The sequence below is a fragment of the Pseudomonas sp. WOUb67 genome (genome assembly GCF_050058005.1).
Lineage (GTDB): Bacteria > Pseudomonadota > Gammaproteobacteria > Pseudomonadales > Pseudomonadaceae > Aquipseudomonas > Aquipseudomonas putida_R.
The window spans coordinates 1,375,022-1,490,364 of record NZ_CP170112.1 but is presented as its reverse complement, the minus strand read 5'-3'; the positions used below and the strand labels follow the sequence as shown (position 1 = coordinate 1,490,364).

At 60.4% G+C, this 115,343-nt stretch carries 100 protein-coding genes and 4 pseudogenes (2 of these 104 running past the window's edge); 36 read left to right on the top strand and 68 right to left on the bottom strand.

What is annotated here, in order from left to right:
* A protein-coding gene (locus tag ABOC32_RS06635; RefSeq protein ID WP_426810494.1) for a DotA/TraY family protein crosses the window boundary here: on the bottom strand, positions 1-1,425 show its start. The gene continues 1,545 nt to the left of window position 1, outside the view; only the first 1,425 of its 2,970 coding nucleotides appear in the window; its start codon is at positions 1,423-1,425; its stop codon lies off the left edge, out of view.
* Positions 1,426-2,343: 918 nt separating this feature from the next.
* Between ABOC32_RS06635 and ABOC32_RS06630 the strand changes: the two genes are divergently transcribed.
* Both ABOC32_RS06630 and ABOC32_RS06625 read left to right on the top strand, forming a co-directional pair.
* Positions 2,344-2,946 (top strand): hypothetical protein, encoded by a 603-nt coding sequence (locus tag ABOC32_RS06630; protein ID WP_426810493.1) that lies wholly within the window; start codon positions 2,344-2,346, stop codon positions 2,944-2,946.
* Positions 2,947-2,956: 10 nt separating this feature from the next.
* Positions 2,957-3,310: a hypothetical protein gene (locus ABOC32_RS06625; protein ID WP_426810492.1), complete on the top strand. Its 354-nt coding sequence runs from the start codon at positions 2,957-2,959 to the stop codon at positions 3,308-3,310.
* A 91-nt stretch (positions 3,311-3,401) separates the two neighbouring features.
* On the opposite strand, the gene ABOC32_RS06620 is transcribed toward ABOC32_RS06625, so the two are convergent.
* The 23 genes from ABOC32_RS06620 to ABOC32_RS06510 all read right to left on the bottom strand — a co-directional run bounded on the left by ABOC32_RS06620 (position 3,402) and on the right by ABOC32_RS06510 (position 27,892).
* A complete protein-coding gene (locus ABOC32_RS06620) occupies positions 3,402-4,250 on the bottom strand; it encodes a hypothetical protein (RefSeq protein WP_426810491.1) in 849 nt (282 codons plus the stop codon).
* Between the two features lie 36 nt (positions 4,251-4,286).
* Positions 4,287-4,859 (bottom strand): hypothetical protein, encoded by a 573-nt coding sequence (locus ABOC32_RS06615; protein WP_426810490.1) that lies wholly within the window; start codon positions 4,857-4,859, stop codon positions 4,287-4,289.
* Positions 4,860-4,864: 5 nt separating this feature from the next.
* Positions 4,865-5,668, bottom strand: coding sequence for a hypothetical protein (locus ABOC32_RS06610; protein ID WP_426810489.1), 804 nt, complete (start codon positions 5,666-5,668; stop codon positions 4,865-4,867).
* 287 nt (positions 5,669-5,955) lie between these two features.
* The gene (locus ABOC32_RS06605) at positions 5,956-6,750 is read right to left on the bottom strand and encodes a hypothetical protein (RefSeq protein ID WP_426810488.1); all 795 of its coding nucleotides are present in this window, start codon (positions 6,748-6,750) and stop codon (positions 5,956-5,958) included.
* Positions 6,751-6,762: 12 nt separating this feature from the next.
* A complete protein-coding gene (locus ABOC32_RS06600; RefSeq protein WP_426810487.1) occupies positions 6,763-7,731 on the bottom strand; it encodes a hypothetical protein in 969 nt (322 codons plus the stop codon).
* A 134-nt stretch (positions 7,732-7,865) separates the two neighbouring features.
* Positions 7,866-9,176 (bottom strand): type IV secretion protein, encoded by a 1,311-nt coding sequence (locus ABOC32_RS06595; protein WP_426810486.1) that lies wholly within the window; start codon positions 9,174-9,176, stop codon positions 7,866-7,868.
* 55 nt (positions 9,177-9,231) lie between these two features.
* A complete protein-coding gene (locus tag ABOC32_RS06590) occupies positions 9,232-9,429 on the bottom strand; it encodes a hypothetical protein (RefSeq protein WP_426810485.1) in 198 nt (65 codons plus the stop codon).
* A 124-nt stretch (positions 9,430-9,553) separates the two neighbouring features.
* Positions 9,554-10,753, bottom strand: a complete 1,200-nt coding sequence (locus ABOC32_RS06585; protein WP_426810484.1) for an ATPase, T2SS/T4P/T4SS family — start codon at positions 10,751-10,753, stop codon at positions 9,554-9,556.
* A complete protein-coding gene (locus tag ABOC32_RS06580) occupies positions 10,750-11,643 on the bottom strand; it encodes a type IV secretory system conjugative DNA transfer family protein (protein WP_426810483.1) in 894 nt (297 codons plus the stop codon). Before ABOC32_RS06580 ends, ABOC32_RS06585 begins: the two co-directional genes overlap by 4 nt.
* A gap of 14 nt (positions 11,644-11,657) precedes the next feature.
* Positions 11,658-12,158, bottom strand: a complete 501-nt coding sequence (locus ABOC32_RS06575; RefSeq protein ID WP_426810482.1) for a DotD/TraH family lipoprotein — start codon at positions 12,156-12,158, stop codon at positions 11,658-11,660.
* Positions 12,159-12,220: 62 nt separating this feature from the next.
* Positions 12,221-12,745 carry a transglycosylase SLT domain-containing protein gene (locus ABOC32_RS06570; protein ID WP_426810481.1) on the bottom strand — a complete coding sequence of 175 codons (525 nt, stop codon included), beginning with the start codon at positions 12,743-12,745 and terminating at the stop codon, positions 12,221-12,223.
* A 2-nt stretch (positions 12,746-12,747) separates the two neighbouring features.
* A complete protein-coding gene (locus ABOC32_RS06565) occupies positions 12,748-13,365 on the bottom strand; it encodes a hypothetical protein (protein WP_426810480.1) in 618 nt (205 codons plus the stop codon).
* 118 nt (positions 13,366-13,483) lie between these two features.
* The gene (locus ABOC32_RS06560) at positions 13,484-16,432 is read right to left on the bottom strand and encodes a TraM recognition domain-containing protein (protein WP_426810479.1); all 2,949 of its coding nucleotides are present in this window, start codon (positions 16,430-16,432) and stop codon (positions 13,484-13,486) included.
* Positions 16,433-16,443: 11 nt separating this feature from the next.
* Positions 16,444-19,506 (bottom strand): type IV secretion protein DotO, encoded by a 3,063-nt coding sequence (locus tag ABOC32_RS06555; RefSeq protein ID WP_426810478.1) that lies wholly within the window; start codon positions 19,504-19,506, stop codon positions 16,444-16,446.
* A gap of 63 nt (positions 19,507-19,569) precedes the next feature.
* Positions 19,570-20,316, bottom strand: coding sequence for an HNH endonuclease (locus tag ABOC32_RS06550; RefSeq protein ID WP_426810477.1), 747 nt, complete (start codon positions 20,314-20,316; stop codon positions 19,570-19,572).
* Between the two features lie 73 nt (positions 20,317-20,389).
* Positions 20,390-20,770 carry a hypothetical protein gene (locus tag ABOC32_RS06545; RefSeq protein ID WP_043201388.1) on the bottom strand — a complete coding sequence of 127 codons (381 nt, stop codon included), beginning with the start codon at positions 20,768-20,770 and terminating at the stop codon, positions 20,390-20,392.
* A gap of 37 nt (positions 20,771-20,807) precedes the next feature.
* Positions 20,808-21,392 carry a hypothetical protein gene (locus ABOC32_RS06540; protein ID WP_019097480.1) on the bottom strand — a complete coding sequence of 195 codons (585 nt, stop codon included), beginning with the start codon at positions 21,390-21,392 and terminating at the stop codon, positions 20,808-20,810.
* 15 nt (positions 21,393-21,407) lie between these two features.
* Positions 21,408-22,031 (bottom strand): hypothetical protein, encoded by a 624-nt coding sequence (locus ABOC32_RS06535; RefSeq protein WP_426810476.1) that lies wholly within the window; start codon positions 22,029-22,031, stop codon positions 21,408-21,410.
* Between the two features lie 10 nt (positions 22,032-22,041).
* A complete protein-coding gene (locus ABOC32_RS06530) occupies positions 22,042-23,472 on the bottom strand; it encodes a DotG/IcmE/VirB10 family protein (protein ID WP_426810475.1) in 1,431 nt (476 codons plus the stop codon).
* Positions 23,469-24,482: a DotH/IcmK family type IV secretion protein gene (locus ABOC32_RS06525; RefSeq protein ID WP_426810474.1), complete on the bottom strand. Its 1,014-nt coding sequence runs from the start codon at positions 24,480-24,482 to the stop codon at positions 23,469-23,471. The genes ABOC32_RS06530 and ABOC32_RS06525 overlap by 4 nt, the downstream gene beginning before the upstream one ends.
* A 2-nt stretch (positions 24,483-24,484) precedes the next feature.
* Positions 24,485-25,249 (bottom strand): DotI/IcmL family type IV secretion protein, encoded by a 765-nt coding sequence (locus ABOC32_RS06520; RefSeq protein WP_426810473.1) that lies wholly within the window; start codon positions 25,247-25,249, stop codon positions 24,485-24,487.
* Positions 25,239-25,505 (bottom strand): hypothetical protein, encoded by a 267-nt coding sequence (locus tag ABOC32_RS06515; protein WP_426810472.1) that lies wholly within the window; start codon positions 25,503-25,505, stop codon positions 25,239-25,241. Before ABOC32_RS06515 ends, ABOC32_RS06520 begins: the two co-directional genes overlap by 11 nt.
* Before the next feature lie 848 nt (positions 25,506-26,353).
* Positions 26,354-27,892 (bottom strand): MFS transporter, encoded by a 1,539-nt coding sequence (locus ABOC32_RS06510; protein WP_426810471.1) that lies wholly within the window; start codon positions 27,890-27,892, stop codon positions 26,354-26,356.
* Between the two features lie 126 nt (positions 27,893-28,018).
* On the opposite strand from ABOC32_RS06510, the gene ABOC32_RS06505 reads away from it, so the two are divergent.
* Positions 28,019-28,888, top strand: a complete 870-nt coding sequence (locus ABOC32_RS06505) for a LysR family transcriptional regulator (RefSeq protein ID WP_426810470.1) — start codon at positions 28,019-28,021, stop codon at positions 28,886-28,888.
* Between the two features lie 7 nt (positions 28,889-28,895).
* On the opposite strand, the gene ABOC32_RS06500 is transcribed toward ABOC32_RS06505, so the two are convergent.
* The 4 genes from ABOC32_RS06500 to ABOC32_RS06485 form a co-directional block, all read right to left on the bottom strand.
* Complete coding sequence (locus ABOC32_RS06500; protein WP_426810469.1) at positions 28,896-29,936, bottom strand: PDDEXK nuclease domain-containing protein; 1,041 nt, start codon at positions 29,934-29,936, stop codon at positions 28,896-28,898.
* A gap of 149 nt (positions 29,937-30,085) precedes the next feature.
* On the bottom strand, positions 30,086-31,477 hold the full coding sequence (locus ABOC32_RS06495; RefSeq protein ID WP_086977122.1) for an amino acid permease: 1,392 nt from the start codon (positions 31,475-31,477) through the stop codon (positions 30,086-30,088).
* Positions 31,478-31,957: 480 nt separating this feature from the next.
* Positions 31,958-33,313, bottom strand: coding sequence for a glucarate dehydratase (gene gudD, locus ABOC32_RS06490; protein WP_426810468.1), 1,356 nt, complete (start codon positions 33,311-33,313; stop codon positions 31,958-31,960).
* A 19-nt stretch (positions 33,314-33,332) separates the two neighbouring features.
* Positions 33,333-34,685: an MFS transporter gene (locus ABOC32_RS06485; protein ID WP_426810467.1), complete on the bottom strand. Its 1,353-nt coding sequence runs from the start codon at positions 34,683-34,685 to the stop codon at positions 33,333-33,335.
* Between the two features lie 260 nt (positions 34,686-34,945).
* On the opposite strand from ABOC32_RS06485, the gene ABOC32_RS06480 reads away from it, so the two are divergent.
* Complete coding sequence (locus tag ABOC32_RS06480; protein ID WP_426810466.1) at positions 34,946-35,647, top strand: FadR/GntR family transcriptional regulator; 702 nt, start codon at positions 34,946-34,948, stop codon at positions 35,645-35,647.
* Positions 35,648-35,789: 142 nt separating this feature from the next.
* Here ABOC32_RS06480 and ABOC32_RS06475 read toward each other — a convergent pair whose 3' ends face one another.
* From ABOC32_RS06475 to ABOC32_RS06455, 5 genes are read right to left on the bottom strand one after another with little or no spacing between them, the layout of a single operon-like run.
* Positions 35,790-36,551, bottom strand: a complete 762-nt coding sequence (locus tag ABOC32_RS06475; RefSeq protein ID WP_426810465.1) for an ABC transporter ATP-binding protein — start codon at positions 36,549-36,551, stop codon at positions 35,790-35,792.
* Positions 36,548-37,609 carry a FecCD family ABC transporter permease gene (locus ABOC32_RS06470; RefSeq protein ID WP_426811573.1) on the bottom strand — a complete coding sequence of 354 codons (1,062 nt, stop codon included), beginning with the start codon at positions 37,607-37,609 and terminating at the stop codon, positions 36,548-36,550. Before ABOC32_RS06470 ends, ABOC32_RS06475 begins: the two co-directional genes overlap by 4 nt.
* Positions 37,606-38,718, bottom strand: a complete 1,113-nt coding sequence (locus tag ABOC32_RS06465) for an ABC transporter substrate-binding protein (protein WP_426810464.1) — start codon at positions 38,716-38,718, stop codon at positions 37,606-37,608. Before ABOC32_RS06465 ends, ABOC32_RS06470 begins: the two co-directional genes overlap by 4 nt.
* 29 nt (positions 38,719-38,747) lie before the next feature.
* Positions 38,748-39,428: a Fe2+-dependent dioxygenase gene (locus ABOC32_RS06460; protein WP_426810463.1), complete on the bottom strand. Its 681-nt coding sequence runs from the start codon at positions 39,426-39,428 to the stop codon at positions 38,748-38,750.
* Positions 39,428-41,749 (bottom strand): TonB-dependent receptor, encoded by a 2,322-nt coding sequence (locus ABOC32_RS06455; protein WP_426810462.1) that lies wholly within the window; start codon positions 41,747-41,749, stop codon positions 39,428-39,430. The genes ABOC32_RS06460 and ABOC32_RS06455 overlap by 1 nt, the downstream gene beginning before the upstream one ends.
* Positions 41,750-41,942: 193 nt before the next feature.
* On the opposite strand from ABOC32_RS06455, the gene ABOC32_RS06450 reads away from it, so the two are divergent.
* Both ABOC32_RS06450 and ABOC32_RS06445 read left to right on the top strand, forming a co-directional pair.
* Positions 41,943-42,665 (top strand): response regulator, encoded by a 723-nt coding sequence (locus tag ABOC32_RS06450; RefSeq protein WP_264360870.1) that lies wholly within the window; start codon positions 41,943-41,945, stop codon positions 42,663-42,665.
* A complete protein-coding gene (locus ABOC32_RS06445; RefSeq protein ID WP_426810461.1) occupies positions 42,662-44,038 on the top strand; it encodes an ATP-binding protein in 1,377 nt (458 codons plus the stop codon). Before ABOC32_RS06450 ends, ABOC32_RS06445 begins: the two co-directional genes overlap by 4 nt.
* A gap of 127 nt (positions 44,039-44,165) precedes the next feature.
* On the opposite strand, the gene ABOC32_RS06440 is transcribed toward ABOC32_RS06445, so the two are convergent.
* The 4 genes from ABOC32_RS06440 to ABOC32_RS06425 all read right to left on the bottom strand — a co-directional run bounded on the left by ABOC32_RS06440 (position 44,166) and on the right by ABOC32_RS06425 (position 47,462).
* Complete coding sequence (locus ABOC32_RS06440; protein WP_426810460.1) at positions 44,166-45,176, bottom strand: zinc-dependent alcohol dehydrogenase family protein; 1,011 nt, start codon at positions 45,174-45,176, stop codon at positions 44,166-44,168.
* A gap of 164 nt (positions 45,177-45,340) precedes the next feature.
* Entirely contained in the window at positions 45,341-45,931 is a 591-nt protein-coding gene (locus tag ABOC32_RS06435) for an HAD family hydrolase (RefSeq protein WP_426810459.1), read from the bottom strand.
* On the bottom strand, positions 45,928-46,797 hold the full coding sequence (gene tesB, locus ABOC32_RS06430; RefSeq protein ID WP_043201433.1) for an acyl-CoA thioesterase II: 870 nt from the start codon (positions 46,795-46,797) through the stop codon (positions 45,928-45,930). Before tesB ends, ABOC32_RS06435 begins: the two co-directional genes overlap by 4 nt.
* 95 nt (positions 46,798-46,892) lie before the next feature.
* Positions 46,893-47,462, bottom strand: coding sequence for a GNAT family N-acetyltransferase (locus ABOC32_RS06425; RefSeq protein ID WP_086977129.1), 570 nt, complete (start codon positions 47,460-47,462; stop codon positions 46,893-46,895).
* Between the two features lie 178 nt (positions 47,463-47,640).
* Between ABOC32_RS06425 and ABOC32_RS06420 the strand changes: the two genes are divergently transcribed.
* The 3 genes from ABOC32_RS06420 to ABOC32_RS06410 all read left to right on the top strand — a co-directional run bounded on the left by ABOC32_RS06420 (position 47,641) and on the right by ABOC32_RS06410 (position 50,808).
* Entirely contained in the window at positions 47,641-48,327 is a 687-nt protein-coding gene (locus ABOC32_RS06420; protein WP_426810458.1) for a histidine phosphatase family protein, read from the top strand.
* Between the two features lie 182 nt (positions 48,328-48,509).
* Entirely contained in the window at positions 48,510-49,424 is a 915-nt protein-coding gene (locus tag ABOC32_RS06415) for a histone deacetylase family protein (RefSeq protein ID WP_043201443.1), read from the top strand.
* 148 nt (positions 49,425-49,572) lie between these two features.
* Positions 49,573-50,808, top strand: coding sequence for a TIGR03862 family flavoprotein (locus ABOC32_RS06410; protein ID WP_426810457.1), 1,236 nt, complete (start codon positions 49,573-49,575; stop codon positions 50,806-50,808).
* 162 nt (positions 50,809-50,970) lie between these two features.
* Here ABOC32_RS06410 and ABOC32_RS06405 read toward each other — a convergent pair whose 3' ends face one another.
* The 5 genes from ABOC32_RS06405 to ABOC32_RS06385 all read right to left on the bottom strand — a co-directional run bounded on the left by ABOC32_RS06405 (position 50,971) and on the right by ABOC32_RS06385 (position 55,414).
* The gene (locus ABOC32_RS06405) at positions 50,971-52,302 is read right to left on the bottom strand and encodes a DEAD/DEAH box helicase (protein WP_426810456.1); all 1,332 of its coding nucleotides are present in this window, start codon (positions 52,300-52,302) and stop codon (positions 50,971-50,973) included.
* A 55-nt stretch (positions 52,303-52,357) separates the two neighbouring features.
* On the bottom strand, positions 52,358-53,278 hold the full coding sequence (gene yedA, locus ABOC32_RS06400; RefSeq protein ID WP_426810455.1) for a drug/metabolite exporter YedA: 921 nt from the start codon (positions 53,276-53,278) through the stop codon (positions 52,358-52,360).
* Between the two features lie 120 nt (positions 53,279-53,398).
* Complete coding sequence (locus ABOC32_RS06395; protein ID WP_426810454.1) at positions 53,399-54,004, bottom strand: 3'-5' exonuclease; 606 nt, start codon at positions 54,002-54,004, stop codon at positions 53,399-53,401.
* Positions 54,005-54,013: 9 nt separating this feature from the next.
* On the bottom strand, positions 54,014-54,493 hold the full coding sequence (locus ABOC32_RS06390; RefSeq protein WP_426810453.1) for an NYN domain-containing protein: 480 nt from the start codon (positions 54,491-54,493) through the stop codon (positions 54,014-54,016).
* A gap of 159 nt (positions 54,494-54,652) precedes the next feature.
* Complete coding sequence (locus ABOC32_RS06385) at positions 54,653-55,414, bottom strand: DUF2076 domain-containing protein (protein WP_426810452.1); 762 nt, start codon at positions 55,412-55,414, stop codon at positions 54,653-54,655.
* 167 nt (positions 55,415-55,581) lie between these two features.
* On the opposite strand from ABOC32_RS06385, the gene ABOC32_RS06380 reads away from it, so the two are divergent.
* The 4 genes from ABOC32_RS06380 (at position 55,582) to ABOC32_RS06365 (ending at position 60,354) form a co-directional block, all read left to right on the top strand.
* Complete coding sequence (locus tag ABOC32_RS06380; RefSeq protein WP_426810451.1) at positions 55,582-56,238, top strand: YciC family protein; 657 nt, start codon at positions 55,582-55,584, stop codon at positions 56,236-56,238.
* Between the two features lie 87 nt (positions 56,239-56,325).
* Positions 56,326-56,817, top strand: coding sequence for a hypothetical protein (locus ABOC32_RS06375; protein WP_426810450.1), 492 nt, complete (start codon positions 56,326-56,328; stop codon positions 56,815-56,817).
* 634 nt (positions 56,818-57,451) lie between these two features.
* Positions 57,452-58,561, top strand: a complete 1,110-nt coding sequence (locus ABOC32_RS06370; protein ID WP_426810449.1) for a DUF4297 domain-containing protein — start codon at positions 57,452-57,454, stop codon at positions 58,559-58,561.
* Positions 58,562-58,620: 59 nt separating this feature from the next.
* The gene (locus ABOC32_RS06365) at positions 58,621-60,354 is read left to right on the top strand and encodes a hypothetical protein (protein ID WP_426810448.1); all 1,734 of its coding nucleotides are present in this window, start codon (positions 58,621-58,623) and stop codon (positions 60,352-60,354) included.
* A gap of 278 nt (positions 60,355-60,632) precedes the next feature.
* On the opposite strand, the gene ABOC32_RS06360 is transcribed toward ABOC32_RS06365, so the two are convergent.
* The 3 genes and pseudogenes from ABOC32_RS06360 to ABOC32_RS06350 form a co-directional block, all read right to left on the bottom strand.
* The gene (locus tag ABOC32_RS06360; protein WP_426810447.1) at positions 60,633-61,652 is read right to left on the bottom strand and encodes a hypothetical protein; all 1,020 of its coding nucleotides are present in this window, start codon (positions 61,650-61,652) and stop codon (positions 60,633-60,635) included.
* A complete protein-coding gene (locus ABOC32_RS06355) occupies positions 61,652-64,096 on the bottom strand; it encodes a hypothetical protein (RefSeq protein ID WP_426810446.1) in 2,445 nt (814 codons plus the stop codon). The genes ABOC32_RS06360 and ABOC32_RS06355 overlap by 1 nt, the downstream gene beginning before the upstream one ends.
* A gap of 445 nt (positions 64,097-64,541) precedes the next feature.
* Positions 64,542-64,769, bottom strand: a pseudogene (locus tag ABOC32_RS06350) (IS5/IS1182 family transposase); the annotation flags it as partial.
* On the opposite strand from ABOC32_RS06350, the pseudogene ABOC32_RS06345 reads away from it, so the two are divergent.
* The 4 genes and pseudogenes from ABOC32_RS06345 to ABOC32_RS06330 all read left to right on the top strand — a co-directional run.
* A pseudogene (locus tag ABOC32_RS06345) lies at positions 64,666-64,995 on the top strand (IS66 family transposase); the annotation flags it as partial. The pseudogenes ABOC32_RS06350 and ABOC32_RS06345 sit on opposite strands and share 104 nt — an antisense overlap.
* Before the next feature lie 75 nt (positions 64,996-65,070).
* Positions 65,071-65,205: a transposase domain-containing protein gene (locus ABOC32_RS06340; RefSeq protein ID WP_426811572.1), complete on the top strand. Its 135-nt coding sequence runs from the start codon at positions 65,071-65,073 to the stop codon at positions 65,203-65,205.
* Between the two features lie 50 nt (positions 65,206-65,255).
* On the top strand, positions 65,256-66,131 hold the full coding sequence (bla, locus tag ABOC32_RS06335) for a class A beta-lactamase (RefSeq protein WP_426810445.1): 876 nt from the start codon (positions 65,256-65,258) through the stop codon (positions 66,129-66,131).
* 27 nt (positions 66,132-66,158) lie between these two features.
* Positions 66,159-66,347 (top strand): annotated as a pseudogene (locus ABOC32_RS06330) (transposase domain-containing protein); the annotation flags it as partial.
* 30 nt (positions 66,348-66,377) lie between these two features.
* Here the strand turns inward: ABOC32_RS06330 and ABOC32_RS06325 are convergent.
* Together ABOC32_RS06325 and ABOC32_RS06320 are read right to left on the bottom strand one after the other, a co-directional pair.
* A pseudogene (locus ABOC32_RS06325) lies at positions 66,378-66,545 on the bottom strand (IS5/IS1182 family transposase); the annotation flags it as partial.
* A 146-nt stretch (positions 66,546-66,691) separates the two neighbouring features.
* Entirely contained in the window at positions 66,692-70,036 is a 3,345-nt protein-coding gene (locus ABOC32_RS06320) for a hypothetical protein (protein ID WP_426810444.1), read from the bottom strand.
* A 1,118-nt stretch (positions 70,037-71,154) separates the two neighbouring features.
* Here ABOC32_RS06320 and ABOC32_RS06315 point away from each other — a divergent pair.
* A complete protein-coding gene (locus ABOC32_RS06315; RefSeq protein ID WP_426810443.1) occupies positions 71,155-72,141 on the top strand; it encodes a hypothetical protein in 987 nt (328 codons plus the stop codon).
* Between the two features lie 388 nt (positions 72,142-72,529).
* Here ABOC32_RS06315 and ABOC32_RS06310 read toward each other — a convergent pair whose 3' ends face one another.
* The 7 genes from ABOC32_RS06310 to hrpB all read right to left on the bottom strand — a co-directional run bounded on the left by ABOC32_RS06310 (position 72,530) and on the right by hrpB (position 82,729).
* The gene (locus ABOC32_RS06310; RefSeq protein ID WP_426810442.1) at positions 72,530-72,928 is read right to left on the bottom strand and encodes a hypothetical protein; all 399 of its coding nucleotides are present in this window, start codon (positions 72,926-72,928) and stop codon (positions 72,530-72,532) included.
* Positions 72,929-73,010: 82 nt separating this feature from the next.
* Positions 73,011-73,517 (bottom strand): hypothetical protein, encoded by a 507-nt coding sequence (locus ABOC32_RS06305; RefSeq protein ID WP_426810441.1) that lies wholly within the window; start codon positions 73,515-73,517, stop codon positions 73,011-73,013.
* A gap of 755 nt (positions 73,518-74,272) precedes the next feature.
* Positions 74,273-74,707 carry a hypothetical protein gene (locus ABOC32_RS06300; protein WP_426810440.1) on the bottom strand — a complete coding sequence of 145 codons (435 nt, stop codon included), beginning with the start codon at positions 74,705-74,707 and terminating at the stop codon, positions 74,273-74,275.
* Positions 74,686-76,755, bottom strand: a complete 2,070-nt coding sequence (locus ABOC32_RS06295) for an integrase (protein WP_426810439.1) — start codon at positions 76,753-76,755, stop codon at positions 74,686-74,688. Before ABOC32_RS06295 ends, ABOC32_RS06300 begins: the two co-directional genes overlap by 22 nt.
* Entirely contained in the window at positions 76,752-78,623 is a 1,872-nt protein-coding gene (locus ABOC32_RS06290) for a hypothetical protein (protein WP_426810438.1), read from the bottom strand. Before ABOC32_RS06290 ends, ABOC32_RS06295 begins: the two co-directional genes overlap by 4 nt.
* Positions 78,624-78,690: 67 nt before the next feature.
* Positions 78,691-80,151, bottom strand: a complete 1,461-nt coding sequence (locus ABOC32_RS06285) for a site-specific integrase (protein ID WP_426810437.1) — start codon at positions 80,149-80,151, stop codon at positions 78,691-78,693.
* 58 nt (positions 80,152-80,209) lie between these two features.
* Positions 80,210-82,729, bottom strand: a complete 2,520-nt coding sequence (gene hrpB, locus ABOC32_RS06280; RefSeq protein WP_426810436.1) for an ATP-dependent helicase HrpB — start codon at positions 82,727-82,729, stop codon at positions 80,210-80,212.
* A gap of 117 nt (positions 82,730-82,846) precedes the next feature.
* Between hrpB and ABOC32_RS06275 the strand changes: the two genes are divergently transcribed.
* From ABOC32_RS06275 to ABOC32_RS06265, 3 genes are all read left to right on the top strand, one after another.
* Positions 82,847-83,266, top strand: coding sequence for a hypothetical protein (locus tag ABOC32_RS06275; protein ID WP_043201466.1), 420 nt, complete (start codon positions 82,847-82,849; stop codon positions 83,264-83,266).
* A gap of 22 nt (positions 83,267-83,288) precedes the next feature.
* Complete coding sequence (locus tag ABOC32_RS06270; RefSeq protein ID WP_426810435.1) at positions 83,289-84,158, top strand: cation diffusion facilitator family transporter; 870 nt, start codon at positions 83,289-83,291, stop codon at positions 84,156-84,158.
* 179 nt (positions 84,159-84,337) lie between these two features.
* Positions 84,338-85,698 (top strand): IS3 family transposase gene (locus ABOC32_RS06265; RefSeq protein ID WP_426809945.1). Its coding sequence is split into 2 segments (ribosomal slippage): positions 84,338-84,806 and positions 84,806-85,698, totalling 1,362 coding nucleotides; the frame shifts between segments, so codons are not numbered across the junction.
* Between the two features lie 136 nt (positions 85,699-85,834).
* On the opposite strand, the gene ABOC32_RS06260 is transcribed toward ABOC32_RS06265, so the two are convergent.
* A complete protein-coding gene (locus ABOC32_RS06260) occupies positions 85,835-86,677 on the bottom strand; it encodes a DUF6515 family protein (protein ID WP_426810434.1) in 843 nt (280 codons plus the stop codon).
* A 395-nt stretch (positions 86,678-87,072) separates the two neighbouring features.
* Between ABOC32_RS06260 and ABOC32_RS06255 the strand changes: the two genes are divergently transcribed.
* Positions 87,073-87,549 (top strand): Lrp/AsnC family transcriptional regulator, encoded by a 477-nt coding sequence (locus ABOC32_RS06255; protein ID WP_016501780.1) that lies wholly within the window; start codon positions 87,073-87,075, stop codon positions 87,547-87,549.
* A gap of 54 nt (positions 87,550-87,603) precedes the next feature.
* Positions 87,604-87,807: a DUF2788 domain-containing protein gene (locus tag ABOC32_RS06250; protein WP_003249787.1), complete on the top strand. Its 204-nt coding sequence runs from the start codon at positions 87,604-87,606 to the stop codon at positions 87,805-87,807.
* A 114-nt stretch (positions 87,808-87,921) separates the two neighbouring features.
* Here ABOC32_RS06250 and ABOC32_RS06245 read toward each other — a convergent pair whose 3' ends face one another.
* The 4 genes from ABOC32_RS06245 to ABOC32_RS06230 form a co-directional block, all read right to left on the bottom strand.
* Entirely contained in the window at positions 87,922-88,554 is a 633-nt protein-coding gene (locus ABOC32_RS06245; RefSeq protein ID WP_426810433.1) for a pseudouridine synthase, read from the bottom strand.
* Between the two features lie 6 nt (positions 88,555-88,560).
* A complete protein-coding gene (gene amn / locus ABOC32_RS06240; protein ID WP_426810432.1) occupies positions 88,561-90,024 on the bottom strand; it encodes an AMP nucleosidase in 1,464 nt (487 codons plus the stop codon).
* 176 nt (positions 90,025-90,200) lie between these two features.
* Complete coding sequence (locus ABOC32_RS06235; RefSeq protein WP_426810431.1) at positions 90,201-91,853, bottom strand: acyl-CoA dehydrogenase family protein; 1,653 nt, start codon at positions 91,851-91,853, stop codon at positions 90,201-90,203.
* Between the two features lie 442 nt (positions 91,854-92,295).
* Positions 92,296-94,284 carry a sensor histidine kinase gene (locus ABOC32_RS06230; RefSeq protein ID WP_426810430.1) on the bottom strand — a complete coding sequence of 663 codons (1,989 nt, stop codon included), beginning with the start codon at positions 94,282-94,284 and terminating at the stop codon, positions 92,296-92,298.
* Positions 94,285-94,549: 265 nt separating this feature from the next.
* On the opposite strand from ABOC32_RS06230, the gene ABOC32_RS06225 reads away from it, so the two are divergent.
* The 4 genes from ABOC32_RS06225 to ABOC32_RS06210 all read left to right on the top strand — a co-directional run bounded on the left by ABOC32_RS06225 (position 94,550) and on the right by ABOC32_RS06210 (position 98,088).
* Positions 94,550-95,347, top strand: coding sequence for a hydroxymethylpyrimidine/phosphomethylpyrimidine kinase (locus tag ABOC32_RS06225; protein WP_086977148.1), 798 nt, complete (start codon positions 94,550-94,552; stop codon positions 95,345-95,347).
* A 13-nt stretch (positions 95,348-95,360) separates the two neighbouring features.
* Positions 95,361-95,984 (top strand): thiamine phosphate synthase, encoded by a 624-nt coding sequence (thiE, locus tag ABOC32_RS06220; RefSeq protein WP_426810429.1) that lies wholly within the window; start codon positions 95,361-95,363, stop codon positions 95,982-95,984.
* A gap of 17 nt (positions 95,985-96,001) precedes the next feature.
* A complete protein-coding gene (hemL, locus tag ABOC32_RS06215) occupies positions 96,002-97,285 on the top strand; it encodes a glutamate-1-semialdehyde 2,1-aminomutase (RefSeq protein ID WP_019471719.1) in 1,284 nt (427 codons plus the stop codon).
* Positions 97,286-97,542: 257 nt separating this feature from the next.
* The gene (locus ABOC32_RS06210) at positions 97,543-98,088 is read left to right on the top strand and encodes a tetratricopeptide repeat protein (protein ID WP_426810428.1); all 546 of its coding nucleotides are present in this window, start codon (positions 97,543-97,545) and stop codon (positions 98,086-98,088) included.
* Positions 98,089-98,091: 3 nt separating this feature from the next.
* On the opposite strand, the gene ABOC32_RS06205 is transcribed toward ABOC32_RS06210, so the two are convergent.
* The gene (locus ABOC32_RS06205; RefSeq protein ID WP_041167902.1) at positions 98,092-98,418 is read right to left on the bottom strand and encodes a DUF1820 family protein; all 327 of its coding nucleotides are present in this window, start codon (positions 98,416-98,418) and stop codon (positions 98,092-98,094) included.
* 275 nt (positions 98,419-98,693) lie between these two features.
* Here ABOC32_RS06205 and ABOC32_RS06200 point away from each other — a divergent pair, with 275 nt between their 5' ends.
* From ABOC32_RS06200 to lnt, 4 genes are read left to right on the top strand one after another with little or no spacing between them, the layout of a single operon-like run.
* On the top strand, positions 98,694-99,692 hold the full coding sequence (locus ABOC32_RS06200) for a PhoH family protein (RefSeq protein ID WP_043200750.1): 999 nt from the start codon (positions 98,694-98,696) through the stop codon (positions 99,690-99,692).
* Positions 99,685-100,158 carry an rRNA maturation RNase YbeY gene (gene ybeY / locus ABOC32_RS06195; RefSeq protein WP_426810427.1) on the top strand — a complete coding sequence of 158 codons (474 nt, stop codon included), beginning with the start codon at positions 99,685-99,687 and terminating at the stop codon, positions 100,156-100,158. The genes ABOC32_RS06200 and ybeY overlap by 8 nt, the downstream gene beginning before the upstream one ends.
* Before the next feature lie 25 nt (positions 100,159-100,183).
* Positions 100,184-101,023 carry an HlyC/CorC family transporter gene (locus ABOC32_RS06190; RefSeq protein WP_003249762.1) on the top strand — a complete coding sequence of 280 codons (840 nt, stop codon included), beginning with the start codon at positions 100,184-100,186 and terminating at the stop codon, positions 101,021-101,023.
* Between the two features lie 8 nt (positions 101,024-101,031).
* Positions 101,032-102,549 (top strand): apolipoprotein N-acyltransferase, encoded by a 1,518-nt coding sequence (gene lnt, locus ABOC32_RS06185; protein ID WP_426810426.1) that lies wholly within the window; start codon positions 101,032-101,034, stop codon positions 102,547-102,549.
* 126 nt (positions 102,550-102,675) lie between these two features.
* On the opposite strand, the gene ABOC32_RS06180 is transcribed toward lnt, so the two are convergent.
* Together ABOC32_RS06180 and ABOC32_RS06175 are read right to left on the bottom strand one after the other, a co-directional pair.
* Positions 102,676-103,437 carry a YdcF family protein gene (locus tag ABOC32_RS06180; RefSeq protein WP_426810425.1) on the bottom strand — a complete coding sequence of 254 codons (762 nt, stop codon included), beginning with the start codon at positions 103,435-103,437 and terminating at the stop codon, positions 102,676-102,678.
* Between the two features lie 135 nt (positions 103,438-103,572).
* Entirely contained in the window at positions 103,573-103,887 is a 315-nt protein-coding gene (locus ABOC32_RS06175) for a hypothetical protein (protein WP_426810424.1), read from the bottom strand.
* 228 nt (positions 103,888-104,115) lie between these two features.
* On the opposite strand from ABOC32_RS06175, the gene leuS reads away from it, so the two are divergent.
* The 5 genes from leuS to ABOC32_RS06150 all read left to right on the top strand — a co-directional run bounded on the left by leuS (position 104,116) and on the right by ABOC32_RS06150 (position 110,232).
* Complete coding sequence (leuS, locus tag ABOC32_RS06170; protein ID WP_426810423.1) at positions 104,116-106,722, top strand: leucine--tRNA ligase; 2,607 nt, start codon at positions 104,116-104,118, stop codon at positions 106,720-106,722.
* A gap of 61 nt (positions 106,723-106,783) precedes the next feature.
* Positions 106,784-107,389 carry an LPS assembly lipoprotein LptE gene (lptE, locus tag ABOC32_RS06165; RefSeq protein ID WP_426810422.1) on the top strand — a complete coding sequence of 202 codons (606 nt, stop codon included), beginning with the start codon at positions 106,784-106,786 and terminating at the stop codon, positions 107,387-107,389.
* A gap of 39 nt (positions 107,390-107,428) precedes the next feature.
* A complete protein-coding gene (gene holA / locus ABOC32_RS06160; RefSeq protein WP_426810421.1) occupies positions 107,429-108,466 on the top strand; it encodes a DNA polymerase III subunit delta in 1,038 nt (345 codons plus the stop codon).
* A 224-nt stretch (positions 108,467-108,690) separates the two neighbouring features.
* On the top strand, positions 108,691-108,855 hold the full coding sequence (gene arfA, locus ABOC32_RS06155) for an alternative ribosome rescue factor ArfA (protein ID WP_028632747.1): 165 nt from the start codon (positions 108,691-108,693) through the stop codon (positions 108,853-108,855).
* A gap of 60 nt (positions 108,856-108,915) precedes the next feature.
* Positions 108,916-110,232 (top strand): lytic murein transglycosylase, encoded by a 1,317-nt coding sequence (locus tag ABOC32_RS06150; RefSeq protein WP_426810420.1) that lies wholly within the window; start codon positions 108,916-108,918, stop codon positions 110,230-110,232.
* A gap of 136 nt (positions 110,233-110,368) precedes the next feature.
* On the opposite strand, the gene ABOC32_RS06145 is transcribed toward ABOC32_RS06150, so the two are convergent.
* The 6 genes from ABOC32_RS06145 to ABOC32_RS06120 form a co-directional block, all read right to left on the bottom strand.
* A complete protein-coding gene (locus ABOC32_RS06145) occupies positions 110,369-111,307 on the bottom strand; it encodes a S66 peptidase family protein (RefSeq protein ID WP_426810419.1) in 939 nt (312 codons plus the stop codon).
* An 87-nt stretch (positions 111,308-111,394) separates the two neighbouring features.
* Positions 111,395-112,411, bottom strand: a complete 1,017-nt coding sequence (gene lipA / locus ABOC32_RS06140; RefSeq protein WP_043200771.1) for a lipoyl synthase — start codon at positions 112,409-112,411, stop codon at positions 111,395-111,397.
* 2 nt (positions 112,412-112,413) lie between these two features.
* Positions 112,414-113,061 (bottom strand): lipoyl(octanoyl) transferase LipB, encoded by a 648-nt coding sequence (lipB, locus tag ABOC32_RS06135; protein ID WP_012274372.1) that lies wholly within the window; start codon positions 113,059-113,061, stop codon positions 112,414-112,416.
* Entirely contained in the window at positions 113,061-113,336 is a 276-nt protein-coding gene (locus ABOC32_RS06130; protein WP_086977162.1) for a DUF493 domain-containing protein, read from the bottom strand. Before ABOC32_RS06130 ends, lipB begins: the two co-directional genes overlap by 1 nt.
* Positions 113,337-113,409: 73 nt before the next feature.
* Complete coding sequence (locus ABOC32_RS06125; protein WP_086977163.1) at positions 113,410-114,570, bottom strand: D-alanyl-D-alanine carboxypeptidase family protein; 1,161 nt, start codon at positions 114,568-114,570, stop codon at positions 113,410-113,412.
* A gap of 272 nt (positions 114,571-114,842) precedes the next feature.
* Positions 114,843-115,343: the end of a septal ring lytic transglycosylase RlpA family protein gene (locus tag ABOC32_RS06120; protein ID WP_426810418.1), read on the bottom strand. It continues 501 nt past the right edge of the window; the window shows 501 of its 1,002 coding nt (coding positions 502-1,002); the start codon falls outside the window, past its right edge — the gene reads right to left on this strand; the stop codon is at positions 114,843-114,845.

The following is a 115,343-nucleotide window of genomic DNA, read 5'->3' as shown; positions in this document are numbered from 1 at the left end:
GTTACTGCCCGCACCCGTGGCAAGCTCGACCACGTTCTGCATCATGCCGTTGACGAACGAGGACATCTTGCTGTCCATGTCCGCCCTCAATGACCCTACGTTGATATTGCTTTGCGGGTCCTTGGGGATGAGGCTCGCCAGATCATCAGCCTTGGCGGCCTTTGCACCGGTGTACGCCTCTTTCTCTTCAGCCTTCTTGTCGATTGCCTCAGTCACAGTGGTGAGGCTGTTGCTGAGCAACGAGAAACGCGCATCCGACGGCAGCCCCGCAAGGGATGGCGCCCCCACCGAGCCCACCGGTTCGGCAAGCACGTTGGCTATCTGCCCTCGCACCATGCCGACTCGCTGGAACCAGCCTCCAGCCGCAGCCCAGCCATCTTTCGTGAGCGTATCCAGAAAGTCCTTCAAGCCACCGTCAACGTCGCCCTGGCCGTCAGTGACCTCCTTGACGAGGTTCGTCGCAATCTGGTCTTCCTGCGTCTTGACAATGGTATTGAAACGGTTTGAATCGACCTTGTCCCATCCAGGATCATTGATGGTCGCTGGCCATGAGTTGACCCACTTGTCCAGCTCGCCCATCAACTTGCCGGCCGCTTTCACTTTCGCAAGTTGAGTTTGTTCATGCACCTTCTCCAGCGCTTGGGGAATGGGGTCGTCCTTGGCCTGTGCCGCGTAGGTAGACAGCTTCACGGTACCGCAGAACGGCTCACCACCGCCCAGGTTGGTTACCGCATTGCGATCCTTGAGGAAAAACGTGTATTCGGTACGCCCATCGACCAACGTCTGCTTGTCGTAGACCTGCTCGACCTCCCCGTTACCCAGGCTCGTGCTCTTGGACTGGACAGCGGGCTGGCTGCCAGACCCACTGTTGGCGTAGATGGCGTTTGCCGCCCTGGCGCAGTAGGAAACAGCAACGTATTGCCGCGCAAAGTCACGCAAGCCGTAGAAGTTACCCGCCTGGTTGACACCTTGAACGATCCCGTCCGATGACAGCACGCCAATCGCCATGCCGGCCTTGTAGGTGCCGTTGGCAAAGCCGATGCCCCAGAGGGCGAACATCAGGACGATCAACTGGATGAACGAGTAGCCGCTGGTAGTCGGCAGCAATACGGCACCGCCTGCCACGATCCGCACCGGCGTCCACAAGGACGACCAACTCTTGCCCATTGCCTCCCCGTCGTTGGCCGTGTTGGTTACGCCCATCACTGCCACATACGAGACGATCAGCGAGCCGATGATCAGGATGCCGCTGTTGAAGAAGCTGAACATGGTGGCAAGGATGTTCGCACCGGCTTCCACAGCGTTAGGGTCAGTACCTGCGACCAGGCTATCGATCACTGGCCCGAAAATTCTGCCCAGCATCTGGACCGACTGATCGGAGCAGTTGCTGGGGTCGCTGCACGGTGAAAACGGCATTTGAGCCATTGTGAATACCTACCTGAATCGAGTTGCGGACGGTTGATCTGAATCGTTCGCGACGAATTCCCTTGGAATGCTCCGTCGTCCTTGAAGCGGGTTGTCATCCAACCCGGCAAGCCACAGGGCACAGGCATGCCTGCGAGCCCTGGCCCTGGCGCTACCCGTGCAGCATCACTGTCAGGATAGCGAAAGCGCGGTAATCTTAAACCAGAAATCGTCTAATTATCAAAATATTGTTATGAAAGAAAACTAACAAGCGCTGATGACAGGATGCTAGCTACCTGAAAATGCGGATGGCGGTACCCGACGGGCAGAAAATGTAAAGTCGTGTAAATATTGGCATTTAGCCATCAAAGGATGGATAAACTACCGAATTAGCGTGATAACCTTCGCAATATGCGGAAAACACCTGCTGTGTAGTGGATCATTCTTCAGATACTGCTTTCATAGGTTTGGCAGACGGTTTTCAGGCGCCAAAAGGACGACATCGCGCATTTTTTGCCAAATACCGCACTGAATGGCGTCGTTGCGCTACACGTGCAGAAGCAGGGTCGAGACGGCGCCAAAAACTGACCAAAAGGCTGTTTTACGGGCGGTTTAGCCACACTGGGTGTGGTGGCAGTGCGGGAATTGCGGTGCTGGACTGGCAGCCACTTCGACCGGCTCGACGGGGATACCTAAAGTAACCAAAAAAACGATGATTTCGGTGCACGCCCAAGAAATGCGAAAGCAAAAATGCTAAGGTCAATCGAGTAGATGAACCCCTAGGGTTCGCAAGGGTTTATCCAGCACGTCAGCGGAGAATCAGTTGATATCCGCCCAGCCTACGCGACGTATGTACGGCGAGCCGCGCAGGGCAGCAGACGATGCTGAATGCCGACTGGTTGGGCGCGTTCAAGCCCTGTGAATAAATGATGGACATAGATGCAGTTATCAATACGTGATGCCAGCCGATTCGTGATCGGTGCCGGGTTAATGCGGGCGAGAGCCATAGAGGCCTCGGGCAACCCGGCAATCAGCTTTGAGAACGTAGCGCAAGCGGCGCTGCGCGAGGGCCCTGACGGCCAGAAAGTCCGGCAGACGATCGACACGCTTGCCGAACATGAGTCGGCATGGCTGCGCAGCACGCCGCCCCACACCCTGCGTTCCGACCGGATCATGCAAAGCAGGGCAGCCGAAGCCAATGCGTTCACGGCGATTCATGGCGCCGTGGTCAGCGCCATTGCCTTTGAAGTTGCCACCCCAACCGAAAAGCCCCATGCAGAGTCCGGCCTGCGCCAGTCACTGACCCGTGCCATCGATGCGATCGACAACACCCCAGGCTCCCGAGCGGATCGAGAAGGGCTGCTGGGCAGCCTGCGGGACCAGGTCGTGTCAGTGGCCTCTGACGGCGACTTCATGAAACAAGCGCTGCGCCAGAGCGAACAGGCCTATCTGGCTGCCGAGCTGGACAAGACATTCGCCCGCTACGCCAAGCCATCGCTGTCGCTGTCGCGCAGCGAGGACCTCAACGACTACAGTATGTAAGGACGAGACCATGCCGACTGCCCAGGATTTCCAGAGCTTCACAGCCTCCGTATTCCCGTCACAATCGGCGGAAATCGTCATTGCCAAGCAGCCGGTACTGGCCGAATACGGTCAGGAGTTGCGCGGTGCGATCAATCAGCTTGCGCCGGAGGCTTCGCGAGCACTGCTCGCAGAATACGGTGCTGCCTCGCCAACGCTGCTCAGCAGCATCGAAGCGTCCATCCTGCAACGCGAGTTCGCCCATGAGCACGCGCCTCAGCAGGCGCACCTTAGCCAGAACTGGCTAAACGCGGCCGACGCGCATGCGGCCGGCATCGACGAGTCGGCGGCAGCGGCTGACGATATCTGGAATGCGGCGCCGTAATACCCCGCCCCGAATCGCCTGCCTTCAGCCGACCCGAACCCTGGGAAAAAAAGCAGCCGGCCCTGAGGGGGGCCGGGCACCACTGCACTGCTTAGCGCGAAGCGCTCTTGTACCCGTGCAAGGCATCCTTGCACGAAAGCGATGATACGGTGAAGCGCACCACATACTGCATATAGTCACCAGGCGCGATATTGGCCGGGCGCGCGCCTCTGTCGACGACCGAACTGTAGGCAAGTACGGCATCACACGTTGTCCAGTCGCCAATCTCGGTGTTCTGCTTGGCCGCCTGCGTGCGCATCTGCGCAGCAAACCCTGCATCTTCCATGACAACCGGGATGCGCTGAGGCGTGGTAGTCAAAGCCACATGTTGCCCACCGCCCACCCCCATGAAGCCTACGCTGATCGTGATGTTACCGTTGCGATCGACGCGCGGGAGACCACCAAAACGTGTGGGGAACTGCTGCGTGGCCGCCAACTGAGCAACCGTCTGGCCTTTCAACCTGGCCCAGTACGCATCGGGCGGATTGTCTGCATCATAAGCAGGTGCCGCCCTGTCGTAGGGCTTGCCCGCAGTTTTCAGCGCCAGTTGCCGCTGGAAGTAACGGTCACGGCACCCTTCGTTGACATTGGGATCCAGCTCTTTGCCAGATTTGGCGCTGTACAGCAACGCGGACGCGCAGGTGTAGTCATACTGCCCGTTGAAATACAGGTACTGCCCATTGCCAAGAGGGTTCTTGGTCGGTACCAGGTCCAGCCCGCGGCTACCTGCCCCACCAGCAACACCGGTCACGAGGCCATTGGGCATCATCGAAGTCAGCGAGCTGACCGCTTCGTCCGAGAAACGTATCTTGGTCGTCCCGTCCGGCATCTGCTCGGTCGTGACACAGCCCGCCATTGCCACGGCGGCCAGCACGGGCAGGATGAGTTTACACTTGGTCATGCACGTATCCTTACTTGAAAAGTCTGCTTGAGCGCATCAGAAGAACCGCCCCATGTCCTGCTGCTGCACCTTCGCCTGGCGGGTCTCGCGCAGCTGGCGCACCACGTCACCCGGGCGCATCTCGACAGGTTCGCCACACAGCTCCCCTACCTCGACCACGTAGCCGTCACGAACTGACACCTGCATGAGCTGAACGAAACGGGCAGCGGCCATGAGCGCACGTTTTTCACCCTCGTCGACGAAAATGCCCAGCGCCAGCGGTGGCATGCGCGAATCCATGAAGTTCACGCCCTCGACCGACAGATACAGCCGGTCAGAAAGATAGGCAGCCTCGAAAGGCATGCAAGAAGCCCATGCAGCCTCGAATGGCTGGACACCCACATACAGGGTGTCGCCCTCCAGGGCAAAGCTGAAACGCCCACTTTGCATGGGCGAGAGAAATATCACACGGTCGTGTTCAGGATGGCGCAGCACTTCGTCCCGCTTGAAGTTCGCCGTCCAGCGCAGAAAATTGGCATATGCCACCACCTGCCTGGCCGCCCGCGATACACGGGCCCGCTCCTCAGCACTCATTGCCGGCCCGACGTCCTTATGGCCCTGGATCTCCATGTAAATCAATCCTCGTGCTTTTTGCGTTTTTCCAGCATTCCGAAGAAGTCATCCAGAATCTTGTTCAGCATCTTCTGCGGCGTGTGGCCAAAATTCTTGGCGTGCTCCGACACCCGCTCATGGTTGTCATTGCGCAACGTGTAGGAGTTGGACGGATCCTTCTTGCGGTTGCGGAACGAAATCAGTCCGGAACGCCGCGCCATCGACATCATGCGCTCGTAATCCGTGTGCGAAATGTTGAATTTCTTGCGAATATCGACCTTGGTCAGGCGCTCGTCCGCCTTCATCAACCGCACCGACTCCACCATCAGGTTATGCAACTGGTTCAGCCGCACGAGGTGGTTGAACCCGCTGTCGATCTGCCCGCGCTCCACAGCCCCACGATCAGTGTCCGGGCGCGCCAGGCCACTGGAGAGGTTCTTCAATACGACCTCATCCGACAAGTCGAGCGGGTTTCGGTTCTTCTTGGTTTCCTTGAAATCCGGTGATTCGCCGCTCAGGTAGTACACCGAGCCTTGCTTGGCGATCTCCACTTCCAGGAATGAACAGGCAACCATGAAGATATCTTCGGTACAGAGCTTGCGCGACACGCCCTGGTGAATGGCCTCGCGGCTAAGCGGCTCGTCGGCAGCGCGCATGGCAGCCTGGGTATGCTTGGCCCGCTGGATATCCTGGACCATGTTGAAATACGACTTCAACGGCAGCACCTTGTCGGACAGGTTGACCAACGGGTGCAACTCCTTGACGGTGTCGGCCAGTACATCTGGCGAGGGGACCAGCAGCGACCTCAGGCCCTGGGCAAGGGACAATAACTTGGCCCCGTCTTTAACTTCATTCGCTGGTCGCATATACGTACCTAAGATTTCCAATCCAAAATAGTCTTAAAGTGCCTGCGCAGGCATGAACACTGCGCTCGGGCAGAACAGCAGCGCCAGGCTTCGTGGGCCGGCCCGCTCTCATTCTCCAATCCTGGAAAAGATCCTCCTTCGGCACCGCAAGGCAGCATTCGGGCGACGCGAGAGGGTTCCCCGCCATTCTACGCGCCCGCAAACCAGCGAAAGGCATACCCCATCCGTGAAGCAGGAAGCAATGGCAATCATTGCGGCGCCAGGCACCCAATGTCACCGCCCTGACCGGGATCAAGCCCCATGGACTGCAGGGTCTGCTTGGTCAGCTCCACCTGTGCCTTGATCGACTCTGGGTCGTTCGCCATCTGCTGCGCGACAGCATTTTCAATCGGCGACTGCGAGGAAGCAAGATGAGACATGGTCGCCATGACCGCAACTACCACCAAAGGCGGAACCAGCCAGGCCATTGCGGTCTTGCGCCGGCGCGACCTGGCCTGGCGCTCGGCGTTGCTTGCGGCCTGCTCGCGCAGGGCCTTGCGCGAAGGCTGTGGCGCTGCACCCTGATACTGTGGAGCAGTCATCGGAGCCGGGCGCACAACCTCGGCATGCGCAGCCGACCGTTCAGCTTCTTCGCGCTGGAAGTAGTCATTCAGGGCCTCGTTCAGGCATTCCGAAAGGGCCTGGCGCACCTTGTAGGCAACCAGCGCAGGCTCGATATGGGTGAGCGCACCCTTGCGGTCTGCCTCGGCATGGAACACCAGCTGCAGGGCCGCCAGCTCGTGACAGGCCTGCACCCCGGCATCCCCCTCGATCGCCAGGCTGACGCTGCCACTGAGGACCCGCTGATGCCCATCGTCTTCGGCCGCGTCGAAGCCGGCCACTACCAGCGACAGCTGCTGGAAGGCCCTGGCGATACGCACGGTACGGGTCGCCCGCTGTGCGTCATTGGGGCTTTGGCTGTCGAACACCACCAACAGGTGTTCACCCGAACCAAAGATGCACAGACTGGGGTCGAACTCGAAGTTCGGCGCTTTGGCTTTCATGTACTTTGCTCCTTAAAGTTTTCCAAAGATGTCTTCAAGCACGACCGCCTGTGAAAGGCCGGTCATCATCCTTGGCTTCCCTGTACGGTGATCGATGAAGAATGCAGCGGGCACACCAGCCTGTTCCTTGCCGTTGTGTTCGAAAGCGGCGAACAGAAACGCCAGGTTGGTGCTTAGCTGCTCGACGGTTTCCGGCGATGCCTCGGAGCGGACCTGCTCATGCTTGCCCAGCACCCGCGCCAGCATCCCCTGGTCCTTGGTCTGCAGGATGGTAGCGGCCAGTGGTACGCCATCTGCCGGATTGCCCAGCGCCGCGGACGGGATCCACTTGATGGAGTGGCCCTTCGCTGCGTATGCCCTTGTCAGGTTGTATGCTTGGCGGCAGTACGGGCAACGCGGGTCGATGATGATGTAGACGGTATCGCCGATACCGCCCTTGCCTTCCTTGATGCCTGCCAGGGAGTCGACGGTTTTCATCGACTCCGGGATCGCGCCTTTGAAGTTGCCGTCCATGGCTGCCGCTTCACGCACATTCGGCGCTTCAACGGCTGACATCTGCGGCGCATCTGGTGCGGCCGCGACCGGGGCAGCAGCAGGCGGCGTGATGACGGCCTGGGCGACGCCAGGCAGGAAGGCATCGGAGATATTGCTGCCCGTTTCGGCATTCCAGGCCACGCCGGTGAACAGCACAGCAGAATCCGGTGTACTGAAAAGCACCACCTGGTGGCCGTTCTTCTCAACAGTCCAGGCGGTCAGCCCGCCGAGACCAACCGGCCGGGCGCTGACAATACGCCCATAGCGCGATACCCGCTGCGCGGTCAGGTCATCGAGCTCCTGCTGGCCAGGGTTTACCTGCGCGGCGCCTTGAGCGGTGATGAAGGCAGAGAGGTCCGCCGGTTGTGCCGGGGCGGCATGGGCGACTGAAACCCCCGCCGCAAGCGCCGCCAGCATGGCGACGGGTCTTGCAATCACACCTTTCATGGCTCGACGTCCTTATTAATAATCCAATACGACCGTATTCTAACAAAAAAGCAAAAAAAGGCACCAAAAAAACAAAAAAAGGCCATCTTGTCAGATGGCCATTTGCTTCTATCCAAACCGTCAAGGCTGGTGCTTCAGGGCGCACCGTCATCCGGCGTGTCGCCCTGTACCACGGCATACCCGTCCTGCTGCATGGCCTCATAGCGCTTCTTGTCGGCCTCGGAATACTTGTACGCAGACATCGCCAGCTCCAGACCGTTGACCGCTTTGTCCAGTTGCGGCTCCGCCAGCGATACACCCGCTTTGCACTCGTACAGGAAATGCGACAGGATGCCCGGCGCTTCCGGGAACCCCGCCTGGCGCCCGATCGTCTGCAGGGCATACCACATGTCACGGTCGAAGAAACGCAGCCAGCGCATTTCTGCGGGCGGCAGCACACCCAGGCGGCGGGCTTGAAAGTACATGGCAAAGATGATGGTGCGCACAAATGCGTGCGCGTGCAGGATCGCACTCGCATTAGGGTGCTTGATGTACTTCTGGATGATTGCCCGAGGTACTTCCAGCGGCACTTCAGGCTTCAGCCAGGCATAAGGTTCGCCCTGCTGCGCGGCTTTGCCGTCAGGTGCCTTGAACTGGTCCCAGCACCACGCAACCATGTAGTCGCTGTCGGCCATTGCAGCCTTGAACGCATTGTCATCCAGCGACGTATCGGTGGCGACCACACGCGGCAGAGCTATCGCTACCAGCAGGGTTTCTGCCGGCGTCAGGTTGGCAACCCGGGTCCAGTGCTGGCCCAGTTGGCGACGCATCACCTCGGTGGTTTTCTCGCGGTCCAGGGTTGGCGCCCAGCTGCGATCCGATTGCTCCTGCCAACCACTGATCAGCAAATGCCGGTAGGCAAACTGGCGGGAGGTCTGCGACATGCCGAACACCGGGTGGTCCAGCGGCTGGGCGATCAGGTCGAGTTCGGCGAACATGCGCAGGTGGGGGTACTGCGCCTTGTTCTCTTGCACAAAGCTTTTGATAGTGTGCGTTTTGGTGAACCTGAGCTTGGGGTGGGTCTTGTTGATACGCAGGAACATGCGCACCGACAGAATCACCATCAGCAGCAGGAAAAAACCGTTCACGAACAGCGACGACGAAGTGATTTCACCCCACGCCACGCTCGAGAAATCTCGCTGACAGGCACCGATAATGCCTTCTGGCGCACACATGCGCCCAACCCACTGATTGATCGAGGCGATACCCGGCAGCGCGGCAAAGTCACCCAGCGCACTCGGCAACCACAACTCGACGTAGCGAATGTAGGTGTACGCCTTGGCAATCTTGTCATGAGCGAAGTACCAGGCACCCCACCCCCCAAGGTAAAGCACCGCCATGATCCCGAGCAGAATGGCGGGGTCATCCCACGTAAAGCTCTTCTGCCCACCTCCCTGTTGCTTCATTCAACGCCTCCTTTGGCCGCCACGAAGATTCTGCCGGTCATGCCTGCCCAGCCCACTACCTGGCCAGTTCCTTGAGCAAATTGTGCGTGGTACGCACTCGCCCCACCATGAACACTGCGGCTCGGCGGCAAACCGCCCGCACGGTCATTTTCTTCACCACCTCGATGTAGACCAGGGCCAACGTCATGCACAGCGCCAGCGGCAGCAGAAACTTCCACAGCGCCGGCACCAGCAGCAACATCAACCAAGGCAAGGCGGCGCTTGCGTTGATAACGAAAAAACGTGCGGGGGGAGCGCATCTGCTCCAGTGATACCGTCCTGTTGCCATAACTTCTCCGTAAACTCGTTGCAGTCAGCATTAGCGGGCAGCCTGCGCCTCAGCCGTGGCGCAGATCACGGGCAGTCGCCTCGCTGATCAGGCCCGCGGCCAGCAGGCGATCTGCCTCGGCAGCAAAGGTATGCCCTTCTTCACGCACGAACTCGGCAACCCGCTGGGTTACCCGGCCCATATCGGTCAGGTCCATCAAGGTGTCGCGCACCTGCTCGGTAAACCTCAGCCACGATCGCGCGGCGGTACGCTTGCCATCCACCGTAGGCACCAGTTTCTGCGCCATCATGAAACGGCTGGTATCGACGAGGTCGTAGATGGCGGTGGCACGCTCCTGCTCGGGAAAGCGGGAAATCATCCGGCGCATGATCGCCGCGACATCCTTGGCGTGCACCGTGCCGAACACCGGGTGCCCGGTCAGCGACAGCTCCACCGCCGCGCGAATGGTTTCCTGGTCGCGCAACTCACCAATCACGCACAGGCCAGGTGCTCGCCGCATGGCCTCACGGTTTGCCCGGTAGAAATCCTTGAAGTGCGTGGGAATCTGCGACTGCACGAAGATCGAATGCTTGCTCTGGACCTTGTCATAGGTGAACTCGATCGGTTCTTCATGGCTGATCAGGTTGCCCTTGATCGGCGTGTCGTGCTCCAGGATGAAACGGTTGATGGCGGCAAACGTGGTGGTCTTGCCATGGCCCGTGGCCCCGGCCACATAGACGATGCCGTCACGCGGCGTGGCCATCCTGACAATGTCCTCGCTCAGGCCGACGTCCTGGATACGGGGCGGGTCATCGGGAATGGCCCGGATGACAATCTGGCAGGACGTATCGCCATGGCAGGCGATGGGTGAGGCGTTTACCCGGTAGGCATAACGCAGGCGCGCACCGCGGGCATCCTTGCGCTGCGGGTCGAACAACTCGTAGCGCTCGTTGACCGCCGTGCCCGAGACGATATCGGTGGTGGCGGTATCCCGGTTGGCCGCCATCTTCAACAGTTCGTTGACTTCCCCGACATCGAGCGTACGGCGGGTGACCGCATACAACCGCCCGTACTTCTTCACCACCACCGGCAATGCGGGCTGGATGAAGATATCGCTGACGCCATGGGTCAGGGTTTCCAGCATCATCGCCTTGAACTGGTCGGCGCGGTCGAAGCGAAACGGGTCTTCGTAACTGGTCAGGCGCTCCAGGCGCTCGATCATCGCACCCGGCTCCAGCATCATCACGTCGTCGTGGAAGTCCTGCTTCATTCCCGCCCGCCTTCGGCGCCCGCGGGCTGTCCGGCCGCAGCCGGCGATGGCGCCGGGCTGCCAGCACGGGTTACCGGCGCACGGTGTGGCGGGTTGGCAATGGTCGAGGTGGCGATCGAACTGCGCCACACGTTCATGTTGTCGTTGAATTCGGGCAAGGCGGTGATGCGCAGCAGGGTTTCGTCCACCGCCATCGACCGCCCTTCCCGGGTAACAGGGATCGCCGCACCCGAAATGATCGGCATGGTGACCTGGCCGTGGCGGGCAAACTCACTGAAACGGCGCATGCCATCGATATCGCGGTTCATCCGGTCGAAGCCGTAGGTCAGCATCAGGTTGGCCTGCTCGACCCCTTGTTGCCAGCCCTCACGTACGGCCAGTTTCCACACCCGCTCTTCCTCGTCGGAACGCGGCACCAGTGCCGAAACCAGCGAGGTGCGGTCGAAGGTGGGCAGCGGGAAACTCAGGTATTCGCGCCAGCTGGGCGGCACGGATGAAAAACGCGCCTGCGATTCGATCTTGTAGGCGGCCCCTGAAAGACGCAGCGTGTAGTCGCCGTCCTGGTTGTACAGGTGGCGCGCTTCGGTGATCACCGGCGGCACCACCCGGTCCTGAATCATCAGGCTGCTGAAGTCATAGACCGTATCGAACTCGCGCTCGCGTACCTTCAGTGCCTTGTTGATGTTGGTGAGCTGCCAGGCCAGGCCAGCCTTTACACCGACCTGCAGCGCGGCATCGAGAATGGCTTCGCCACGGGCTGCCGAGGCCTGGTTCTTCTCATCGCGCATGGCCTCGACAGCCGACTTCGCGTCACCGCTGTCGCCCTGCTGCTGAACGTAGGCAGGCTTGTCATAGAGGCGCTCGGCGTCCTCAAGGGTCATCGGAGGCATGTCCATCGCCATGTTCAGCCCCTCCCCAGCGCCAACGGTACCGGTTTGTAGATCAGGCGCAGGGTATTGGTGCTCTTGTCGAGCACCACATCGGCACCGGTGTCGATCTGCGCGCCCACATCCTTGAGGACGTTGATCGGGGTGGCCTTGCGTACCCACACGTTGATGGGCTTGAGGTCCACACGCTTGCCGCTCTCGACGTAGGCATAGCCGTAGCGGCTGGCGAAGGTCTGCAGCAGCTCCTGGGGCTTGCCGATGAAATCGATATCCACCTGGTCGGTGTCGACCGCAGCCTGGCGGGAAGCGGCTTTCACCCGGTCAGCGTTCAACCGCGATACGTAGGTGTGCTGCGAGTTGACCGCCACCGACACCTTGTCGGCGATGATCCGACTGGCAAACGCCTCGGTGTCGTCGGTGGTCGGCTTGGCAGAGCTGGCGCACCCGCCCAGCGCAACCAATGCCAGCAGCACGCCCCCAGCCTTGCAGCAGCGTGCACCCATGAGCATTCCTTTCATGTAAAAACTCCTGAAGTTGTCATTCTGATCGACCCTGCGCAGGGGCAGCCTGCGGCGGCCTGTTACTGGTAGCTGACCACCAGCCGGTCATGGCGCTGCCGTTCAAGGTATTTGCCCCATTTCACCGCGAGCGGGATCAGGTCTTTCTTGTAGATGTCATTGAATTTGCGGGTGCGGGAGTGGTAGTTGGCAGCACGGGTCCAGAAGTCCTGCCCATTGTTCTCGGCAAGCTTCTGGCGCAACAGCCAGGCCGCCAGCTCGGCGTTGTAGCAACCGCGCCAGGCGACATCGGATTTGGTAATGGCCGGGTACGAGGCGAATACGCCTTTTGGCCCCCAGTGAGTGGTATTGATCTGGAAGTGCCCAAGGTCGAAGGTGCCGTTGCGGTTCGACACGCTTTGGCCGTTCTTGCCGCTCTCCTTGCTGGAAATGGCCAGCAGCACGTTGGCCGGCACACCCTGGCGCTGTGCGGCCTGCACGACGCAGTCGATATCCGCAGGGCGCACGGCATAGAAGTCATCGGCCATTGCCTGCATGGCACAGCACATCAGGGCGATGGACAGCCACTGAGGCCGTTTGCGCGTCATGCTCAGATGATCCATTTCTGATGCTGGAACCAGAACCAGAACGCGCCTTCGACAAACAGCTGCCCAGTCGACACCTGCCAGCTGCGATAGGACTTCTTCATGCCGAATACCCAGAGCGCGAAGCCGATCGACAACCAGTTGAGGGCGACCAGGATGCCCGCGCCGGTCGCCAGCATGTAGACGAACCCGGCAATCGCAATAGCGCTGGCAATGAAGAACGCCCTGGAGTGCAAGCGGTGGCTACGGGCAATACGGTCGATCTCGCCACGTTCGATGGTGGTCAGCTGCGCCTTGACTCGCTCGTTGCGGTAGCGCGCGGCATGCTCCTTGACCTTCTTGACGTCATCTTCTTCAAGCAAGGCGAAGTCGCAGTTGTTGCAACCCCAGCTGTGCAGCACCCGCATCTTCCCTTTCGGCCCCTGCTCGAACTCCTGGTGGTCACCTTCTGCCTTGAGCAGCACCCCCCGCTCACACTCGGGGCAAGCAGGACTGAAGTTGGAACGCCAGAGTGCCTTGATGTGCTGGTTGCCCATGCGCAGCTGATTCACGCCCAGTGCCGCCATCGGCATGGTGATGAACGCAAATCTCGCAGCTTTCTTCCCTGAACTGAACAACCCCATCCGCCTCACCCTAGCATGCAAAAATTCTTGTTTCTGATTATCTGTCAGATATCTATCGTCGTCAATTTATGACATCAAATAGAATCGCACGCCGACCAACGGCTCTAGCGCCCGCGGCCTACTCGCCCGGCTGTTCCTTCATCATCAAGCGGCACTGGGCCTGCAGGTTACTGAGCCGCTCTCGCATGCCGGCCACATCCTGAGCGGCGGGCTCCGGGGTTACGCGGTAGTCTGTTTGCCGGGCAATCTCTGCACAGGTCTGCTCGATCCGCTCTTGTGCGGCCCACTTGTCCGACAGCGATGCAAAGCCTTCGCCGCTGGCCATCACTTGCATGTCGAGCATCTGCTGCGGCACGACCATGGCCAGCTCACGCGCCCATTCATCGTCCAGTGCCTGCTCGTCCACCGGCGCAGTGGCGGGGGTCGCGGGCGTGGCTGCCAAAAGGTCCGCAACGGCCAGGATGCTTGCCTGGATCGCCTCCGGGCTCATGGGGTCAATCTGAGGCGCGGGCACCGGGGCTGTAACCGCTGGCGCAACTGGCACCTCGGCAGGGGCCTGCGGCACCGGGTTTGCTGCCAGCGGCGCGACTGGAGCCGGCTTCTTCAGGCCGCCGGACAAATACGCCCCTAGCACGCCAAAGGAGGTGTCCAACCGGCCCAGCAACGGCCGGTCCGGGTCTGCATAATTGTGTTCAAACGCACTGTGCATGCGGGCAAAGGTCGGATCACCCTTCACCACCGCCCGCACCCGCTTGGCGAACGAGCCATCTTTCAGGCTGTCGACAAATGCCTGACGCGACTGCCGGTTTTGCGGCAGGTCCGACGGCTCGGGCGGCTCGACCGGGATGAAATCATTGATGCGCATTTCTTTCGGTGCCGGGCCGGCCGTGTAGAAGCCCATGCCGCGGATAAGGGCCACCCCGCCGGTTTTGCCATTCTGCGATTTCTTGCCGACCAGGAAGGTGAACTCGCCGTTTTCCTGCATGGCAACGTCGTCGTAGTTCAGCCGGCTGCGCTGTTCGATGGCGATGTTGTCCGACTGCCGGAGCTTTTCGTTACCTGCGGTACGTTCGAAGTTGCCCAGCATGGCCTGCGATGACTCGGCCGCCGCACCCTGCACACGCCGCCAGGTTTCCGATTCGGTGCCCGATGTCAGGCGGCCGACGGCGCGAATATTGGTGTTTTCCCAAGTGGCATCCGCCTCTTCGGCGCTGGATTTCTTCAGCGAGGAGAAGTCCTGCGCGGCGAAGGTAACGCTGAACCCCAGGCTACGCGCCTGGGCCGGGGCCACGGCGAAGCCGACCACGGCGTAATAGCCGTATTCGTCGAGGATGGTATAGAACGGGAACTTCGAGCCAGTTGGCCGGCTGTCGATGATTTCGCGCACCACCCCTTCCACCCGGTTGCCCAGGCAACCGGCCATCATCTGCTTGATGCTGCCGACGATCATCTTGCCGAGCATGCGCATGCTGTCCGGGGCGCGCTCCAGCGCTGGCAGCAGCACCACCAGCAAGCGGCGGTTGATCACCACATCGTAGAAGTCCACGTCACCGACGCGGGTCTTGAAGATGTGCCCGTAGTTGAAGGTCAGGTCGTTAAAGATCCGCCCCAGCTGCATGACGATGTAGCCATGCTGCTCCAGGGTCTTGGTTTCCTGCTGCTTGAACTTGGCCTTCTGGTAACCCGGCAGCGTCAGCAGGTACGAACGCAGCGGAGCCACGATCACGTCGAACATCTCGCCGTATTTGCCGCCGTGCTCCCACACCAGGTCTTCGATCACGTTCAGCTCGAAGTACTCCAGGTACTTCTCGGGCGACAAGTTGATGTGGCCCTTGTCACGCAGGTAGGTCAGCGGCCGCGTCAGCGCTGCCACGAACATGATCGCCCGGCCCTTCCACATGTCCCCGCCACCGCCCGAATCATCCATCAGCGACACGATCAGCTCGATCAACATGCCCGATGAGGTGTTCCCCATCATGTTCATGTTGTTGGTCACCTTGTCGACCTGCTTCTCGACGAAGTCGCGGCCGGACGTGATGAAGTTGATGATCAGCAGGTCATCTTCGCGCCCCAGGTAGCGCGACAGGCGGAAGATCTCCTTCTGCAGCTTGGGGTCGCCCTTGCCGTCTACGTAGATGAAGCCGGTGTTCTGCACCAGGGCGTTGAACACGATGCCGAGCAACAGCTCGGTGTTGTGGGTAACCAGGCTGTCGTCGGTGATGTACAGGTGGTGCGGGTGATCGATCTCGATGCACTGGCAAGGCGCCTGGCCGGCAGCAGTCACTTTCCACACCTCGGCCCACCCGTTGAACTTGGCCGAGCCGCGCTTCTTGCGCACTTTCGGCAGCATCACCACCATGCCGCGCGCCATCAACTCGCGGATGGCGTCGGTGGTCACGGTGTGGGCCTCTTCGCTGCCATCGTGCCCGCGGGTAAGCACCCGCCACAGGTGGTCGCCCGTGGCTTGCGCCCGGCGCCCGTCACGTGTGGCCACGGTCCAGATCGGCTGGATACCCTGCTCGATCACCCGCAGCACCGCAGCCTGCTTGCCATCGGGTGTGCACACGCTGTCGCCGACCCGGATGCGGCCCATTTCCACCCAGCCGCCTGGCGTCAGCACCTTGGCATGCTTGGGCTGCGGCTTACCGGAGCCAGTGGTGCCCAGCACCAGCTGGTGGGTGCGCAGGTCACTGTCGCCGGCGTAGATCTGCTCTTTGCTCTCCAGGTCATTGCCGAAAAGCGTCACGCCCTCGCCTTTCTTCCTGCCCTTGTACGAGCCGTCATTGACGTCCGCCAGCTTGGGTACCCGGTAAGGGAAATCGAAGGCACGGTTTTCAACATCGACGAACTTGCGCTTGAACGCCCAGGCCAGCAGCAACAGCAGCTCACCCGAAAAGGGCACCTTGATCAAAATCAGCGCCAGGACCGGCAGCGCGAACGTGCCGAATACTGCGCCGTCAGCAGACTGGAAAAAATCACTGAAGCGCTGCCCGGCCAGGCGCGTGTCTTTGCGCCGCCGGCTGGTGCTGACTTCATGCTGACGGGATGCGCCCTTGTACTGAGCCATCTGTCACTCCCTTACACTACGTCTTCGTATGCACTGGCGCTGATGTAGTCAGCGACCAGATCCTTGGCGATGCGCGCAATCACGGACTGTTCCATGTCGTCATCGACGAACTCGACATCCTTGAATGTCTCGCGCTTGAGGCGCTCCACCATGTCCTTGCAGCCACCCGACGGGAAGCGGCGGGCCAGCAACGCGAGCGCGTCCGGGCGCGGCATGTGCTCGTAGAGCATGGTGCGCAGCTTGCGGTCCTCGGCCGTGGTGGTCAGTGCCCACAGGCGCATCGGCCCGGCAGACATGGTGAACAGCTGGCTGTAGGTGGCGTTCTTGGTTTCGAAGCGCGCCAGGAAGGTACAGCCATGCTTGTTGGCCCCGTGCACGAAGTTGACCAGGGCATGCTCTTCGGTGTCGGACAGGCCGATGTTCTTGCGCAGCCAGTCGCGGGTTTCCTTGGTGCCCGAGTCGAGGATGAAAGTGGCCGTGGCGATCTTGGTCAACTGGCCGAAGTCTTCCATCAACTGCGAAGCCAGAATGATCTCCATGTTCCACTTACGGGCCTCACGGCCATCGGTCTGCATCTGTTCCTGCAAGCCCACATGGCCACCGGTCTTGTGGAATTCGTCCATGCACATGACCTTGTATTCATCCACCAGGTCCGCCACCAGGCGCTCGTAGAACGGCAGGTACTTCTCGGTGAAGAACGGGAAATCCTCCTTCGAGAAAGCCACCTTCTTCATGAAGCACTGACGGGCGATCATGTACATCAAGGCGGTCTGCTTCTTGGCCGAAGCTGAGCCCTGCAGCGCCACGTCCTGCAGGTCGAGGGCGACGATGCGGGCACTGCCCACGTCGAAGCGGGTGTGATCGGAGAACACCGGGAAGTCGCCAACCGCCTCCCGAATACCCAGGATGAAGGCATCGACCAGGCTACGCCCGACCTCGCCGGACCCCTCGTATTCGGCACGCACCTCCTCGGTCGACGCCACTGCCACCAGGTCATTGAGGGTTGGCACCGCGAAGCGCTGGGTCACCTCTGCCTCGTACACCATGCCGGCGTCGAACATCGCGTCGACCAACTCCCAGTAGGTGGTCGCCGGAAGAATGCGAAAGCCAAGCTGCGCCACGGCAGTGTCGACGACATCGTTATGCCCCGGCTTGTAGGTTTCCGGGCTGGCCCGCTCGATCTTGTCGTCCTTGCGCCGGTAGGCCAGGTCGACCATGCGGCCGACGAAGTTGCTCATCCCTTCATAGGGCTTTTCGCGCTCGGGCGGCGTCACCAGAATGGTCAGGAAGTTCTTGTTGAACTCACGGTCCTTCGGCAGCGGGTAACGCTGGCCCAACGGGGTGTCCAGCGGGTTGATGCAGTCTTTCCTGGCGTTCTGCAAACGTTTGTACACCACCAGGTGATGAAGCCGGGGTGGCAGGTTGTCGCGCACCAGGTCACAGAAGCCGGACGAGGAAATGCCGATGTCGGTGATACCGATGTAAGGCAGCCCGGTCAGGCCAGGCATCAGGCAGGACTCGAAGTGGTTGTTGTTCATCAGTACCGACTTGCCAGAGCCCGGCTTGCCTGCAATCAGGGTGATCCAGGTAGTCTGCTGCGACGAGAAACGCTGGTACTTGAGGATCTTGCCGTCCAGGCTGCGGTAGATGGTCGAACCTTCCTGGAACGGCGAAGCCGGCCGGGTCAGCGGTAGCATGGCCACTGCATCGCCCAGCGGGGCGGCGGCAGGGTCGCCCAGGTGCTTGGTGGTCAGGGCCAGGCAGTTGGACTGGAACGCCTGCATCGGGTTGCCTGTGCGCTCGATGAACACCGGCTGCCCCCAGGCCTCCAGCGTACGCCAGAGCTTCGACTTGCGCAGCGCAAGCTCCTTCACGCCCTTCTCGTCAGGGCTGGCCCAGGTCATGGCGGCCACCTGCAGCTTGACCATGCACTCACCGTCACGCACCCGCTCGCGCAGCTCCTTGGTGGCCAGGTTGATGTTGCGGTTCTGCTCGGAGGTTACCGAGAGCAACTGGGCGAACAGGCTTTTCCAGGCAAGCACGCTCATGCCATCGGAGGACAGCATGATCGACACCGAATACGGCAAGGCGCGTGACACACCGTTTTCCTGGGTTTCCGCGCGGTTCAGGCTGTTGAACAGGGTGTTGAAGTATTGCGGCTCTGCCGGTGGAATCGACATCAGCAAGGGCGCATACACCCGCGCGCCAACCCGCACGCTGGTCGGGTCCGGCAGCAGGCTGGTGCGCTCGCCACTGCCGATTTCAGCCGAAGTGACCATGATCTGGCTGGGCAGCGTGGGGTACATGAATTCCGACATATCGCCACTGCGCTTGCTGGTCTTCCAGCGCATGGGAATCGCGCTGCCCGGAATGTAGGGCTTCCAGGTACGCGGCGTGATGTCGGGGTTCACCTTCGCGCGGATGGCGCGGATCGCTTCACTGACGTCCAGCACATCCACCGAGCAACCGAACTCGGGGGACGTCAGGTCTTCGGAAATCTTGGTGACAAAGGAAAGGTGGCGGTCCTTGAGGTAGGAAATGGGCCGCAACAGATTCTGCGCTTCGGCGGTGGCCGGCCAGTCCGATTCCTTCCTGAACTCGTTCAGCGCCTCGCGCGCCATCGACCTCTCGGTCTGGTCCAGCAGCGCGGGCCGCGACCAGAACACCAGGTAGCATTCTTCGTCGTACACATACTGAGCGTATTTGCTGACACCCTCATTGATCAGGTGGCGCACGTTCAGGTTCAGCCGCTCGGCGGTGGCCGCCTGCTGCTGGGCGTTCTGCTCCAGCGGTGCGGTGGCATCCAGGTCGCGACTGAACACAATCTGCAAGTGGTGGCCGCGTACCTTGAAGTACACCGAGAGCGACGCTTCCAGCAGGCTCACCAGGCGTTCGAACTGCTCGCGGCCCAGCACGCTCTTGGTGCCGTTGAAGCGCACGATGGACGCCAGTGAACCGTCGTTGGCGACGATGGACTGCCCGCCATCGACCGTTTCCAGGTCGCAATAGTCCTGTACGTCTGCCTTGAGCTGGCTCAGCACCGTCAGGATCACCGCTTCGAGTTTGTTAAACATTTCCTTGTTCTCCCTTGCCAACGCTCTCAACGGCGAGACTGAGCAGCTGTCCGAGCGGCTGCATCAAGCAAAATTCTTCATTAACTGGCCGGTCAATGCCGACCAGTTATCGGGCAGGAACAGCGCGCGGTTATTGGCCGCGTAATATTCAAGTTGCCCATCTTTGAACGCGCTTTTGGTGGGAAACAGCCTTAACGGCGCCAGCCATTCAGCACGCTTGTTAAATTCTTCATCGCTGACAAGTTGCTGGCTGGCGAGGGTTTCCGCCACGCCAAGCACGGTGATCACGTCGCCACCGAATATTTCTTTCAGCGTGTCAGTACCACGAAACTTGAAAGCCGCCAGCAGGCTGGCCAGCTTTTCATTGACCGCCACGTCATCGAGCAACTCATTGACGTAGATACAGCGGGCAATGTTATTGATCTCGGTTTGCGTCAGTTCCTGCACGGCGACGAAAAAGCCGGTGTCCTTCATGGCGCAGGCGCCAAGATGATGAACCTGACGACACAGGTTGCACGCGGTGATCAGGTTTTCCTTGGTGCAGTTGTCGGCATTGCCGTCCAGTGCATGAAGTTCCTGAAACTTGGCAGATTTGAAACCGCAGAAGCGGCAGGTGTAATTGTCGCGCTGCCACACCGAAGTGCGAAGTTTGCTGTTTTCATCGCTGAACAGTTTGCGTTGGTCATCGTCAGAGCGCCACAGTGGCCGCCGCACGCCAAATACCGGCTGGTTGGCCGTTCGACTGAGATAGCCACTCGACAGCGTGGGCACAGTGATTGCCCCGCGTTCAGAAGCGTTTGTTTCGCTCACGTCCGAATATTCCCGAAACTGTTCTTGTGGTGCGGGGCATTGCGCCCCGCCATAGGTTCAGCGGCGCACAGCCTTAGTCGATCATGGTGTTGCGCATGATCCACATCACGGTACCGACACCGGCCATCAGGCCGCCGATGAACAGGCCGACAATCGCCGACATCGGCTTCTCACGCTCATCCTTGGAGGCTTTCCAAAGGGTGTACAGCGAGATGGCGACGACCACGAAACCACCAATTGACACCAGCGAGATCAGCAGCGTGGCACCGCCCTGAGCGGTGTCATCGATGTTGGTCATGACATCGCTGGCCGTCTTGCCGCCGGACGTATCCTGTGTGAGGTCAGTCTTGGTAATGGCAAATGCCGACGGGGCAGTCAGCGCAGCAATGGCAGCGGTAGTTGCACGAACCTTGGCCGAATCGTAGGCAGCTTTCAGGGTTTTGAGTGCTTTCATTAGTGACGCTCCTTGAATTTCATGTTTCGAAAAGCCGTTACGACCACGGCGTGAAAAGGCCAACCAGATTGAATCCGATTGTGTTGTTGAGTACATCGCTGAACCATTTGAAGTTCCACGCCAGGACACCGCCGATGATCCATCCGCTGGCAGTACCAAGGCCGGCTTGAGTTTGATTGTTGTAGTAACCGTTTACCGTCAACCAACCTTTCACCATGGCGATCAGGCCGACTACTTGCATGATGCCCAGCAGGGCCAGAGTTGCCAGTTGTGCCTGTTCCTGCAACGTCGTCCCGGTCGAGGAATAGGACAACATGCGCGAGTTGGCATAATCCCCGGTCAGGGTTCGCGACATGATGCCCATCCACTCCAGCGTACCGATCGCCAGCAAGATAGAGCCGATCACCAATTGCACACAGGCAGAGCCGACAGAAAATCGCTGTCGCCCCGCCACGTATTTCAACGCGTTGTCGTGGGTCACCCCCCATATCTCGATCAACGCAGCGCCGGTCAGATAAAGGCCGATAAGCGCGGCAATCCCTTGGCACATCATGATCGCCGTCGGGATGACCTTCCCGATATTGACCATTACATCTACTAGATCGGCAAATCCGGCCGCCATGACAACGTCCCTGTTTTAAAGAGCGGGTGAAGTAACCACGATGCCGCTGTCGCGATCGACGGCAAGCACTTTCAATTCGCGCTGCACCGGCGGCAACGGATCGCCGGCCTTGACGCTGTCTTCACTGTCGCCATTTTTCACCCAGGCCCGGTGACCGACCACCGCCTGCACCTTGTAGCCAGTGGATTGCGGGATCGGGTGAGCACGCTTGGCGTACCCTTGCGCAACAGCAGGTGCCGGCTCCCTGCGCGGTGGTTTGATCACCTCCACGCGCTGACGGCTGTCTTCGTAGAACTTCATGCGCTGCTGCAGGCCAGACAGGTTGCTATCCAGGGCTTTGATCTGGCTCAGCAGCAACTGCGTATTGCGCTGCGACTCCTCACGGACGATCTTCAGCTGTTTTTCGCTGTTTTCCTGGGCCTGCAGCGCCGCCTGGGCCTGCTCCCGGGACTTGGCCAGCTCGATGCTCAGCACATCCATGCGGGGCTGTTGCACCGATTGGGCCTGGGCCTGCGAGATGCGCCTGGCCTTGGCCGATGGCGACGAGGTGGCCTTGATCACGACCACGGCGAGCACGATGAGCGCCAGGAAGCTGCCGGCAAAAACGCCGATGAGTTTTCCGAATGACCAGTTCTTCATGTCGAACTCCTTATCGAGATTGATCGTGAACGTCTTGCAGGAAGAACAGGCCAAAGCCCTTGTTCGCGGGTGTTGCGTAGGTGGCCGGGCGGTTGAAGCCGCGGCGCACTTCCCCGGCGATCGCGGTGCCCATTTCACCGACCGACGAACCGATCACCTGCTTGGTCGAAGGCTCGGTAGTGGTCTGGGCCACGACGCCGCTCGGGCTGATGATCGTGGTACCCGCTGTCTGCTGGTAAGCCCGCCCGTAGCCGGACAACAGCGAGGCAGCACCCAGGGCGAAATAGCGCTCCATGGTGTGATGGTCCTTGGTCTCGGCAATACCTTGCTTGGCATCATCCTCGCGCAGTGCCACGGCGCTGATGCGCATGGTCGGGCGAGGGTCGTTGACCGGGGGTGCAAGGATGGTGAACTTCACGCGGATGTTGTCGGGCGCTTGCTCGATCTTGCCGATCAGCTTGGCGCCGTTCCACTTGCCGCCGCGAATGGTCGCCAGCACGTCACCACCATCATCGGTGTTGACCTCGGCATCCAGCGTGGCGTACATGATGGTACCGGTCTTGATCAGCAGCGCCCGGTCGGTGTCACCCACGGCTTCGATGGCATTGGGGTCCTTGTCTTCCTTGGCAGCCCGCACTGCGGGCCCAGTCGCACCGCTGCCAGCGCGCTCGGTCGGGTAGTAGCTGACGGTGCTGAAGCTGCTTTTCTCGGCGAACCCCTTGGCACTTTCAGACTCGCCCATCAGCTGCTTGATCGACTTCAGCGTTTCGCTTTTCAGCTCGCTGACGTATTGGTCGCGCTGCTCCTCGGCCTTTTTCAGCTCCTCCTCCAGGCGCCTGCGTTCCTGCTCCTGGTACTGGGCGTTGGCCGCACCAGACTGCTGCGAAACCTGAACGGACTCACGAGGCGACTGGCCGGCCCCGACGTAAATCTCGGGTGGCCGCTGGTTGCCGTCATTGTACGGCTGCCCGGGCACATTGAACTGGGCGCTCTGGCCACGGGCCAGATCCCTTCCGGTGGACTGCACAATGTTCGGATCGAAGCCAGGCTGATATGACATCCCGCGCTCGGCAGCCTGTTCGGCCTCCAGCGAGCTTCGCTGCGCACGGCGCTCTGCTTCGGCGGTGGAAATAGGGTCGATCGATACCTCAGGCTGCGGCGCTCTGGGCACATCCACCGTGGACGCCTTGCCTGCAGGCGCGTCCTTCGATGACATGCCGTTGTAGGCCAGGGCGCCCAGCGCCAACACGACCAACCCGGCAGCAATCAGCGAGACCTTGCCGACACCGGAACCGAACACCGCCCGCAGGTTGCGCTGCATTTCATCGGACTTGCGCGCCTTCTTCACGTGCGAGCCAGTCGGCCCGTCGCGGTCGGCTACCAGGTGCTCGTCCTCTTCATCGAAGCCCGAGTCGTTCGGCGGCATGTTGTTATCACTCATTGCAGATTCCCTTGCTCGATGAAGACGGTTACGGCTTGCCCGCCAGTCGTGAACGTGACGCTGTTCTGCAGGCCCGCGTAGCGATACACCGCCACACCCGTGGTGCTTCGCGCAGCGTTGGTGTAGGCCGGGTATTGCGCATCAGCCTTGGCTTTCACGTACATGTTCGGGCCATAGCTCCAGGCCTCGACGCCCTCCAGCCCGGTCACCTTCAGGCGATTGGCCTCTTTCGGTGGCACGCCGTCCAGGAAGTAGGTCAGCGCCTCGTCGATCGACGGCATCCGGAGCATTGCCACACTCGCTGTCGCATCCGGGTTGCGCCCCGGCACCTTGGCATCGACACGCATGTCCACTTCATCCTGGCCGGCGGCCAGGATGAGGATGATCGGCGTGGCCAGACCCCGCAGGGTGACGGTGACGTTGCCGTATGCCGCCGCCGTGGCGGGGTCCAGGGTGAGGATGTTGGTCGGTGCGCCAGTGCCGTTCTGACCGTTCTGACCGCCTCGCTCGCGCCCGTCGCTGAACAGTTCGCGGTTGACCGACACGTTCTGGATCATCCATGGCTGCCCGGCATAGTCGGAGAACACGATCGACGACTGCTGCCCCTTGCTCAGGCGAACGATGGGGGGCGACACACCCGGGTCCAGGTTCAGTGCAAGCGTGCGGGTCACGGGTTTGGCCGGGCTTATGTAGGCCGTGGCTTTCTGCTTTTCACGCTCCAGCCATAGCTGCTTGATCAGCTCTACCTGCGACGACGTCAGTTGCGAATCCTGAACGTCCTGTACCGTGTCGCTGATGACATCTTCCGGGCGCGGGTAGACCACTTGAGCAACACTGGATACTTGCCGGCCCAGGCCATTCATCGGTGGCTGGGGCGGAGCTTCGCCAGCTTGCGTCGCGCCAATCTGCCCCATGCCACCCGCGGCGGCGGGCGCATCTTGCGCCTCGTTGGCAAATGCCGGGATGGCGATAGCGCTCGCAAGCAACGATGCGATCAGATGCTTCTTCATGGTCACTTCCTTGAGGTGTACGGCGACAGCTGAACAGAATCGACGGCGATGCCTTTGGTGTTGGTGGCCGAAGCGGGGATCTGGACGATGGTGACGGCTGCGAGGAAATCCTGGCGCGAGCGTGCTTGCTGATCACCGCCGACATAGAATTCGATGGCAATCGGCACCTGTACCACCCAGTAGCTCTGCCCGCTTGCCAGCACACCGCTTTCTTCGACCTGGGCCACCTGCGTGGCCATGGCGCGCAGGATCATCCGCCCCTTGAGCACACGCTCGAGGTTGCCGGAATCGTCAAGTGTCTTCAGGAAGGCCTTGCGCCCTTCATCGGTATACCAGCGCGCACCCGCGGCATTGAGGTTGGAGCGGTAGTTCACATAGTCGTAGGAGTACGAGTTGACCACCGCATCCTTGGCGTACTCGGCCAGCGTCGCCGGGGTGACGCGCGGGTTGCTTTCGGTGGAGACTTCACAGATGGCATGGTTGTCAGTCGTCGGAATCCAGCGGTACTTCGGGTACCAGAACACCACCGCCGCGATGGTTACGCCGAACACGCAAGTCAGAGCCAGCAGTTGCCCCCAGACGCGCTTGTTACGGCGCTTGAGATCGAGGCATTCCAGCTGCAGGCGTTTGACTTCCCTGATAGTGGCTGCGGCCTCACCGGGCGTTTCGTCCAGTGCCAGCTCCAGCAGCTTTTCTTCATCGGTGCCCCGCCGGGCCTCCGGCGCATCACCACCCGGGGTTCCGTGTTGGGTTTCCTTACTCGACATTGCGGATTTCCCCTGTCGTTCCGTCGTAAATGCAAATCGAGTCGGTTCCGTCATAGAACACGACGTTTTCAAAATTCGTTTGTGTCACCAGCCAGATGGCGGCCACCGCAACACAAGGCAGCAAGCCGATGCAGGCCCACTCCCCGATATCCAGCAAAACACCCAGCAACCGGTTGTAGCGTCGTAGTGCGCGAACATCCACGTCCTCGCCTGCACCGCTGCCCCATGACGTTGTGGCTTGTCCCAGTTCGTCCATATCTCGCTCCATGAAGCAGCATTTTCATCCAAGACTTAGAAATGTGCAACAGCGAAATTTTGACAGATTGGATTATTACCTGCAATCCGCGACGCATTTTTGCACACCTATGTAAAAGCTTTTGACGCCGAACAACCAAAACAAAGGCGAGGCGTCGACCAATCAGGCAACGCCAAAATCAGGGCTATAGCCCTGATATTACTGAGGAAAACAGCGAATTAGGCGGTGCGTCTGCACCTTGGCGGTGTGCCCAATGCTGCTGCCCGGCCAACTTTAAAAATTAGCCGTGCAGCGATATTTTTCATGGACAAAACCTGACCATTCGGACATTTAAAAGGGCTGAAGCCAGCGGTCGGGAAAATGCGCTAAAAGCCTTGTAGGCCACGTAAAACGCGGCCTACAGCACCTGATCAGGAAGATCGGCAAAGTGGATGGCGGGGTTTGCAGCACATCTTCCATGACAAGCCTGAATTCTGGCTTGGTCCTCCTCCATGAGTGCCCATGATCTGAGCGCTATTATTTCTAAAACCCTTGTAAAACAAGGGTATAAGACCTTTGTAAGCCACCTGGCGAGCAGTCGGCTGCGGTAATCGCTGGCCGAATCGCCCGACGCTGAAGGACGATTTCTTCCACCTAGGGTAATGCCCTGGTATGGCAAAAACGTGATTTTCCACCATCTACACAGTTTTGTGCGATAGCGGCTTTTTGCCATCAAGTCATCAGATGGCTTTCATTGCACTTTGGCATCACTCAACAGGCCCGCAATCAATGACATTTGCCGTTTGAAATAGTTGAGGGCCCGAGGAGAAATAATTGCAAAACGCTACCCTGCGACGCCGCATGCGGCCTCACGCACCGTACTCTGCCCGCGCTTCCAGCTGCACGGGCGGACGGCTTAGCAAGACACCAACGACAATGGAAAACACCAGGGCGGCAATGCCTGCGACGTGCAGCACGCTTTCAAAACCTCCGATGAACGCCTGCCGGGCAAGGGGAGCAACCTCGGCGCGCACGCCAGGATCAAGCATGGCCAACGCCGCGGCCAGGTCGCCGGCAGCCACTCGCGTGGCCATCGTTGCAACTTCGCCCAGGTGCGCTGGCGCCACCACCGCCATCGCCTCCTGCAGCAACTGGGCGCTGCGAGCGGCCAGCACTGCACCCAGCGCACCAATTGCCAGCACGATCGCGCCGAACCGCGTGGTAGTGCTCAGCCCCGACGCCATGCCAGTACGCTCGCGGGGCACGCAGGCCATGATGTTCTTCTGCGTATCACCGTTGAGCAGCCCGGCGCCCGCACCCAGCACCAGACTGGCCACTGCAAACGCGCTGTAGCCGCCATGGTTTGCAGCCCAGGCACACAGCAGGTTGCCTACCCCTACCAGCACCAACCCAAGTGCAAACACCTGCGCAGCGCTGCAGTACGCGCCCAGGCGCATGCCCGCTCGCGGCATCAGCAGCATGGCCACAGCGAATGGCAACATGCCTGCACCGGCGGCCAGGGCCGACAGCTGCAGGCCGTTCTGCAGGTACAGCGGCAGCAGGGTCATCATCACCTGGGCACAGGCGGCGTACGCAAACATGCCCAGCAGGGCGCCGACGAAACGCCCGCTGCGCATCAGCCGCAGGTCGATCATCGGCCGAGCCTGGCTGCGCTCGACCATGACGAACAGGCCGAACAGGAAGGCGCTGATCACCAGCCGCCCAAGGGTTTGCGCGCTGCCCCAGCCCACCTGGTTGGCATCGATCATTGCCCAGATCAGGTAGCCCAGGCTGCCGGCGAAGGTCAGGCTGCCCCATGGGTCGAGCCGGGCGGCGGCGCTGTCGCGGGATTCCTCGACACTGCGCATTACCATCACGGCAAGCAGCACCACCAACGGCAGGTTGATGTAGAAGATCCAGCGCCAGCCCAGGGTGCTGGCGATCACCCCACCCAGTAACGGCGCAAAGGTGATGGTGGCGCCCATGCAGGCACCCCAGAAAGCCCAGGCGCGCATGCGCTCCTGCGGCTCATGAAAGCGGTTGCCGATCGCGGCCAGGGCCGAGGTGAGCAACAACGCAGCCCCCACACCCTTGGCAGCCCTGGCCAGGTCAAGGAACAGCAGGTTGGGCGCCGCCCCACACGCCAGCGAGGCCATGCCGAACAGCACCAGGCCGAGTAGCAGCATGCGCCGCCGTCCAAAACGGTCGGCCAGGCTACCGGCGGGCAACAGGCAGGCGGCGAAGGCCAGCAGGTAGGCGCTGACCACCCACTCGATATCGGCGAACGAGCCGGACAGGTCGCGGGCGATACTGGGCAGGCTGACCGCAACGATGTTGGTGTCAAGGATGATCAGGGCGCAGACCAGGGACGCGGTGAACAACGTAAAGCGTGCAGAGGGGGCAGGCATGGCGGGCTCCAGAAGCAGGCTGGTCGCAGCCGCGCCAGCCTTGTAGTGTTGCCCTCAACATAACGCCGCCCACATCAAGGGTTGTTAGCCCCGGCGGCCCGCATCATTACCCTGTAGGTAACACCCATGGAAATCCGCCATTTCCGCTATTTCCTCTGCGTCGCCCGCCACGGCCATTTCACTCGTGCCGCCGAGCAACTGGGTATCGCCCCGCCTACCCTCAGCCGGCAGATCCAGGACATGGAGCGCGAACTGGGTGTGCGCCTGTTCGAGCGCAGCCAGCGCGAGGTCAACCTGACCGCCGCCGGCCAGGCGCTGTTGATCGAGGCCGAGCACGCCGTGCGCCAGTTCGACGCTGCGCAACTGGGCGCACAAAGGGCCGCCCGTGGCGAAAGCGGGCGCATCGAACTGGGCTACGTGGCCTCGGCAGCCTACTCGGGCATGCTCCAGCAGCACGTCAGCCGCTACAGTGAAACCTGCCCCGGCGTGCGCCTGAACATCCGCGAACTGCCCATGGCCGAACTGCCCGGCAGGGTCCGCGACGGCCTGCTCGACCTTGCCTATGTGCGCTCACCGATGGAGCTGCCTGACGAACTGGAAGCCATTGCGCTGCACCAGGAAGGTTTCGTCCTCGCCCTGCCCGCCAGCTCGCGAATCAACGAAGTGCCGCAGATCCCGGCCTCGCGCCTGGCCAATGAAACCTTCATCCTGCCCGAGCAGATTTCCGGCACGCTGGAAGTGGCGGCGCAAGGTGGGTTCGTGCCGATGCTCGGCCCACAACCCGGCAGCCTGGTGGCCGTGATTACCTTGGTATCACTTGGGCAAGGCATTGCAGTAGTCCCGGAATCGGTGGTGCAGCGCATCAACCTGCCGCAGGTGAATTACCGGCGGGTCGTCGATTGCCAGGCTAGCTCGTGGCTAAGCCTGGTTCACCGCCGCTTCGAGAAAGCGCCGGCTGTGATGCGGTATGTGCAAAGCGTGATGGGCGGCACTTGAGGGCCGCTCAGGCACTCTGATCTTCTGCAGCACCCTGGGCATAAAACTCATGCAGCTTGGCTTGCAACAGTGCCTTGTCCGGCAAACGCGTTTGATACTCGGCAATCAGCGCTGGAGACAAGCTTCGATTAAGTGCGTACTCGACCACCTCGTCATCTCTGCTGGCGCATAACAACACGCCGATGGCGGGGTTTTCATGGGGCTTTCGCTCATTGCGGTCCAGTGCTTCCAGATAGAAATCGAGCTTGCCAAGGTACTCAGGCTCGAAGCGGCCGACTTTCAGTTCGACCGCGACCAGGCAGTTGAGGCCACGGTGGAAGAACAGCAGGTCGAGTGCGAAGTCACGGCCGCCGACCTGAAGCGGGTATTGGGAGCCAACGAAGCAGAAATCGCGGCCCAGCTCGATCAGGAACTGTTTGAGCCTATCTATCAGCGCACCTTGCAGATCCGCTTCGACATGGCCACCCGGTAGGCCCAGGAACTCGACCACGTAGGCATCTCGAAACACATCCATTGCAGCAGGGTAATTCTGCTTCAGATGCGCAGAGACCTTCGCTGGCTGGGTAACACTGCGTTCGAACAAGGCCGTTTTCAGCTGGCGCTCCAATTCGCGCTTTGACCACCTCTCCTGGATGGCCATACGCACATAGAACTCACGTTCATCTGCTCGTTTGCACTGGCTGAGAATGATGTGATTGAGCGTCCACGGCAATTGTCTCACCAGTGGTGAGACTTTTTGATCGTTACGGTAGACCTCATAAAATTGACGCATTCGGAACAGATTAGGCCTGGTAAATCCTCGCAGGCCAGGCTGAGACAACGCCAGGTGCGCCGCCAACTGGCTGACCACCGAATCCCCCCATTCAGCCCGTTCCAGCTTGTTACTGATGTAGGCCCCCACCTGCCAGTACAAATCGATCAATTGCGTATTGACCGCCATCACCGCACGTTGCCTGGCATCCCGAATTAACCCGAGCACTTCCTCAAACCGGTCATCCTTGACCGAATCAAGGGCCGCCGGCGCTTGTGATTGTTGTTCAGCGCTCATGCATCGACTCCTTTTGTGAATTCGACAGGAAGTCTACCCCCGACAAGCCAACGCCCGGTCGCCTGCGGTACCAGACAAGTGTTTCAAAAAAACAAAGGGCACCCATCCACGGGTGCCCTTTCCTTTGCCCTACCGCCAGGTGAACTCAATCACCCCATCGACCGCGCCCCCACAGGTTGCGCATGGCCGCGCGAGGTCACGATCCCCAGGAAGGAAATCACGATCGCCAGGCCCAATGTCGAACTCACCTCCACCCGGTGCTCGGGCGTGTACATCATCACTGCCAGTGCCCCGGCAATGAAGATGATCACCGCCCAGGTCAGGTACGGGAACAGCCACATACGGAACTTCAGCTCGGTGTTCTCCCGCTCCAGGCGGCGGCGCATGCGCAGCTGCGAGATGGCGATGACCATGTACACCAGCAGGGCGATGGCCCCGGAGCTGGCCAGCAGAAACTCGAACACGCCCTTCGGCGCGAAGTAGTTGAGCACGGCGATGGCCGCGCCGATCAGGGTGCTGCCAAACACTGCAGCGCGCGGTACGCCAACCTTGGAGGTCTTGTTGAGGAAGGCCGGGGCGTCACCGCGCTTGGCCAGCGAATACATCATCCGCGAAGCAATGTAGATCGACGAGTTCATGCAGCTGGTCACCGCCACCAGCACCACCAGGTCGACCATGAACGCCGCGTTGGGGATGTTCATGATTTCCAGCGCACGCTGGTACGAGCCCACCACCGCCAGTTGCGGGTCGTTCCACGGCACCACCGAGATGATCACGAAGATCGACAGGATGTAGAAGGTGCTGATCCGCCAGATCACCGAGCGGGTGGCTTTGGCGATGTTGCGCGACGGGTCGCTGGATTCGGACGCGGCGATGGTCACCGCCTCGGTACCGATGAAGCTGAACATCACGGTGATGAACGCACCGACCACTGCCGACCAGCCCTTGGGCGCAAAGCCGCCGTACTCGGCCATCAGCCCGCTCAGGCCGCTGACCTCGCGGTTGGGCAGCCAGCCCATCAACGCGGCGAAGCCCAGGCCGATGAAGCCCAGAATCGCCGTCACCTTGAGGATGGCGAACCAGAACTCGAACTCACCGTACTTGGCCACGCTGAACAGGTTGGTGCAGGCCAGCAGCAGTACCGAGGCCAGGGCGAAGATCCAGCTGTCTATCTGGGGGAACCAGGCGTTCAGTACATGCCCGGCAGCCAGTGCTTCGATAGGGATCACCAGTACCCAGAACCACCAATACAACCAGCCGATGGTGTAGCCGGCCCAGCGGCCAATGGCCTGGTCGGCGTAGGTGGAAAATGATCCGGTGTCAGGGTGTGCCACGGCCATTTCGCCGAGCATGCGCATGACCAGTACCACCAGGGTTCCGGCCACGAAATAAGAAACTATGGTTGCTGGCCCGGCCGCCGCGATGGCGTGACCAGAGCCTACGAAAAGTCCGGCGCCGATGATGCCGGCGATGGACAGCATCGTTACATGACGAGGCTTGAAACCTTGTGCAAGGTTGCCATCAGATCCCACGGTGCTCATTGATGTTGTTCTCTTTTTGCTGACACAAGGATGGACGGGCAGGCTTAGGCGAAAATATCTCCTTTCAAATCAGTAAGTCGACAGGTTGCTCGCGCGCTGTTGTTGATCTTTGGCGCGCATCACAGGGCAACGTCTCCGTGCGGTTCGGGCTTCATTTAAGCCTCGCAAGGCTGTGGGAAATTACACGAGAACGCCCCGGAACTGTTCGATCACGACAGCGCAGTTCCATTACCGCCAGATGTCGCGAATGGCATGCCCGATCGCGTCACCGCGCCATTTGGAGCTTTTGTTTTTCATCTGGATGTGTGTTGCCTGTGCCGGCCTCTTCGCAGCGCAAGGCTGCTCCTACAGGCAGGCAGTGGGGTGCCTGTAGGAGCAGCCTTGTGCTGCGAAGAGGCCAGCACAGGCCCAGGCATTTTCAACCACCCACAAAAAAGCCCCGGTCACCCGAGGCCTTCCTTACCAGCTCTTGAACCCGCCTCAACGCACCAGGCAAGGCCGTTTGTTATCGAAGCGCCACCCGGAAATCAGATACTGCATCGCCACGCTGTCATCCCGCGCCCCCAGCCCCATGTTGCGGTAGCACTCATGGGCCTTGGCCAACTGGTCTTCATCCAGCTCCACCCCCAGCCCCGGCCGTGCCGGTACCCGCACGTGCCCGTCGACAATACGCAGCGGCTCACGGGTCAGGCGCTGGCCGTCCTGCCAGATCCAGTGGGTGTCGATTGCGGTGATCTCGCCCGGCGCCGCAGCCGCCACCTGGGTGAACATCGCCAGCGAAATATCGAAGTGGTTGTTGGAGTGCGAACCCCAGGTCAGTCCCCAGTCATTGCACATCTGCGCGACGCGTACCGAGCCCTGCAAGGTCCAGAAGTGCGGGTCGGCCAGCGGAATGTCCACCGCCTGCGACTGGATCGCATGGCCCATCTGCCGCCAGTCGGTGGCGATCATGTTGGTGGCGGTGGGCAGGCCGGTGGCGCGACGGAACTCGGCCATCACCTCACGGCCCGAGTAACCGTGCTCGGCGCCGCAGGGGTCTTCGGCATAGGCCAGCACGTGATGCTTGTCACGGCACAGGGCAATGGCCTCTTTCAGTGACCAGGCGCCGTTGGGGTCAAGCGTGATGCGCGCTTCAGGGAAGCGCTCGGCCAGCGCCGTCACGGCTTCCATCTCCTCCTCGCCACGCAGCACACCGCCCTTGAGCTTGAAGTCGCTGAAGCCATAGCGCTGCTCGGCCGCTTCGGCCAGGCGCACCACCGCTTCCGGGGTCAGGGCCTTCTCGTGGCGCACGCGCAACCAGTCGTCATCGGCATCGGCATCGTTGCGGTAGGCCAGGTCGGTCTGCTGGCGATCGCCAATGTAGAACAGGTAACCCAGCATCTTCACCGCATCGCGCTGCTGCCCCTCACCTAGCAGAGCCGCCATGGGCACGTTGAGGTGCTGGCCAAGCAGGTCGAGCAGCGCCGACTCGATGGCCGTTACCGCATGCACGGTAATCCGCAGGTCGAAGGTTTGCAGGCCACGACCCGCCGAGTCACGGCTGGCGAAGGTCTGGCGCATGGCATTGAGCACGCGCTGGTAATGGCCGATCGGCTGGCCCACCACCAGGCTGCGGGCGTCTTCGAGGGTCTGGCGAATCTTCTCGCCACCCGGCACTTCACCCAGGCCGGTGTTGCCAGCGCTGTCACGCAGCACCACCACGTTGCGGGTGAAGTACGGGCCGTGGGCGCCACTGAGGTTCAGCAGCATGCTGTCATGGCCGGCCACGGGGATCACCCGCAGGTCGGTGACCACCGGGGTGCTGGTATGAACGGCGGGATTGGTCTGCATATTCATGATTGTTGTCTCGCAGTGATCAGTGGGTCTGGCCCAGGGCCGAGGGGGCCTTGAGGTCATCGGAAGGGGCGCCCTTTGGGCGAGTGCGTACGAAGAAGATGGCAATGGCCGCCAGCACCGAGGTCACGGCCAGGCCATACAACCCGCCCTGGATCGAACCGGTCTGCTGCTCCAGCAGGCCGAAGGTGGTGGGAGCAACAAAGCCGCCGAGGTTGCCGACCGAGTTGATCAGGGCGATCACTGCTGCTGCGATGCGGGCATCCAGGTAACCCTGCGGGATTGGCCAGAACAGCGCCGATGCCGACTTGAAACCGATGGCCGCGAAGCACACGGCGACAAAGGCGAACACCGGCCCACCGGTGGTGGACATGAACATGCCGATGGAGGCGACCACCAGGGCACCGGCTACCCAAGCCTGCTGGAACTTCCAGCGCGCAGAGCCGGCGGCAAAGGCGTACATGCCCAGGATGGAGATAAGCCACGGGATCGAGTTGAAGAAGCCGACCTGCAGGTCGCTGAGGTCACCCATGCGCTTGATGATGCTGGGCAGCCAGAAGGTGGCAGCGTAGATGGTCAACTGGATGCAGAAGTAGATCACGCAGAACAGCACGATCTGGCGATCCTTGAGCAGGCTCCAGGCCGATGCCTTGACCGCACCCACAGCCTCGCGCTCACGCTGCTCGCGGTCGATGGTGGCCACCAGCGCGTCCTGCTCGGCCGGGCTCAACCACTTGGCATCGTGCGGCTTGGAGTCCAGCCAGAAAAACACGAAGAAGCACAACGCGACCGAGGCCATGCCTTCGATGAACAGCATCCACTGCCAGCCATGCATGCCCAGGCCCTGGATCTGCATCAACGCCCCGGCCAGCGGCCCGGAAATCAGCGAAGCCAGCGCTGAGCCGCTGAGGAAGATGGCAATCGCCTTGCCGCGCTCGGCGCCTGGCAGCCAGCGGGTGAAGTAGTAGATCACCCCAGGGAAGAAGCCCGCCTCGGCAACCCCCAGCAGAAAGCGCAGCACGTAGAACTGGGTTTCGTTCTGCACAAAGGCCATGGCCGTGGCCACCAGCCCCCAGGTGAACATGATGCGGGTCAGCCAGAGCCGCGCCCCCACCTTCTGCAGCAGCATGTTCGAAGGCACTTCGAACAACGCGTAGCCAATGAAGAACAACCCGGCGCCAAAGCCGTAGGCCGCGGCGCTGATGCCCAGATCGCTTTCCAGGTGCGGGCGGATGAAACCGATATTGACGCGGTCGAGGTAGTTGACGATGAACATGATGACGAACAGCGGCAAAACATGACGTTTGACCTTGGCCACAGCACTGGCCAGGGCGTCGCCGTCATTCCGGGCAGACGGAGCGAGGGTGTCGTTCACGTGCGAATCTCCCACTAATTGTTTTTGTGCGGGTCTGGGTTGTCTGACATGACAGTGGGATGAGCATATGCGCGGCGAGGTTGTACGACAAGATCAACAATGTCGGCAAAATGGCAAAATACAAGCTGTCACAATGACAATATGCTGCGATCTTTCAAAAATAAAGAAGTTAAATGCCAGCTTGGAGGCAGAAAAAATCAGCAAAAAATAATTTGATCGATTAACTTGTCGTACAAGCACAGCGCGAAACGGATCACACCATGGCACCCGAACACGCCCGCAAACGCGGCCACAGCCGCGCCCATGACCTGGTCTCCAGCCTGACCCAGCAGATTTTGCTGGGCACCTTCAAGCCGGGTGACAAGCTGCCTTCAGAGAACACGCTGGTGCGCGAGCACGGCGTCAGCCGCACAGTGGTACGTGAAGCCTTGTCCAAGTTGCAGGCCTCCGGGCTGGTGGAGCCGCGCCACGGTATCGGTACCTTCGTGATGGAGCGCCAGGCCCAAACGGGGCTGCGCATCGCGGCGGAAAGCGCGGCGAATGTGCGCGACCTGCTGGAGCTGCGCATTGGCCTGGAAGGCCAGGCCGCCGCCCTGGCGGCGCTGCGCCGTGACGAGGGGCACCTGGCGCGCATGCGCCAGGCGCTGGATGACTATCAGGACCTGGCGGCCGCCGGCGACAGCTGCATCGAGCCCGACCGACGCTTCCACCTGCTGATTGCCGAGGCCACCGGCAACCTGTACTTCACCGAAATGCTGCTGCATCTGGGCAACAGCCTGATCCCGCGCAACCGCATGGCCCTGGCCGAACGCGGCGGGGCCAAGTTGGCGCGGCAGGCGTACCTGGCCAACCTGGAGCACGAGGCGGTGCTCAATGCCATCCGCCGGCAAGACCCGGATGCAGCACGGGCGGCGATCTGCCTGCACCTGTCCAACAGCCGCGACCGGTTGTTGCCGGATTAAAGACAGCTGTGGATGGCACGGGCTTCGCCCGTGTTCGCGGGTGAACCCGCTCCCACAGGGACCGCACAAACCTCGAAAACTGTGCCGTACCTGTGGGAGCGGGTTTACCCGCGAAGAGGCCAGTACAGGCGGCCCCAAAACATCAGACCAACGCCCGATCCACCAGCACCTGCAGGCGCCCCTGGGAACAACACTCCACCCGCGCCTCGACGCCATACACCTCGGCCAGCAACCCCGGCTGCAGCACATCCGCAGGCGCCCCGCAGGCCACAACCCTGCCCTCACGCAGCACCACCAGCCAGTCGGCATGGCTGGCCGCCAGGTTGATGTCGTGCAGCACCGCCACCGCCAGCAGCCGATGCGCCTGCACCCGCCCGCGCACGGCATCCATCACCCGCAACTGGTAGTGCAGGTCCAGCGCGCTGGTCGGTTCGTCCAGCAACAGCACCTGCGGGTTGCGCGCCAACAGCTGGGCTAACGCCACCAACTGCCGCTGCCCGCCCGACAGGCTGTCCAGCGAGCGCTCGGCCAGCCCCTCGATGCCCAACTGGCGCAACGCCTCGTAAGCACTGCCCAGCAGGTCGTCGCTACCGCTCACGCGCAAGGCCGCGACAATGCTTTCGAGCACGCCCAAGGCAATGCCGGGCGGCAATTGCTGGGGCATGTAGGCCAAGCGCCGCGAGCGCTCGGCAAAGCCCAGCCGCGTCACGTCCTGCCCGTCCAGGCTCAAGCCGCCGCGCATCCGCTCCAGCCCCGCAAGGGCACGCAGCAGCGTGGACTTGCCTGCCCCATTGGGCCCGACCAGCGCCACCAGGCTACCGGCTGGCAACGCCGGCAGGGTTACCCCATGCAGGATCTGCCGCGCGCCGTAAGCCACCGAAACACCCTCGATCAACAGGCTCACAACCTTCTCCCCCGGCGGAACACCAGCACCACGAACACCGGCACACCCACCAGCGCGGTGACGATGCCCACCGGCACGATCACCCCAGGCAGGATCACCTTGCTGGCAATCGACGACAGCGACAGCATCAACGCTCCCACCAGTGCACTGGCCGGAAGCAGGAAGCGCTGATCCTCGCCCACCAGCAAGCGGGCGATATGCGGCCCCACCAGGCCGACAAAGCCGATGGTGCCAACGAACGCCACCGCCGTCGCCGACAACAGGCTGATGCGCAGCAGCGAGGCAAGGCGCAGGCGCCGGGTGTCCACGCCAAAGCTGCGGGCCCGGTCTTCACCCATGCGCAGCAAGGTCATGGCCGGTGCCGCCCTGAGCGAGAACGGCAGCAACAGCGCCAGCACCAGCGCCAGGATGCCGAGCTTCTGCCAGTCGGCCCGGGCCAGGCTGCCCAAGGTCCAGAACACCAGTTGCTGCAGCACGTCCTCGGTGGCAAGCAGTTGCAACAACGACACCAGCGCGTTGCAGCTGAACACCAGGGCAATGCCGAACAGCACCAGGCTTTCCACCCCGGCGCCGCGCAAACGCGACATGGTTTGCAGCAGCACCACCGACAGGCAGGCGAAGACGAACGCCATCACCGTCACCTGCGCACTGGGTGACAGCCAGGCAATGCCCAGCGGGTAGGCAATCGCCAGCGATGCGCCCAGCGCGGCAGACGACGACACGCCCAGGGTAAACGGGCTGGCCAGCGGGTTGTCGAGGATCGCCTGCATCTCGGCGCCCGCCAGCGACAACGCCGAGCCCACCAGCACGGCCATCAACGTGTACGGCAGGCGCACGTTCCAGATGATCACCCGCTCGGTGGCACTGAGCGTCGCCGGGTCGCACAGGCCTTGCAGCAGGCGCCCCAGGCTCATGCCAGAGGCGCCGCTGGCCAGGTCACCCAGCACCGACAACAGCAGCAACACGGCCAGGCCCGCCACCAGCCAGGTGCGGCGCCACAACAACCGGCGGTAATGCCAGGCGGCCTGCGCGGCGCCGGTATGAGCCTGCGCGGTCACTGGGCGTCGACCCAATAGTGGCCGTCCAGGCCTACCTTGAGCATCCGGTTGATTTCTCCCATGGTCGCCTGCGGGTCTACGTCCTTGAAGCGCTCCGGGTGCACCCAGCGGGCCATGGCTTCGACCGCCAGGATGTTGAACGGCGAGTTGTAGAAGTCATGCCACAGGCCATGGGCCTGACCGGCCTGGATCGGCCGCAGCGGGGCGAACTCGGGGCGGGCGGTGATCTTCGCCAGGCTCTGGCGTGCAGTATCGGCAGATACACCGGCACCCAGCAGTACACCCGGTGCGCGGTTGCCGGTGGCGATGTACACGTCCGGGTCGGCTTGCAGCACGTACTCGACACTGACATCACCCAAGGCCCCAGGCACCACATCGGCACCAATGTTATGCCCGCCTACAGCCTCGACCACGCTGCCCAGCCCGCTCTTGCCAGTGGTATGCCCCGGCGCCTGCCACACACCCGCCAGCAGTTCGAGAAACACCTTGGGCCGCTCGCTGTCCTTGATCCCGGCCACGCCGTCGGTTACCCGCTTCAGGTGGCGGTCGTACAGGCTCAGGTACTCTGCCGCCTGCGGCTCGCGCCCCAGCAGCGTGCCCAGCGCCTGCATGCTCACCCGGGTATTGCGGATCGGGTGCACGCGAAAGTCGATGAACAGCACCGGCACCCCGGCCTTTTCCAGCAGGTCGGCCACCGGGCTGTGCTGGGTCGGGCCTTCACCGGCGATGCTGAAAATGGCCACGTCGGGCTTGAGCGCCAGAATCTGCTCGGCGCTGACGCTCTGCTCGGAGGCCTGGCCGATCAGCGGCAGCTGGGCAACTTGTGGATATTTTTGCGCATACACCTCATAGGTGTGCGGGTCGAGCAGGCGCATGTCGTTCTGCCAGCCGACCACCCGCTGGAACGGGTTGTCGCGGTCAAGCAGCGCCAGGGCAAAGAACAGCCGCCCCTCGCCAAGCACGATGCGTTGCGGCGCGTGATCGACCTCGACCTTGCGCCCCAACACATCGGTCACTTCCACGGCACTGGCAGTTTGGGCGAAGCCGCAGCAGGCCCCCAGTACCAGCAGCAAAGGCAGCAGGCGCCGCCAGTAACATTGCAGGGTCATACGTGCACTCATCATAGAAAAGCCCATGGTCAGGTATCGCCCCAGCGACGGAGCAGGTTGTGGTAGACCCCGGTCAACTCAAGCAGCGAGCCCGCGTCGGCCCCTTGGGCGGTGAGGCGCTGGATGGCCACGTCCATGTCCAGCAGCAGGCTGCGCTGGCTGTCTTCACGCACCAGGCTCTCGATCCAGAAAAAGGCCGCCAGGCGCTCGCCACGGGTCACCGGCTCTACCCGGTGCAGGCTGCTGCCCGGGTACAGCACCAGGTGGCCAGCCGGCAGCTTCACCTGACGCTCGCCGAAGGTGTCGCGAATCACCAGCTCACCGCCGTCGTAGCTGTCCGGGTCCGCCAGGAACAGGGTGGCCGACAGGTCGGTGCGCACCCGCTCGCGCACGCCCTTGATGCCGCGGATGGCGTTGTCGATGTGAAAGCCGAATCCCTCGCCCTCGCCGTAGCGGTTGAACAGCGGCGGGTAGATGCGCTTGGGCAAGGCGGCAGACATGAACAGCGGGTTATCCGACAGCCGTTGCAGGATCAGCCCGCCCAGCTGGAGGGCGACCGGGTCGTCCTCGTCCAGCTGGCGGTTGTGCTTGGCCTGGGCCGACTGCACGCCGGCGGTGGCCTTGCCGTCGACCCAGGGTTGCGCCAGCAACTGCTGGCGCAGGGTGTGCAGTTCAGCGGCACTGAACAGCCGGTCGATTTCCACCAGCATCAGAAGCTGTAGTCCACGCTGGCGGTCAGGGTGCGCCCGGCACCCGGAATGCCATACAACTGGAAGCCATCGAGCGATGCGCCGACACGGCTGTAGTAGAACTTGTTGAACAGGTTCGACACATTCAGGTTGACCGTGGTCTGGCTGTCGACCTTGTAGCGCGCGGCCAGGCTGTGCAGCCAGTACGACGGCGCCTTCTCATGGTCGCGCGTGGAGATCGTGTAAACCCCCGATGGCCCGTTGGCGTAGCTGCTGTTGTTGTTCAGGCCACCGACGTACTTGTTGTCACTGTAGCGGCGACGCCCTACGTAGTCGGCGCCGTAGCTGACGCTGAGCTGGTTGGTGAGGTCGTAGCTGGTCCACAGGTTGGCGGTCAGGTCAGGGACGTTTTTCGCCTCCTCGCCCTTGTTGTCGCCCTTGGTCTGGCGGCTCTTCATCGCCGCGAAACCGGCGTAGGCCGACCAGCGTTCGGTCAGCTGCCCTTGCAGGCCCAGCTCGATGCCGTCCACGCGCTTGGCAGGCAGCGCACGTACCGGGGCGCTCTCACCTTCGCTGTACTCCCAGCTGTCTTCCAGCTCGGTGCGGAACAGCGCTGCGGTCAGGTTCAGACGCTCGTCGAACAGGTCCCACTTGGTGCCCAGCTCGTAGGTTTTCGACACGGCAGGTTTGTAGTCTGCGGTGCTGGCCCCGCCGTAGATCTGGTTGTTGGTGCTGGCGCCAATCGCCGACGGTTGCGCCGCCTGGCTGTAGGACACGTAGATGCTGCCGTTGGGCAATGGCTTGTAGACCAGGCCGACACGGCCGCCCAGCGCGTCATCGGTAGTGCTGCTGTCACCGGTGGAACGTTCGCTGTCGGCCTGCCAGTGGTCGTAACGCAAGGCCATCAACAACTGCCATTGCGGGTTGAGCGTGAGTGTGTCGGACGCATACAGCGCCGCATTCTTTATCGTGCTCCTGGCGTCGCCATAGCCTTTGTCGGCATAGGTGTAGGCGAAGCTGTGCGAAGGGTTGGCAAGGTCGAAGAACATCGACCCGTCCGGCACCTTCATGTTCTTGTGCAGGCCGCCGTAGGTTTCGCGGTACAGCTCGATACCGGTCACCGCCTCGTGGTGGATGCCGCCGGTGTCGAGGTTGAAACGCAGGTCGGTCTGGTTATCGATGATGGTGTAGCGCTTGGACAGGCCGAAGTCGCTGCCGCGCAGGTAGCCGTAGCCGCTGCTGCTGTTGGCGTACTGGGTGTAGGCATTGATGCCGTTGACCGAGCTCAGCGCGCCCTGGCCTACGTAGCCCAGGCTTGCGCAACGGGTGCCGGTGCAGGTCTTGTTGCCATCGGCGTCGGCTGCAATGAAACGCGCCGGCGAGAGCACGGCCCAGTTGTCGGTCTGCTGCCAGCGCAACTGGTTGCGCAGGCTCAGGTCATCGCTGAAGTCATGCTCGAACAGGCCGGTCAGCGAGCGGGTTTCGGTTTGCTGGGTGTAGATGCTCGAATCGCCGTACCAGGCATCGCGGGACACCCCCGGCATGCGCTTGCCGTTGGTACCACGCTGGATCGGCACGCCGCCGTCCGGGGTGTTCTTGTCCTTCTGGTAGAACGCATCCAGGTACAGCCGGGTATCGGTACCCAGACCAAAGCCGAACGAGGTAGCAAAGCCCCAGCGGTCGTAGTCCACCTCGTCGCGCTCGGCCACGGCGTTGTAGTGCTTCATCAGGTTGATGCGCACCGCCGTGGTGTCGTTGAGCTGGCGGTTGATGTCGGCAGTCAGGCGCTTGTAGTTGTCAGTGCCGATACCGGCCGACAACTTGCCGGCATCGCCCAGGTGCGCACGCTTGCTGACCAGGTTGACGCTACCGCCGACCGCAGACACACCCGACTCCACCGAGCCGGTGCCCTTGTACACCTCGGCCTGCTCCAGGTTGAAGGTGTCGTTGCGGCTGGACATGCCGGCGTCCCGCACACCATCGACGGTCAGGCTCTGCTCGGCGGCAAAGCCACGGATGGAAAACAGGTCGCCCCAGCCCAGGTTGCCCTCGCCCGACATGAAGGTGATGCCCGGCACATTGCGCAGCACTTCCTGCAGGCTTTGGGCGTTCTGCTCTTCCAGCACGGCCCGCGGGACCACGCTGATGCTTTGCGGCGCGTCCAGCAGCGGCGTGGTGATCTTGCTCGAGGTCACGCTGTCGACCTTGTAGCGATCCTGCTTGCCGGTTACCTGGGTCGCGGGCAGATCGACGGCCTGGGCCGGCATTACGCAGGCGCCGAGCACCAGGCCGAAAGCCGGTGCCAGGGTCGTCGCCAGACGCTGGGAGGACGCAAGGTGCATGTGAATTCCTTAAAGAAAATCAGTCTCATTTGTGTTGCGGAATTCTAATGATGGCCAGCCGCCCCCTTGTGTCCGCAAATGTATCGCCGTGCAGGCCATCGGTCCGGCAACACATTCCGTTACATTCGCCCGGCAAAACGCGGTGTAAGGTGCGCCCCAGTTCTGCTCCCTGCTCTGCTTCCGAGACGCCTGCATGACCAAGCCCGACCATATCCTGATCGTCGATGACGACCCCGAGATCCGCCAGTTGCTGTCCACCTACCTGGCCGAAGCCGGCTACCGCACGTCGGTGGCGGCCGAAGGCCGCGAGATGCGCAGGCGCCTGGACGAACAGCGGGTAGACCTGGTGGTACTGGACCTGATGCTGCCCGGCGAGGATGGCCTCAGCCTGTGCCGTGACCTGCGTGCACGCAGCAACATCCCGGTCATCATGCTGACCGCCCGTGGCACCCTGGTGGACCGTATCGTCGGCCTGGAAATGGGCGCCGACGATTACCTGGGCAAACCCTTCGACCCGCGCGAACTGCTGGCACGGATCAAGGTGGTGCTGCGTCGCACACAAAGCTTCCCCGAGCGCGCCAGGGTCGACGAAGCCAGCCGCCTGCGCTTCGCCGGCTGGCGCCTGGACACCGCCACCCGGCAGCTGCGCTCGCCTGCCGGGCTGGTGATCAGCCTGGGCAATTCCGACTACCGCCTGTTGCGCCTGCTGTTGCAGCACCCCAACCGGGCCTTGAGCCGCGACTTTCTGCTCAACCATGTGTTCGACCGGGAGCGCGAGCCGTTCGACCGCAGCATCGATGTGTGTGTCAGCCGCGTGCGCCAGCACCTGGGTGACGACCCGCGCAACCCCGCACTGATTCGCACAGTGCGCAACGAGGGCTACATGCTTACCGTCGATGAGGTAGCCAGCGAATGAGGCGCTGGTGGCCAAACTCGTTGCAGGGGCGCATGGTGATGATCCTGGTCGGCGGCGTGCTGGCCTCGCAGTTGCTGACCAGCAGTATCTGGTACGAGGTGCGCCAGACCCAGGTCATGGAAATACCCCTGCGCCTGCTTGCCGGGCGCCTGGCCGACCTGTTGCGGGTGGCCCGCAACCAGCCGGACCAGCTGGAGGCCTTGCTCGCGGGCATGGAGTCGCCACGTTGGCAGCGCTTGCCCGCGCCCTCCTCCGACACCCCCACGCACGAGCCGGAGCAGGCGACATTGCTGCGTGATCTGCTGGCGGCGCGCACCGGTGGCGAGGCGCCTGTGCGCTTGCTGGCCCTGGAGGTCATCGGCCCCGATGGCCACCCCGGTGGCGCGCCTCTGTTGCTGCGCGGGGCACCGGCCAGCGTCCGCACCGTGGTGCAACTGACCCTGCCCGATGGCCGGCCACTGTACCTGCAAGCCACCGAAGACCAGGGCTGGCGCAATGCCTCGATCGGCTCGCTGGTGTTCGACTTCATCTTCCGCATCTACCTGCTGCGCAGCATTGCCTTGGTGCTGATCGCCTTGCTGGCCGTGCGCCTGGCCTTGCGCCCGCTGAAACAGATGGCCGCCGCTGCCGAAGCGCTGGGGCAAGACATCCACCGCCCACCGTTGAGCGTGGATGGCCCACAGGAAGTGCGCCGCGCTGCACAGGCGTTCAATGCGATGCAGCAGCGGCTGATCGACAGCATTGCCGAGCGCACCCGCTTTTTCGCCGCGGTCTCCCACGACCTGCGCACACCCATTACCCGGTTGCGCCTGCGTACCGAACTGCTGCCCGAAGAGAGCCTGCGTCAGCGTTTTCGCAGTGACCTGCAACACATGGAAGACATGGTCTCGGCCAGCCTGGATTTTCTGCGCAGCGGCGAGCTGGAGAATGCGCGCGAACCGGTCGATATCGACGCACTGCTGATGGGCCTGCAGGCCGACTTCGAAGACCTCGGTTGCGAAGTGCGCGTGACCGGCCATGCCCTGCCCTACAGCGCCCACCCCAGCGGGCTGCGCCGTTGCCTGCAAAACCTGCTGGACAATGCCCGGCGGCACGCGCCCGGCCCAGTGGAGATCGAAGTGCGCGATACACCAGACCGGCTGCGTATCGAGGTTGGCGACCGGGGCCCGGGGATCGAGCCTGAGCATATGCAGCGCGTGCTGGAGCCGTTCTACCAGGCCGACCCTTCGCGCAGCACGGGCGGGCATGGGTTGGGCTTGAGCATTGCCGCCAGCATTGCCAGCGCCCATGGCGGCAGCCTGAAACTGGGGCCGCGCATGGGCGGCGGGCTACTGGCTACCCTGGATTTGCCGAGGCCGTTCGGAAAACGCTGAATGGGGGCGCCGTGCGCCCCAATCGCCGGCAAGCCAGCTCCCACAGGAAACGCACAAACCCTGGCCTTGTGCATGTCCTGTGGGAGCTGGCTTGCCGGCGATTGGGCTGCAAAGCAGCCCCCTGGATTTACCAGGTCAGGCAGATCTTGCCGAAATGCCGGTTGCTTTCCTGGTAGCGGAACGCTTCGACGATCTGCTCCAGTTCGAAGTGCTTGTCCACCACTGGCCGCAGGCCGTTGGCATCGATCGCCCGCACCATCGCCTGTTGTTGGGCGCGGCTGCCCACCAGCACACCTTGCAGGCGAATCTGCCGCACCAGCGCCTGCACCAGCGGCAGCTGCCCCGCCACGCCGGTAAGGATGCCGATCAGCGACACATGCCCACCGATGCGCGCGGCAATCATCGACTGCTCCAGCGTCGCCGGGCCGCCCACCTCGATCACATGGTCGACACCGCGGTTGCCGGTGAGCGCGCGCACTTTCTCACCCCAGGCCGGGGTGTTCTTGTAGTTGATCAGGTGGTCGGCGCCCAGCGCCTTCAGGCGCTCCAGCTTGGCGTCGCTGGACGACGTGGCGATCACCGTGGCGCCAGCCAGCTTGGCAAACTGCAGGGCGAAGATCGACACACCACCGGTGCCCTGCACCAGCACCGTGTCGCCAGGCTTGAGGTGGTCGTCGCTCATCAGCGCACGCCAGGCGGTGAGGCCTGCGGTGGTCAGGGTAGCGGCTTCGGCATGGCTGAAGCCTTTGGGCGCCAGGGTGAACGCGGTGGCGCGGGCGGTCACCTGTTCGCGGGCATAGCCGTCGAGGCCGTCACCGGGCACCCGGGCGAAGCCCTCGACATTGGCCTGGCCGTCGAGCCAGTCAGGGAAGAAGGTGCTGACCACATCGTCGCCGACCTGGAACTCGCTGACGCCTTCGCCCACCGCAACCACTTCGCCCGCGCCATCGGCCATGGGGATACGCCGCTCGCTCGGGCCCCACATGCCGCTGACCACGGCGAAGTCATGGTAGTTGAGGGAGCTGGCGTGCAGGCGCACGGTGATTTCGCCGGCCTTGGGGGCCTGGGCCTCGCTGGTGCCGACCTCGACCTTGTCGTAGCCGCCGCCGGGTTGTACGTAGATGGCCTTGCTGGTCATGGGTGGGTCTCCGTATCAGAGGAAAGAATGGGGTTCAGCATAGACAGGTCCGGCCTCTTCGCGGGTAAACCCGCTCCCACAGGCATTGCACATGTCTCAGGTCCAGTGATGTCCCTGTGGGAGCGGGTTTACCCGCGAAGAGGCCCGCCCAGGCGACACAAGAATCAGCCCAGCATCACCTTCAGTGCCCGGCAATCGGCCGCATGCCAATCCACCAGTTCCGGCCATGGGTTATCCGGCAGGTTCACCAGCACCGTGCGCGCCCCGGCCGCTCGCCCACAGTCCAGGTCAAACCGGTAATCCCCCACCATCACCAGCTCGCTCGGCGCCACGCCCCAGGCACTGGCAATCTTCAGCAGCCCGTCCGGGCTCGGCTTGGGCGCCGCTTCGTCACGCCCGAGAATGTGCTCCACCGGGAAGCAGTCCGCCAGGCCGATGGCTTCCAGCGTCACATGCGCCAGCTCGCGGGCATTGCGGGTCAGAATACCCAGCCGGCAACCACGCCCGGCCAACTCGCGCACCAGCTCCACCGCCCCGGTGGCCGCCGTGGAAGCAACCGCCAGGTCGCGCTCGTGCTCCAGCAGCCAGGCATGCTTGGCCGCCGCTACCTCTGCCGGCAAGGCCGCCAGGTGGGTGAGGATGTCGTGCTCGGCCGGGATGTCCAATGCCACGCGGATGGCGTCGAAGTCATGCACGGCCACGGTCAGGGTGCCGTCCATGTCGAACACCCAGTTGCGCACCTCGCCCAGGCTCATGCCCAGTCCTTGCGATGGCGAATCAGGCCTTCCTGGCTCGACGATGCCACCAGCTGGCCGGCCTGGTTGAAGATGCTGCCGCGGCAGAAACCGCGGGAATTCCCGGCCCAGGGGCTGTCGGTTGCATACAGCAGCCACTCGTCGGCGCGCAGGTTGCCGTGGAACCACAAGGAATGGTCGAGGCTGGCGATCTGCATGTCGCGCTGCCACACCGACTTGCCATGGGGCAGCAACGCCGTGGTCAGCAGGCCGAAGTCCGAGGCATAGGCCAGCAGGTACTTGTGCAGGGCGGGCACGTCGGGCAGGTTGCCGTCGGCGCGGAACCAGGCGTACTTCACCGGGTCGCCGGGCTTGGGGTTGAACGGGTCACGCTCGGTGACCGGGCGGATCTCGATCGGCTTGGCGCACAGCACTTTGTCGCGAATACGCTCGGGCAACTGGTCGGCCATGGCGCGGGCCAGCTCCACCTCGCTCGGCAGGTTTTCCGGGCCGACCACGTCCGGCATCTGCGCCTGGTGCTCGAAACCTTCCTCGTCGTACTGGAACGACGCGCTGCAGGTGAAGATGGTCTGGCCCTTCTGGATCGCCGTTACCCGCCGGGTGCTGAAGCTGCCGCCATCGCGCACGCGGTCCACCGAGTACACCACCGGCAGGCTGGCATCGCCCGGGCGCAGGAAGTAGCCGTGCAACGAATGCACATGGCGAGCGTCCTCAACCGTCTGGCTGGCCGCCGACAAGGACTGGCCCAGCACTTGCCCACCGTACAGCTGGCGGAAGCCCAGGTCCTGGCTACGTCCACGGAACAGGTTCTCCTCGATGGATTCGAGGCTCAACAGGTCGACCAGGTCGTCCAACACATGACTCATCGGGGTTCTCCTCGCAAGGCAACACGTCTCTACAGCACTCGTTATGAAGGCAAATGATACAGGGTTTGTCATTCGCGCCGGGCATGGCCGTGCATTCAGGCGCGCAGGGTGCGCTCCCAGTGCGCGCGGTCGATGCGGTACAGCACATGCGGGCGCAGCGGGTGGCCCTCGGCCAGGCGGGGGTGTTCGAAGCTGCCGTTCAGGTCCTGCTGCATGCCAATGGCCTGCATCACTTTCTGCGACGGCAGGTTGCTCTCGCTAGTGAACGACACTACCTCTTCCAGGCGCAATTGGGCGAAAGCACAACGCAGGCAGGTCCACGCCGCCTCGCTGGCAAAGCCCAGGCCCCAGTGGCGGCGTGCCAGGCGCCAGCCGATCTCCACCGCCGGGGCAAAGGGCGCGTCGAAGTTGACGTTGAGCAACCCGGTCATGCCGATGAACGCGCCGCTGTCCTTGCGCTCCAGCGCCCACAGGCCGAAGCCGTACTCATTGAAATGCCCGCGCACGCGGCCGATCAACGCAGCCGCCTCAACGCGCGTCAGCGGCGCCGGAAAGTAGCGCATCACCTGCGGGTCGGCACACAGCGCGGCGAACTCGCGCAAATCATCGTCATGCCATTGGCGCAGCACTAGCCGTGCGCTTTCCAGTTCGAGGATGGGGGTCATGGGGCCTGCTCCGGTTTACCGCCTTGCAGTTTACAGCGTAGGCGCGGGCGCAGGTTTCACCCAACCGGCAGCAGCCGAATGCAATTTTCACACGCCCTTCACCGGCCCCCGACAGGCCGCTTGGCAGGATGCCGCCATCCACCCCGCGCCAGCCGCGGCACTGCCAACGGAGCAACGCATGCTATCGAGCAATACCCTGGGGCACCCTGCCATCCATGCCCGGCGCAAGCGGCGCCTGTCACGCAAAGCCCTCGGAGCCGCCCTTGGCCTGTGCATGGTCATGGCGGCGTTGACCACCTGGCTGGCGACGAGGACGCATATCGTGGACCTTGGTAACGAGCAACAACTGAGTGACAGCGGCCTGCTGCAGGACTGGGCCGACGGTGCAGTGATCGTGATGATCCGCCACGCCGAACGCTGCGACAGCGCCCCCGGCCCCTGCCTGGGCGACCCCACCGGCATCACCGTGGCCGGCAGCCAGGCCGCCGGCCGCGTTGGCCAGGGGCTGCACCAACTGGGCCTGAACAACGCCGACATGCTCAGCAGCCCGAAGCTGCGCACCCGGCAAACCGCGCACTTCATCCTGGGCCAGGCGGTGGCCAGCGAGGGCTGGCTGGAAAGTTGTGACAACCAGTTCGCCAGTGAAGCACTGTCACGCAAGCGCCCTGGTCACAACCTGGTGCTGGTAACCCACAACGGCTGCATCGACCATTTCGCCCGCCAGCAGAACGTTACCGGTGGCGAGCGCCAGAGCGGCTACGCCAGCGCCCTGTTCGTGTCGGTGGATGGCAACGGCAAGGCCCGCATCCTCGGGCGCCTGAACGAACCCGACTGGCAACGCGTACTGGCCAGCACCGGCAAGTGATGCAGGCAATCACAATTCCCTTGTAGGAGCAGCCTTGTGCTGCGAAGAGGCCATTACTGCCACAGAAACTTGTTTGTCATACCGGCCCTTTCGCAGCACAAGGCTGCTCCTACAGGCGATTGGGCAGCAAAGCTGCCCCGCCCATGGCAAGATCAGCACTGGCCCTGATTGCGACCCCATCCATGCCGTTGCCGCTGATCTACCACGAAGACTACAGCCCGGAGTTCCCCGCCGAACACCGCTTCCCGATGGACAAGTTCCGCCTGCTGCACGACCACCTGGTCGACAGCGGGCTGACCACCAGCCAGGCGTTGCTGCGCCCCGACATCTGCCCCAACGACATCCTCGCCCTGGCACACGACCGTGGCTACATCGAGCGCTACATGAACGGTGACCTGTCCCGCGAGGACCAGCGTCGCCTCGGCCTGCCCTGGAGCGAAGCCCTGGCCCGGCGCACGGTACGGGCAGTGGGTGGTTCGCTGCTGACCGCCGAGATGGCGCTGCAACATGGCATCGCCTGCCACCTCGCCGGTGGCACCCACCATGCCCATTACGACCACCCCGCCGGCTTCTGCATCTTCAACGACCTGGCCGTGATCAGCCGCTACCTGCTGGAGGCTGGCCGGGTACACCGGGTACTGATCTTCGACTGCGATGTGCACCAGGGCGACGGCACCGCGCGCATCCTGCACGACACCCCGGAGGCCATCACCGTGTCGTTGCATTGCGAACAGAACTTCCCGGCCCGCAAGGCACAGAGCGACTGGGACATTCCCTTGCCCCGTGGCATGGGCGATGCGGCCTACCTGAAGGTGGTGGACGACACCCTCAACTACCTGCTGCCGCTCTATCAACCCGACCTGGTGCTGTATGACGCCGGGGTCGATGTACACAAGGACGACGCCCTGGGCTACCTGCAGCTGACCGACGCCGGCCTGGCCGCCCGTGACGAAGCGGTGCTGCGCCACTGCCTGGGCCGTGACATCCCGGTGGTTGGCGTGATCGGCGGCGGCTACAGCAAAGACCGCGAAGCGTTGGCCAGGCGCCATGGCATCCTTCACCACAGCGCGGCACGCGTCATCGGTTGTTCACAATGACTGTGGAACCGCTTGTGGATAACCTGCGCGAAAGGCGCTGCAACCCTTTGTACGCAAGGCCTGCAGCACTCTGATCATTTTTTGATCAGTGCTTCCATGGGCAGCGCTGCGCTAGAATGCGCCTCTTTTCCACAGCCTGCTGCCCACCATGCCCGATCTGAACCCCGCCTCCCCTCCCCTTGCCGTCGTCATCGGCGGCGGCCCCGCCGGCCTGATGGCCGCCGAAGCACTGGCCCAGGCAGGCTTGGCGGTCGAGGTGTTCGACGCCATGCCCTCGGTGGGGCGCAAGTTCCTGCTGGCGGGTGTTGGCGGCATGAACATCACCCACGCCGAGCCATACCCGGCGTTCGTTTCACGCTATGCCGAGCGCCAGGGCGAAGTCGATGCGCTGCTGCGCGACTTCGACGCCGACGCCTTGCGCCAGTGGATTCACGGCCTGGGCATCGAAACCTTCGTCGGCACCTCGGGGCGGGTGTTCCCCACCGACATGAAGGCCGCGCCATTGCTGCGCGCCTGGCTCAAGCGCCTGCGCGACAGCGGGGTAGTTATCCACACCCGCCACCGCTGGTTGGGCTGGAATGCCGACGGTGCGTTGCGGATCGCTTATCCACAGGGTGAGCGCGCGGTGAAGGCTGCAGTCGTGGTACTGGCGCTGGGTGGCGGCAGCTGGGCGCGACTGGGTTCGGATGGCGCTTGGCAGCCATTGCTGGCCGAACGGGCTGTGGATATCTCGCCTTTGCAGCCCAGCAACTGCGGCTTTGAGGTGGAAGGCTGGAGCGCGTTGCTCAAAGACAAGTTCGCCGGCGCGCCGCTGAAGAACATTGCCCTGAGCGTACCGGGCAGCGCACCGCGCAAGGGCGAATTCATCCTCACCACCCAAGGTGTGGAAGGCAGCCTGGTGTATGCCTGGTCGGCGCCGGTGCGCGAGGCCATCAACCGCGAAGGCCGAGGGGTACTGCTGCTCGACCTGCTGCCGGACAAGCCTGTGGACAAGATTGCCCTGGCGCTGGCCAAGCCGCGTGGTTCGCGCTCCATGGCCAAGCACCTGCACAGCCAACTGGGGATTGATGGGGTCAAGGCAGCGCTGCTGCGCGAGCTGAGCGATCAGGCGACCTTTGCCGACCCGCAGGCGCTGGCCCGGGCGATCAAGGCATTGCCGATCACACTGGTGCGCACGCGGCCGCTGGATGAAGCGATCAGTAGTGCCGGCGGGGTGCGTTTCGAGGGGCTGGATGAGGGGTTGATGGTCAAGGGCATGCCGGGGGTGTTCTGTGCTGGCGAGATGCTCGACTGGGAGGCGCCGACCGGGGGGTATTTGCTGACGGCGTGCTTTGCCAGCGGGTTGCGCGCCGGGCGGGCGGCGGCAGCTTGGCTAAAAGCCTAAAGCTGATACCGCCCCCAACTGCCTTACATAGACCCTACAGGCTGCCGCGATCCCTGTGGGAGCGGGCAAGCCCGCGAAGCAAGCGACGCGATGGATGGCACCGGCTGCGCCGGTGTTCGCGGGCATGCCCGCTCCCACAGGGATCGCGTGATGGCTGCAAATTTACGGCTTACGCTTGCGCGGCCCACCATTGAAGCTAGGCACCTTGCGCACCGCCTTCACCGCCGGCTCCGCATTACCCGCTTCAGTGCTGTCCATCCAGCGCCCCAGCCCGCGCTTGGCGCTGTTCTCTTTCGGCTTCTTGGGCTTCTTCGGCTTCTTGATCACCTGGCCACTGGCGTCGGTCATCGGCACCCGGTGATCCGGGATGAAGTCCGGCTCTTCATGGCGCGGCAAGGTCTGGCGGGTCAGCACCTCGATAGCCGCCAGCATCTGCACTTCATCCGCGCACACCAACGAAATCGCCTCGCCCTTGTTACCCGCACGCCCGGTACGGCCAATGCGGTGTACGTAATCCTCGGCAACAATCGGCAGGTCCAGATTGACCACCAGCGGCAGGTCGTCGATATCCAGGCCACGGGCCGCCACATCGGTCGCCACCAGTACCTGAATCTCACGGGCCTTGAAGCTGTCCAGCGCACGCTGGCGGGTGGCCTGCGGGCGGTCACCGTGGATGCCGTCGGCGTTTACACCTTCGGCCAGCAGGCGCTCCACCAACTGGTCGACACCGTTACGGGTCTTGGCAAACACCAGCACCTGCGTCCAGCGTTGCTTGCGCAGCAAGTGGCAGAACAGGTCTTCCTTGCGCTTTTTATCCACAGGCACCAGCCACTGCTTGACGCTGGCAGCGGCGGCGTTGCGCGGGCTAACCTCGATGCTGAGCGGGTCATTCAACGCCAGCCCCGCCAGCACGCGGATCTGGTCGGAGAAGGTGGCGGAGAACAACAGCGTCTGGCGCTTGCGTGGCAACGCGGCGTAAACCGATTGCAACTCTTCGGCAAAGCCCAGATCGAGCATGCGGTCGGCTTCGTCCAGCACCAGGGTTTGCACCTGGTTGAACTTCACCGCCTTCTGCCGGAACAGGTCGAGCAAGCGGCCCGGGGTGGCCACCAACAGATCGACGCCACGACGCAGGCGCATCATCTGCGGGTTGATGCTGACGCCGCCGTACACCGCGTAAGTGCTCAGCGGCAGGTTTTCGGCGTACTCGCGCACGTTGTTGTGTACCTGCTCGGCCAGCTCGCGCGTTGGCACCAGCACCAGTGCGCGGATCGAGTTGCTGGCCACCTTCTCGCCCTCCAGCGCCAGGCGCTGCAGCACGGGCAGGGCAAAACCTGCGGTCTTGCCGGTGCCGGTCTGGGCTGCGGCCATCAGGTCGCGGCCGGCCAGCACGGCGGGGATGGCCTTGGCCTGCACCGGGGTCGGGGTGGTGTAGTCCAGCTGCTGCAGGGTGCGCAGCAGCGGTTCGATCAGGCCGAGTTTGGCGAAATTCATGGCAATACCGTCAGGGGGTTCAGCGAAGGCGGCAAGTTTACCGCATCACCCCCGCCTACTTGCAGATTTCGCCTTTCAACGGCTGCGCAGGCGCAGGTGCCTTGCGCCACTGTGGCAGGCCGATCAGCACCACCGCACCGATGATCACGGCCATGGCCACGCACTCTTCGGCGCCAATCTGTTCGCCGGCAAAGACGATACCCAGCAGCACGGCAACCGCCGGGTTGACGTAGGCATAGCTGGTGGCCGCCGCCGGGCGTACGTTCTTGAGCAGGTACATGTAGGCACTGAACGCCAGGATCGAGCCGAAGAACACCAGGTAGGCCAACGCCCCCCAGCCGGCCGCGGTGGGCATCTGCGTCATGCGCTCGCCAGACAGCACGCTGCCCAGCAACAGTGCCGCGCCACCCACCAGCATTTCCGCAGCGCTGGCCATCGGCCCCTGGGGCAATGGCAAGGTCTTGCTCCACACCGAGCCGAACGCCCACGACGCCGCTGCGAAAATGATCAGCGCCGCCCCCACCGGACTTGCCTGCAGGTTGGAGCCCAGGTTCAGCATGCCGATACCCACCAGCCCCAGGGCGATCCCCGCCCACTCCAGCCGCGAGTTGCGGTGCCCGAACAACAGGCCGAACAGCAAGGTGAACAAGGGCACTGTCGCCACCGCCAGCGCCGCCACACCCGATGCCACCCCGGCATGTTCGGCCACGGTCACGCCGCCGTTGCCACAGCTGAGTAGCAGAAAGCCGATGGCCCCTGCCGCCCGCCACTGCGCCCAGGTCGGCGCCGGCGCACCACGCCAGCGCAAAAAACCATACAGCAGGCCGCCGGCAATCAGGAAACGCACCCCAGCCATGAGCATCGGCGGCCAGCTCTCCACGCCAATGCGAATGAACAGGTAGGTGGAGCCCCAGACCAGGTACAAGGCCAGGAAAGCACCGATGAGCAACAACGGGAAGCGGCGGGAGGCAGGCATGGAAAACTCGAAATCCGTTTACGGGTAATTCAGTTTAACGGCCTGCCTGGGTGAAGTTGCGTTACAGAACGGGCTCAAATGAGCGGCACACTTTTGGTGCGCCCGGCTTGGGCTGTGGCCTTAGCGGAATTTGGCCAGGGTTTCGCGCACCTTCGCGGCAGGCACTTTCTGCAAGCGGCAAAGCAGGCCGTGGGACAGTTGCTGGATACCGTGGGCCTGGCGCAGTTCGCCTACCAGGTGTTGCAGCAGGTTGGCGGCCATCTCGGCATCGGCCATGGCCCGGTGCGCGGTGCCGGTATCCGGCAGGCCGGCCCAGCGGGTCAGGGTGCCCAGCTTGTGGTTCGGCGCCATCGGCAGCAGGCGCCGGGACAGCAGCAAGGAGCAGGCGAACGACTGGCTGCGGCTACGGCCGATGCGACTCAGTTCGTAGTCCCAGAACTTCTGGTCGAAAGACGCGTTGTGTGCCAGCAGCGGGGTGTCGCCGACAAACTCGGCCACTTCGTTCATCACCTTGTCCACCGGCGGCGCGCTGCGCAGCATGGCGGTGGTAATGCCGGTCAGCCCGGCGACGAAGGCCGGTACCGGCACGCCGGCGTTCATCAGGCTCTGGTAGCGCTCGACGATGCGCCCGCCTTCCAGCATCACCACCGCCACTTCGGTGGCGCGGCAGCCGGCGCCAGGGCTGATGCCGGTAGTTTCAAAGTCGATGACAGCAATACGTTCCATGAAGGGGCCTCAATGTTTGAGCAATAGCTTACCCTCGATGGGCACATAACGGGTGGCTGCACGGATCAGCGACAATGCGGTCAGCCCGGACACGCCATACACAACGGCCTCTGTACCGTGGCGCTGGATCACCCGTTCCAGCAGCAGGTCGAAGTCGCCATCGCCAGAGGCCAGCACCACCTGGTCGACCCGGCTGGCCGCGTCGATCACATCCAGGGTAATGCCCACATCCCAGTCCCCTTTGGCCGAGCCATCGCTGCGCTGGATGAAAGGCTTCAGGCGCACATCGAAACCAAGGTTGCGCAAAATCTGCTGGAACTGCTGTTGCTTGCTGTCGCCACGGTCGATGGCATAGGCCACCGCTTCGACAATTTCGCCTTCACGGCTGACATCGTTCCACAGGGCGGTGTAGTTGAAATGGCAGCCATGGGCCTGGCGCACGGTGTAGTAGAGGTTCTGCACATCGGCGAACAGCGCGATCTTTTTCACCTGGGAACCTCATGTCTGGCCTGGAATACTGGGGGCTGCTCCGCAGCCCTTCGCGGGCACGCCCGCTCCCACAGGTGTCGCGCGTGGCCCTGTGGGAGCGGGCGTGCCCGCGAAGGGGCGCAAAGCGCCCCCATAAATGCCAGCAGTATGCCAGACCTGTCAGACGTACGAATCGTCGTCCGAGAAGAACCCGCCATCGTCGCTGCCATAATCGGTATCGGCATAACCGCCCTGGTCACTGCCCCAGCCACCGTTGTCAGCCACTTGCTGCTGCCCGCCCTCGTCGTTCCAGCCGCCGCTGTCACTGGCGGGCGTCGGCTCTTCCTTGACCACCTCAACCACCTCTTCCGGCTGCGAGTTGTGGTTGAACAGGCTGCTGATGCCCTGCGCCAGCAACACACCACCGGCCACACCGGCCGCCGTTTGCATGGCGCCGCCAAGGAAGCTGCTGGCACCACTGCGCGCCGGTGCCGCACCAAAGCCAGGCTGCTGCGGTTGCGGCTGGGAGAAACCCGGTGCCGACGGTTCGCGCCAGCCGCCGCCGGACGCTACAGGGGGCGCCGAAGGGCGTTGTTGTGGCTGCACGACCGGAGCCGCATCGCGCCCACCCGAGCCAAAGATGCTGGACAGGAAACCACCGCCGCCATTGCTAGGTGCGCTGTTACCGGCCTGTGCAGCCTCGGCCTGGGCGCGGGCCTGCTTCAGCTCGGCTTCCAGCTGCTTGTTCTGCTCGTCGAGGCGCTTGATTGCCGCCTCCTGCACCAAAATCGCCTGGGCCATGTAGTAAGGCGCCGCCGGCTGCTGGCGCAGGTGCTGCTCGATGCACGCCTGGGCCTGCGCGTCACGCGGCTGGCTTGGGTCTTCGGCTTGCTTGATGCGGCCGAACAGGCCGTCGATCAGGGTTTGTTCTTCAGTGTTCATGGGGCGACCTCGTGGGGTAGCGGGACAACGGACAGCGTCAAAGATGGGGTGTAGCGGCACGGGATTCAATCACTGGCGCCGTGAAACTTTTTTCAGCAAGTGACAGCCCCACGCCCGCTTTGGGCTAAAGTTAGGCCCCTGTTTTTACTGCCATGCGATGTTGACTGATGAATCCGCTGAGCGTTCTGCGCGACTCCCTGTACTTCTTCCGCCGCCACCTGCCAAGCATCCTCCAGCTGTGCCTGCCGCTGGTGGTGCTGGAGGCCCTGCTCACCCAGCTGCTGTACCGGCAGATGGGCGACCAGGCATCGCCGGCCTACGGCATGCTGGTCAGCCTGCTGTTCTACCCGCTGTACAGCGCGGCACTGATTCTTTACCTGCACACCCGCAGCAACGGCCAGGACATCGGCAAGCGCGACCTGTTCGCCCGCGCCGTGCAGCTATGGCCGCAACTGGCCCTGCTGATCCTGATCAGCTCGCTGCTGATCATGGCCGGCCTGGCGCTGTTCATCTTTCCGGGCGTATGGATCATGATCAACCTGGTGTTCGCCGAGTACCTGCTGGTGCTGCGCGGCCTGCCGGTGGTGCAGGCGATGCGCGAAAGCGCACGCATGACCACCGGGCACTTCATGCGCATCATGATCTGCGTGGTGGCTGTGCTGGCACCGATCTGGCTGATCGACGGGCTGCTGCTGATGGCCTTCCCCGAGCCCTCGCCCGGCATGGAGCTGGCCATGGACAGCCTCAGCGGCTTCCTGCAGTTGTTCAGCACCGTGGTGCTATACCGCCTGTTCATGCTGCTGGAGGGCGATGCCGAGGCCTGAGGCAACAAGGGAAAGTCTTCGACCTGCCTGGGCGTCGCTCCTCGGCATTAGGGTGCAGAACCTTCAATGCCAATCGAGGAAAGCACCATGGACGAAGACATCCAGGCGGCATTTGCCATGTCGTTCCGCGCCAGGCTGTACCTGCGCGCCGTCGACCGGTACATCCCGCTGCGCCTGAGCCGCGGCAGCGACAAGTTCAGCTGGGGCATTACCCCCGAGGATGACTGGTTGCAGGCTGGGGGAAGGCAGGACTCGCCGGTGATGGACTTTCATTACCACTCGCAGACCGACGATCGCCTGCACTACCACATCAGTGTGCCCGGGCGCCCGCAAGCCAAAACACTTGGCATCAGCCGCAATGGCTACCTGGGTTTCTACTGGCATGCCGACGTTACCGACTACTGGAAGATCGAGCCGCTGGAGCTGACCGATGAGGGCCTTGTCTGTCACTTGCGTGACCACCGGGGCTACAGGGTCGGCGCTCTGGAAGATACGCCTCACAGGAACGGGGATTGGGTGGCCTTGCTCAATGTCGAGGAAGGCCAAGTGTGCACCTTCCTGCTCGCACCGCTCGACTGACCGCCGTCCCGGCGACCTTCAGGTACCCCGGGGCTTGGCCCGCGCCGTAGCCTCGGCCACCAACGGGTCGTCCGGCCAGTAATCGAGAGTATCAGCTAACAGTCCAGCACATTGACAAGCTGTATACCCCGGTTCACTGGAGCTACGATCGCGACGCCAAAATGCCATTGACAGTCAATCCTTTCGAACAATGTTGACTGATTTCGGGTTGTCTAAGCTCAAGATTGACACTCCTTTGGGCTTAGATCGCCGGTTCAAGCGGAGACATTGACAACGCCGCTCCAGGTGAGCTTGGTCAGGCCTGGGCTAGGAACGAAAGCGATCTCTGCACCGAAAGCTATAGAGGCTCGGCTCTAGTGCCTTAGCCGAAGCAGACGACGCCACACCAAGAACCGGACGATAAAGACATCGCTGTCACAACAGATGGTAGAGAAGTAACGGAGGTCGCTTTAAGAGACGGTAGTAGCCGGCCGATATGGGGAACGATTCTACCCTTAGCCAACATCATAGACATTGCTTAAACCATTTGATAATTTGCTTTCTATAACGAGATCATAGCGTTTCGCCATCAATAATAAGTATGGAGATGCTCGATGGTTTCTCAGGGATTGGAAAAGTTGTCTAAGGGACCGCGATGAACGGAACAAGTACTTCCAGTAATCCACTTGGCTCGGCTCAGCGAGAGCACGCTGGTGCGAGAACATTCGAAAAGTATGAATATCAATATCATTGGGCGCTATGCAAAATATTTGAGCGCCACGCAGACACTCAAGAGTATGTAGTTTTTGTCGAGTATCATGAAGATGTGATCATCGGGGACGGGTTGGACCCGACATCAGTCAAATTCGACTTCAATCAGGTAAAAAATTACGAAACAGGCAAGTGGACTTTAAACCGAATACTGAAACGCAAATCAAAAAAAGAAGGAGGAAAGGACTTATCTATCCTTGGCAAAATGGTGGATGGCGTTAACAAAAAGGGGCTGTATGATCGGCTGCATTCGCTCGGCCTTGTTAACACAAGTGGATTCGATCTAGAGCAGATAGACAAAGACCTTGAGCTCTCTATTATCAGTACGGGCGACTTGACGTCTGAATGCCTGCAAAAAATATCAGATGCTCTTAAGTCTGAAATCGGCTCCGATGCAATTCCTGAAACCCTGCGTTTTGTACTATCGGATCTAACCTCTGTATCATTTCAAGACGCCTCAATAGGTCGCCTCTCGAACATGATTGAATCCAAGTGGCCCGATTCGAAATACAAACCTCAGAGCATCTACTTATCGTTAATGGATGATCTGCGCCGCAAGGGGATGATAGCTTTCGACTTTTCGAAATGGGAAGAATGCGTACAAAAAAAAGGGCTCACTTCGATAGATGTGCAGAAGGTGATTGACCTCTATCTCCAGGACCCTTCGGCCGATGCTGATTTAACCTTATTCAGATCAGCGCTGGAAATATTGTCGGTCAAGCTTCCTCGCCGCATACCGTTGACGCACGCGTTTAGGCGGTACTATCAGGAGCAAAAATATGGCAGGTCCATGCCCTACTTAAACTCATGCAAATCAATCAGCGCAGCTATTGATAACGTCCTCGACGCGCCGTCAGCTGAAGAGCTTACCGAGAGTGCCAGCATATTCATCCCTGCAGTAATATCGAAAATGTCAGCCTCCGCAGTAGATGCGTTTCCAGATGAACAGACCTTAGAGGCAGCAATAATTTATGAATTATCAAAAAAACTCTAACCCCTCATCAAGCTTAGAAAATTATAAATTATTAGTTAGAAACCTAAGGACTAAGCGCTATGAAAAAAATGACATTCAAGCAGGTGACAATAATATCGGATTCCCTAAAATGTGGCGGGCAATTCGAGTTAAGTCCGAAGCTGAATCTAATAACGGGCGATGACAATAGCATTGGGAAATCAACGCTTGCAAAAATCCTTCTATGGACAGTTGGCTGCGATCCACATTTCGATACGACCTGGGCATCCCTTGATGCTCTAGCACTCGTAGAATTTGACATCGGCGAAGAAAGCTACGCAACCGCGAGAAAAGGCAACCAAATTTGGCTAAGAACCGGTTCAAGCTGGCAAACGTTCCCCAAAATCACAGGGGACTACTCAAAGCAATTCGCCAAACTTGTTGATTTCAATGCCCTACTGCCCAGCCGTGACGACACTGCCTCTCTAGAAGTACCGCCTCCTGCATTCTTTTTTCTACCTTTTTACTTAGACCAACGCGAAAGTTGGTCGAAGGCCTGGACGTCCTTCTCTGGTTTACTTCAGTACAAAAACTGGCAGCGCACGATAATTGAATGTCACACAGGGTATTTAACTGATAGGCACTTTTCTATTGAAAAGCAGATCGCATTAAAAACTGATATCAAGCGAGACGCCGCATTAGTTGTCGGCAGGATTGATACGACCTTATCCGTCATGAGCGAATTTGTACCCCCCTCTAAGCGCTTGTTGGCAGCCACACCAGCGGACGTCGACATCCTTATTTCCAATATAACGACATCTCTTTCCGAACTGCAAGCTGAACAAGAGATGATTTTCTCAGAACTCGCAAAACTACAAATCGACAAGGAGCACACTTCAAGTCAGTTGAATATTGCTAAAAAAGCGATAGCATCACTTGAAGATGACTATAAATTCTCAGTAGAGAATATAGCAGGGGACGTGCTGAATTGCCCGATCTGTGGAACAGAGCATGATAACTCTCTGCTGAATCGCTCCTCCATTCTAGCCGACAAAGATAGCGCAGCAGAGTTGGCCGCCAGCCTTGCTGCGAGCCTCTCTAAAATCACGGAAAGCATTGACAGAAACAAAATAAAACTTAACGCCACGAAATCGAAAATATTTGACATTGAATCACTAGCGGAATCTCATTTTCCAAGTGTAGATGATATCGCAGATGATGACCCAACATCATTCATTGAGAGCCTTGCTTCCCTTGCGGTCCAGAGAAAAGTGGTGCAAACACGCGACAAAAAAAATATTACTATAAAAAACGTCGAACGGGAAAACCGCGCCTTCAAAAAGCAACAAAAAGAACTGCTCAGCAAAGATGAAAAAGAAGCCATGAATGCCGAGTTCATGTTCAAACTGCGGAAATACATCAGCAGGCTCAAAGCAGACGGTGTAAATTTATCTAATGTGAGGTCACCAATAGACTACAAAAAACTATATGGAAGTGGCGGCGCAGCTGAAAGCGTCCGTGGGCTGCTGGCCTACTACCTGGCCACACTACAACAAATTTACAAGTACAAAAACGTGGCAGCCCCATTTATCATTGACACGCCAAACCAGCACGAGCAAGTCAACCAATCATATACAGAAATTCTGGAACTGCTCAAGACAGAAATTTCTCAACAGTCTCAGGTCATTTTATGCGCCATGGATCGGGAGGATCTTTCCAATTTTAAAGAAGATGCCAAAGTAATCACGCTGACCGACAAAAAGCTTTTGAGTGCATCAGGTTATGTTGCACATCGTGAAAGTTTACGTTTTTTAGATGATGTTGCTACTCCTTGAGTACAGCACCGAACATTACTAGTGCATTACGCTATTACGACCTGAGTCAGTAGTTCCAGATGAGCGCTTCATTGGCGCGTGGAAGTCCTAGCGATAAGGATAGGAATTCCCACTAAGGCTTAGCGAACTCCCTCGCTCCAAACACGGAGCCAGACGGTGACGTAACCGGCCTCCAAGCTTCCAAGTTTGCGCCTCAAAAAGGTTCAAGGGCTGCTCGGCTACCGGCGGCCCTGACCTTGGATGTTCTATAGAGAGTAGTCAGACATAATCGGCTCATCTCAGGAGCCGATCTCACCTTCTGCGAATAATATTCCTACATATTGATTTGCCGCATGAAGAAATTGTACTAAGTCTCGTGAGTTCGCGTGAATCAACGTGGCAGGATATTTGGGGTACTCACCTGCATGCGCTGCCGCATTCATAAGTTGATAAACTTGGTAGGCAGCCAACAGAATTGAGTGCCAATTCCTTACAGTTACATCAACTTTGTTAGAAGGCCTGAGCATAATTGCAAACAGAGTGGGCCGAAGAATATCAGTAGAGCTATCGGATGTGGCTTTGCAAAGATTTGTAGCCGCCTTAGATAAAAGCTCTGGAGATGACTTCATGACCGTAGAAAACAGAAGAGAAATCAAGGAGTTTTTATTTTGAGAGTTGGGCCGATAGCCTCTGGGGTCAGGCACGCCCCGTAGAGTCGCTTCAAATCTGTCTAATACATCGCTGGTGGAGCCGGCTCCATCGCAGAGTGTGTCAATTAGCGGCCTTGCTTTACGATGATCAACTACTGACACCTGCCTAATACGTTCCACAATTGTTGACTCAAGCTCATAGAGAGATGAGGCTAAAACACCAACTTGAGCATCGTTGCAGTTTAAAAGGTCAAGCTCTGCACTCCACATCAAGTCGGAAATATGGAGATAAGTCTCGGTTCCGCCTAACACTGGGAACCAACGAGGCAGGGTTACAGGTGAGCTAATCTGAGAAAGATTAAAATTTTCCTTTAGCAATATAATAACTGTAATTTTTCTGTTGCACTCTATTTGCAAACCTTCAAAGCTTTGGCGGTTGCTGTCTAGCAGGCGTGAAAAATCCGCCATTACAGCGTTTGCGCTTAGAAATAAAGTTTCACGTAGGACCACTGGAACGATTACGTCATCGCTTCCGATATTTCTAAGTTCATGAGCTAACGCGTCTCTGGAGCCGTGAGCAATTTTAACCCAGAATAAGCGCAAGAAAGTTTTCTCATCCCACTCAATACCATTTAAATACCCTGCAATAGCTTTGGCATCCAGTTCCATTATAAAACCTCCGGGGTAGAGCAGGCTGCTAGCCTGGCCATGAGTCGTACAGCTGGTCTTATGTTGCCGTTGTCTTGCCTGAAGAAATTCGACAGAACCCCAGACGTTAAAAGAACCTGTGGAGTAGTTGTGCTGCCTGCTAACGATTGCGTTGCGTATTCGTTGTAGCGCGCAATAGGGCAATATAGAACTTTTGGATTCTTCATGCCGATTTGATGCAGCACCCTAGCGATTGCATAGAGCCAAAGCTCATCTCTTCGTGACTCTTCGCTAAGATATCCAGAGAACTGGTTCTTGAAGAATGGGTAGAATGAACTCCTGCTGAGCACACCTGGAATAAGTCGAGCCTTCGCGAATAGCTCAAATCGGTTCGCATCTAACGTACTGGAACTTACCGCATTATTGGTGGCGAGCCAATCGCAGAAATCGACCATCAAATTGACGGTCAGGTAAGGGTGCCCGCTGGTCTCAGCATACACTGCGTCAGCAAACGATGATGAGAATGGAAGATTTTGGGAAAGCACCTTCCTGAGAAACTGACTGAATTCAGAGTCACTACCCCCTTCTAGATGCTCGAATAGTGGGAACGGATGCTGTTTTACCAAAGGGCTAAGCTGGTTCTGCGCTGGAATGATATGATACGCATCAGGTCTTTGTCCCATGAAGATCAGCAAATTTCTGGAGGCGAATCGAACCATTTGACTCAACAAAGGCAGAGCGACATTGAATTTGATCATTTGGTTTTGCGCAGCCATCGCACCCAGCATTCCGAATAAAATTTCGTATTCGTCAAGCAGGAAGATAACTTTACTGTTTGTGCGCTCTGCTCCAGCGCCAGCGAGGCAAGCAGTTATGACATTCTCAAAGAAATCGCTTGCAATTGGCTTCGCTGACTCGAGTGCGGCTCTTATTTCTCTCTCAAATATGTTGTGATGAACTTGGTCAGTAACTTGATCCATGGTTTGAAAGATCACTAGAGAGCGCCCCGACAAGCTTGTTGCAGCCGTGGTTTTACCTGAGCGCCTGACACTGCACCATAAATGAATGCCTGTACCACGCTCAAATTTCTCTAAAAGAACTCTTACGCTATGCCTCTCAACAGTAAAAAGCCGCCTGGTGTCTGGGTCTTCAAGAGGGAAGTCTTTGGCGTAATTATGCCGAATTAGTTGTGACCCTTCGAGTTCTGAATTAAATTCTATTAGCTTCTCTAATCCGCCTCTTACAAGCTCAGACAAGTCATGTGCACGCTCTGACAAGCCTGATACTGAGGAGGCGTCAATTAAATTGCGCTTGTCATGCTGTTCTATCCAGCTGATTACAATTGGGCTAGCCCTTAGTACAGCCAGGGTCGAGTTATTGATACCTAAGTACTCAACTTCAACAAGCTCCGTAACATCGCCAGAAAAAACTGCCACTACACTGAACTCGGAGGTGATCCCGCCAACTACAGAGAAAAGCGTTATCTCCAGACTGATAGGGGTTGTCTGGTGAATTCTGCTAACCCTGGTAACTAAATGGTCGTGACCATTATATTTATTGAAAAGCGCGTCGACGGCTAGAAGCAATGGGACTATCGTGTCAAACAATCCTATAAGTGGATAAATTGTCTTCTCGTTTCTCTGCATTAAGAGCAAGGCATCCGCCCCAGTGGTAAACCCGAGCGCTGGAACCCAATGTTTGTGGTGTTCACAAAGCTTATTCCAGCTTAACACTTCAGCGTAGCCTTCTAGTACGCCACACAGCAGAGCCGACCCTATATTTCTGTATAATCTCGCCTGACTCGCATTGCTTATTTTTTCTTGGCTATCGACATACAGATTCATTATTAAGTACAGAAACTGCTGGAGACCGCTCAGCGACTTATATTGAGCGGCCTCTTCACTCAGCCCATGTTGCTTTGAATATGATATCCCGCGACTGGCAATGTTCGTCGAATGTTCTGCAAACAGGTCGCGCATCTTGCCCAAGGTGCTCGACCAGTCATCTGCACGCTCTAAATTATCGTATATATCTTTATAGATAAATCCGACGGTATCGCGATAATAAGTTGCCCACTGGAAGATGTGGGATGTCTCAAGCTTATTGAGGCGTAGTTTGTAGTTCTCTAATTCTTGCTCTGCCCCTTGCTCTGACTTTTGCTCTAACTCCACTAATGGGGTAGTGGATCTTTGGGGTTGACTGTCATTTGATGCGGGAGTCTTTAAGCAGTCACCAAGTAGTTTTTGTAGTTTTCTTTTCCGTTTAGGAAGAAATCTATCAATTGCCTCTCGCAACTCTGGCGCAACAATAGCAAGCTCTTCAAAGCTTATGTTACAGATTAGGCGAGCAAGCAATGACTCAGCTTCAGCCATTGCGATTGAGTCAATTTTTGCATTTACGGCGGCTAGCGTCTGGCGCGTACTGCCACTAGCTAAAATCATTAATTCATCCCTGTCGTAATTCATTAACCAATAATCTTGCTTCTAAAATATTCCAGCCGGCCTCTAGCTATTTTAATCTAAGTATGCGCAATATAAAAACCGTTCAAAACATCGGAGGCAAAACATTACGGTATATCTCATTTTAAAAATAAGCATTGAACCGTCCGATCTCGCAGCAATTGCCTCCAGCTGGCCTGTGTTCCTTGCTAGGGCAATATGCCATTATTGGGGGGCCATAGATAGCCATCAGAAACGGAAAGCGATGTGTCCCTAGTAGCTGAGTCCAACGCGTCATGTGCGGCGGCGCTGCCGTATCCCGACTTGAGGAACGCTTCGCCTTAGAATAAAACGCAATTGTTATATCGACTTATTAGAACTTATGGTTGTAATTCTAGCCCATAACCGATCGCCCGCGAATGGCCGTTTGAGGACCTCCAGCAAAGGCAGCTTCGGGTTTCTGCCGGTCAAGGCGCCTTAGCGTTTCGACCTTCTCTTTCAATCGCTCGGCCTTGGCTACGGCCACTTCCGGCATCGCCCGGTCTGCCGAATCCATCGCTGTCAGATAGCGCTCTATGCTCTGCTCGATTTGCTGCATGCAGGCTTTCACCTTGGCCTGGATGAGGTTACGGTCGCGATTGTTTACGGCTTTGAACTTGCTGCTGTCGATGGCAATGATCGACTCAGAGAACAGATTGGCCGAACAGGCGCTGCACTCGATTGTCGGTTTGTACGAGGTTGAACGCCAGGCTCGGGATATGAGCAACGAAGACCGTTGGCGAATACGTCAGGAAATGGCGGTACCGATCAGCAAAACACTGCATGACTAGATCTTGGCCAGCGCGACCTGGTGCCCAACGGATCAGCCACGGCCAAAGCCCCTCGATTACAGCCCCATCGACAACAACCAAGTCGAGAACCAGATACGGCCATGGGCACTCGGTCGCTCGAACTGGTTGTTTGCCGGGTCGCTGCGCAGCGGCAAACGGGCCGCGGCGATAATGAGCCTGATCCAGTCGGCGCGTCTGAATGGGCATGATCCGTATGCCTATCTCAAAGATGTGCTGACGCGTCTGTCAACACAACGGGCCAGTGAGATTGCGGAGTTGCTTCCGCATCGTTGGCGTCCGACTTAGTCGTGCAAGACGGTTTGCCCGTACACTTATGCTTTATCTAAGGATCAGAAATGCAAAAAAACATCCATCGGCGACACTTTTTACAAGGCACCCTGGCATGCTCGATAGCCCCCGTATTACCAGCTTGGGGAGCTAATTCGATCACCCGAGAGCTGGAGCTACTTGAGCATTCCTCCAACCGTACAATAGGTCTTTGGGCTCTTGATACAGGAAACGGAAGGTCGCTGGCTTATCGAGCCGAAGAGCGTTTCCCATTCTGTAGCACCTTCAAGATTATTCTGGCCGGCGCCATCCTCCATCAGAGCGAAACCGAGTCATCTTTGCTTGAGCAGCGGATCCATTACGGCGCTGATCAATTGGTGGTCTACTCCCCGATCACCCAAAAGCACGTTGCCACGGGTATGACCGTTTCTGAATTGTGCGCAGCCGCCATCCAGTACAGCGACAACACCGCAGGCAATCTGCTGCTTGCCTTGGTTGGCGGCCCGGTCGGGTTGACGAGCTTCGCACGCACGAATGGCGACCCTTTTTTCCGGCTAGATCGCACAGAGCCGGGGTTGAACAGCGCATTGCCTGGTGATCCCCGGGACACATCGACACCTTTGGCTATGGGCACTCTTGTCCAACGACTGGTGCTGACCGATCACCTTACATCTGCTTCCCGGCAAACCTTGCAGAACTGGCTCAAGGGGAATACGACTGGTGCGAGCCGAATCCGCGCTGGAGTGCCGCAGCATTGGGTGGTAGGGGACAAAACAGGCTCGGGCGACTATGGTGTTGCCAACGATATTGCCACCATTTGGCCGGAAGGGCGGGCACCTTGGATCCTTGGAGTTTTTACTCGTGGAGTGGAAAAGGCCGCCCCCTTAAACAGCGAGATCATTGCGGTGGCGACACGTTTGGTAGTTAGCACCTGGAAGAACTAGGCTCAGGAAGACCCGTAGATCCCTCAGGTCGAAAACCAGATACGGCCATGGGCACTTGGAAGCTCGAACTGGCTGTTTGCCGGGTCGCTGCGCAGTGGTAAACGGGCGGCTGCAATCATGAGCCTCATCCAATCAGTGCGTATGAATGGGTATTATCCGTATGCCTATCTAAAGGACGTACTTACGCGGCTGCCGACGCAGCGGGTGCCGACCTGAATTGCGCAAGGTGAGTTCACCGTACGCTTACCCTGTTGCTGCCGGATCGACGCCTGCAAAACCGAGCGCGCCCAGGTCGAGTTCATCGACGAAGACATCGACCACTCGCACTGGGTTTTCATCGGTGATGTAGTCGTCCAGGCACTCAGGTAGCAATTTGGCCTGCGCCCGAGCCTCACCTTCGATGAACCGCTTCATGATTGCCCCCGCCACGATCACGACGGTCGAACGGTTAGACAACCGAGGGCGTTTTCACACAGCCTGGGTCGGATGCAGACGTTCGTGACCATTCCTCAAAACAAAAATTCCAAGGTCAAGGCCATTTCTGGCTCGAAGCCGATTGATCACGGTTTCTTTTCCTTGGGGTTCAACCAATCAAGGACCGCCAGGCATATAGCAGGATCACCAAGGTCGGCTATCAAGGTATCTTCGGCTTTCTCGCTCGGTCCGGCCTTAACCCACGCGAGCGATGGGTGATTGTCGGGAAGAAGCTGCTCGATAGCTGACCTAGAAGACTCGTCAGACCCCACTGCCGGCCAAAGCATTAAAAGGAGAAGAGCTCGTCGCTTAGCGTTCGCCGATATTCCGCGCGCAAGGTCAAGGCGCTCATGAAGATCCATTCGACATGTTGCGATGAGGGTCAACATGGCGGCGATTGACGGCTCGCGCTTCGCCAGGAGGTCTACGGTGATCTGGCTAATTACTGTAGCGTCCAGTACTTGTACCTCCCTCAACATCGCGTGGGCTGCCGCACGCCTGATAGGAATGCGACCGGGAGTAACTGCGAGCTCTAAGAGCCGTTCTTGGAATGTGCTCCCTCCCTGCACAGCCATGATCCTGAACAAGTTAGCACGGACTAGCCAGTCGGAGGTCCCAAGCGCGATCTCCTGTAGCTTCTCAAGGATTTCCGCATCAAGTGGCGCAAGAGCGGCGATCGCATCGACTGCAGAGCGCGCGATGGGGAATTCGTCCTCTTCGCCATAGTAGCGTGATGAAGTAGACCAATGATCGTGCGCTAGGTGTAGCAGCACTGGAAGATGGTTCAGATGAGGCTTGGCCCCTAGCAGGCGGATTAAGGCCTTCCTTACCGGGCTGCCTTGGGCATGTGCCAAAGCGAGTAATTCCGCCGGCAGGGGCGCCGCGATGCTGGCTCCTATCTCAAGGAGTGCCTTAGCCACGACATGGGAATATCTATGGTCGAGTGCCCCGGCGGCAACATCTTTCATTCCAAGTGCAATGGCGGCATTAACAGCCTCAACGCATGACTCATGATCATCGCTATGGGCGAGTGTCCACTCTATGTCATCGCGTGCAGAGCCAGGAAGGTCAAGGTGTCGACGAATGCGTAATGCACGCACGCTCGGGCTTGAACGGACAGGTTTTGCGAGTAGGATGATTGCTGCCGAAGATAAAGGTCGTGGTTTTTCTGCTGCGCTCTTCTGGGCTGCTCTGCACAGCTCGCTAAGTTCGGGATCGAGGCGATTCAGAGCAGTTATTGCGGCTGCTTCATGCTTGTCGCCTTCGCCCTTCGTCCAATCCTGAAGATGTGCGAGGTCGATCATTAGTTCGACAATCCGCTCATCCTTTCCAGCCTCACGAAGTTCATCTGTAATCTGAGGCAGCGAGTCTGGTGTTTTGTCGATTAGGCAAGCCAGTGCGGCATAGCGTACCGTACTTTGCGCAGCCCCCTCACGGACGCGGGAAAGAAGCTTTTCCCGATACTGCTCGTCCCAACGCTTCACCATAATTAACCATAGCGTATCCTCTTCGTCGCTACCGAATGCGGCGGCGAATGCACCAACGACTTCATCGTCAGACGGCGCCTGGGTATCTGCTTCTCTCATGAGAGACTGCATCCAATAGCGGAGGAGCGGCGCGGCATGTCGGTGCTGTGCGAGACTTTGCCAACCGTTCACCTGACGCATACGATCGGTATAGGCTTGTAGAAACTCTACCGCCGTATAACCATCATCATTGTCAGAGAGATGTTCGGCGTAATCGCTGCTGTAAACTTCATTGATGATGGCGAGGCGTGTGACGCGCGTCTCCGCCTGCTCGTCAGTTGTTGGTGTGAGTACTTCGATAGCAGTATCTACGATAGGCTCGAAGCCGCCAAGATCGTGCAAGGCGCCGGCAGCGATAACATCGGACGAGTGGGTGACCCCATAGCGGACGATGGCCGCAGCTGTTTCGAGATAGGCTGAGGTCAGGTCGGGCGCCAAGCGATTGAGGTCGTCGATAAAAGACAGACTGTAGTAATCGTGCTCATTTGGTAGCATTTCTCGGATGAAGCGCCCAGCGATCACCGTAATCGTTCGATCCGCGCGAAGGCGGTCATACCAGGCATCGGGATGTTCTGGGCGCTCCCAAAAAAGCATGCCAGCTAAGCTCTGATCCGGTCGGTGAAGAAGGTAGCGAACAAACTCAGCAGCGTTGGACGAAGTTGACCCCGCCGCAGCTGCAAGCTTTGCATACTCGCTCAATTTTAAAGAAGGGTCGAGAAGGCGATCAGATAGCCAAGCGTCGATCTTAGCTGCCGCTTTAGGACGCGGAAGGAGCGTCAGCTCCGGGATATGCTGTGCAGCGGCGACGATGCGTGCGGCTATCCCTGCTCCCCAATCGTCCCCTAGTCCATCTGGATCGGTCAGGACGTCAAGGAGCGTACGCAGCGCCAAGGTTACGGGAATCGGTTGGCGCTTGAGCGCCGCCTCTACACCTGCTTCGACACGGGGGTGATAATAACTCACATCCCCTGAACCGGAGCGTAGGTTGCGTGCAGCAACGAAACAGTCCACTAAAGGCATAACGCCTTTTTCGAAGGCGGGCAGCGATTCGGCTAGTTCAAGCTCCAAGCTACGAAGCATCCGGAGCGACAGATGATCGTTTGCCTTCAGGAACCCCCATACGACGGCTGCGGCTCGAACATCTTCTCGCTCCTCAATTTGCAGAACGACTGTCAACTCAATCGACTGCTCGTGAGCTTTGGCGATCGCGTCGCTTATGAAAGCATTCTCTCCATACTTCTGTGGACGCCCCATGGTGCGTAGCGCGTCGAAAAATTTCTCGATTTCAAGCGGGGTTGCCAAACTAGCGAGCACCTGCGGCTCCGCTCTAGCCGCCAGTAGGCGCACGTCCCGTGGCAAAGTATCGATTCGAGAGCGGTAGAGCCGCTGTCGCTCAGGCTTGCCATAATGCTCTGCTTCGAGCGGAACCACCCATCGATCAACAGACTTCAGCGCCCCCGACGACATGGCCACATCTCGCCGACTCGTGGCTATGATCATTCTATCGGCGCGTGCTCGCCCAAGCCATTGGGCAAGTTCGTCGTTCCATGGCCGGCTTGCAGGATCGAAATCGTAGCGGCCCCACGGATCCTCAATGTCATAGAGAACAGGTGGCGGCGTTAGGTCATCGCGCAACTGTTGCGGACCACGACGGATTGGAACGCGCGTCAGTCCCGGGTTCTCGCGGCGAAGCTCTTCGTAGAGTTTGCTTGTCGCGAGTGTTTTTCCAGTTCCGGATTGGCCAATGATGATCGCGGCGTATTTGGGGCTTCCCATTGCGTCGCGCAGATCTTGCCAGTTTCTGGGCTGGACATAGTTGTCGAGTTGAGGCGAACTCGCTAGGTAGCCGTCGTGGCTGCGGATCACCTGCTCGAGATCTTCCCGGCGCCAGCGGCCCTCGCCCACGCGCCGAGCGCGCAGCCGTGCCTCACCGCGGAGTACGCGGAGGCACTCGATCCAGCGCGAGTTTGGGACTCCAAACCGTTCGATCAGGAGTCGTTTGATTTCGTGTATTAAGTGCTCTTCGCCCAAATTGCCAATGACCGCAACGCGTCCCGCAGCTCCTGCCGGGAGCTCCTTCAGCATAGAGGAAGGCATTCCGCTGCTCTTAGGCCAACTTCCGGGGCGCTTCACTGCTAGCCCTCTCGCTTTTCCGTTTAAAGCCGCGCTTGTTACTAATAGATATCGGATAGTAGGGGAGGCCAACCGCCGCGCTGCCGATAATCGTGTTGCACTTCCATGCTTCAGGACACGACTGATGCCGTTAACAGTCCAGGCGTCGCCGCCGCGGAGCTTTGCCTGCACGACTAGGGTGTAGCCATCCAGACCAACTTGTGTCGATACGCGCCCGGGCTCGTCGTCTGCCAGTTGCGCTTCGATATCCTCCTCGCTACTGGGCTCAAGTTCGAGCATCTGAGTGAGGCCAGAGCCCAGCATTAGATCGAGGGCCAACCAGATGGAGATGTCGACCTGGTAATCGTAGCCAGCGAGAGACTGGGCGCCTGAACCAGCTTCCGAGTCAGAGTCACTGTCAGCTGTGAGCACCGGCTCCTCCCCCTCCTCCATATAACTCCACTCCGGATTGCGCGTCTGCGTTTCTGCAACTGTAGGTATATCCTACTTGAATTCACATTACGGATATGGATTTAGAGAATTAAAATTGTCGCAGGAGGCCCCCTGGTTTCGTGGTCTCCAGTCCGTTCGTGATAAATCGCAAACTGTCGCAACCTGCCCCCGAGCTAGAAGGGCCAAGCGCTCTAGAGAATTAAAACTGTTGCAGCCACAAACGGTGAGGCGTCCCGCCCTGTAAAGAGCGCTGGCCGATGGAAGGGCCAATCCCTGTCCCGTTGGCTGGCCATATTGGCCTTTCTATGGCGAGACCTCATCTCACCGAACCCCCTTGCTACCACATCGACTGATGTCACAAAGCCTTCCATCGGAGGCCTACCTCCTCTATACTGTTTATATATACAGATCACCCTGAGCCCCCATCTTCTCCCGTTTTAAACAGATTGGAGCAATTGATGCCATCAACCGACTTTATGGAATTCAAGACTTTCGCTGACATCCAAGGTCACTTCGAAATCGCCCTAGATCTGCTGCTTAATAAAGTGAATTTCAGCCACGCTGTGTGGCCTTACAAGCTCTATCAGCCAGAAGCAAGCTGCCAGTATGAAAAGCTTGGTAAGCGTTGTGCTCAGCAGCACCAAAAAGGTTACGTCGTTAGTTGTACGGATGGTTCGGTGGTTCTGATTGGCCATTGCTGCGCTCACAAATACCTCAGCCTGAATGATGAATCGGTCAAATCTGGCTTCAAGCAGCTAGATGCGAACCAGCGGCAATCAATCCGTCGTCGTAAGGTGGAAAACCTGCTCAAGAAGCGGCAATCATACGTAGAGCAGGGCAAAGCCGTTCACCTGCTGCATAGGGATCTGCAAGTGCGAATCTCTGATTTATGCAACACACTCCCCCGACAGATCTGGCATAAATTAATCGACCGCTGGAAGACTAATAGGCTGGAAGTGGTCTGGGAATATCAGATAACAAAGACAGGATTCGATAATGGAAAGAAGATTATCGAGAGAGCTTGGTACCCGAGTTCCTACGGCAAGCTCAATGGATTGGGTGCATGGCTTGAGCTGGATCATAAAACTTATGCTGGGCAGATATCAGACTATCGTAAACAGCTCGATCTTATTCCTGCCAAAGATCACCTGACTAACGCTGAAATTGATCAAGCCGAGGCCACTCTCAATAATGTGGCTGCTATCACGAGTATTGAACGAGAGCTTGGAGCTCTGTCCAGGATGATGAGCGACTTTTCCGAAAAGTCCAATCTGGTACTTACAGTCCAGCTCACCAGCAATCAAGCCATTCGGGCGGAAACTGTAGCCGCTGTCCATCGGTTGACGGGAGAAACGCTAGCGATGGCGCCCGAAAGGTTTGTTGCAGATATTGATGCAGCTCTGAAGCGCAAATACGATGCAACCGGAATACGTATTCAGCAGTGACGAACGTTAACATGGTCGGGCCTGGAAACAGCAGCAAGTCACCAGCAGCCACGATGTCGTTCCACAGGTCGTGGTCGCAAGTGAGGTCGGCGTACCATTGTGTATGCAGCTGCGGGTTCGTGGCTTTAACCGATAGTGCTTTGATTTCGTCGTTGCTCGGCCAAAATTCGCCGAGCATGACGGACTTACCATCTGTGTCGAAGCCCGGCGGTTCGCTGGTCAGGTCGCCTCGTGTACTACTGGCCAGGGCAAATGCGATTACCAAGGGCGGACTGGCTCGGAATTTAGTACGAGGGATCTGTCGACTATGTCTAAAGACGGCCTCGCACTAACACCCCTCCTGCAACTGGTGGCTTGGTCTATTAAAGATTATCACTGCGGCTGATGCTTAACCCCATGAGCTCGCCGCTTGAATCTGCTCAATGCGCTTGTAGGTTTCGTACAGAGAGATCAGGTCGCCCTGGGCCATGACTTCTAGCGGTGACCTACCGTCAAAAAACGAATTCCCATTCTTGAAACTTGGGAACCCCCTGACATTTTCTTGATTAGTGAACGTCGCCCTCAGAAAGCCATGTATGCCGATCACCAAGCCAATCCTCTGTTGTTGATCCAAGTCGAGCTTCGCGCCACATCCGCTCCCCCGCACAGCACGGCGAAACGTCGAAAGCGAAATTCGAAGAATTCTGCAGGCTTGACTTGGGGTAGCTTTCCAACCTTCAATTATTCGCAAAGCGGCCCTCAGCCCAACTGTGCATTGTAAGCTGGTTAGGCGCTCATTGCTTACCATGATATGTACTCCCACTGAGTAACAAGTAACCAATTAGATTGAAGGCCTTCTCAAACTCATATATAACCCCGCCCTTTCTCCATCACGTCAAAGTATAGGCTTCATTAATCAGCTGTCTCAATATTTTGGCAATCCAGGATTGGAAATCACTCAGCTCCGGGTCGGCCAGGGATTCAGCATTAGAGGCTTGATAGATACTTCTCACACTCTTGATAGCTTGAGCTGAAATTTCTCTGTTGTCCGAGAAATATTTTCCAGATGCGACTCGGTACGCATAAGTATCTGTCAGATGCATGTTGACATCCAATGTGACTCTTGTGAAATCAAGCACCGGGTGCACCACCCATTTCGCCTCCTTGGTCATCTGCGGTGGCAAAGCTAACTGAACACCCACAACGGCCTGTTCGGCGTTAGGCCGATCGAGGCGATTCAAAAAATCGAGAGTGCACTGACCTGTCTTACAGACAACGATCTCAATTACATCATCCGTACTGCAAAGGTCCAGCACGCAGACTATGAGAAATGTGGACTGGCCATTCCGATCAATCACCTCTGAAAATGTTTCAAGGCTGACTCGTAACGATGGCATAACGCACCTCCTCGCAAAATAACCACTATAGGGTGTAGTGCTATAGGATTCAAAGAGGCTTAATCGTACCGTTTGTGGATTAAGCGCAAATGGAGCTCAAGCAGGCCCTCGCTATAGCACTCCGGAAGACAAGACAAAGCCGTGGCCTCCTCAGGAGGATTTCAGCGACGTCAGCGGCCGGACATACGTCAGCTCCTTAGAACGCGGCCTTAAAACCCTACGTTGAAAAAATTGTGGGCTAGCAGGAAGAATAGGTGTACACCCACTCAGCCTGCTTGTTGAGGTTTTTCTTCTAGCCGACGAGGAGAGTGAAATCGAAGAACTATTCTCCAAGGTCCGAAACGACCTCAGCAGGCTGTAGATCGCTTCGTAGAGCAAACCGAAAGCGTATAGTGCGAAATGGTCTATATAAGATCGTGGAGCCGATGTTTTTTCCGGCTAACTGCATTAGGAAACCTGGACATGCGAATTAAAGTTCCACGATGGAACTTCTAAAGCACAAGCCTGCTGGCTTCCCTGAGACGCGGAAGGCACGACCGAGCTTCGGTGCACAACGTCATGCCGGATCCATCACACACGCTTCAACCGCCTGACCTAATCATAGATTTTGGACTATAGCTCAACATCACTTAACGATGCCTCCACCTGGCGGGCGTATGCAGCCATCAGTCTTCGGATTGTGATTTGCTTAAAATCTCCATCTTTGAGCAGCTCGAAGACACGCCGGTCTATGCCACATAACAATTGACGGGCCATCAGTCAGGAGCAAGCAGCATCCGAACATTGCCGCTGGGATGTCCGACCAGCGCCCGTTCAAGCTCTCGTACTCGCTCCCAAAGCTTCATATTCTGAACTAGAGCTCTACCTCGCTGCTCTTGGGCCCTTGCCAGTTCATCTTCCAGCTTGGCAATCCTTTTCTCTAGCTGCCGAAGTTGATTACCATTTGAAGAAACACCCTTATTCGTCTTTTCCCGAACTGCCTCTATCTGCGCCAGCAGTGGTAAGTGCGCTGTGCGAGATTTTTTCAGATAGCCCCGATCGAAACCAGCTTCCAAGCTAACAATGCTGGCTGTGAGCTTCGACAAATCTAAACCCACATGGGCAGATACAATGGGCTTTCCGGTGAGAAGTCGTTGTAAGGCCTCCACGCACGCGATTAGCCCACTACCTAAGTCCTTGTCAGCACCCATCTTTTATCCCCCACCGTTTCAATCAGCCTGGTTTTGAAGGCTGTCAGGCGTTGAATATCCCCCATCACGATCTGATATTCGCCCGAGCCCTCCTCGTAATTCGCCAGCTCCATGGTCGCATCCTCAATTGCTGCATCGAGCTTAGAAGGCTTGATGATGGCCCCCTCGCAGGATAAGCACTCAGTGTAATCCCCCAACAAGAAAGAGTCACAATGGCCTGCTTTCGTGCATCCACCCAGGAGCGTCGGCCGATAACTTATTGCGCCAGTGCTCACCCGACGTTCTGTATCCGCTCGTACATATCCTATTTGTATTTCGCCGGCTTTGACCCGTTCTTTCTGTTTTTCAGCATACGAGCCAGTTCCGCCGAATAACGGCTCCTCGCTGAGCAGCAAATCAGCAATTAATTGATTTGCAACGGCCATAGGCATCGCCATTTGATACTCGAAAGCGAAATGAGTATTGGGAAGCACGAACTCTTTTTTCTTGTCGTCGTAATACCCAAAGACGGTTCGAAGATTGTCGTAGTGATTCGCGTAATAGCGAGACATCTCAATCGTCATATGCTTGAACTGTGTACGTAGAGTTGGTAGTGAGATAAACCCGCTGCTCGCACCATAAAAGCCCAACGACCGCCTGAACTGATGACTGGTCAGCGGCCAGGGCTGGCCAACCGCGAACTCTGGATCACTGAAAAAGTCGCGTGAAGGATCGCTTAGAGCTAGCTCCTGCAAATCGACTGACTCTATCGTCAATGAACCAAACAGCGCCCTACATTTCGGCCCGGTGAAATCAGATACATTCACCTCTTCGCTAGAATTTTTGTAAGTGATGACAGAAGGATTGGCAAACAGCGGGAAATCTTCATCGAGATCAACTTTGTAGAGCTTGGCAAGTCCACGACATATTGCCTGAGCCACTTTCACTGCTTTTACCACCTCACTTGACGCAAACCATGCGCCTTCTTTTTTGTACCCGGTGAACTTTGTCGTAGTCGAAAGCACGTTTACTAAGAGGGGTTTGTCACGCTCAACACCTTGGTGATCAACGATAGACTTACGGACTACAGACTCAGATATACAGTCGTAGGACATCCGCATGACTTCCTGATCGCGCATACCAGTATAAAGATGGATCACAGCTTTTATCAGATACTGTATCAGGCGCACAGACTTCTGGAGAAAACGTCTATCAGAACATGAAAAATCTCCAGTAAAAACCGAAGCAAGTCCGTGCACTTCCAGAGCTTGCGACATACCCGGACGCAAAAACGCCTTACCACCAATCCCACGACAAATTTGAACGCGCTGATTAAGACCATAGTGCTCATCAGCAAAGCACATCAAGAATGACTCATAACGATCAACGCCTCGATATATCTGCTCAAGGAGATCAGCGGCGACATTAATCATATGCAGATAGATACGAGTCGGAATGACGGGATGTTGTTTACTTTCCAGCCTCTTCAAGTCAAAACTTGCTGGGTTAAGTACGGCATAACCTAAACGCTCTTCGCCCACTCTATTCAAGGCACCTAAAACACCAGCGAATGCGCTACGTGAAAATTTCTTTTGATGAATAAAGGTGCCTAGATAAGCTGGATTGGTAAGAAGCTGCTGCAATGACAGCACACCGACCATTGGCTTTAACTTCTGCTCCAAGCAAAACTGCATGCATATGCGTAGCACATGCCAATACTGCCCTAGCGTTTTGGCGCTCAGTGCACCGAGTCGTCCGCCGCCAGCGAAATAGATCATGCAATACAATATGTGCTTAACCTCCTCAACTAAGGCCTGCTGCTCAGCACCCTTATCATTAAATACCTTGTCAAAATTAAATCGTACGATTTTCCTGGCGCTCAGCCTGTACGGATTTAGATCCCATACGGTGTTACCATATATTGCAGTCGGTTTTCCGGACTTATCACGACATAGAACAAAGTCAAGGGCAGGCTGAGCAAAGAGTTGAGGCGCATGATCTGGCTCACAAATCTCGGGAAACTGTCCGCTTGAAAATAAGCCGCCTACAGACCAAACCAGCCCATTCAAAACACCACCCCCATTTTCTCATAACGGCTCAAGCGACGCTCCCAGAATAATGTCAGCATACCGTATTCAAATACATCAACCCTTACCTTATCTATCATTTGCTTTACCATTTCGGATCGACTGCCAAGCGCTTCCAGCATGAACTCGATTCGTATGGACAAGTCCCTGTACAATACTTCAGCATGGTCGGCATCAGGAGCCAGTTTGCGCACAGCGTTAATCACATACTGCAAACTGATCAATTTGTGCAAATCCTCTTCATCGCTGTGAACGATAAAGTGCTCGCAATACAAGCAACCGTATTGCGTGCGGCAGTTCGGCTCGATTACAGCGACTCCCTGGTTGCGAACAGGGTTGGGCTGATTAAAGGAATCGCAATGACCCGCTGCCGTTGCAATCTCAGCGCCTGCGGCCTTCTCGCTGCGCTCACGAACCACCTCAGCTGCACGGTGGATGGCTAGCCAGAAGGCGCTTATCTCGGCCTCCTGCTGCTCCGGCCCCGCCTCAGAGTAGGTGGAAAGATTGACTGCCTCGCTGTGATTCAGTGCGGAAGCCACCGTGCTGGGCCCAACGCGGGCGGTGTGCATGCCACTGCTTTTCGCTTTGCGCATCTGCCTAGGCGATAGTCGCGGCACCTCCGGATCAAGAAAAACCCCGCTTATAGTATTGTGTAATTTTTTTATCGCATGAGTAACGTCAAGCGCTTCATAGCTAAGAACTAGTTCGCCGCGCGCTGCTGATCGAGGCATTCCAAAGAAAAGCAGATCGGATGGCACACCGTTCAAAATCCATTCGCGAAGCTTTAGGTAATCTTGAAGAAGAGACAAGCCGCTATAACGCCCAACATTATAAAGAGTCACCTTGCCACTAGCGCGAAATTTAACAGCGGACAGTTCTTTCTTGAGCGGTGATTTTTGCACTTCAAGCGCATCGGCATAGGTGAATTGTGCAAGCTCTGTCGGCGTAGCCCCTGTAATCATCAGGAAAATACACGCATAGGCTTTAGCGGCCAATCCTGCCATTTCGATTCGATGCCAGTGGCGCTGGTTTTGGTTAGCCATAACCAGACTATTTCGCGATTCATTCAAATTCTGTACAACTGAACTTCTGCTTATGTGCCTCATTCGCACCTGCTCGCGGCTCGCTATATATTCCTCTACCGTAGCAATTCGTCGCTCAGCCACATTGTAAGAAAAAGGACACTGATTGAATGGACCTATCGCTCCCCGATTAGATGGAAATACAACTACCTCATAATCCCTTATATTTACCACAAAGGGGAATTTCTTATTAGTTACAACATTATCACCGACTTTCTGCGCAACTGCCAAACAAACATCACGATACAATTCGAAATGGCCAGCACTGGCTCCGGCCGAGCCTCTAAGCGCAACTATTTTTATCGCGCCAGCGAGGATATGGTGGCTTGTTTCTGGATATACTAATTGGATAATATTAATCAGCGCATTTTGGTAATTCTTAGCGGTTGCTGGCCTAATGGTTCGATGAGCTATCTTGGCATTGAGATAAGCGGTATAGTCTCGATATGCCCGCTGGGCATCAGGAGCACTGGCAAAAATCTCCCGATAACCGTTAGCGCCTAACCACTCCAATACACGCTCAGCATTATAGAATATGGCTACAACTGACCGTTCACGTAGCCCCAAGAAGGACTCCAGCATTTTTATAATCAACTCGCGCCTGCTTACAACAAGCGACTGGATAACTACTGGCGTACCGCGAACATCCCATATACTCTCATTTTTTCCACGAATGGCATATGCAAAACTGCCAATATCCAAAGGTTTCTTTTTTACTTTCGGATGCAGCTGCAAACGCAACAGCTCAGGATTGGCAAAATCTTGCACTACCTCACTCAGCGTTATAATTTTAGTATGGCTCCGGTACTCGAACTGCTTCCGAATTTTCATACACCTAACCTACAACCAAAGCACTATAGCCACTGTTATTAAACAGCTTTTGTTCCCACAACTCTTGAGCAATAAACTTCTCTTGAGTCATCCTAAATAGTTTCAGATAGTGCTCTGTTGTTTCCCTGGACTCGTGATGCATGCGGTTCTGAATGAAGTCTATGATCTCCCCATCGCGCATCACTCCTTTATCCACTAAAACCTGCAGCCGCTGGTACAGCTGGTACGCAAAAGTTGCACGCAACCAATGATAGGAAAAATCTGCTGGGAACTGTTCGAAAGTTTTCTTCACCAGCTTGCGCTTTATTGTCTCTGTTACCTGGCCAGTTTGCGGCGACTTAACCAACATATAGCGCGGATCGTTTTTGGCCATGTAATAGCAATTCCCCTGTTCCGAAATAAACAGGTATACATCTTCTTCGCTGATTGACATGCCGAATTGAGCAGCCATTTGAGCACGAAATTTTTCACGTCTTTTCTTCATCATCGGGCTGCAAGCAAGAGTGGTTAGCTCTTCGGCAAGCTGCTTCGGGAAGTACAAATCTTGCGGCTTATCGAATTTGGTATCAATTCCGGTGCCCGGTCCAGCATGGACCTTATAAGCGCCCTCCGGCAGCAACCTACCTTCTGAAAATCCTTCCAAATGTCTCAGGCGCAGGGTCAGAACGGTTTGCTTCCGTGCGCCTGTCATTAGTGAAGTGAGCAAAATCAGTCGCTCAATTGTTGACCATAGCTTTTCATTGACGATGGTGGTTATTAGTGCTCTTAGCTCTAAATTGGACAGCGGCCGTAGATCCTCGCCATCTTCCCGTACAAAACCCAGTAACACTGGACTAACTGGCCGTGCGCGTGTTGTCTGGCTTCGTTTTTCTACATCTATGACCTTACTACCATTAGCACCTCGAACTACCATCTTAACCTGTTTAACCGTATCGACACGCTTCATGTCGACCTCATGCCAATGCACCGATATGTATTGATAGAAATTGTATACCGCACCAGTATACTGATTCACCACCGCATTACTTCGCCCACCTTGATTAATCAAGTGATAGAAGTATTTATAAGTTGGACGAAGCGATGGGCGCGCTCCTGAAAAATCCAGCCAATCTAGACTTTCGTCTTCGCAGAAAAGTAAATAATCAAGCAGCTTGCTGGCTACGCGCCGAACATCATCAGTGCGTCGACTCATCGACGACTTGTGTTTCAGCAAACTCAGCAAATAATCATTCGCTTCGTGCCACGATTCGCCATTCGCGTGAAATAGAAAAGGAAAGTGGAAAACATCGCGAGCATCTCCGCCTCCAACTTCGTCAACCAAAAAAGCAACCTTGTCATCCGACCCTTCGAGCGCAAGCGGGACAGAATTAGCCGTTGCCTCATAGACTTGAAGGGTGGCGAAGGCATTCGGCAGCACCGGCATAACCAACAGCCGACCTTCGTGGCGAGGATTCAAGTAGGACATGACTCACTCCCTAAGCAGTGAGTCAAGACTAGATGTTATGCGAGCGCGCGCCAGTAAATTAGTCAAACTCTTTTTTGTTAAGCGATTCCACCCAAGGATCGAGGTTATGGAATAGCTTGGGGTACCGCCCTTTCAGGTCTTTCTTCACTTCGGCATAGGTCGTGCGCCAGAAGTTGGCCAGGTCCTGGGTCACCTGCACCGGCCGACGGGCCGGGGACAGCAGGTGCAACTTGACCTGCTGCCGGCCATTGGCGATGCGCGGGGTGTCGGCGAGGCCGAACAGTTCTTGCAGGCGCACGGCAAGAACCGGCGGGGTTTCGCTGTAGTCCAGGCGGATGTTCGAGCCGGACGGCACGGCCAGATGCGCGGGGGCCTGTTCTTCCAGGCGTTGCGGCAGCGGCCAGGGCAGCAGGTTGCGCAGCAGCGACGGCAGGTCCAGCGCGCTGAAGTGGCTGAGGCGGGACACTTTGCCAAGGTAGGGCTGCAACCATTCTTCCAGGCTGGCGAGCAGTGCTTCGTCACCCAGGTCGGGCCATTCGCTTTGCCCGTCCTTGTCCAGGTCCAGCTTGCGTAGCAGGGCCACCCGCGCCTGCCACTGGCGCAGTTCCGGGGTCCATGTCAGCAGGTTCAGGCCTTTGCGTCGCACCAGGCCGAGCAGCGCTTTGGCGCGCGCTTCGTCACTCAGGCCGGTCAGGGGTTCACGGCTCAGTATCAGCTCACCGACTCTAGTTTGGCGTTCGGCACGCAGCACCTGCTCGCGCTCGTCCCAGTCGAGCAGATCGACCCGCTCGACCTGCTCGGCCAGCACATCATCGAGCAGCGCCGGGTCGAACTCTGCCGCAAGGTAGATACGCTCTTCGCGCTGGCCTTGCCGGCTGCCCAGGTCGGCGATCACCAACCACGGGTGCTTCATCAACGCATCCACCTCGCCGAACAAGGCTGCACGGCCGTTGGCCAGGCGATACTCGGCGCCCCCTTCACGCCGCTGCTGCGCGACCCGGTCGGGATAGGCCAACGCCAGCAAGGCACCCAGCCAACGCGGATGGTCGGGGTCGGCGACGGTGGCCCCGGCCTTGCCACGCAACAGGCCACGGTACTGACGCGCAAGCTGCCGGGCGCGCTGCACGCCACCCTGGCCGCCACGGCTGGCCTTGCTCTCGCCGCTGACCAAAGCCAGCCGGCTGTGCAGGTCGGCACCGCCGCCACGCTGGATATCCCGCTCACCGAGCAACGCCGCCACATCACAGGCCATGGCGGCCAACCCCAGGCCCTGACCACGCAGCAACAAATGGGCAATGCGTGGGTGAGCGGGCAGCTCGGCCATGGCCTGGCCGTGATCGCTGAGGTTGTCGCGGCTGCCCGGTTTGAATGCCCCCAGCCGTGCCAGCAGGTCTTGGGCCTGGGCAAACGCGGCGCTGGGAGGTTGGTCAAGCCAGCTCAACTGGTGGGGTGCGACGCCCCAGCGCGCCAGTTGCAAGGCCAGGCCTGCCAGGTCGGCCTGGAGGATTTCGGCGCTGCCATGGGCAGCCAGCTGGTCATGCTGGGCTTCGGACCACAGCCGGTAACACACGCCCGGCTCCAGGCGGCCAGCACGGCCGGCGCGCTGGGTGGCGCTGGCGCGGGAGATACGCTGGGTGTCCAGCCGGGTCATGCCACTGCCAGGGTCAAAACGCGGCACCCGGGCCAGGCCTGCGTCGATCACCACGCGCACGCCGTCGATGGTCAGGCTGGTTTCGGCAATGTTGGTGGCCAGCACCACCTTGCGCTGACCCTTGGGCGCCGGGTCGATGGCCGCGCGCTGGGCATTGAGGTCGAGTTCGCCATGCAGCGGGCACAGCAGAATCTCCGGCCGCTCGCCCAGTGCCTCCTGCAGGCTCTGGTGCACCCGGCGGATTTCGGCCTGGCCCGGCAAGAACACCAGCACACTGCCCGTCTGGTCGGCCAGCGCCTGCAGCACGCTGTCGACTACCCGTGGTTCGATGAACTCACCGGGCTGAAAAGGCCGCCCCCAGCGGATGTCCACCGGGTGCATGCGGCCCTCGCTGCTGACCACCGGGGCGTCGTCCAGCAGCCGCGACAGGCGTTCACCTTCCAGCGTTGCCGACATCAGCATGATCTTCAGCGGCGGGTCGTCACGCAGCAACTCGCGGCCGTTGAGGCTAAGCGCCAAGGCCAGGTCGGCATCCAGGCTGCGTTCGTGAAATTCGTCGAAGATCAACAGGCCCACGCCTTCCAGCGCCGGGTCGGCTTGCAGTCGGCGGGTAAGGATGCCTTCGGTCACCACCTCGATACGGGTTTTCGGCCCGACCTTGCTGTCCAGGCGAATGCGGTAACCCACCGTTTCACCGACCTGCTCGCCCAGCTCACTGGCCAATCGCTCGGCCGCCGCCCGCGCCGCCAGCCGCCGCGGTTCGAGCATGAGAATGGTCTGCCCGGCCAGCCACGGCTCGTTCAGCAGCGCCAGTGGCACGCGGGTGGTCTTGCCGGCGCCGGGTGGTGCTTCGAGCACGGCTTCGTCACGTTTTTCCAGGGCTTGGCGCAAGGCGGGCAAGACGGCATCGATCGGTAATGAAATCATGGTGGTCCTCGAACAATCTGGCGAGTATAACGGCGAACCCAGCCTGCTCTATCATGGTCTTAAGCTTCAGGCACAAGCGCTTCGCTTGCCCTGCTGAATACCTTCCCGGAGATTTACATGCGCATCCCATCCCGCGTCATCGGCGGCGCCATCATCGTCACCTTGCTGACCCAGCTGACGGCCTGCGGCACGCTCTTTTACCCGGACCGTCGCGGCCAGATCGGCGGCAAGATCGACCCCGTGGTCGCCGCCATGGACGCCATCGGCATCCTGTTCTACGTGATCCCGGGGCTGATCGCCTTCGGTATCGACTTCGCCACGGGCGCCATCTACTACCCTGGCGGGCACACCGCCCAGGTCGACCCGGCCAAGCTGCGCGATGCCGTCAGCCCTGACGGCAAGGTCGACAACCTGAAGTTGCAGGCCATCATCGAAAGCGAACTGGGCCAGCGTTTGCCGCTGAACGACCCGCGGCTGATCCAGCACCGCGGCAGTGTCGAACAGCTGGCCAGCCTGGGCCTGGTACCGGCAGCCTGAGCCACAAGGATACTGACCACGGATGATCACCCCGGCCGAACACCAGCGCCTGCTGCGCCTGGCCACCCGCGCCTCACTGGCGGTGGCCAGTATCCTGGTGCTGAGCAAGGCGCTGGCCTGGTGGCTGAGCGGCTCGGTCAGCCTTCTGGCCGGGTTGACCGACTCGGCACTGGATGCTGTCGCCTCGTTTCTCAACCTGTTGGCCGTGCACTACGCCTTGCGCCCGGCCGACGACGACCACCGGTTCGGCCATGGCAAGGCCGAGGCCTTGGCCGGCATGGCGCAGGCGCTGTTCATCGGTGTCAGTGCGGTGCTGATCGGCGTGCAGGCAGTTGAACGGCTGCAAAACCCGCAACCCTTGGGTGATACCGGCATCGGCATCGCGGTGATGCTGCTGTCACTTGGGCTGACCGTCGCCTTGCTGAGCCTGCAGCACAAGGTCATCCGCCTGACCGGCTCCACTGCCGTGCGGGCCGACTCCCTGCACTACCGCTCGGACTTGTTGCTCAACAGCAGCATCCTGCTGGCCCTGCTGCTGGCACGCTTCGGCTGGCCGCAGCTGGATGCGCTGTTCGGCCTGGCCATCGCCTTCTACATCCTCTGGAGCGCGTTGCAGATTGCCCGCGAAAGTACGGCGATCCTGATGGACAAGGAACTGCCCGGCGATGTTGGCGAGGACATGACCACACTGGTGTTGGCCATACCCGGCGTAAAAGGCGTGCATGACCTGCGTACGCGGGTGTCGGGCAACCAGTGGTTCGTGCAGTTGCACCTTGAGCTGCCGGGGCAGTTGCCGCTGCATGACGCGCACGGCCTGTGCGTAGAGGCCTCGCGGGTGATCCGCCAGCGTTATCCGCAGGCGGATGTGATGGTGCACGCCGACCCGGTGTGAATGCAAAAGGTGATTGGGGCTTTTGAGCGGGCATGCCCACGGCGCGGTGGATGGCACCGGCTTCGCCGGTGTTCGCGGCTAAAGCCGCTCCCACAGGTACTGCATAAGCCTGCAGCCTGCGCGGTCCCTGGACTGCCCCCAAGAAGTTGGACACCAATCCAATTTCTGGGGGTGTCCACATGAGCAAGTATTCAGACCAATTCAAGCTTACTGCCGTTCAGGCTTACCTGGAGAGCGGTGAAGGCTTCCGAACAGTAGCTCAACGATTTGCCGTGGATTTCAGCCTGCTGCGGCGCTGGGTCTCAAGCTTCCAGAAGCATGGTCAGTTCAGTCTGCGCAAATTAGGCCAGCGGTACAGTGCGGCCTACAAGTGCTCAGTCCTTGAGTACATGCATAAACATCAGCTTTCCTTGCGTCAGACCGCCGCCCATTTCGGTCTCGGTCAGTCTTCCCAAGTAGGCATTTGGGCGCGGCAGCACTACAGTGGTGATCCTGCACCGTTTGCTCCCAAGAGAAGAAAACCCGCTGCCATGCCGAAGAAGCCTTACCCCGTTAAACCTACGACTTCCGATGACACAGAGAAAAGCCGTGACCAGTTGCTGGCTGAGCTTGAGTGGCTGCGCATGGAGAACGCTTACCTAAAAAAGCTGGAGGAACTGAAGAAGCAGGAACGAAGGCAGCCCAAAAAGCCCTGATCGTATCGGAGCTCAAGGACCGGTTTCCCTTGGCTGCCGTTCTGCAGCTGGCTGATTTGCCACGCAGTACGTTCTATTACCAGCTTCAAGCGCAGGCCAAACCTGACAAGCATGCTGCTCTGAAGCAGATGATTCATCGTGTCTATCACGAGGAAAAAGGGCTTTACGGTTACCGGCGCGTTGCAATCGTGATTCGCAATGGCGGCACCTTGGTTAACAAGAAGGTGGTGGAACGTTTGATGGTCGAGCTTAATCTTCGCTCACTCGTACGGCCAAAAAAGTACCGGTCGTACAAGGGGGTTGTCGGCACCATCGCGCCCAACCTGTTGGAGCGAAACTTCCTTGCGCAACGCCCGAATCAGAAGTGGGTGACCGATGTTACCGAGTTCAAAGTGGCCCAGGAAAAGATCTATCTCTCCCCTGTGATGGACTTGTACAACGCCGAAATCGTGGCCTACGAAGTAGCCAGCAGGCCGTGCCTTGGGCTGGTTACCAACATGCTGGACAAGGCCTTCGAGCGCCTGGGAAACAAGCCGAAACTGGTGCTTCACTCGGATCAAGGCTGGCACTACCAACACTCGCAGTACCGCCACAAGCTGGCAGAGCAAGGGCTGAAGCAGAGCATGTCACGCAAAGGAAACTGCTTGGACAATGCGGCTATGGAGAGCTTTTTTGGTACGCTTAAGTCCGAGTTTTTCTACCCGAAGCGCTTCGAGAGCGTTGAAGAATTGAAAGCCGGTCTGGACGAGTACATCCACTACTACAACCATGACCGCATCAAGCTGAAGCTCAATGGCATGAGCCCTGTGAAATACAGGACCCATGCCGCTGCGGCTGCTAGCTGAAACTGTCCAACTTTTCGGGGGCAGTCCACCCTGTGGGAGCGGGTTCACCCGCGAAGAATCCTGCGCGCTGGATGGCACCGGCTTCGCCGATGTTCGCGGGCACGCCCGCTCCCACAAAGACCGCGCAGCATCTGGCTCAGTTGATGCTGTAACCCCGGCCACTGAAGCAGGCACCCAGCGCCCGCCGATAGGTGTCGAGCACATTGGCCGGCGGCGCGTACGTCGCCGTCGCCGGGTCGAACCCCGACTGGCTCACCGCCCAGCGGTGGCACTGGTAGCGGTCCTGCTCCTGCTGCTGTTGCCCCTGCCCGTTCATCGGGTAAGCCACCACATCATACCCGCCGTTTGCGGGTGCCACCGGTGCGGGTGCGGGTGCGGGGACGGCGGCGGGCGGGTTGACCACCACATATTCCTGGCTGTCAGCCAGGTACTGGTAATAGGTGTCGGCCACCAGGAAGAACATCGCTCCCCCCAGCCAGACCTCCTGCGCATAGGACGGCAGGTAATTGACCCGCACGCCGTAAGGCGGGGTCACCACGATGTAACTGCCACCATGGGGGCGATACCAGTAGCCACCGGAGTAGAAATAGTCAGCCCCCCGGTAAGGCACTTTCCAGTAGCGGTCGGGGAAATGATCGACCGTGTGACCCGGGCGATACTGCGGCCCAGGCCCCCAGCCATTGCCATGGCCATCCGGGCGCCCTTGCCAGTCACCGCCGGGGCGCTGCCCGGGGCCGCCGGCTTCCCATTGACGGTTATCGCCATGGCGCCGGGGAATGTCCTGGTAGTAGCCCTGCCTTGGCGGCTGGGTCTGGCGCACTTCGTCACGCGAGTTCAGCGAGCGGCCGGGCGTACCTTCTGCCTGCCCCTGCTGGCCGCGTTCGCCATGGCCCTCACCCGGCCCCTCGGCCAAGGCCCCCAGGCTGATGCTCAAACCCAGCAAACCAACACCTGCCAACTGCCAGATGCGCGACTTCATGGTGTTCCTCTCGGTAGAAAATACGGCAACTACCGCCAGTCTACCGTGGCGGCCATTCAGGCCAATTAAATTTCCAGACAGAAAAAAGGGAGGCCGCAGGGCCTCCCTTCTGAAATTGTCGTCCGTGCTCGGCACTTGTGGCGCCGGCTCACCTCACACCGTCTTCTGGAGGGTGTGTAGCCCGGGGGCCGAGTGCATCCTGTTGGATGGCTGGCCGCGACCGCCCGCCTAGGGCGCGTCGCCGTGGACTGATGTCCGGGCAGTGATTCTGTTGATAAAGATACCGGACAGGTTGCAGCAGAGGATTGCGAAGATTGCTCAGATAAATAGCACTTGCGCAATTTTTCACCCTGGATTGATAATTCGCAGCAATACGAACAGAAAAGGCAAATGCCATGAGCAAACTTGACCGCTACGACCTGAGCATCCTCGCCGAATTGCAGCGCGATGCGCGCATTTCCAACCAGGAACTGGCCGAACGCATCGGCCTGTCGCCTTCGCCTTGCTCGCGTCGGGTCAAGCAACTGGAGGACGACGGCTACATCTCCCGCCAGGTAGCCCTGCTCGACCGCAAGAAGCTGGGCCTGAGCCTGACCGCCTACGTGCTGATCGGCATGGACCGCCACACCCCGGAGCGCTTCGAAACCTTCGAGGCGGCCATTCGTATCCTGCCGCAGGTGCTTGAATGCAGCCTGGTCACCGGGATGGATGCCGACTACCAGCTCAAAGTGGTGGTGCCGGACATGGACCATTACCAGAAACTGCTTCTAGGCAGCCTGACCCGCATCGAAGGCGTCACCAGCGTGCGTTCGAGCTTCGTGCTCAACCAGGTGCTGGCCAGCACCGAGCTGCCATTGACCCACCTGCGCTGAATGCCCACGGTAGCCGGCGTATAATCGGCTGCTCAGCCTGCCTGGAGAACACAGATGGATCCCGCCGTATTCGAAGAGTGGATGATGATCATCCTGGTCACCGTATTGATCGGTTTCATGGGTTTCATCGTCTGGGACCTGGCAAAAAAGTCCAAGGCTGGCAAGTTCGGGACGCTGATCCTGTTCTTCGTGCTGGGGCTGGGGGTGCTGGCCTTTATCATCAAGAGCGTGGTGGTGGGGTTTCTCGAAGGGGTGTAAAAAATTTCAGGGCCATTCGCGGGCACGCCCGCTCCCACAGGTTTGGCGCTCCCTTCAAGTACTGCGCCGTCCCTGTGGGAGCGGGCGTGCCCGCGAATAGGCCCTTGAACTGGACTAAAGCTTGGCAGGAACCTCCCGCCAGCAGCCCTGCTCCAGCCCATCCAGCGCCCAATCCCCGATCCGCACCCGCACCAGGCGCAAGGTCGGCAGCCCCACTGCCGCCGTCATCCGCCGTACCTGGCGGTTACGCCCCTCGCGGATCACCAGTTCCAGCCAGCTGGTCGGCACGCTCTTGCGAAAGCGTACCGGCGGGTTGCGTGGCCACAGTTCGGGTTCGTCCAGGCGCCGCGCTTCGGCCGGCAAGGTCGGCCCATCGTTCAGCTCCACGCCATCACGCAGGCGCTGCAACTGCTCGTCGCTCGGCTCACCTTCCACCTGCACCCAGTACGTCTTGGCCAGCTTGTGCTTGGGGTCGGCGATACGCGCCTGCAGGCCGCCATCGTTGGTCAGCAACAACAGGCCTTCACTGTCGCGGTCCAGCCGCCCGGCCGGGTATACGCCTGCAATGTCGATGAAGTCCTTGAGGGTCGCGCGCCCTTCACCGTCGCTGAACTGGGTCAGCACGTCGAACGGCTTGTTGAACAGGATCAGGCGCGGCTCCGCCGGTGGCGCCTTGGGCTGGCGACGCGGGCCGGCGGCAGGCCGCGCCTGGGGGCGGCGCGGCTTGTTACGGGGTGGCAGTGACATGGATCCTCAGCGGAACGGCGGCTCATCGAAGCTGCGCAGTTTACGCGAGTGCAACGAGTTGAGCTCGGTGCGCAGCAGGTCGAGGGCGGCAATGCCGATCTTCAGGTGCTGGCTGACCGCCCGGTTGTAGAAGGCGTTGGCCGACCCCGGCAGCTTGATCTCGCTGTGCAGCGGCTTGTCGGACACACACAGCAAGGTGCCGTATGGCACGCGCAATCGATAACCCTGGGCGGCAATGGTGCCGCTTTCCATGTCCACGGCCACGGCACGCGACAGGTTGATCAACGGCCGTTCCTGGGCCCAGCGCAGCTCCCAGTTACGGTCGTCGTAGGTCAGCACGGTGCCGGTGCGCAGGCGTTTCTTCAGCTGTTCGCCACGCTCGCCGGTCACCTGTGCAGCTGCTTCCTGCAAGGCCAGCTGCACTTCGGCCAGGGCCGGAATCGGGATGTTCGGCGGTACCACCCGGTCGAGTATGCCATCACGGCGCATGTAGGCGTGGGCCAGCACGTAGTCGCCGATGGTTTGCGACTGCCGCAAGCCGCCGCAGTGGCCGATCATCAGCCAGCAGTGCGGGCGCAGCACGGCCAGGTGGTCGGTGATGTTCTTGGCGTTGGACGGGCCGACACCGATATTGACCAAGGTAACGCCATCGCCATCGGCGGCGATCAGGTGGTAGGCCGGCATCTGGTAGCGGTGCCAGATCACGCTGGCGACCAAGGCCTGGGTTTCACCGTGGTCCATGGCTTTTTCGATCACCACGTTGCCCGGCAGCACCATGCGCACGAAGCGCGGGTCGTCGCGAAGCTGCTCAAGGCCATGGCTGATGAACTGGTCGACATAACGGTGGTAGTTGGTCAGCAGGATCCACGGCTGCACATGGCGCCAGTCGCTGCCGGTGTAGTGCACCAGGCGGCGCAGCGAAAAGTCGACGCGGGCGGCGTCGAACAGCGCCAGTGGGAAAATTTCGGCACGGTCCCAGTCGTACAGGCCATCGGCGATGTTGTCGGTGGCGGCCGACAGGTCGGTGCTAGGGAACACCCGCGCCAGCTGCGCGGCGGTAATGCCGCTGCCGGCCAGTTCGTCGCCCTGGTCGACCACGTAGGGGTACGGAATGTTCTGCTCGCTGATGCCCACCTCTACCGTGACGGTGTAGTCGTGCATCAGTGGGCGCAACTGCTCCAGCAGGTAGCCACGGAACGCGGCAGGCTGGGTGACGGTGACGCTGTAGGTGCCGGCCACCTGCACCTTGGCGTAGGCTCGGGTGGTGGCGGCGACCTCACCGTGGCTGTGGTAGGTCAGGCGCAGTGCCGGGTAGCGGAACAGGTCGCGCTCTTCGGCGTTCGGCTCGGTACGGTCCTTCAGGTAACGCTTGAGGGCCCGGCTTAGGGCCCCGGTGGCCTGTTCATGCAGGGCCGCCAGACGGTCGACGGCCTGTTCGGGGGTATCAACGACTACAAAAGCGTGGCTCACACTGTGCTTCCTGTCTGGACATGCATGTGAACCATCTTGCCTGCCTTCTTGGGTAAATACACCCCCATTGATCGGTGTTGCATTCATTCGCGGGCATGCCCGCTCCCACAAAATAGTCGCACCCCTGAGATCAGCGCAGGACCTGTGGGAGCGGGCGCGCCCGCGAAGAAGCCAACTCAGCCCGCCCAGGCGGGTGTAGCCCTTGCCACCAATGCCTCCACATCCACACCCCGTGGCAGCGCCCCGTATACCCGCCCTCCCCCCGTCAGTCGGCTACCAATAAACGCATCACTGACCACCGCGTTGCCCGCCTCCAGCAACAGCTTGGCCTGCAACGCCAAGGCAATATCCTCGGTCAGTTGCCGCGCGCGGTACTGCATGTCGCCGGTGTCGGCAAATGCCCCCTTGAGATTGCCGATATGCGCTGCCAGGCGCGGGTCCCCATGCCCATCGCCCAATTCGGTGAACAGCGCGTCGAGCACGCCCGGCTCCTTGGACAGGGCCCGCAGCACATCCAGGCACTGCACGTTGCCCGAGCCCTCCCACGTCGAATTGACCGGTGCCTCGCGGTACAGCCGGGGCAGGATGCTGTCCTCGACATAACCCGCGCCGCCCATGCACTCGGCGGCCTCGTTGATCATGGCCGGCGCCCGTTTGCAGATCCAGTACTTGCCCACCGCTGTGACAAGCCGGGCGAAATGCGCCTGCTGCGGGTCGTCGAGTTGCTCCAGCGCCTGCCCCATACGCAGGCTCAGGGCCAGTGCCGCCTCGCTTTCCAGCGCCAGGTCGGCCAGCACGTTCTGCATCAATGGCTGGTCGCTCAACACCCGCCCGCCGACCTTGCGGTGCGCGCAGTGGTGGGCCGCCTGGGTCAGCGCCTGGCGCATCAGCGCGCTGGAGCCGACCATGCAGTCGAAACGGGTCATGGCCACCATCTCGATGATGGTTGGCACACCCCGGCCTTCTTCCCCGATCATCCACGCCAACGCACCCCGGAACTCCACTTCGCTCGAGGCGTTGGAACTGTTGCCCAGCTTGTTCTTCAGGCGCTGGATATAGAACTGGTTGCGGTTGTCATCCGGCCGGTGGCGCGGCAGCAGGAAGCAGCTCAGGCCTTTTTCGGTCTGGGCCAGGGTAAGGAAGGCATCGCACATGGGCGCAGAGCAGAACCACTTGTGCCCCACCAGCTCGTAGGGCTGGCCCGGCCCAGCTGCGCCCACCGGATATGCCCGCGTGGTATTGGCGCGCACATCGGTGCCGCCCTGCTTCTCGGTCATGGCCATGCCCAGGGTGACCCCGGCCTTGTGCCGGTCGCCAACGTTGCGCGGGTCATACTCGCAGGCCAGGATTTTCGGCAGCCAGTACTCGGCCAGCTCGGGCTGCAGGCGCAGCGCCGGCACGGCGGCGAAGGTCATGGTCAGCGGGCAGCCGGTACCGGCTTCGGCCTGGCTGTGCAGGTAGGTCATCGAAGCCCGCGCCACATGGGCGCCAGCGCGAGGTTCGGCCCACGGCAGCGAAGGCAGGCCGTGCTCGACGGCAGTGCGCATCAGCTCGTGGTAGGCCGGGTGGAATTCGACCAGGTCGATGCGATGGCCGTAGCGGTCATGGCTGATGAATTCAGGTTTGTGCGCGTTGGCCAGAAAGCCCGCCTTCATGAGCGGGCCACCGGCCAGGGCACCGTAGGCATCGATCCGCGACTCGGCCCAGCCTGCGCCGAAACGCCGTGACCATTCCTGCAATGGCAGGTCGAGGCGGTACAGGTTGGCACCGTCGAGGGATGGCGGCTGGTTGGTGACTTCGTGGGTTTCAGCGTACTGGTGCAGGTTCATCGGGGGCTCCTGGATCCGGGTAGGCTTGAGAGACCCAGTGAAGCACTGCTTGGGGGGGAGTCAAAGGGGCATTAATGACTAAACGTGTGGTGGGGGTGGTGCATGCCTTGGGAATGCATCAGGGCTGACAGGTGCTCGCCACAACACATTCAGCGCCTATGAGATCGAGCGCCGCCCGCGCGGCGCTTCGCAGCACAAGGCTGCTCCTACATTTGTTTCGGGCCAGTTATTCCTGAGGCAGAGGCGCGCGGCCCCTTGGTGTTCACCTCGATATCGTGTCGGGCAAACCAGGCGGTCGCGCGCGTTGGCGCAGGCGTTACTGGCCCGAAACAAATGTAGGAGCAGCCTTGTGCTGCGAAGCGCCGCGCGGGCGGCGCTCGATCTCCCAGGCGCTGCACCTGCCACGGCGAACCCCTTTCAGCCCCAACCTAATGCCATGCCTTCAAAGCGAGCGCCGCGCCTGCAGGATATTCGGGCTCATCTGCACCTGCGAAATCGCCATGTTCAAACTCAACTCGAACCGGCTCCCCAACCCCCGCGTCGACTCATGCGCCAACCTGGCGCCCAGCAATTCACCCATCTGCCGGCAGATCGACAAGCCAATACCCAAGCCGCCATACCGCCGGGTCATCGACCCGTCGACCTGGAAGAACCGCTGGTACAGCGTCGACTGCTCCAGGTCATCGAAGCCGATACCGCTATCACTGACGGTAAAGGTCAGCGCCAGATCGCCCGGCCCCACCCGGCGGCCGCGCACCTGGATCATCACCCCGCCCTGATGGGTGAACTTCAAGCCGTTGTCCACCAGGCAACCCAGGCAGTAGGCCAGTTTTTGCCCGTCGCCCAGCAGCCCGTCAGGTAGGTCGGCCGGGATGTCCAGGCTCAGGTACAAGCCTTTGCCAAGGGCCTGTCCGGCATAACCGGCGCGCAAGCCCTGCAGCAGCGCGCGCAGGCTGAACGGCGCCGGCTGCGCACGCAGGCGGCCGGCCTGCAGTTCGGACAGGGTGAGAATGGCGTCGACCATGTCCATCATGCCTTGCGCCGACCCCACCGCCGTACGATGGTACTGGGCCATTTCGGCCTCCATCGGCAGGGTGTGCATCAGCTCCAGCGAGCCGATCACGCCATTCATCGGGGTGCGCAGCTCATGGGTCACGCTGGCCAAAAACTCGTCCTTCAGGCGGTTGCTCCTGGCCAGTTGCAGGTTCAGTTGCTCCAACGTGCGCCCTGTCTCGCGCAAGGTCTGCGCCTGTTGCTCACGCAGGCTGTTGATGCGGTCGGCCAGCGCCAGCGACAGCAAAGCCACCTCCAGCGCCGAACCGAGCTGGCTGGCATACATGGTGATGAACACGTTCGGCAGGTAGCCCAGCACCATCAGGGTGTTGACCAGCCCGCCAAGCAGGAACGCCGTCCAGGCGATGATGAACCAGCGCGCCACGCGCAAGCCACGCCACCAGGCGTACAAGCCGGCGCTGAAGATGCTCACGGTGAACAGCAACGCCAGCAGCGTGGCCATGCGCAGGGCAATGCCGTAGGGCATGCTTACCGCCATTACCATGACCAGCGCGCCGCCCAGCATCAGTAGCTGCAGCAGCCGGTCGAAACCACGGCTGATGTTGCCCATTTGCAGGAAGTGCCGGGCGAACTGGCAGCCGAACAGGCCCGCCGCACCAATGAACAGCGGCGTCGAGGCGTTCGCCCACCAAGGGCTGTCCGGCCAGAAGTAGGCCACGCCCGCACCATTCACCGACACCTGGTAGAAACCGAACGAGGCGATATAGAGGATGTAGTAGAGGTAACTGACGTCGCGCACGCTGAGGTAGATGAACAGGTTGTACACCAGCATCACCAGCAACACGCCGTAGATGATCCCCAGCACATACAGGCGCGTGGGCTGCTCTTCCAGGTAGGCTTCAGGGGACCACAGCGCCAGCGGCGCTTGCACCGACCCCTGGCTGTGCAGCCGCAGGTAGGCGGTGGTCACCTTGCCAGGGGGCAACTGCAACTTGAACAGGTAGTTGTTCTGCCGTATCTGCCGGCTGTCGTAGGGCAAGGCATCGCCGGTGCGCTGCGCCAGCCGGTATACGCCGCTGCTGTCAGGCAAGTACAGCTCGAGGTGGTCCAGCGGCGGGTAGGCCAGCTCCAGCAGCCACTGCCGCGGGGCAGCGCTGGGCGGGGCAACGGGGCGCAGCTCGACCTTGAGCCAGAACACCGAGGTGGAATAACCGGCGTTCAGCACGTCTTCATGGTGGGGGCGGAAGGCTTTGGCGAACCCGGGGGCACTGACCTGGGCGATGCTGGCACTGCCATCGAGGTCTTCGTAAACCTGCATGGCCTTGCCCAATGGAAGATGCCGGGTAGCGTCGTCGAAATCGACCGCTCCGGCCAGCACGGGCAGCAAGCCCAGAAGCACAATCAGCAAATAGCGCATACAGCCCCAGCATGGCCTGTCCGGTCGCGTCGCGGTAGCCTCCCATCCGTTTGAGACGACGTGATCCGGCAGAACCCGTTTGTCGAGTTATCCGAGCACTCTAGCATAGCTTCGCAACCTGGCAATCGGCCATATCAAAAACCAAAGAAAGGGCTCTAAATCAACACTTTCAGAAGGTAAGCCAAATAAAATCTGACCGATCGATCAGTAAAACTCGTTTGTCGGACGATCCGCCCAAACAGGTTTGGTGGTAAGCTCGCCGACCATGAATACCTACAGCTCCCGCCCCGTTGTCCTCTGTCTCTCCGGCCACGACCCCAGTGGCGGCGCCGGCCTGCAGGCAGATATCGAAGCCCTGATCGCCCAAGGCTGTCACGCTGCACCCGCAGTGACCGCCCTGACCGTGCAGGATACCGTCAACGTTTCCGACTTCCGCGTGCTCGACCGCGAGTGGGTACTGGCCCAGGCCAATGCCGTGCTGGCCGACTCCACGGTGGCCGCCGTCAAGCTGGGCATGCTCGGCTCGATCGAGATGGTCGACACCGTCGCCGAACTGCTGGCCGCCCACCCGCACCTGCCGCTGGTCTGCGACCCGGTGCTGCGTGCCGGCGGCGGTGGCCGCCTGGGCAAGGACGAAGTGGGCTACGCCCTGCGCGAACGCCTGCTGCCGCTGGCGACTATCGCCACGCCGAACCTGCCCGAAGCCCGCATCCTCGCCGAACTGCCCGAAGGCACCGCCGACGAATGTGCCGAAAAGCTGCTGCCGTTCTGTAGACACCTGCTGATTACCGGCGGTCACGGCGACGAAGACGAAATTCACAACCGCCTGTACACCCAGGACGGCCAACTCCACACCTGGACCTGCCAACGCCTGCCGGGCAGCTACCATGGCTCGGGCTGCACCCTGGCCAGCGCCCTGGCTGGCCGCCTGGCCCTAGGCGAGCAGCTGGAAAGCGCCGTGCGCAGCGCCCTGGACTACACCTGGCGCACCCTGCGTGACGCCGAGCAGCTGGGCAGGGGCCAGTTCGTGCCGCGCCGCCTGCCCCTGGACTTCTGTTCCTGATACGAGGCTTTAAATGAAGCTACGCGGTCTGTATGCAATCACCGACAGCCAGCTGCTCGCCGGCCGGTTCCTGTCCCATGTCGAGGCGGCACTGGAAGGCGGCGTGTGCCTGCTGCAGTACCGCGACAAAAGTGACGACGCGGCGCGCCGCCTGCGTGAAGCCGAAGGGCTGATGAAGCTCTGCGACCGCTACGGCACCCAGCTGCTCATCAACGACGACGCCGAGCTGGCCGCTCGCCTGGGCGTCGGTGTACACCTGGGCCAGACCGACGGCCCGCTGACCCCGGCCCGCGCGCTGCTCGGGCGCCAGGCGATCATCGGCTCCACCTGCCACGCCAGCCTCGACCTGGCCGCCCAGGCCGCCAGCGAAGGCGCCAGCTACGTGGCCTTTGGCCGCTTCTTCAATTCCGTTACCAAGCCGGGCGCGCCCGCTGCCAACGTCGAACTGCTGGAGCAGGCGCGTGCCCAGGTGAAACTGCCGATTGCCGTGATTGGCGGCATCACCCTCGACAACGCCGCCCCGCTGGTCGCCCACGGCGCCGACCTGCTGGCGGTGATCCATGGCCTGTTCGGTGCCGACAGCGCGCAGGAAGTTACCCGCCGCGCCCGCGCCTTCAACGCCTTGTTCGCATCCTGATTTCGAGAGAACCTTTCATGTCCCGTTCCGAAGACCTGTTCGCCAAAGCCCAGAAGCACATCCCCGGCGGCGTCAACTCGCCAGTGCGCGCTTTCAAAAGCGTGGGCGGCACGCCGCTGTTCTTCAAGCATGCCGAAGGCGCCTACGTCGTTGACGAAGACGACAAGCGCTATGTCGACTACGTCGGCTCCTGGGGCCCGATGATCCTCGGCCACGGCCACCCGGACGTACTGGACTCGGTACGCAAGCAGCTGGAGCACGGCCTGTCCTACGGCGCGCCGACCGCCATGGAAACCGACATGGCCGACCTGGTCTGCTCGCTGGTGCCGTCCATGGAAATGGTGCGCATGGTCAGCTCGGGCACCGAAGCCACCATGAGCGCCATCCGCCTCGCCCGTGGCTACACCGGCCGTGACGCCATCATCAAGTTCGAAGGCTGCTACCACGGCCACTCCGACAGCCTGCTGGTAAAAGCCGGCTCCGGCCTGCTGACCCAGGGCGTGCCAAGCTCGGCCGGCGTGCCGGCAGACTTCGCCAAGCACACCCTGACCCTGCCGTTCAACGACATCGCCGCGGTCGAGAAAACCCTGGCTGACGTCGGCCAGACCGTGGCCTGCATCATCGTCGAGCCTGTGGCCGGCAACATGAACTGCGTACCCCCGGCGCCGGGCTTCCTTGAAGGCCTGCGCGAGCAGTGCGACAAACACGGCGTGGTGCTGATCTTCGACGAAGTGATGACCGGTTTCCGCGTCTCGCTGGGCGGCGCGCAGGGCCACTATGGCATCAAGCCGGACCTGTCCACCTTCGGCAAGATCGTCGGCGGCGGCATGCCGGTCGGCTGCTTCGGCGGCAAACGTGAAATCATGGGCTGCATCGCCCCGCTCGGCCCGGTCTACCAGGCCGGTACCCTGTCGGGCAACCCGCTGGCCATGGCCGCCGGCCTGACCACCCTGAAACTGATCAGCCGCCCGGGCTTCCACGCCGAGCTGACCGACTACACCAGCCGCATGCTCGATGGCCTGCAGCAACGTGCCGATGCCGCGGGCATACCGTTCGTCACCACCCAGGCCGGTGCCATGTTCGGCCTGTACTTCAGCGGCGCCGACGACATCGTCACCTTCGAAGACGTGATGAGCAGCGATGCCGAGCGCTTCAAGCGCTTCTTCCACCTGATGCTGGACGGTGGCGTGTACCTGGCGCCGAGCGCGTTCGAGGCGGGCTTCACCTCCATCGCCCATGGCGACAAGGAGCTGCAGATCACCCTGGATGCGGCTGAGAAGGCCTTTGCAGCCCTGAAGTAATGCAGTGCCTGTACCGGCCTCTTCGCGGGTAAACCCGCTCCCACAGGTAGTGCGCCAACCCTGAAAATGGCGCACTACCTGTGGGAGCGGGTTTACCCGCGAAAGGGCCGTTACAGGAAATAAATAACCCCGCACAATCAGCTGACTTCCCCAACCAAGCAGAAATTCGAGTAAAACTTTGTAAGGTTGGCGCTGCTTATCCCATAATGTGCCACCAGAGACATTGGCCGCAGCTTCGCAGAGGTAAGTCGATCCCCATGAACCGCACCGGCCGCGCCCTGACCCTGGGCTGCCTGTTGCTTCTTCAGCCCCTGCTGGCCTTGGCGGAGGGCGGTAACTCGTTGCTGATTCCGGCGACGGGCCGCTGCACCTTGAATGTTCAGCCTGAAGACCTGGCAAACGCCCTCAAGGCCTGCGAGCAGACGGCTACCGCGGGGGATGCCCAGGCGCAATTCGAACTGGGCGAGTACTACTACACGCTAACGCCGAAAAACCTCAACAAAGCCCTGGACTGGTTCCAGAAGGCTTCGCTGCAGGGCCAGGCCGACGCCCAGTACCGTCTGGGTGCGATGTTCTTCCATGGCGAAGGGGTCAAGGCCAACAACGTGCAGGCCTACATCCTGCTGAAGATGGCCGCGGTCAACGGCGCCGAAGATGCACTGGACATGGCCGACGAAGTGACCGAGCAAATGCCCCGCGACGAGCTGGAGCATGCCACCCAGGTGCTCGGCCAGATCTTCCGCAAATACCTGCTGGAACTGCAGAACGCCGAAGGGCGCACGCCGTTCTCGCCACTCCCCTGACGGTTACTTTTCCGGCATTGGCATCGGGAACGGCATCACATTGCCGCCGCCCTTGGCTTCGCTGATCTTTGCCGTGCCCAGTCGCTCGACTTCGTCGATGCGCACGATCGAGTGCATCGGCACGAAACTGCGGATCACCCCCTCGAACTGGTTCTTGAGCTTCTCCTCGCTCGGGTCAACCACCAGTTGCGAGCGCTCGCCGAACACGAACTCCTCGATTTCCAGGAAGCCCCACAGGTCGCTCTGGTAGATCTGCTTGGCATACATCTCGAAGACCTGCCCCTGGTTGAGGAAGATCACTTTATAGATGGCAGGTTCGCGCTTGCTCATGTTTGGCGGGATAACACATGCGTAAGAAAAGGAGCGCATCATAGCAGACAGGTTTGCAGATCTGTGTCGGCTGTACCGGCCTCATCGCCGGCAAGCCAGCTCCCACAGGTACTGCGCAAGCCTGAGTGCTGTGCAGTACCTGTGGGAGCTGGCTTGCCGGCGATAGGGCCGGAACAGGCCATACATACCGTTGAACGTTTCAGTGCTTTCGCCACTGGCATTCAAGGGTTATTCTTGAGTTCACACCCATTGCCGTCGAGCGGCTAAAAACGACCTTGAACGCACCCATAGAACCCCATCGTTTCCTCCTCGAGCCCTTCGAGGCCCACCGTTTCGCCAACCTGTGCGGGCAGTTCGACGAGCACTTGCGCCTGATCGAACAGCGCCTGGCCATCGAAATCCGCAACCGTGGCAATCAGTTCGAACTGATCGGCGAACCCAGGATCACCTCTGCGGCCGAACAGTTGCTGCGCCGTCTCTACCGCGAGACCAAGGCCACCGACCTGTCGCCGGAAACCGTGCACCTGTACCTGCAGGAATCGGCTGTCGAAAACATCGACAACCCGGCCGTCAACGAGGTCAGCGTGTCGCTGCGTACGCGCAAGGGCAACATCCGCCCGCGCGGGCTCAACCAGCAGCGCTACGTGAAGGAAATCCTGGCCAACGACATCAACTTCGGCGTCGGCCCGGCCGGTACCGGCAAGACCTACCTTGCCGTGGCCTGCGCCGTGGACGCGCTGGAGCGCGAACAGGTGCGCCGTATCCTGCTGGTGCGCCCGGCCGTCGAAGCAGGCGAAAAGCTTGGCTTCCTGCCCGGTGACCTGGCACAGAAGATCGACCCGTACCTGCGCCCGCTGTACGACGCCCTGTACGAAATGCTCGGCTTCGAACACGTGGCCAAGCTGATCGAGCGCCAGGTGATCGAGATCGCCCCGCTGGCCTACATGCGTGGCCGCACCCTGAACAACAGCTTCATCATCCTCGACGAAAGCCAGAACACCACGCTGGAACAGATGAAAATGTTCCTCACCCGTATCGGCTTCGGCTCCACGGCGGTGATCACCGGCGACATCACCCAGGTCGACCTGCCACGTGGCACCAAGTCGGGCCTGGCGCATGTCATCGAGGTGCTGAAGGACGTTCCGGGCATCAGTTTTACCCACTTCCAACCCAAAGATGTGGTTCGTCACCCACTGGTGCAGCGTATTGTCGAAGCTTACGACCGCTTCGAAGCCCGCCAGGCCAAGCCCGAGGCGCCCGGCAAAGATGCTTGAACTTGACCTGCAACGGGCCACGGATGCTGCCGCCCCGGATGACGCCGCCTTCCGCCGCTGGTGCGAACTGGCCCTGCGCCAGCGCAGCGCCGACTCGGAAATGACCATTCGCCTGGTCGACGAAGCCGAAGGCCGTGAGCTGAACCACACCTACCGGCACAAGGACTACGCGACCAATGTGCTGTCGTTCCCGGCCGATGTGCCCGACGACCTGCTCGATATTCCGCTGCTGGGCGACCTGGTGATCTGTGTCGCGGTGGTCGAGCGCGAAGCGGCCGAACAAGGCAAGTCGCTCGAAGCCCACTGGGCGCACCTGGTCATCCATGGCTGCCTGCACCTGCTCGGCTACGACCACATCGATGATGAGGAAGCCGAAGAAATGGAAAGCCTGGAACGGGAATTGCTGGCAGAACTGGGTCACCCCGACCCGTATGCCGACGATGAAACCGACTCAATCACACACTGAAACACGAAGGATCACGAGAACCGCCATGAGCGAAGATCGATCGAGCAACGGGCAAAAGTCCTGGCTGGGCAAACTGACCCAGGCTTTTGCCCATGAGCCGAAAAACCGCCAGGAGCTCCTTGAGCTGCTGCGCGAAGCCCATCAGAACAAACTGCTGGACAGCGAAGCGCTGACCATCGTCGAAGGCGCTATCCAGGTCGCCGACCTGCAAGTGCGCGACATCATGGTGCCGCGCTCGCAGATGAACAGCATCAAGGCGGGCCAGTCGCCTCGCGAGTTTCTGCCGGCGGTGATAGACGCCGCGCACTCGCGCTACCCGGTGATCGGCGAAAGCCACGACGATGTGCTCGGGATCCTGCTTGCCAAAGACCTGCTGCCGCTGATCCTCAAGGAGAACGGCGACAGCTTCAACATCAAGGACCTGCTGCGCCCGGCCACCTTCGTGCCCGAGTCCAAGCGCCTGAACGTGTTGCTGCGCGAGTTCCGCGCCAACCATAACCACATGGCCATCGTCATCGACGAATATGGCGGCGTGGCAGGCCTGGTCACCATCGAAGACGTGCTGGAGCAGATCGTCGGCGACATCGAGGACGAGCACGACGTCGAGGAAGACAGCTACATCAAGCCACTGCCCAGCGGTGACTTCCTGGTCAAGGCGCTTACCCCGATCGAGAACTTCAACGAGTTCTTCGACAGTGAGTTCTCCGATGACGAGTTCGACACGGTCGGCGGCCTGGTGATGAGCGCCTTTGGCCACCTGCCCAAGCGCAACGAAACCACCGAGATCGGGTCTTACAAGTTCCGCATTCTCAACGCCGACAGCCGGCGGATACACTTGCTGCGCCTGACCCCGATCACCCGTTAAGGACAAACATGCGCTGGATCACCCGCCCCGGCTGGCCCGGTAACCTGCTGGCCCTGGCGGCCGGTGCTTCCACCCTTCTGGCCCTGGCGCCGTTCGACATCTGGCCGCTGGCCGTGCTGTCCATCGCCATGCTTTACCTTGGCCTGCGCGAGCTTAGCCCGCGCCAGGCCATGTGGCGGGGCTGGTGGTTCGGTTTCGGCCTGTATGGCGCCGGCACCTGGTGGATCTACGTCAGCATGAACACCTACGGCGGCGCCTCGCCGCTGCTGGCGATCCTGCTGCTGCTGGCGTTCTTCGCCGCCCTGGCCTGGTTCTTTGCCCTGCCCACCTGGCTGTGGGCACGCTGGCTGAGGCGCAATGAAGCGCCACTGGCCGACGCCTTGTGCTTCGCCGCCCTGTGGCTGCTGCAAGAGGCCTTCCGTGGCTGGTTCCTGACCGGTTTCCCTTGGCTCTACGCCGGCTACAGCCAGCTGGACGGCCCACTGGCCGGGCTGGCACCGCTGGGCGGCGTGTGGCTGGTTTCCTTCACCCTGGCGCTCACTGCTGCCTTGCTGTGCAACCTGCACCGCCTGCGCGCCCGCCCCTCGTTCCTGGCCGTGGCTTGCCTGCTGTTGCTGGCCCCGTGGGCACTGGGCCTGGCGCTCAAGGGGCATGCCTGGACCAAACCGGCAGGTGACCCGCTGAAAGTGGCAGCCATTCAAGGCAACGTCGAGCAGGACCTGAAATGGGACCCGGCGCACATCGACGCGCAACTGGCGCTGTACCGTGACCTGAGCTTCAGCTCCAAGCCGGTGGACCTGCTGATCTGGCCAGAAACCGCAGTGCCGGTGCTCAAGGACCAGGCCCAAGGCTACATCGACGTGATGGGCCGCTTCGCCGCCGAGCGGCATTCGGCGCTGATCACCGGCGTGCCGGTGCGTGAAGTGGTGCATCACCAGCGCCGCTACTACAACGGCATCACCGTCACCGGTGAAGGCGATGGCACCTACCTGAAGCAGAAACTGGTGCCGTTTGGTGAATACGTGCCGTTGCAAGACATGCTGCGAGGGATGATCGAGTTCTTCAACCTGCCCATGTCCGACTTCGCCCGCGGGCCGGAAGACCAGCCGCTGCTGCAAGCCAAGGGTTATCAGATTGCGCCGTACATCTGCTACGAAGTGGTCTACCCCGAGTTTGCCGCAGGCCTGGCCGCGCGCAGCGACCTGCTGCTGACCATCAGCAACGACACCTGGTTCGGCAAATCGATCGGCCCCTTGCAGCACCTGCAAATGGCACAGATGCGCGCCCTGGAAGCTGGCCGCTGGATGATCCGCGCCACCAACAATGGCGTGACCGCGCTGATCGACCCGTTTGGCCGCATTACCACGCAAGTGCCGCAGTTCGAGCAGGCGGTGCTGTATGGCGAAGTGGTGCCGATGCAGCAATTGACGCCGTACCTGAAATGGCGCTCGTGGCCGCTGGCGATTGTCTGTGTGCTGCTGCTGGGGTGGGCATTGCTGGCGGGGCGCATCGCCAAAACTGTCTGAGTTTTCCTGTACCTGCCTCTTCGCGGGCAAGCCCGCTCCCACAGGGTTTTCACAGCCTCGAAGGCATGTGCAGTACCTGTGGGAGCGGGCTTGCCCGCGAAGAGGCCTGCACAGGCGATGCAAGGCTCAGTAGAACACCCGATACCCCACCAACCCCACCACTTCATTAAGCAACTGCCCGCTCTGCCACATCGCCCGGCTCTCCGGCAGCAACCCGGCAAACGGCCGCGCATGATCGCGCCCCAGGAACCCCACCGGCGCCGGCACCACCTCGAACCCTGCCTGCTCGAAGCTCCAGCGCGAGCGCTGCATGTGCCAGGCCTGGGTCACCACCACCACGCGACGAATGCCCAACGGTTGCAGCAACTTGGCGGTGAGCTGGGCATTTTCCCAGGTCGTGCGGCTGGCCTCTTCGCGCCACTTCACCTCGACCGCAAAGTCCTCCTGCAGCCGATCCGCCATCAACCGCGCCTCGCTCGGCGGCGTGCCATAGTGCAGCCCACCACTGGTCAGCACTGGCAAACCCGAGGCCTTGGCCAGCCGCGCGGCAAAGCGCATGCGCTCCAGCGCCGTGGCCGTGGGCTGGTCGCTACCGCCCCAGGCCGGGTCGCCGCGCTCACGCCCCGCACCCAGCACCACAATGGCATCCGCCCGGCTTGCCAGGCCGGCCCAGTCGCTCACGGCCAACGGCGGCTCGCTTTCCAGCATACGGGCGGTTTCCTGCACCACCAGCGGCAGGCTCATCAGCCACAGGCCACCAAGCCCCACGGCAAAGCACAGCGCCGCCAGCCGTGGCCGCCGCGCACGCAGCCACCACGCCGCAAGCAGCAGCAGGAACAGGCTGCCCGGCGGCATCAGCCATTGTTTGATGAAGAAACGGATCGGCATCGGCCACACCTCCTTGGCAGGGGTGCAGCCTAAAAGGATCGGCGCCGGTCAACAAGGGTGCGACCGGCGCCAATCGTGAGCTGTGTGATATTGAAGAACCGGCGCGCGATGGCCTGCGGCTGGCATCCTGAACGGCTAGCGATGTGGCAGCGTCCTGGATCTCGCCGTATTGGCGGGGCGTTTCTTGTCCTTGAGCCAGATGATCTTGGCCGATGTCGGCTCCGCTTGTGGGTAACTGCCGGCACAGGCACTCTGGCGCACCGGGAGGGATTCCAGGTAGGCCTTGATCACTTCGAACTCTGCGTGGCTCAGGCCGCGCAATTCCAGCTCGGCCGGCATCTCGTCGCGCAATCGCACCGAGGTCCTGGCCGCTTCCAGCGCCAGGCCAAGCCGGTCGATCAGACGTTCGTAAAGCTCCGGCTTGATTGCGGGTAGCTGCGTCTCTCCCATCCGTTCACCTCATTGAAGATAAAGAATATCTCCCCCCACACCTGAGCTTAGCGGCGCAATGAAAAGCAGCCGCCTGCCGCGACCAGCGGGCATTCGCAACGAAGGTTTCCCACGATGCGCAACGCTGCTGTATGCTACGGCGTTCACTCTAAACGACACCGGAGTACCGGTTGCAGCGAGGTTCCGCTGCCTGGAACAAGGTCTCTTCTCTCTCAGCCAAAAGTAGCCATGCACGAACAATACACGCCCCGTGATATCGAAGCCGCCGCCCAGAACTTCTGGGACGAGCAACAATCGTTCGCTGTTACCGAACAGCCAGGCAAAGACACTTACTATTGCCTATCGATGTTCCCGTACCCGAGCGGCAAGCTACACATGGGCCACGTGCGCAACTACACCATCGGCGATGTGATTGCCCGCTACCAGCGCATGCTGGGCAAGAACGTCCTGCAGCCGATGGGCTGGGACGCTTTCGGCATGCCCGCGGAAAACGCGGCGATGAAAAACAACGTCGCCCCGGCCAAGTGGACCTACGAAAACATCGACTACATGAAGACCCAGCTCAAGAGCCTGGGCCTTGCCATCGACTGGGCACGTGAAGTGACCACCTGCAAACCCGACTACTACCGTTGGGAGCAGTGGCTGTTCACCCGCCTGTTCGAGAAAGGCATCATCTACCGCAAGAACGGTACCGTGAACTGGGACCCGGCGGACCAGACCGTACTGGCCAACGAGCAGGTCATCGACGGCCGTGGCTGGCGTTCGGGCGCGCTGATCGAAAAGCGCGAAATCCCGATGTACTACTTCCGCATCACCGACTACGCCGACGAGCTGCTGGAAAGCCTCGACGAACTGCCGGGCTGGCCTGAGCAGGTCAAGACCATGCAGCGCAACTGGATCGGCAAGTCGCGCGGCATGGAAGTCCAGTTCCCGTACGACCAGGCCAGCATCGGCCACGAAGGCACCCTGAAGGTCTTCACCACCCGCCCGGACACCCTGATGGGCGCGACTTACGTCGCCGTCGCCGCCGAGCACCCGCTGGCCACCCAGGCCGCCCAGGGCAACCCGGCGCTGCAGGCGTTCATCGACGAGTGCAAGAGCGGCAGCGTTGCCGAAGCCGACATGGCCACCCAGGAGAAGAAGGGCATGCCCACTTCCCTGCTGGTCGAGCACCCACTGACCGGCGAGAAGCTGCCGGTATGGGTCGCCAACTACGTGCTGATGCACTACGGCGATGGCGCGGTAATGGCCGTGCCGGCCCACGACGAGCGTGACTTCGAGTTCGCCCGCAAGTACAACCTGCCGGTCAAGGCCGTGGTGCGTACCAGCGAAGGCGACGAAGTCGGTAATGAATGGCTGGCCGCCTACAACGAGCACGGCCAACTGATCAACTCCGGCGAGTTCGACGGCCTGGACTTCGCCGGTGCTTTCGACGCCATCGAAGCCGCCCTGATCCGCAAGGAACTCGGCAAGTCGCGCACCCAGTTCCGCCTGCGCGACTGGGGCATCAGCCGCCAGCGCTACTGGGGCTGCCCGATTCCGATCATCCACTGCCCGTCCTGCGGCGACGTACCGGTGCCGGAAGACCAGCTGCCGGTCACCCTGCCGGAGAACGTGGTGCCGGACGGTGCCGGCTCGCCACTGGCGCGCATGCCTGAATTCTACGAATGCACCTGCCCTAAATGCGGCACCCCGGCCAAGCGCGAAACCGACACCATGGACACCTTCGTCGAATCGTCCTGGTACTTCGCCCGCTACGCCTCGCCCAACTACGACAAGGGCCTGGTCGATCCGAAAGCCGCCAACCACTGGCTGCCTGTCGACCAGTACATCGGTGGTATCGAACACGCGATCCTGCACCTGCTGTACGCGCGCTTCTTCCACAAGCTGATGCGCGACGAAGGCCTGGTCACCTCGAACGAGCCGTTCAAGAACCTGCTGACCCAGGGCATGGTGGTCGCCGAAACCTACTACCGCGTGGCCAGCAATGGCGGCAAGGACTGGTTCAACCCGGCCGATGTCGAAATCGAGCGCGATGCCAAGGCCAAGATCATCGGCGCCCGCCTGAAGACCGACGGCCTGCCGGTGGAAATCGGCGGCACCGAGAAGATGTCGAAGTCGAAGAACAACGGCGTCGACCCGCAATCGATGATCGAGGCCTACGGCGCCGACACCTGCCGCCTGTTCATGATGTTCGCCTCGCCGCCCGACATGAGCCTGGAATGGTCCGACTCCGGCGTCGAAGGTGCCAGCCGCTTCCTGCGCCGTGTCTGGCGCCTGGCCCAGGCTCACGTCAGCCAGGGTCTGCCGGGCAAGCTGGATGTCGCCGCCCTGGACGACGCGCAAAAAGTCATCCGCCGCGCCATCCACGCCGCCATCAAGCAGGCCAGCAACGATGTAGGCCAGTTCCACAAGTTCAACACCGCCATCGCCCAGGTGATGACCGTGATGAACGTGCTGGAAAAGGCCCCGCAAGCCAGCGAGCAGGACCGAGCCCTGCTGCACGAAGGCCTGGAAGCCGTCACCCTGCTGCTGTCGCCGATCACCCCGCACATCTCCCATGAGCTGTGGCTGCATCTGGGCCACGCAGGGTCGGTAATCGATGCCGCCTGGCCGAGCGTCGATGAGCAGGCACTGGTACAGGACACCGTTACCCTGGTGGTTCAGGTCAACGGTAAACTGCGCGGCCAGGTCGAGATGCCTGCCGCGGCCAGCCGCGAAGAAGTCGAAGCCGCCGCCCGCAGCAACGAGAATGTCCTGCGCTTCATCGATGGCCTGACCATCCGCAAGGTCATCGTGGTACCGGGCAAGCTGGTCAACATCGTCGCCAACTGATGAAAACGCCCACCCGCAGTGGCTGCGGGTGGGCGGAACAGGCCCACAAGGGAGCAACAACATGATCAAACGCAATTTGCTGGTAATCGGCCTGGCGGTCATGCTCAGCGCCTGCGGTTTCCAGCTGCGCGGCACCGGCTCCACCGAGCTGAGTGTGAAGGAAATGGACGTCAGCGCACGCAATGCCTACGGCCCGACCGTGGTCGACCTGCGCAAGGTACTGGAGCGTAGCGGTGTCAACGTGCACGCCGGCGCGCCTTATCGTCTGGTGCTGACCAACGAACAGGAGCGCGAGCGCTCGGCCACCTACAACAGCGGCAACCGTACCGCCGAGTACGAGCTGACCACGGTGCTGGACTACAGCATCCAGGGCCTGAACAACCTGGAACTGCTGAGCGACAAGCTGGAAGTGCGCAAGATCTACGTGCGTGACGGCTCGAACATCACCGGCTCCGAGCAGGAAGCCAACCGCGCCCGCGAAGAAATGCGCCGCGACCTGGTCAATGCCATGGTCGTCCGCCTGCAGATGCTGAGCCCGTCCCAGCTGGATGAGCTGCAACGCAAAGCCGACGAACGCGCCAAGGCCGAAGCCGACGCACTGGAGGCCGCCCGCCGTCAGCAGGCCGAAACGCCTCAGCAGTCGCCACTGGAAGTACCGGGCAACTAAGCCCGCGTGGGGCACCCTCGGGTGCCCCACCTGTTTCCCATGAAACTTGCCCCCGCCCAACTCAACAAGCACCTGCAAGGCGCTCTGGCACCGGTCTACGTGGTCAGCGGCGACGACCCGCTGCTGTGCCAGGAAGCCGCTGACGCCATCCGCAACGCGGCACGCCAGCAAGGTTTCGACGAACGCCAGGTATTCAGTGCCGACGCCAACTTCGACTGGGGCACCCTGCTCCAGGCTGGCGCCAGTCTGTCGCTGTTCGCCCAGCGCCGCCTGCTGGAACTGCGCCTGCCCTCGGGCAAGCCCGGTGACAAGGGCGCCGCCGCGCTGATGGAATACTGCGCCAGGCCCGCCGAAGACACCGTGCTGCTGGTCAGCCTGCCCAAGCTCGACGGCAGCGCGCAGAAGACCAAGTGGGGCAAGGCCTTGATCGAAGGTGCCCACTGCCAGTTCATCCAGATCTGGCCGGTGGATGTGCACCAGTTGCCACAGTGGATCAACCAGCGGCTGCAGCAAGCCGGCCTGTCGGCGCAACGTGACGCTGTCGACCTGATCGCTGCGCGTGTGGAAGGCAACCTGCTGGCCGCCGCGCAGGAAATCGAAAAGCTCAAGCTGCTCGCCGACGGCAACCAGATCACGGTGGAAACCGTGCAGGCCGCAGTCGCTGACAGCGCCCGCTTCGATGTCTTCGGCCTGGTCGACGCCATTCTCAATGGCGAAGCGGCCCATGCCCTGCGCATGCTCGAAGGCTTGCGTGGTGAAGGCGTAGAGCCGCCCGTGATCCTCTGGGCCCTGGCCCGCGAACTGCGCCAACTGGCCGGGCTGGCCCAACAGTTCAGCCAGGGCGTGCCGCTGGACAAGGCCTTCAGCCAGGCCCGCCCGCCGATCTGGGACAAACGCCGGCCGCTGGTCAGCAAAGCCCTGCAGCGCCTGTCGGCGCAGCGTTGGGGGCAGTTGTTGCAGGATGCCCAGCGTATCGATGCGCAGATCAAGGGCCAGGCCGAGGGTTCGCCCTGGACAGGCCTGACGCGGCTTTCCCTGTTGATGGCAGGTCAGCGACTGGCTCTTCCCCCCGAGTAACAGACAGTATCCTTGAGGCTACCTCACTACCTGTAGGAGCAGCCTTGTGCTGCGAAGAGGCCGGCAAGGCAATAGATCTCCTCTGGCAGATATGGCCTCTTCGCAGCACAAGACTGCTCCTACAGATTGGAGTGCTCGCGCGACCATAAACACAATCAATTGGCCCCACCCCGCACCAAGCCCTAAAGTGCGCCCCGAAACCCACCCAACCCGGGAACGCCACCATGAGCAAAAAGCCGAAAAAGCACGGCCCCAACAAGGCCAAGTCGATCGTCGCCCAACCCCTGTTCCGCTGCCGCCAGGAACAACCGGAGAAGGGCAAAGGCAGCTACCGCCGCGAAGCCTTCCAATCGAGAGATTGGGAGGCTTCCTACTTTTTGGCAGCATGAAAGCATCGCAAGCGCAGGCATGGTATGGTCGTCACCTGACCTGCAATTCTGGATCTGTGCATGCTCTTCCGTCTTCTCCCCCGTTGGGAAACCCGCCAGCTGATCGCGGCCTCCAGCTTCATCCTGCTCGTGGCCTGCGCGGAAAAACCCACCGCTGCCGACGCACTGCCGCTGGCCCCTGCCCAACCCGCTCCAGTGGTGACTGTGCCCGGCACAACGCCCGACGTCAGCACTGAAATCCAGCCTCTGCAGACTTTCGCCCAGTGGCAGGCAGGCTTCCGCCAGCAAGCCCTGCAGGCCGGCATCTCGCCAAGCACGTTCGACAGCGCATTCCTCGGCGTCACCCCCGACATGGACGTGATCAAGGCCGACCGCAGCCAGCCAGAGTTCACCCGCCCGGTGTGGGAATACCTCGAAGGCGCCCTGTCGCCCCTGCGCGTGCGCAACGGCAAGAAACTGCTGGAGCAGAACGCCGAGCTGCTGACCCGCCTCGAGCAACGCTATGGCGTCGACCGCCAGGTGCTGGTCGCGGTGTGGGGCATGGAAAGCAACTTTGGCCAGTTCCAGGGCAACAAGTCGGTGATCCGCTCGCTGGCCACGCTGGCCTATGAGGGCCGTCGCCCGCAGTTCGCCCAGGACCAGCTCATCGCCGCGCTGCAGATCATCCAGCATGGCGACATCCAGCCTGAAGCCATACGTGGCTCGTGGGCCGGGGCCATGGGCCAGACCCAGTTCATCCCGACCACCTACAACACCCATGCCGTGGACTTCGACGGTGATGGCCGCCGCGACATCTGGAACAGCACACCGGATGCCCTGGCCTCGACTGCGCACTACCTGCAAAGCTCGGGCTGGAAGCGTGGTCAGCCATGGGGCTTCGAGGTACAAGTGCCGGCCGGTTTCGATTTCTGGCAAGCCGATGGCGCGCTGCGCAAACCGGTGAGCGAGTGGCTGGCGATGGGCGTGAAACTGCCTGCAGGCACACAATTGCCTGCCAACAGCAACCAGCTGTCTGCCGCCCTGCTGCTGCCAGCGGGCGCGCGTGGCCCGGCGTTTTTGGTGCTGGACAACTTCCGCGCCATTCTCAAGTACAACAACTCGTCGTCCTATGCCCTGGCAGTGAGCCTGCTGGGGGATCGCTTCAGCGGCTGGGGCTTCATTGCCGGAAGCTGGCCGAAAGAAGACCTGCCGCTGAGCCGCAGCGAGCGCATGGAGTTGCAGAACCTGCTGAACAGCCGCGGGCATGAGGCCGGGAATGCCGATGGCATCATCGGCGCCAATACCCGCAAGGCCATTCGTAATGCCCAGCAGGGGCTGGGGTGGCCGGCGGATGGGTACCCAACCCACAGGCTGCTTGAGAGCCTACGTCAGCAGTGAGATTGGTGGGGGCGCGTTGCGCCCCTTTCGCGGCACAAGGCCGCTCCTACAGGGGATCGCAATACATTGCATTTACGCGATCCCCTGTAGGAGCGGCCTTGTGCCGCGATGGGCTGCAAAGCAGCCCCCGACAATCTCAAGCCTTGAACAAATCCTGCTCCAACACCAGGCTCTGCCGATCGCTGTCCAGCCTGACCCGAGCCCCCAACGGCAAGCACACATTCGGATCACAGTGCCCACTGCGCCACCCCGCCAGCACCGGCACCCCCAGCGGCGCGAAGGTATCCTCCAGCAACGGCGCCAATGCCGCCGTGGTAATCCCGGCAAAGTCCCCCACCAGCACGCCCTTGATCCCCTCCAGCTTGCCCGCCAGGCGCAACTGGGTCAGTAACCGGTCCACCCGGTACAACGGCTCGTTGACGTCCTCGATGAACAGGATGCAGCCCTGGGTATCCAGCTCGGCAAGCGTCCCCATGGTCGCACCCAGCATCGACAGGTTGCCACCCAGCAGCGGCCCGCTGGCCACACCCGGCAACACACTGCTCAAGGCATGGTCCGCCGGGTGCATGATCGGCTCGCCAGCCCGCACATGCCCACCCAGCTGCGCCAGCAACGACGACTCCGTCGGTGGCAACTTGGCCCCCAGCAGGTCGGCATTGAGCATCCCCCCGTGGAAGGTGATCAGCCCGCTATGCTGGTAGATCGCCGTGTGCAGTGCGGTAATGTCGCTGTAGCCGATCAACGGCTTGGGGTTGCGCCGGATCAGCTCGAAGTCCAGTTGGCCCAGCAAGCGCATGCTGCCGTAGCCCCCGCGCATGCACAGGATGGCGTCGATGGCGGGGTCGGCAAAGGCATCGTGCAGGTCCTGCAGGCGCTGTTGGTCCGGCCCTGCCAGATAACCCTGCGCCTGTAAGGCACCCGGGTAGATACGGCAACGGTAGCCGCGGTCAGCGAACCACTGGCTGACCTTGTGCGTATCCAGCCGCGCCGCGCCCGCCGGGGCGACAATGGCAAAGCAGGCGTTGGCCGGCAGCGCAGCTGGCAGGCCGGGTTGGAAGGTTTCGGCGCAATTCATCGCGGCTCCTTGCAGCGGGTGTGGCACAAACAAAAATGCCGATGCCGCCTTTCGGCGTGCATCGGCATGCGTAGCACTGATTTTGACTCAGAGCTTGATCTTGGCTTCGTGAGCTTGCTGGTCAGCGTGGTAAGAAGAACGCACCAGCGGGCCGGAGGCGACGTTCTTGAAGCCCATCTTGTAACCTTCCTCGGCGAACCAGGCAAAGGTGTCCGGGTGCACGAAACGCTGCACCGGCAGGTGGCTACGCGATGGCTGCAGGTACTGGCCGAGGGTGAGCATGTCGATTTCATGCTCGCGCATGCGGTGCATCACCTCGATCACTTCTTCGTCAGTCTCACCCAGGCCGAGCATCAGGCCCGACTTGGTCGGTACGTGCGGCACCATCTGCTTGAACTTCTGCAGCAGGTCCAGCGACCAGTCGTAGTCCGAACCCGGACGCGCGGCCTTGTACAGGCGCGGCACGGTCTCGAGGTTGTGGTTGAACACGTCTGGCGGCTGTTGCGCGGTGATCTCCAGCGCAACGTCCATGCGGCCACGGTAGTCCGGCACCAGGGTTTCCAGCTGCACACCCGGCGACAGCGCGCGGATTTCGCGGATGCAGTCGGCAAAGTGCTGGGCGCCGCCGTCACGCAGGTCGTCACGGTCCACCGAGGTGATCACCACGTACTTCAGGCGCAGGTCGGCAATGGCGACAGCCAGGTTTTTCGGCTCGTCCAGGTCCAGCGGTTTCGGTCGGCCGTGGCCAACGTCGCAGAACGGGCAACGACGGGTGCAGATGTCACCCATGATCATGAAGGTGGCGGTGCCACCAGAGAAGCACTCGCCCAGGTTCGGGCAGGAGGCCTCTTCACACACGCTGTGCAGCTTGTGCTTGCGCAGCAGTTGCTTGATGCGGTCTACCTCGGGCGAAACCGGGATACGCACGCGGATCCAGTCAGGCTTTTTCGGCAGCTCGTCGGTAGGGATGATTTTTACCGGGATGCGCGCGACCTTGTCGGCGCCACGCAGTTTAACCCCAGCTTCCACCTTCTTCGGCGCTTGGCGCGGGGTGACATCCTGGGTAGGTATCAGGTTCGGCACGGCTTCTTGCACAGTTGTCATATTCAGTCGATTCCGCCCGTGAGGGTCGTCTGCTCAGCGTAGTCGAGGTGCTTGACCAGCTGTCCGCGCAGCCTTGTCCTGACCTCGTCGAGTTCGATCGGACCTGCCAGATCGCGCAGCTGGGTCATGGCCAGCCCCGCATAGCCGCAGGGGTTGATTCGGCGGAATGGCGCAAGGTCCATGTCCACGTTCAGGGCAAGGCCGTGGAACGAACGGCCGTTGCGAATTCGCAGGCCGAGGGAGGCGATCTTCGCTCCGTCGACATAGACGCCCGGGGCATCGGGCTTGGCCGATGCCTGCACGTCGTAACTGGCGAGCAGGCCGATCAGGGCCTGTTCGATACGGCTGACCAACTCGCGTACGCCAAAGCCCAGCCGGCGCACGTCCAGCAGCAGGTAGGCCACCTGCTGACCGGGGCCATGGTAGGTCACCTGGCCACCGCGGTCGGTCTGCACCACCGGGATGTCGCCCGGCACCAGCAGGTGCTCGGCCTTGCCGGCCTGGCCCTGGGTGAAGACCGCGGGGTGCTCGACCAGCCAGATTTCATCCTGGCTGTCCGGGCTGCGTTGCTCGGTAAAGCGACGCATGGCCTCCAGCACCGGTTCGTAGGGCTGCAGACCAAGCTCGCGAAAACCGAGACAGGCGGACATCAGAGCACCATTTTCACGATGCCGGTAGCGCGCAGGGCGCTATTGATGTCGTGCAACTGGTCTTCGCTGGTGGCAACGATGTGCAATTGCACGGTGGTGTACTTGCCTTCCTTGCTCTGGCGCTCAGCCAAGGTCTTCATGTCGACCTCGGCATATTTCTTCAGAATCTCGATCACCGTGTCCTTGAAGCCGACAACGGTATCGCCGATCACCTTGATCGGGTAATCAGCGCAAGGGAATTCGATCTTGTGCGACTTGACGTCTGGTTCGCTCATGGCGGAAACGGCCTCGTAAGCCGTGGCAACAACAACGCCCCCGCTAGATACGCGGGGGCATGCAGGTCACGTATCAGTTGAACAACCCGAAGAAGAATAGACGGATGCTATCCCACATACGGCGGAAGAAACCACCTTCCTCGACGCCATCAAGGGCGATCAGGTCGGCGCTGTGAACCACTTTCTCGTCCAGTTTGACTTCCACCTTGCCGATCACGTCACCTTTGGCGATTGGCGCGGTGAGCTGCGGGTTCATGGTCATCGAAGCCTGCAGGCGCTTCAATTGGCCTTTAGGCATAGTCATGGTCAGGTCGTCAGCCAGGCCAGCCTTGATCTGGCTGGTGGCGCCCTTCCAGACCGGGGCCTGGGTCAGCTCGGTGCCCTTCTGGTAGAAGGTCTGGGTTTCGAAGAAGCGGAAGCCATAGGTCAGCAGCTTCTGGGTCTCGGCAGCACGCGACTGCTCGCTGTTGGTGCCGAACACCACGGCGATCAGGCGCTGGCCATCGCGAACGGCCGAAGCCACCATGCAGTAGCCGGCTTCGTCGGTGTGGCCGGTCTTCAGGCCATCGACAGTCTTGTCACGCCACAGCAGCAGGTTGCGGTTAGGCTGCTTGATGTTGTTCCAGAAGAACTCTTTCTGCGAGTAGATGGCGTAGTGGGCCGGGTCGACGGTGATAATCGCGCGGGCCAGGGTTGCCATGTCATGCGCCGACGAGTAGTGCTCCGGGTTCGGCAGACCGGTCGGGTTCATGAAGTGGCTGTTGGTCATGCCCAGGTCGGCAGCCGTCTTGTTCATCATGTCGGCGAAGGCATCTTCGCTGCCGGCGATGTGCTCGGACAGGGCGACCGAGGCGTCGTTGCCGGACTGGATGATGATGCCGTGCAGCAGGTCGCTGACAGTCACCTGGCTGCCGACCTTGATGAACATGCGCGAACCGCCGGTACGCCAGGCGTTTTCGCTGACGGTAACCGGGTCGTTCTCACCGATCTGGCCACGGCGGATGTCCAGGGTGGCGATGTAGGCGGTCATCAGCTTGGTCAGGCTGGCTGGCGGCAGACGCTCGTCACCGTTGTTCTCGACCAGCACGTTGCCGCTGGACGCGTCCATGAGTACGTAGGACTTGGCTGCCAGTTGCGGTGGCGCCGGCGTCATCTGCTCTGCCGCGAAGGCGGCAGGCGTGATCATCAGCAGTACAGGCAGGCAAAGTCGTTTGGCAAGGTTGGTGATGTTCATCCGTCTCTCGAAAATCGCTAATGGTCTGAGATGTTCCCTGGGCAAGATCGTGTGCCCAGCGCCAGTCAGTCTAGTTTTATGGCCGTCGGCCTGGCCCGCGCCTGTGCGGCTTTATGTCGCTGCGGGCAAAAGCCGTCATTGTACATGGCCGCGCCCGGCAATTCATGACAAAACCGACAGTTTGGTGTTGCCTGCTTCGCGGGCACGCCCGCTCCCACAGGGTGTCGCATACCCCTGTGGGAGCGGGCGTGCCCGCGAAGCAGACGATGCGGTCAGTCTGCTGTGACCAGCTTGGCCTGCCCCAAGTTCGCCAGGCGGATGCTGTCTTGTGCTTGCTGGATCTCGCCCTGGCTGCCAATCGGCCCCAGGCGCACGCGGTGCAGGGTCTGCTGGTTACGCACGATCGAGCTGATGAAGACCGGTGCACTGACCATGGTGCTGAGCTTGGAGCGCAGCAGTTCGGCGGCGTCCGGGTTGGCGAAGGCGCCTACCTGCAGGAAGCTGCCGCCATTACCGCCAGGCACGTTGTTGCCCCCCACCTGCACCGGCACCACCGGCGCCGCATGCTGCTGGGCCGGCGGGGTCCATTGCTCGACACGCCCGGTAGTGGCCGGGATCGCCTGGGTCTGCGCCACCTGCGGCTCTTTCAGCACCATCGGCGGCGTCTGGCCACGCTGGGCCCACCACTGCTGCGGGTCGATGCCCTCGACGCGCACATGCGCGGTGCCGGTCTCGGCATAACCCAGTTTTTTCGCCGCCGCGTAGGACAGGTC

Bases quoted from the DNA above. Each gene is read 5' to 3' on its own strand.
- lipA (WP_043200771.1), bottom strand. From the start codon at position 112,411: ATGACAACTGTGCAAGAAGCCGTGCCGAACCTGATACCTACCCAGGAT.
- ABOC32_RS06395 (WP_426810454.1), bottom strand. From the start codon at position 54,004: ATGGAACGTATTGCTGTCATCGACTTTGAAACTACCGGCATCAGCCCT.
- ABOC32_RS06480 (WP_426810466.1), top strand. From the start codon at position 34,946: ATGGCACCCGAACACGCCCGCAAACGCGGCCACAGCCGCGCCCATGAC.
- ABOC32_RS06620 (WP_426810491.1), bottom strand. From the start codon at position 4,250: ATGACCAAGTGTAAACTCATCCTGCCCGTGCTGGCCGCCGTGGCAATG.
- lipB (WP_012274372.1), bottom strand. From the start codon at position 113,061: ATGTCCGCCTGTCTCGGTTTTCGCGAGCTTGGTCTGCAGCCCTACGAA.
- ABOC32_RS06415 (WP_043201443.1), top strand. From the start codon at position 48,510: ATGCCGTTGCCGCTGATCTACCACGAAGACTACAGCCCGGAGTTCCCC.
- ABOC32_RS06460 (WP_426810463.1), bottom strand. From the start codon at position 39,428: ATGCTGGTGGAAATCGACCGGCTGTTCAGTGCCGCTGAACTGCACACC.
- leuS (WP_426810423.1), top strand. From the start codon at position 104,116: ATGCACGAACAATACACGCCCCGTGATATCGAAGCCGCCGCCCAGAAC.
- ABOC32_RS06510 (WP_426810471.1), bottom strand. From the start codon at position 27,892: ATGCCTGCCCCCTCTGCACGCTTTACGTTGTTCACCGCGTCCCTGGTC.
- ABOC32_RS06605 (WP_426810488.1), bottom strand. From the start codon at position 6,750: ATGAAAGCCAAAGCGCCGAACTTCGAGTTCGACCCCAGTCTGTGCATC.
- ABOC32_RS06570 (WP_426810481.1), bottom strand. From the start codon at position 12,745: ATGACGCGCAAACGGCCTCAGTGGCTGTCCATCGCCCTGATGTGCTGT.
- ABOC32_RS06505 (WP_426810470.1), top strand. From the start codon at position 28,019: ATGGAAATCCGCCATTTCCGCTATTTCCTCTGCGTCGCCCGCCACGGC.
- ABOC32_RS06245 (WP_426810433.1), bottom strand. From the start codon at position 88,554: ATGTCACTGCCACCCCGTAACAAGCCGCGCCGCCCCCAGGCGCGGCCT.
- gudD (WP_426810468.1), bottom strand. From the start codon at position 33,313: ATGAATATGCAGACCAATCCCGCCGTTCATACCAGCACCCCGGTGGTC.
- ABOC32_RS06150 (WP_426810420.1), top strand. From the start codon at position 108,916: ATGCTCTTCCGTCTTCTCCCCCGTTGGGAAACCCGCCAGCTGATCGCG.
- bla (WP_426810445.1), top strand. From the start codon at position 65,256: ATGCAAAAAAACATCCATCGGCGACACTTTTTACAAGGCACCCTGGCA.
- ABOC32_RS06300 (WP_426810440.1), bottom strand. From the start codon at position 74,707: ATGGGTGCTGACAAGGACTTAGGTAGTGGGCTAATCGCGTGCGTGGAG.
- thiE (WP_426810429.1), top strand. From the start codon at position 95,361: ATGAAGCTACGCGGTCTGTATGCAATCACCGACAGCCAGCTGCTCGCC.
- ABOC32_RS06305 (WP_426810441.1), bottom strand. From the start codon at position 73,517: ATGCCATCGTTACGAGTCAGCCTTGAAACATTTTCAGAGGTGATTGAT.
- yedA (WP_426810455.1), bottom strand. From the start codon at position 53,278: ATGCCTGCCTCCCGCCGCTTCCCGTTGTTGCTCATCGGTGCTTTCCTG.
- ABOC32_RS06565 (WP_426810480.1), bottom strand. From the start codon at position 13,365: ATGGGGTTGTTCAGTTCAGGGAAGAAAGCTGCGAGATTTGCGTTCATC.
- ABOC32_RS06630 (WP_426810493.1), top strand. From the start codon at position 2,344: ATGCAGTTATCAATACGTGATGCCAGCCGATTCGTGATCGGTGCCGGG.
- hemL (WP_019471719.1), top strand. From the start codon at position 96,002: ATGTCCCGTTCCGAAGACCTGTTCGCCAAAGCCCAGAAGCACATCCCC.
- ABOC32_RS06355 (WP_426810446.1), bottom strand. From the start codon at position 64,096: ATGAATTACGACAGGGATGAATTAATGATTTTAGCTAGTGGCAGTACG.
- ABOC32_RS06555 (WP_426810478.1), bottom strand. From the start codon at position 19,506: ATGTTTAACAAACTCGAAGCGGTGATCCTGACGGTGCTGAGCCAGCTC.
- ABOC32_RS06520 (WP_426810473.1), bottom strand. From the start codon at position 25,249: ATGTCGAGTAAGGAAACCCAACACGGAACCCCGGGTGGTGATGCGCCG.
- ABOC32_RS06575 (WP_426810482.1), bottom strand. From the start codon at position 12,158: ATGAAAGGAATGCTCATGGGTGCACGCTGCTGCAAGGCTGGGGGCGTG.
- ABOC32_RS06210 (WP_426810428.1), top strand. From the start codon at position 97,543: ATGAACCGCACCGGCCGCGCCCTGACCCTGGGCTGCCTGTTGCTTCTT.
- ybeY (WP_426810427.1), top strand. From the start codon at position 99,685: ATGCTTGAACTTGACCTGCAACGGGCCACGGATGCTGCCGCCCCGGAT.
- ABOC32_RS06545 (WP_043201388.1), bottom strand. From the start codon at position 20,770: ATGAAAGCACTCAAAACCCTGAAAGCTGCCTACGATTCGGCCAAGGTT.
- ABOC32_RS06495 (WP_086977122.1), bottom strand. From the start codon at position 31,477: ATGAGCACCGTGGGATCTGATGGCAACCTTGCACAAGGTTTCAAGCCT.
- ABOC32_RS06285 (WP_426810437.1), bottom strand. From the start codon at position 80,151: ATGTCCTACTTGAATCCTCGCCACGAAGGTCGGCTGTTGGTTATGCCG.
- ABOC32_RS06125 (WP_086977163.1), bottom strand. From the start codon at position 114,570: ATGAACATCACCAACCTTGCCAAACGACTTTGCCTGCCTGTACTGCTG.
- ABOC32_RS06465 (WP_426810464.1), bottom strand. From the start codon at position 38,718: ATGACCCTGCAATGTTACTGGCGGCGCCTGCTGCCTTTGCTGCTGGTA.
- ABOC32_RS06450 (WP_264360870.1), top strand. From the start codon at position 41,943: ATGACCAAGCCCGACCATATCCTGATCGTCGATGACGACCCCGAGATC.
- ABOC32_RS06260 (WP_426810434.1), bottom strand. From the start codon at position 86,677: ATGAAGTCGCGCATCTGGCAGTTGGCAGGTGTTGGTTTGCTGGGTTTG.
- ABOC32_RS06380 (WP_426810451.1), top strand. From the start codon at position 55,582: ATGAATCCGCTGAGCGTTCTGCGCGACTCCCTGTACTTCTTCCGCCGC.
- ABOC32_RS06360 (WP_426810447.1), bottom strand. From the start codon at position 61,652: ATGGAACTGGATGCCAAAGCTATTGCAGGGTATTTAAATGGTATTGAG.
- ABOC32_RS06230 (WP_426810430.1), bottom strand. From the start codon at position 94,284: ATGCGCTATTTGCTGATTGTGCTTCTGGGCTTGCTGCCCGTGCTGGCC.
- ABOC32_RS06235 (WP_426810431.1), bottom strand. From the start codon at position 91,853: ATGAACCTGCACCAGTACGCTGAAACCCACGAAGTCACCAACCAGCCG.
- ABOC32_RS06615 (WP_426810490.1), bottom strand. From the start codon at position 4,859: ATGGAGATCCAGGGCCATAAGGACGTCGGGCCGGCAATGAGTGCTGAG.
- ABOC32_RS06500 (WP_426810469.1), bottom strand. From the start codon at position 29,936: ATGAGCGCTGAACAACAATCACAAGCGCCGGCGGCCCTTGATTCGGTC.
- ABOC32_RS06375 (WP_426810450.1), top strand. From the start codon at position 56,326: ATGGACGAAGACATCCAGGCGGCATTTGCCATGTCGTTCCGCGCCAGG.
- ABOC32_RS06535 (WP_426810476.1), bottom strand. From the start codon at position 22,031: ATGAAGAACTGGTCATTCGGAAAACTCATCGGCGTTTTTGCCGGCAGC.
- ABOC32_RS06145 (WP_426810419.1), bottom strand. From the start codon at position 111,307: ATGAATTGCGCCGAAACCTTCCAACCCGGCCTGCCAGCTGCGCTGCCG.
- ABOC32_RS06435 (WP_426810459.1), bottom strand. From the start codon at position 45,931: ATGAGCCTGGGCGAGGTGCGCAACTGGGTGTTCGACATGGACGGCACC.
- ABOC32_RS06425 (WP_086977129.1), bottom strand. From the start codon at position 47,462: ATGACCCCCATCCTCGAACTGGAAAGCGCACGGCTAGTGCTGCGCCAA.
- ABOC32_RS06525 (WP_426810474.1), bottom strand. From the start codon at position 24,482: ATGAAGAAGCATCTGATCGCATCGTTGCTTGCGAGCGCTATCGCCATC.
- ABOC32_RS06530 (WP_426810475.1), bottom strand. From the start codon at position 23,472: ATGAGTGATAACAACATGCCGCCGAACGACTCGGGCTTCGATGAAGAG.
- ABOC32_RS06560 (WP_426810479.1), bottom strand. From the start codon at position 16,432: ATGGCTCAGTACAAGGGCGCATCCCGTCAGCATGAAGTCAGCACCAGC.
- ABOC32_RS06405 (WP_426810456.1), bottom strand. From the start codon at position 52,302: ATGAATTTCGCCAAACTCGGCCTGATCGAACCGCTGCTGCGCACCCTG.
- ABOC32_RS06310 (WP_426810442.1), bottom strand. From the start codon at position 72,928: ATGGTAAGCAATGAGCGCCTAACCAGCTTACAATGCACAGTTGGGCTG.
- ABOC32_RS06340 (WP_426811572.1), top strand. From the start codon at position 65,071: ATGAGCCTGATCCAGTCGGCGCGTCTGAATGGGCATGATCCGTATGCC.
- ABOC32_RS06275 (WP_043201466.1), top strand. From the start codon at position 82,847: ATGCGCATCCCATCCCGCGTCATCGGCGGCGCCATCATCGTCACCTTG.
- ABOC32_RS06225 (WP_086977148.1), top strand. From the start codon at position 94,550: ATGAATACCTACAGCTCCCGCCCCGTTGTCCTCTGTCTCTCCGGCCAC.
- ABOC32_RS06180 (WP_426810425.1), bottom strand. From the start codon at position 103,437: ATGCCGATCCGTTTCTTCATCAAACAATGGCTGATGCCGCCGGGCAGC.
- ABOC32_RS06190 (WP_003249762.1), top strand. From the start codon at position 100,184: ATGAGCGAAGATCGATCGAGCAACGGGCAAAAGTCCTGGCTGGGCAAA.
- ABOC32_RS06365 (WP_426810448.1), top strand. From the start codon at position 58,621: ATGAAAAAAATGACATTCAAGCAGGTGACAATAATATCGGATTCCCTA.
- ABOC32_RS06410 (WP_426810457.1), top strand. From the start codon at position 49,573: ATGCCCGATCTGAACCCCGCCTCCCCTCCCCTTGCCGTCGTCATCGGC.
- lptE (WP_426810422.1), top strand. From the start codon at position 106,784: ATGATCAAACGCAATTTGCTGGTAATCGGCCTGGCGGTCATGCTCAGC.
- ABOC32_RS06455 (WP_426810462.1), bottom strand. From the start codon at position 41,749: ATGCACCTTGCGTCCTCCCAGCGTCTGGCGACGACCCTGGCACCGGCT.
- ABOC32_RS06440 (WP_426810460.1), bottom strand. From the start codon at position 45,176: ATGACCAGCAAGGCCATCTACGTACAACCCGGCGGCGGCTACGACAAG.
- ABOC32_RS06515 (WP_426810472.1), bottom strand. From the start codon at position 25,505: ATGGACGAACTGGGACAAGCCACAACGTCATGGGGCAGCGGTGCAGGC.
- ABOC32_RS06585 (WP_426810484.1), bottom strand. From the start codon at position 10,753: ATGAAGCAGGACTTCCACGACGACGTGATGATGCTGGAGCCGGGTGCG.
- ABOC32_RS06625 (WP_426810492.1), top strand. From the start codon at position 2,957: ATGCCGACTGCCCAGGATTTCCAGAGCTTCACAGCCTCCGTATTCCCG.
- ABOC32_RS06130 (WP_086977162.1), bottom strand. From the start codon at position 113,336: ATGAGCGAACCAGACGTCAAGTCGCACAAGATCGAATTCCCTTGCGCT.
- ABOC32_RS06420 (WP_426810458.1), top strand. From the start codon at position 47,641: ATGCTATCGAGCAATACCCTGGGGCACCCTGCCATCCATGCCCGGCGC.
- tesB (WP_043201433.1), bottom strand. From the start codon at position 46,797: ATGAGTCATGTGTTGGACGACCTGGTCGACCTGTTGAGCCTCGAATCC.
- hrpB (WP_426810436.1), bottom strand. From the start codon at position 82,729: ATGATTTCATTACCGATCGATGCCGTCTTGCCCGCCTTGCGCCAAGCC.
- ABOC32_RS06255 (WP_016501780.1), top strand. From the start codon at position 87,073: ATGAGCAAACTTGACCGCTACGACCTGAGCATCCTCGCCGAATTGCAG.
- ABOC32_RS06370 (WP_426810449.1), top strand. From the start codon at position 57,452: ATGAACGGAACAAGTACTTCCAGTAATCCACTTGGCTCGGCTCAGCGA.
- ABOC32_RS06385 (WP_426810452.1), bottom strand. From the start codon at position 55,414: ATGAACACTGAAGAACAAACCCTGATCGACGGCCTGTTCGGCCGCATC.
- ABOC32_RS06175 (WP_426810424.1), bottom strand. From the start codon at position 103,887: ATGGGAGAGACGCAGCTACCCGCAATCAAGCCGGAGCTTTACGAACGT.
- ABOC32_RS06580 (WP_426810483.1), bottom strand. From the start codon at position 11,643: ATGCCTCCGATGACCCTTGAGGACGCCGAGCGCCTCTATGACAAGCCT.
- lnt (WP_426810426.1), top strand. From the start codon at position 101,032: ATGCGCTGGATCACCCGCCCCGGCTGGCCCGGTAACCTGCTGGCCCTG.
- ABOC32_RS06270 (WP_426810435.1), top strand. From the start codon at position 83,289: ATGATCACCCCGGCCGAACACCAGCGCCTGCTGCGCCTGGCCACCCGC.
- holA (WP_426810421.1), top strand. From the start codon at position 107,429: ATGAAACTTGCCCCCGCCCAACTCAACAAGCACCTGCAAGGCGCTCTG.
- ABOC32_RS06315 (WP_426810443.1), top strand. From the start codon at position 71,155: ATGCCATCAACCGACTTTATGGAATTCAAGACTTTCGCTGACATCCAA.
- ABOC32_RS06595 (WP_426810486.1), bottom strand. From the start codon at position 9,176: ATGAAGCAACAGGGAGGTGGGCAGAAGAGCTTTACGTGGGATGACCCC.
- ABOC32_RS06250 (WP_003249787.1), top strand. From the start codon at position 87,604: ATGGATCCCGCCGTATTCGAAGAGTGGATGATGATCATCCTGGTCACC.
- arfA (WP_028632747.1), top strand. From the start codon at position 108,691: ATGAGCAAAAAGCCGAAAAAGCACGGCCCCAACAAGGCCAAGTCGATC.
- ABOC32_RS06600 (WP_426810487.1), bottom strand. From the start codon at position 7,731: ATGAAAGGTGTGATTGCAAGACCCGTCGCCATGCTGGCGGCGCTTGCG.
- ABOC32_RS06445 (WP_426810461.1), top strand. From the start codon at position 42,662: ATGAGGCGCTGGTGGCCAAACTCGTTGCAGGGGCGCATGGTGATGATC.
- ABOC32_RS06540 (WP_019097480.1), bottom strand. From the start codon at position 21,392: ATGGCGGCCGGATTTGCCGATCTAGTAGATGTAATGGTCAATATCGGG.
- ABOC32_RS06205 (WP_041167902.1), bottom strand. From the start codon at position 98,418: ATGAGCAAGCGCGAACCTGCCATCTATAAAGTGATCTTCCTCAACCAG.